This is a genomic window from Solibacillus kalamii (genome assembly GCF_002174535.1).
GTDB classification, from domain to species: Bacteria; Bacillota; Bacilli; order Bacillales_A; family Planococcaceae; genus Solibacillus; species Solibacillus silvestris.
The window spans coordinates 346,029-461,371 of record NZ_NHNT01000002.1 but is presented as its reverse complement, the minus strand read 5'-3'; the positions used below and the strand labels follow the sequence as shown (position 1 = coordinate 461,371).

Below are 115,343 nucleotides of genomic sequence, written 5' to 3'. Positions count from 1 at the left end.
TTATAGCCGTATAACTCGTCTGCAACATTAATAACCCCGCCTGCATTAATCACATAATCCGGTGCATAAACAATTCCTAAATCATGCAGTACCTTACCATGTCTTGATTCTGCCAGCTGATTGTTTGCAGATCCAGCGATAACTTTCGCTTTGAGCGTCGGAATCGTTTGGTCATTAACGATTGCGCCAAGTGCACATGGTGAGAAAATATCCACATCCTGTTCGTAAATCGCATCAGGTGCTACAGCTACCGCTCCAAAATCTGCAACGACACGGTCGATTGCTTGCTGATTAATGTCAGTTACGATTAGTTTCGCTCCTTCATTATGCAAGTATTCACATAATGTATACGCAACATTCCCAAGACCTTGAACCGCTACTTTACGACCTGCCAGCGAATCATCCCCAAACGCTTCTTTTGCTGCTGCCTTCATCCCTAAAAATACACCGTATGCTGTAATTGGCGATGGATTGCCAGAGCTGCCGAATGCCGGTGAGATACCTGTCACATAATTTGTTTCTTCATGAATTAAATCCATATCGGCAACCGTTGTGCCTACATCTTCCGCCGTAATATATCGACCGTTCAGACCTTGAATGAATCGTCCCAATGCACGGAACATTTCTTCGTTTTTATCTTTGAATGGATCTCCAATAATAACTGTTTTTCCGCCACCTAGATTTAAGCCTGCCGCCGCATTCTTATAAGTCATGCCGCGTGCTAGACGTAGTGCATCTTCAATAGCTGCTTCCTCTGAGGCATATGTCCACATGCGCGAACCCCCAAGAGCTGGACCCAATGTTGTATCATGAATAGCAATAACCGCTTTTAACCCCGATGCCTCATCTTGGCAAAAGACTACTTGTTCAAAATCATATTTCTGCATGTACTTGAAAATTTCCATAACACTATACCCCTCCACTCAAGAAAGCGCTTACTTTCTCGTATATTATTATTTTCTGTTAATTAGAGATAATAAATACTTAAATTTGTATAATTTTATTATCGTTATTTTTACAATACTTATAAATCTAAAAGGATGCAACTAGAAATCCCCAATTTAATTTAAATTAGAATATTCGGACAATTTTTACCTATAAGTGCATTTGAAAACCGGATGAAATTACTTTTAAACTAACTATCCTAATATAGTTATTTAGGCATTTTTTGCACCTGCCTATATTTCCATTCTATGAATCTATACCCGATTATTGACTTTCTCTATCTGCATTGTAAAATTAAGTGATACTAAAATAATCAGAGACATTGTTTCATTCACTGTTTTTATTTGAAGGAGGTTTGAAAATGGCACGTATGGCTGCATTTATCGTACTAGTCATTCCCGCAATTTTAATGGCTGCAGGGATAAAATTTATGCGGGATACATTATTCGGGATTTTAATTTCACCATTTCCATGGATTTGGTTACAATTCATTGTTGGTGCCATCTTTTTTGCCGTTTCATTTTTATTTTTTGCAGGTTTTTTACTGCATCGGGATCGCAAGCACGGCAAAGTATCCGAACGCTGGCAGAAATAGGTCTACAACAAAAAAATCAAATTTTTCTCTGGGAGGAAATTTGATTTTTTTCATATATTCAGTTATCTCTTTTTTCAGGAAGAGTAAAGTTATTGTGACACGTCACTAAATTATTAACGTGAAAGTAAATTGGTGAAAATTGTGATATCTCCACATAATAAATCAAACTTACCGATTCACCTGGGCTTCCCGAACTAAATGTGGGAAATCCGTAATCCACCCTTTTACACTTGAATGGGGATTTTTCAGAAAAGATTCATTGCCCTGAATTCCGTAAAAACGCATGCCGATATTGGCTGTTTTACAAGCCTCTAAATATTGGCCTTTATAGTACCTTTTATGTGCATGTATTGCATCAAAAAAATTTGGCTCCTCTAATGTTCCCCAATAGAATTTTCTCGTAATAATGAACCCCGTCTCGATGTCCGGCCGAATTTCTTTCACAATTTTTAACAAAGAATCGTGAAATGACGAGAAATGACTGTTTTCAGGTAAAGTAATCGTATGCAATAATTCCTTCAGCACATTTTCGTTCGTTAATAGCGATTCTTTCAGCTCCACATTCAACGCAATATTTTCTGCATTCGCCCACTCCAGTACATCAGCAAAAGCAATCATCCGGTCACGACGAAACAGCCGTTTAAACCGCGGGCCTAATTTATAGTGAATGAGCTCGTCATAAGAACACTGATTAATCATTTTATTAATGCCGGCCAGTCTTTTTAAGTCATTATCGTGAAAAACCACTAAAATACCATCATTTGAAACTTGGAGATCCAGTTCAATGCCATCTGCCCCAAGTTCTTTTGCTTTTTTAAAGGCAGCAAATGTATTTTCTAAGTGAAAGCTTGATGCCCCTCGGTGGGCAAAAATGGGTATGTCATTCATTATACATTCAACTCTCCATTTTCTATTAAAAATCGTCCATTTGTAATAGACGTCAAAACAGTGGACTTTTTGCCAATCTGTATATATGTACCAGGATATGCTTCTTTCGTCACATGAATCTCTGCTTTACTAACTTTACGTAAATCGTTCATTAATTGTTTAATTTCCCGATCTAAATTTTGCGCTGTTTCCTTAGTGGAAGCGAGCTTTTGCTTTGTTATCTCCAGTGCTGCCAATTGTCGTTGTGTTAACGTATGTATAACGGGTAGGATGCGATCTATTTGACTCTCTAGCTGCACCATATCTTCCTGCATTGATTTTAGCAGAGATGCCTTGTATTGAATAACCTCAAGACTTTGTGCTTTATTTATACTATTAATAATTAATTCAGTCGGTCTTTCCAATCGATTTCCGGTACATGCCGTAACGATTGTACTTTTTGCGATTGCTGTACCACCGATAATTTTCCCTTTCCGCTCATCGACCAATATGGAATGTGCGGATAAGTTGGACCCTAATGAATAAAATCCAATATTCAGATTTTGACCTGCAACTAAATGGGCGTCATTCACATGTTTAACGAATATATCCCCGGCAGCTTCAACAAGCGTTTCGCATAACCCGAATATGCCCCCTCGAATGAAAATATCTCCATATAAGGATTTGATCAATTTTGCGCCGGATACACCTTCTGGACCTTCAATTGAAATATCTCCATTTGCAATAACCGAAAAACCTGGCTGGACTGTTCCCTTAATCGAGACAGATCCATTAAATTCAATATTACCGGTTTCTATGCCGACATCACCAACAATCGGTAAATGGTGGTTAACACTTACCATTCCTTCATGTTCTTCAACTACCCCGCTAATTTTCGATCGAAGTACCGTTTTTCCATCTTCCTCGACCTCATATGCCGATTTCCGATCATACTTTAACGGCAAATCTCGCCCAAAAGGAGCAGGAATTGACTCTCCAAAAATATTTATTCCCGGAGTACCTGGCTGTGCATGAATTTTCTCACCAAGCCATGCGCCTTCTTCAATTTCATAAATGAAGTTCATGTCATAATAATCCGCTTTACCATCTTCTCTTATGACCGGTTTCCGCTCAGGTAATTCTAAATAGCTAATTTGTGCATCATTTCCTTGGACAGGTGGGGTACCTTGCGCAATTAATGTTGCCTTCGAAGTGACAATGGATTCCAGATTTACATTTAAAATCCCGTGCGTTATGTTATTTTCAGCTAAAAGTATCTGAACTCTATTCTGAATGGACTGTACGTTTTCTTTTATATACTCCGATGTCTCATATACAAAAAGCGATGCTGACATTTTATCTCGTGAAATTTCGATCATTATTGATGGGAGCCATATTCCGATTTCTATCGATTTGTCGGTAACTTCATTTAATTCTTTTTTTAATAATGCGAAATTTGTAAGTTTAATACGGGGATGTTGGCGCAAAATCGTTTCAAAATCTTTTAGCATGAAGCCTGGTTTACGTGTGTGGATATATACTTTTCTATCTTCTTTTATTATTTCAAAAAAATGATTTTCATAAATAACCATGCCCTTCCACCTCCTCATACATTACAGTATATACAAATAGACGATATTTGTTTAGTTAAATATTGGATGAATAGGAGGTTTTTTAGCATGTCCATCAAATAAATGAAAATCATGTGACTCATAACTTAAAAATACCTATAATATTTTATTATAGTGAACGTTGAAATTGGAGTAAATTATGGTACATATCTGACAGGTCAGTTAAGTACCTTTCGTCTTGTGTTTCAATAGCCCTAAGTGTTCTATTGATCATCAAAATATCTAGTTCGATTGAATTGGTTAAGTTTTGATGGTGTATATTATTTTCGATGATCTCGTTTCTTAATATTCCCAGCTCATTTAAATAATTCTCAAGCTCCATTTCCATCGTTTGAAGCTGTGAGTTGCTTAATGTACCGAGCAGCAATATATCGTTATAACATGTCTCACGTTGTACATGTAATTCTTCTTTATATTTTTTTACAACCTCATCAGGAGAATTGGCTGTTATCGTAGAGGATGCCTCTAAATCATACGGAAATCTTACTAGAAGAACAAATGTCAGCACGCCGAGCAGGATTATTATGAATTTCCATCGTTTCATTTATCATCGCTCCTTATTGTTGTCCCCCTATTTTACTTCGAAATTGTATTAATAATATGAAATTAATATTAAAATCCTATGACAACAAAAAAAGTGTCCAGCAACAGCTAGACACAAATAGAACAATACGTTTTCAAACATATTATCCAAAGAAAGGAGGTAAAAACGAAGACGAAGAATTTCTTAGCCTTGCTACTTAATTTTACCCTTTGTTATTTTTTGTTAAACGTAAATTACAAATATTTTAAGTCGAAATACAATTTATGTGATCACAAAGACTAAAAAATCTCTTTTTAGGTTAGAATACTCATAAATTATCAATGAATGTAAAAGGATGATTATGTAATGAGTGTTATTGTATTAGATAACAAAAGGCTTTTTCTAAAAAGAATTAAAAGTTATGAATTGAATACAGAAGAAATATATTATAGAAATGATAAAACAGAGGAACGATTTCTTTTCCTATTCCTTATGAATGAGGAGGAACTATGGAGTGAATATAAGTTCGAATATTTATATATTAAGATGTTTGACGGCAATGAATATAAGTATTTCTCTGATAAAAAATTAGATAATATTTTAAAGAAAATGGCTAACTACTTTAAAGAAGTCGGCATTGACAGTGAAGTAGAAGATTGCTCTTATGATCGATCTGACGATTGTTACTATGTTAGTGAAAAATTAAAAGAAATACTAGAAAATGATGAGTATTTAGCGCAAGCTGTTGATAGTTATATAATAACGAAGGATACGTTCATATTCGTTGATGAAGACATTTCAACTATAGCGACTAGAATGGATAATTCCTTTGGCTTGGTATAAGAACAGCGAATGATCAACTCTTACTAAGAACGGGCTTAAAGCCAAAAAAACGCCTTCTTGAACAATTGTTCTAGAAGGCGTTTATATAAAAGTAATATTCTCGTAATAAATAATAAGTTTCCGAGGCAAAATGAACTCAAGTGAGTGCTTAACTCGCCACCATCTCAATACGAATTTTATCTGCAATCATGGCAATGAACTCTGAGTTTGTCGGTTTTGATTTCATATGGTGCACTGTATACCCGAACAGTTCTGAGATATTCTCATAGCTGCCGCGGTTCCAGGCTACTTCAATGGCATGGCGAATTGCACGTTCCACACGTGACGGGGTTGTCCCGAATTTTTTCGCGATTTCCGGATATAAAATTTTTGTAACCGAGCTTAATAATTCAATGTCATTGTAAACCATCTGGATCGCTTCACGTAAATAAGCATATCCTTTTATATGTGCAGGTACACCAATCTCTTTAATGATGCCTGTAATCGTTGTATCCAATAAGCGTGTATCCATTTTTGCAGGGGTGTTCGTTGATAAAACCGGTACACGTTTTTCCTGTTCGACTTTCTTGCCTGCACAATGCAGAATTTTTTGAACAAGCTGCTCAAACTCAAAAGGTTTCAACATGAAGTAAGAAGCACCGTAATTCACAGCCTGCTTCATTACATCTTCTTGTCCGAATGCAGTTAGCATAATGACTTGTGTCTGTGTATAACGCTCATCGTTATACATTTCTTCCAATACAGCCAGTCCATCCAAATGCGGCATAATGATATCCAATAGTAGAACATCGATTTTATGCTCTTCCAACATTTTAATACAGATTTTTCCGTTGGATGCTGTAGCAACAATTTCAATTTGCGGATGATTTGTAAAATACACTTCCATCATTTTTACTAATTCGCGATTATCATCTGCAATCGCAATTTTCACCTTTGACAAACAAAATCCCCCTTTAAATTCTATTTCTTATATATTCATTACAATAGCAAATTGTATGAGTTTTCTTACAAATGTCTAAACTTCTTTTGTAATACAATTGTAACAAAAATGAATGACAGTTGTCCTTCGTTCTCTCTTATTTTGCATTGTCCTTTAGTGAAGTTTCGACAGAATTACTAAATTTCCTTTTCTTACACAAAAAATGAGCAACAAGTATTATCTTTTCTTACTTTATCGACAAGGAAATTTATGGTTCTACATTTGTCGATTTATCTTTATATACTATTGTAATGAAAAAAGCAAAAAAAGACTACACTTTATTAAAAAGTATAGTCTAAAGTATTTTAGTACGGGCTCTTTTTCAGCATTTCAATAACAAGAATACCGGCACCTTTTGTTGGTTCTTCGATAAACATATGTGTTACCGCACCAACAAACTGGTTATTCTGTATAATAGGACTCCCGCTCATCCCTTGAACAATACCGCCCGTTTTCTTTATAAGACGTTCATCGACGACATTGAATGTAAACGTATTATCCGTTTGTTTGTCAATTTCGATATCAAATAAATTGACTTCTTCTCCGTCGATTGCTGTTAAGATTTGTGCTTTACCCTTTTTTAATTCATTTGCATGTATAATTTCCAGCGGTGGATGCAAACTGTCATGTAATGATTGTTTCCAATTACCAAAAATTCCGTAGACATCATTGGTTATTACTGAACCGAGTGGCATTTGTGATTTATCTACAACTGAAATTTTATACCCTGGTTGTCCAGGCGTACTTTTCTTCACTTGTGAGATTGATGCTTCAAAGATTGCACCATCATTAAATTTTGGAGGCTGCTTCATTGTAGAATCTACAATTTGATGTCCAAGCGCTCCGTATTCCATCGTTTCAGGATCGATATACGTTAAAGTACCTATTCCATCAGTTTCACTTTTTAAAAATGGTTTTAAATGCACCAGTTCATGAGCTGATACGTTGATGTCTCGTTGTTGCTTTCCATTCTCAACGGTCAGTGTAAATGATTCGCCTTTGCCGGCAATGTCTTCTAACTGGCTTACTTTTTCACCATTCAGTTTTAAAATATGTTCTCCCTTTTTCAACCACTCACTATTTTCCAATAATACGTCCTGTGCAACCATTACATAAGGCATCTCCAACTGAACGCCAATTGAATGGCCCATTGGAATTAACGATTTTCCCAATACTTCTATTGGTGATAACATAAAAAGCAATGCAACGAGTATCGACCATTTTTTAATAATCCTTCACCTCCTCTATGCGCTTACTATGTGAAAATTTGACGGAGTTATGAACGGAAAAATTTTGTTGATATGAGGAAAAATTAGAATGTATTCGTTGTAATCCTTGCTGCTTAGGGACATTGAAACTTATACGGTTAAAAAAATAAAAAAACGTCTAAAATTTTATTAATTTTAGACGTTTTTTAAATTTAGTTCATCATTTCTTTACGTTCATTGGCCATATGAATTAATTCTGAAGCATGTTGTAATGTCAGGTCTGTTATTTCAGCTCCACTCATCATGCGGCTGATTTCCACGATACGTTCCTTTTCTTCCATTTCCGTAATCGACGTAAATGTACGGTTATGCTCTACTTGCTTTTTAATGTAGTAATGATGATCCGCCATTGCAGCAACTTGCGGCAAGTGAGAAATACATAATACTTGTGAATTGACTGAAATTGCTGCAATCTTTTCTGCAATTGCCTGTGCTACACGTCCGCTGACACCTGTATCAACCTCATCAAAAATAATTGACGTAATACCATTTGATGAAGAGAAAATTGTTTTAAGTGCCAACATCATACGGGAAAGTTCCCCTCCGGAAGCGACTTTAGGCAAGGACTTCGGTGGTTCCCCAACATTTGTTGAAATATAGAATGCGACAAAATCCTTGCCGTTTGCGTCTAGCTGATTTAATGGCTCGAATTTAACGATAAACTGCGCTTTTTCCATATGCAGCATACGTAGTTCATTCATAATCGCGTCACTTAGCTTAATTGCATTTTCTTTGCGGATTGTCGTCAATTCTTCTGCAATTTTATTTAAATCTGCTTCCATTTTCGCCAGCAGTTGCTCATTTTTCTGCAATGTTTCATCACGGTTCATAAGCTGGCTCAACTCTTCTTCGATTTTTTCGTGATACGTTAAAATCTCTTCAACTGTCGTTCCATACTTACGTTTCATATTTTGATATAAAGCAAGACGCTGCTCGACCTCATTCAAACGCTCTGCGTCATACTCTAAATCATCCAGCACATTTTTCACTTGATATGCTGCATCCTGCAATGCATAAAAGCTGGAAGTGACCGCTTCTGAAGCCTCTTTGAAATTCGGATCGAGTGCAACAATATCCTCCAGTGCATTCATGGCATTACCAATGAAATCCAGTCCTGTTCCATCATCGGAAATCGCTGAATATGCAATGTTCGCACGTTCGAATATTTTATGGAAATTCATTAAACGAAGTCGTTCTTCATCCAATGCTTCTTCTTCGTCAACTTTTAATCCGGCCTGTTCCAGCTCCTGAATTTGGAATTGATATAAATCAATGCGCTGTGCCATCCGCTGCTCGTCCATACTTAGCTCAGCCACTTCTCTTTTTAACTGGCGATACGCTTCAAACGCTTCATCGTACTTTGCTTTCACAGGCTGAAGCTTATTATGTGCATAATGATCCAGTAAATTGATATGGAATTTTTCATCCATAAGCTCCTGGTTTTCATGTTGCCCATGAATATCAATTAAACTGCCGCCAATATCACGCAAAACAGATAATGGGACAAGTTTGCCGTTCACTCTGCAAACACTTTTCCCTGAATCATGCAGGTCCCGTCGTAAAATAATCGTGTCTTCTTCTGATTCAATCCCATGTTCTTCAAGTTTTGCAAAAATCGGATGCTGACTATTATCTACATGAAATAATCCGCCAAGTTCCGCCTTTTTCTCTCCGTGGCGGATAAACTCCGTTGAGCCGCGCCCGCCAGCCAATATATTAACCGCATCAATAATGATCGATTTTCCGGCACCTGTTTCACCTGTCAAAACAGTTAAACCACCAAAAAAACTAACGGTTAAATCATCAATAATAGCAAAATTTCGAATGCTTAATTCTCTTAACAAACCATTCCACCTCGGTTTACAGCATATCTAATAAGCGATTTTTTATTTCTTCACGTTCGTCCTCTGTTCGACACATGATTAAAATCGTATCGTCCCCACAAATCGTTCCTAAAATTTCTGTCCAGTCCAGATGGTCAAGCAATGATCCGATTGCATTCGCATTCCCCGGCAATGTTTTCATGACTAGAAAATGTGAAGCTCCATCAATTGAAACAAAAGCATCTGCCAACGAACGATGCAATTTTTGAATTGGGTTGAAACGTTGGTCAGCTGGTAAACTATATTTATAACGACCGTCCTGTAACGGTACTTTTACTAAATGCAATTCTTTAATATCTCGTGAAACCGTTGCTTGTGTGACGTTGTAACCCGCATTTTTCAGCTGATCGACTAAATCGTCCTGTGTCTCGATTTCGTTATTTGTAATAATATCACGGATGCGTATATGGCGCTGTCCTTTGTTCACAAAAGTCACCTCATTAAAATGTTTAGGAATATATGTATATTTACACTACCATTTGCATAAAGGAAAAACAAGAAAAAACCGTACATATGTTCAAAAATCCGTTTTTTCCGACTGTTTTCTACATAAAAAGGAAAGTAATCAGCTGCAAATTTCGTATAAAATTTGTTCTTTTTTGCTCAAAAAAAGCACAAAACAAATCCATAGGAATCTGTTTTGTGCTTATATTATTTCAGCTGCATATGCGCGTCTTTTACGACTTGCTCGAAATTTGTGAAGGCTTCTACTTCTTCACCGTCATGCGGATTATACAGATGGAATAAAAATTCAATATTCCCTTCCCCGCCTGTAATCGGTGAATACGAAGCATCCTTTACGACAAACCCGATTTCTGTTGCCATTTTAGCTGTTTCTTCTAAAACAGCTAAATGGACTTTCGGTTCACGGACAATTCCTTTTTTCCCGACATTTTCACGACCTGCTTCGAATTGCGGCTTTACAAGTGCCATAACATCGCCACCTTGCACTAAAATGGTTTTTAGCACAGGCAAAATCAGTGATAACGAAATGAAGGAAACATCGATGGTTGCAAAACTTGGTAAGCCTTCTATCAAATCTTCAGGCTTGGTGTAACGGAAATTGGTTTTTTCCATAACCGTTACACGCTCATCCGAACGGATTTTCCATGCAAGCTGGTTTGACCCGACGTCCAGTGCATAGCAGTGACGGGCGCCGTTTTGCAGTGCACAATCCGTAAATCCGCCTGTTGAAGAACCGATATCAAGCATTAGCTTACCTTCAACAGATAGATCAAAAATTTCCAGTGCCTTCTCCAGCTTTAAACCGCCTCGTGACACATATTTTAACTGTGAGCCTTTTACTTGCAGCGGTGCATCGATTTCGATTTTTTCCCCTGCTTTATCAATGCGAATTTCGTTTGAGAACACGAGACCAGCCATAATCGAGCGCTTTGCCTTTTCACGCGTCTCACATAAGCCGCGTTCAACAAGCATTACATCTACTCGTTCTTTTTTTTGCTTTGTCATTCTTTAATTAACCCTATCCGACTGTTTATTCGGTACAAGCTGTGTAATACGTTTTACCGCTTCTTCAGCTGTCACGTTTATTTCTTCTAATAATAAATCAACTTCACCATGCTCGATAAATTCATCCGGAATCCCGATACGTTCAATTTGAACATTGCGGTATTTCTTATCAAATGCAAATTCCAGCACTGCACTACCAAATCCGCCTTGCAGCAATGATTCTTCAATTGTTAAAATCGGCAGGTTTTCCTGCATAATTTCATGCAGCATCACTTCATCCATTGGTTTAATGAAACGTGCATTAACAACACGTACATCAATACCTTGGTATGCCAACTGTTCCGCTGCCTTCAAAGCCATTGGGATCGTTGTACCGAATGTCAGAATAACTGCATCCGAGCCTTCACGTAATACTTCCCATGAACCGATTGGCAATGCTTTCATTTCCGCATCCATCTCAACACCTAAACCATTGCCACGCGGATAACGAAGCGCGATTGGACCATCATTGTAATCAATTGCTGTTTTCACCATATGCTGACCTTCATTTTCATCTTTAGGCATCATCAGGACGATATTCGGGATATGACGTAAAAACGAAATATCAAATACGCCTTGATGTGTTTCGCCGTCCGCGCCAACAAGGCCTGCACGGTCAATACCGATGAAAACATTTAAATTCGGACGTGCAATATCATGCAGCACCTGGTCATACGCACGCTGTAAAAACGTCGAATAAATCGATAAAAACGGTTTCATATGCTGTGTTGCAAGGCCTGCCGCCATTGTTGTTGCATGCTGCTCGGCAATCCCGACATCAAAGAAGCGATTCGGGAAGTCTTTTTGAATTCCTTCAAGTTTTGAACCGACAGGCATTGCCGGTGTAATTGTTACAATCCGGTTATCTTCCTTCATGCATTTACGCACCGACTCCGCCACTAAGCTGCTCCATGCCGGACCTTTTGTAGAAGATTTTACGAAAGCACCTGTTTCCATTTTATATGGACCTGTTCCATGCCAAGTACCAATTGTATCGTCTTCGGCAGGTTTGTAGCCTTTACCTTTTTTCGTCAATACATGGACTAGTACAGGACCTTGTACTTTTTTCGCATATTCCAATGTTTTTTCCAATGCTTCAAAATCATGTCCGTCAATTGGACCTAAATATTTGAAACCTAATTCCTCAAAGAATACACCTGAAACAACTAAATACTTTAGGCTGTCTTTCACACGTTCAGCAGTAGCGGCCAGCTTATCGCCAACCATTGGAATTTTATGAATTAATGATTCCAAATCTTCTTTTGCACGTGAATATTCTTTTGCCGTACGCAAGCGTCCTAAAACGTCATGCAATGCCCCAACGTTCGGTGCAATCGACATTTCGTTATCGTTTAAAATAACGATCATATTCGTTTTTTCATGACCAATATGGTTCAAAGCTTCCAGTGCCATTCCACCTGTCAATGCACCATCACCGATAATCGGTACAACAAAGTTTTTGTCCCCTTTAATATCTCTTGCCGCAGCCATACCCATCGCTGCAGATAAAGACGTGGAACTATGCCCTGTTTCCCACATATCGTGTTCACTTTCGACAAGCTTCGGGAAACCGCATAGCCCTTTAAATTGACGCAATGTGTCAAATTGACTTGCCCGGCCTGTTAAAATTTTGTGGACATATGCTTGATGCCCGACATCCCATAAAAATTTATCCTTTGGACTGTTAAAAGCTTTATGCAGCGCAATCGTCAGCTCAACAACACCTAAATTCGGGCCAATATGACCACCCGTAATTGAACATTTTTCGATCAGAAAAGCGCGAATTTCTCCAGCCAGCGCTTCTAGTTGCTTTTTATTCAAGTCTTTCAAAAAGGATGGACTAGAAATTTTCGTTAAATCCATCTCATCCACACACCTTTTCATCAGTTTATTCACCGTTGTGATTTTTCTATTATATCAATGTACAACACAAGACAAAAGTTTAACACATTTTAGTTACTACGTCTCACAATATACTGTGCAAATTGTCGAAGCAATGTCGTATCAGTGTCAATTTTTTGCAATGCTTCAATCGCCAGCTCATAATGCTCATCCAGCTTTTGCTTTGCACCGTCTAATGTAAGTAAAGCAGGGTATGTACTTTTTTCGCTTGCAACGTCTTTTCCTGCTGTTTTCCCTAGCTGTTCCGAAGTTCCCTCAATATCTAAAATATCATCTTGAATTTGGAAGGCTAAACCGATATGGTGCGCATATTCCACTAATGCTTCACGATCAGAGCTACTTGCATTTGCCAGCACGGCACCTGCTTCAATACTAAAACGAAGTAATGCGCCTGTTTTGTTTACATGAACTGTTTCAAGCTCCTGTAGATTCAATAGACGTTTTTCTCCGTCCATATCAAGTACTTGTCCGCCGACCATTCCTTCAGCACCTGCGGCAACACTTAATAGGTTCACAAGTTCAATACGTTTTTCTGCAGAAAGATTATTCAGACGTGCGATGACACCAAATGCCAATGTGTTTAGAGCGTCACCAGCCAAAGTTGCCAATGCTTCGCCGTACACAACATGGTTCGTTGGCTTTCCTCGGCGCAATTCATCATCATCCATACTTGGCAGGTCATCATGGATTAACGAATACGTATGGATCATTTCAACAGCGGATCCTACTGTATAACTTGTCTCAAGAGACTGATTATACATTTCACAAACTGCCACAACAAATAACGGACGAATTCGTTTGCCCCCTGCTTTTAATGAATACAGCATCGATTCTTTTAAATGTGCCGGTGCTTTGATCGATTCAACGAGTTCATACATTGTCGTTTCCAGCTGCGGTATATTATGATCAATAAACTGCTTTAACGTGTTTTCCATCTGTTAGTCTTCTCCATTTCCTTGTTGGAAAGCTTTCTTTTCACCATCTTCTCCAACGATTGAAATTAATTGTTGTTCTGCATTTTGCAGTGTATCATGACAAAGTTTTGATAGTTCCATTCCCTTTTTGTAAAGGTCAATGGCTTCTTCCAGTGGAACATCTCCTTGTTCAAGTTTACGTACAACTTCTTCTAATTCTGTCATTGCTGTCGCAAATGTCGGTTTTGTCACTTTGCTTCCCCTTCCTTTTGCACATGCTTTTTCTCAATTTTCGCTTCGGCATATCCATCCTGAAACGTCACTTGAATCACGTCGCCTTTTTCCAGCTCGTGAACTGATTTTACTACGTTTTCCTCTTTATATGCCACGCTGAAGCCTTTACTCATTAATGCGAGCGGATTTAACGCCTCCAGCATACGCATCTGATTTGTAAAAGCGACTTTATTTTGTGCGAGCTGTTGCTGCATTCGATTTGTTAACGTTTGGGTACGGTGTTCGAGCTGCTGTTTAGCCGCAGTTAATTGATGTACCGGCGAATACAGCTTCATTCTGCTGTCAATTGACTGTAGCTTTGATTTTTCATTCATCATATAGAGCTTCGTCGCATTTTGTAGTGATAAGTCCACCTGCACAAGCCTTTCAATAAAAGGACGATATAATCGCTCAGGTGTTGCAAGCGGATAGGAATTTTGCAGTTTTGTTAAGCGATTGCGTTCAAAGTTAAGCTTTGATGTCATCATTTGATGAAGAATAGACTGATAGTGAAGAATTTGCTGGTATAGCTGTTGCTGATTCGGAACGGCCAATTCTGCCGCAGCAGTTGGTGTCGGTGCACGTAAATCCGCGACAAAATCCGCAATTGTCGTATCGGTTTCATGTCCGACCGCACTAATAACCGGAATACGGCTTTCAAAAATCGCCCTTGCGACGATTTCTTCATTGAATGCCCATAAATCTTCAATCGATCCGCCACCACGCCCAACTATCAGTACATCACAGAATCCATGGCGGTTCGCTAAATAAATATTCTCTGTAATGTTTGGAGCCGCCCCTGCACCCTGAACGAGCGTCGGATAAATTAAAATTTCAGCCTGCGGATATCGGCGGTTAATCGTTGTGCATATATCGCGAATAGCCGCACCAGTCGTCGCCGTTAATACACCGATCGTTTGCGGGAATTGCGGAATCGGCTGTTTAAAATTTGGGTTAAACAATCCCTCATTTTGCAGACGTTCCTTTAACTGGTTAAATGCGACGAACAAACCGCCGATCCCATCCGGCTCCATCGTCTGTGCATAAAGTTGGTATGCGCCACTTGCTTCATAGACATTCACATCGCCCCGTATAAAAACTTTCATCCCTTCTTCCGGCTTAAAGGAAAGTTTCGAAGCCTGTGAACGGAACATCGTAGCATTAATACGTGAACTGTCATCTTTCAGCGTGAAATAAATATGACCTGAACTATGTACTTTTACATTTGAAAGCTCTCCCGTTACGTAAACATCACGTAAATGCGGATCGGCATCAAATTTTCGCTTAATATATTTTGTTAATGCTTTGACGGATAAATAAGAATTCGATGTCATAAACGTATTGCTCCTTTACGGTAGTTCTTTTCTGTATGTGTGATTTCCATTGCGTACGGAAACCCCGGTTTATTAAAAAATAAGCGGAATATTACCGCTACTTCTCTCTTGTTTACTTTCTATTGGATCGTATAAGCTAAAAATCACGATTTTGATCTACATCAAAATCGTGATTTTTGAAGTTAGATTAATTCTCTTGACGTTCTAACTCTTTTTCAGCTGCTTGTACTGTGTTTTCCAGTAACATCGTGATTGTCATAGGGCCGACACCGCCTGGAACGGGTGTAATATGCGAAGCAATCCCTAGTACATCTTCAAAATCCACATCACCGCATAAACGGTTGTCTTCATTGCGGTTAATCCCTACATCAATGACAACTGCCCCTTCTTTAATATGCTCACTTGTAATAAAGTTCGCACGACCGACTGCCGCAATTAAAATATCGGCCTGTTTCGTAAAGTACGGTAAATCCGGTGTTTTAGAATGTGTATATGTAACTGTAGCGTCTTTTTGCAACAATAGTTGTCCCATCGGTTTCCCGACGATATGGCTGCGTCCTACGATGACTGCATGCTTTCCTGCAACGTCTATTCCCGTATGTTCGAGCATTTTCATAACCCCATAAGGAGTACATGGCAAGTATGTATCCTGTCCAAGCATCATTTTCCCTACACTAATCGGTGAGAATCCATCCACATCTTTCTCCGGAGAGATCGTTTGAATTACTTTGTCCTCATTGATATGTTTCGGTAATGGAAGCTGAACGAGAATACCGTGAATTGAAGCACGTTCGTTTAATTCACGAATTTGTTCAAGTAAAGCCTGTTCTGAAATTTCTTCAGGTAGTTTGACAAGTTCCGAATACATCCCAATTTGCTCACAAGACTTTTGCTTGTTTGCTACGTATGTTTTGGATGCCGGATTGTCGCCTACTAAAATGACAGCTAAGCCGGGTGTAATCCCTTGCTCTTTTAGCTTCTTTACACGAGTAGCGACCCCTGTTCGAATTTCTTGACCGATTTCTTTACCATTAATAATTACGCTTGACATGTTGTTGCTCCTTCCAGTGATTACGACAATCGGAAAGGTTGCCTACTGCTTGTATTAAAAAAACACACGATTATTATGACAACCTACCAGTTAAATCTTGATATATTAATCTTTAAAGAATTGAATACATTTGTTGATTTATTGCTCAGTAAATTTCGAAAGTACACCATTGACGAACTTGCTTGATTTCTCGTCACCGAATGTTTTAGAAAGCTCGATTGCTTCGTTCATGATAACTTTGTTTGGCGTTTCTTCAGCGTATAATAATTCATATACAGCTAAACGTAAAATTGTTCTTTCAATTTTTGGCAGACGGTTGATCGTCCATTTTTCTAGGTTTTTTTCTAGCGCTGCATCAATTGCTTCGATATTTTCAGTTGTCCCACGAACTAATTGCTCCAAAAAGGCATTTGATTTTTGTTCTTCTTCAAGAACATGGCCAATTGCCTCTTCTATTGTTAATTCTGTGCTGTCTAACTGAAACAAAGCTTGTAACGCTTTTTGACGCGCCTCTGTTCGTTTCATAAATAATAGCTCTCCTTCATAAGTAGCATTACTTGTTATCATAGCATATTTTGCAAGGCATCGCACAGTTTGACAGAAAATTTTTGGCTGCAAAAAGAGATTTTTGTATTCTTCCTTAAAATGGTGAAATTTACGATAAAAAAACGACATGTTTGAGATAAATCAACATGTCGTTTATATTATTTCCTAATTAATTATTCTGTAACGGTATCATCAGCGTGCCTGTTTCGCGCTTGTTGTTTTCCGATTCAGGGAATTCAAATAGGTACGTAATTTGTTCAGCTGTTTCTTTTATTACGTAGAACTGGAAATGCTCCATATTTTCCAGGAAATATCGGATATCCTGCATTGCCATCAGCTCTCCTACTTCTTCATAGTGTGCCAATGCTTGCTTAAAATAAGCGTTAATCAAATTTAAATCTTCTTCATTTGCTATACGAATATAATCTTTGCTCATATTATTTTAACTCCTCAACTAGATTATGACCTATTATAGCATAATTCCAATAGAGAATAGGAAGCTACTGCCAAACGACTTGTCCGGTCATTTATTTTCATGTACTTTTCCTTACCATCACTTAAACGCTTGCGCTGCTTTAACGGCTTTATGCCAGCCTGTAAATAATGATTCACGCTGCTCTTCTTCCATTGCCGGCTCGAATTGACGATTGAGTTGCCAATGTTGTTGAACTTCATCGAGGTTCTCCCAGAATCCGACAGCCAATCCGGCTAAATACGCTGCGCCAAGTGCCGTCGTTTCATTGATCGAAGGACGTTCAACAGGTACGTTTAAAATATCCGACTGGAATTGCATTAAAAAGTCGTTCATCACAGCACCACCGTCAACGCGCAGTTTCCTTAAATCGATCCCTGAATCGGATTCCATAGCCGATAACACATCCCGAGTTTGATAGGCAAGCGATTCCAATGTCGCACGGATAAAATGTTCCTTCGACGTGCCGCGTGTTAAACCGAATACTGCTCCCCGCACTTCACTATCCCAATACGGCGTTCCAAGTCCGACAAATGCCGGCACAACATACACACCATCTGTATCTTTTACACGAGCAGCATATGCCTCACTCTCAGCAGATTTCCGGAACATCCGTAGTCCGTCACGAAGCCACTGAATGGCCGAACCGGCTACAAAGATACTCCCTTCAAGCGCATATGTCACTTTGCCATCATAACCCCATGCGATAGTTGTAAGAAGACCGTGTTCTGACTTTACCGCTTCCTCACCTGTGTTCATCAGCATGAAACAACCGGTACCGTAAGTATTTTTCACCATTCCTTGTTCATAGCAAGCTTGACCGAATAATGCCGCCTGCTGATCTCCTGCAATACCTGCGATCGGTACACGATGACCAAAGAAATGATTACCCGCAATTTCTCCGTATATTTCAGAGGAAGGTTTTACTTCAGGAAGCATGGATGCAGGAATCCCTAAAATGTCCAGCAATTCTTCATCCCATTTTAAATCATAAATATTATACATTAATGTTCGGGAAGCATTCGAGTAGTCCGTAACATGAACAGCTCCTTCTGTAAGCTTCCAAATAATCCATGTATCAATCGTTCCGAATAAAAGGTCGCCTGCTTCCGCTTTTTCTCGTGTTCCTTTTACATTGTCCAATATCCATTTTACTTTCGTGCCGGAAAAATAAGCATCGATGAGCAAACCGGTTTTATTACGGAACAGATCATTATGCCCTGCCTCCTTTAGAGAATCACAAATTTCCGCAGTTTGGCGTGATTGCCATACGATTGCATTATATACCGGTTCACCGGTATTTTTATCCCACACAACAGTCGTTTCGCGTTGGTTTGTAATCCCGACTCCTTCGATTTGTGACGCCTGAATATTATTTTCCGATAACACCTTTGCAATTACCGATAAAATGGAACTCCAAATTTCCTTTGCATTATGCTCAACCCAACCCGATTTCGGGAAATATTGTTTAAATTCCTGTTGTGCTGTATGAACGATATCCCCTTTTTTATTGAATAAAATGGCACGTGAACTCGTCGTGCCTTGATCTAACGCCATAATATATTTTTCCATTATACTGTCTCCTTTTTAACGGATTTGGATTGTGTGATAAACGCAACGACACAAATGACAACAAACAACGTAGTAAACAGCCAAAATGCCACTGAATTTTCATTTAAAAAGAACTGTTTGTAAAACAATGCGCCTGTTACGCCCCCAATAATCGGCCCGACAATCGGTACAAATGCATAAGACCAGTCCGAATCCCGCTTACCTGGTATCGGTAAGAAAAAATGCGCAATACGGGGGCCTAAATCACGTGCAGGGTTGATGGCATAGCCTGTAGGTCCACCTAAACTCATACCAATCGCAATTACGATAATACCGACAAGCAAAGGATTAATACCATCCGCCAATGAATTACCGCCTAATGCCAAAATCCCTAATAATAATATAAAAGTTCCTATCATTTCTGTTACGATGTTTGCCAAAGGATGACGAATGGCAGGAATTGTCGCAAAAACGGCTAATTTCGCATCTTGATCTTTCGTTTGTGACCAGTGAGGCAAATAGGCAATATATACGACAATCGCGCCAATAATTGCCCCTAATATTTGTGCAATAATATACATCGGTACATCCGCCCATGGAAAGTCACCAATTGTTGCAAATGCTATTGTCAATGCAGGGTTTAAGTGGGCACCACTTACTCCGCCTACGGTATATGCCGCGATAGCCACGGCAAAACCCCAGGCGATCGTAATTACGACCCAGCCGCTATTTTCCGCTTTGGAAAATTTCAGCAAGGAACCAGCAACAACCCCGCCACCTAAAATAATTAAGATCATTGTTCCTACTAATTCTGCAAAAAATGTTGACATTCCCTTCGCCTCTTTTCACTAAGTCATTGTTACGTCTTGTAGTTCATATTCTAGTTGATCTGTATGCTGCTGCTTTTCTTCTGCTGTCCAGTTTAGGTAGTCGCTCATTTCATCAATAACAAGCTGTTTATATTTTCTCACCAGGTGGATGTTAAATAAGAGTGCGCCTGTACGACGAACGAAAAAGTCACTCGGCGTACATGCACTTTCCTCGTTTATCGCATAGTACAGCTGACCATATACGATCGGAGGTAAGTATCCTTTTGCCTGTTTAATATAATCGAATACTTTATCAACATTAGTACCATAGAATTTTGCTAAATAATGGCTTTGTTCCTCTGTTAAACCAAGGTCCTGGCCTTTCATTGTCCGTTTTTCAACAAATGATTCGAAAAATTTCGAGCCGCTTGTTTCTCCGCCCGAAATAGGAAGGTTTTTGGTAATCGATTTACCGTATTTCAACTGGTATTCGTCGTTCAATTGTTTTACAACAAGGTCCACAATTTTTTCAGCCATTTTACGGTAGCCTGTCAGTTTTCCTCCTGCAATCGTAATCAATCCGCTTTCTGATTGCCAAATTTCATCTTTTCGTGAAATTTCCGACGGTCCCTTACCTTCTTCATGGATAAGCGGTCTCACCCCTGCCCATGCCGATTCGATTTTATCTTCTGTCAGCTGCAGTTGCGGGAACATATAATGAATCGCATCCATAATATATTGTCGGTCCTCTTTTGTTACCTTCAGATCTGCAGGATCCCCTTCATAAAATGTATCCGTTGTTCCAACGTACGCTTTACCATCTCGTGGAATCGCAAAAATCATCCGTCCATCTTTTTCGGTATCAAAATAGATCGCTTGCTGCAGAGGGAAATCATCCTCGTCGAAAACAAGATGCACACCTTTCGATAAAATAAGATGTTTGTTATCAAGCTCCCCATCTAATTTACGCACTTCATCAACCCATGGGCCTGCTGCATTGACCACTTTCTTCGCACGAATTTGAAATTGTTCACCAGTAAGCTGGTCTTCCACCGTCACTGTAGAAAATGCCACGTTATTCGCTTCAATTCCCACAACCTTCAAATGGTTCATTGCAAGTGCCCCGTTGGCAGCAGCTGCCTTCATCACTTCGATTGTCAGGCGTGCATCGTCTGTACGATACTCGACATAAACGCCGCCACCGAGCAAACCATCCTTTTTAATAAGCGGTTCACGGGCAATCGTTTCATCTGCAGAAAGCATAAAACGGCGTTCACCTTTTTTCACATTCGCTAAAATATCGTAAACTTTTAATCCTAGCGCTGTCGAAAACGAACCAAATGTCCCTCCTTTATGGAAGGGCAGCAACATCCATACAGGTGTTGTTACATGCGGTCCGTTTTCGTAAACAATTGCCCGCTCTCGACCGAGCTCGGCAACCTCTTTAATTTCGAATTGTTTTAAGTATCGCAGGCCGCCGTGAACAAGTTTTGTCGATCGGCTACTCGTTCCTTCCGCAAAGTCCTGCATTTCTGCCAACCCTACTTTTAACCCTCGTGTGGCGGCATCAAGTGCAATACCCGCACCTGTAATTCCTCCACCAATAACAAACAGATCAAAGGTTTCTTCTATGAATGTTTTTTTCAGTCGCTCTCTTGCATTTGCAGAAAAGTTTCCCATACCGTTTCCTCCTTACCAAATGAAGCTTTAAATCTATACCCTATTTTCACCTTGTTCATATCCTAAAATTCACGAAATTATGAAAAAACATTTAAAATAAGAACTTCAGTGTTGAGTAATCAAAAAAGAACCGAGCATCAATTAATTGAGCTCGGTTCTTTTTTATACAATTATTCTGCGTCTTTTAAAGTTTCGAACTGAATCCCTGTAATATGGATGTTCACTTCGCTTGTTTCGATGGCTGTCATATTTAAAATGGCTTGTCGAATCGTTGTTTGCACTTCTTTCGCCACTTTTGGAATGGCATACCCATATTTTACAGTGCAGAATACATCAATGACAATATTGCCTTCTTCCGACATTGCTGACTTGATGCCTTTGGAATGGACTTTTTTACCGAAACGCTCGGCAACACCTGATGCGAAATTTCCGCGTGTTGCTGCGATTCCCTCTACTTCTGTTGCAGCGATACCTGCGATAACTTCAATTACTTCTGGCGCGACTTCAATCTTCCCTAATTCTTCTTTACCAACCGGTGTTGGTTGTACGAATGCTACTTGTTGTTTCTCAGCCATTTGCGATACATCCTCTCTTATGTAAACTAATGGATTTCTAACGCTTGTTACTTTAAATCCTTAAGTTCAGTATACTACAATTATAGACCGGATGTAGAACGGTTGCGCCACATTTTGTAATTTTGGCAATGGTCATCCATTATTCCATCCATACTGACCTTCATTCGGATCAATTAGTTTTATGTCATATACTTCACAGTAATGTTTTGCAACAAATAATATTTCCTGACGTACTTGCAGCATACTGCCTGTATCATTCGTTTCGACAAAGTACCGAATGAGAATACGGCAGCTTGTCGGCATCAGCTCATCCATCGCTACATGAATGATTTTTTTCGAAATTTTCGGATGAAGTGAAATTTGCTCTCGTACAGATTCCAAAAACTTCACAATACTTTCCTCGCTGTTTTCATTTGATATATGCAGGAAATGCTCCACTTTTCTTTCTGTACGATTGGACAGATTATAAATCGGACGATTGACTAAATACGAGTTTGGTACATAAACTGTCCCTTTATCGGATGTTTGAATAACAGTACTGCGCAAATTAATATCCTGTATAGTCCCATCAATTTTTTCGTCACCCGACATAATCCAATCACCGATCTGAAATGGTTTATCCAACGCAACACTCATCCCGCCGAATATATGCGCGAGCGTGTCACGAATACCAAATGCGAGCGCCACACCTGTTAATCCAATTGCAGTTAAAAACCCGTTTAAATTAAAGTTCCACAGTGACGCAATTGTAAACATCGCAATGACCATGACCGCGACTTTACTCATCCGCAAGAAAAATGGGGTTAAAATATCCTGATCTTTCCCTGTTTCAAATCTATGTGGGTTTTTCAAATAAAAACCGAGTACATCATACAGTGCTTTAAATGCAAAAAATACATAGACTGAATCGATATAAATACTTAGTTTCCCATTTTCAAATAGCCATACTTCCACTAATAAAGATGCTGCCATCACTATCAGGCTGAAAATAATGGCGTTACGTATTGATGGGTAGACACTCTTTGTAATGTCACCGAATACCGGATGATTTTTTTTATTGAACAAATCCGCAATTTTAAATAGCAGCGGCCGTATTATAAAACGAATGACGATTAAACCAACGATAATTATTGCAGCAGCCGCCAGACAATCTGCTACAGTCGGTGCAGTAACAGACGGAATTAACCATTTTATCGATTCCCACATAACAATCACCTTCTTAAACCTTCTTTACAACTACAAGACAAAATCATACCATGTAAAGAAACGATTTACATCGAAAATCGTTCCACTGATAATCAATTCGAATGGAGGATTATTTATGACTGCACTTAACAATCTATTTTTGCTTCTAGAACAACAACTCATGCATTACAGAAAAGAAGATTTTATCAACATCTTGAGTGAGGATTTTCTTGAATACGGATCATCCGGAGGCATCATGGATAAACCTTACTTGCTTCACCAAATGACAGATCAAGGGATTGAAGACTGTTTATTTACCGTTACAGATTTCCAGGCAATTTCACTTGCAGATCAGATTGTGCAAACACGATTTGTCACTACAAATCGAACGAATGGCAACAGGCAAAACCGCAGTTCCCTTTGGCGCAATGAAAACGGGACATGGCGGATGTTCTTTCATCAAGGAACACCAGCAAAATAAAAAACCACTCTTATGTAAAGAGCAGCATTTTTATTACTTTTTCAGTAAATCTTTATATTGATGCGATGTCGTGATCGCAATCGTCAGCGAACCTTTGCCGTAATACGATTTAATTAAAAACGGTGCCCCGCTCGTATTTTGAAATTTAAAATCGAGCGATCCGTAAGAAACCGTCGCATCCCTTCCTGTCGGGACATAGCCGATGTTCAGTGAATGGTGATGCCTTTCCGTAATGCGAATTCCCAACTGATCGACAGCATTGAATAATGTCGAGGACGTTTGGCAAATTCCACCGCCAATTCCCATCACCAGCTCCTTGTTAATAATTTCAGGTGCCGGTTGATAGCCTTTTTCCACCGTTCGTTCTCCAACCATTATGTTAAACGAAAAATAATCTCCATCCCCAACTAAAATATTATGGATGGCCTTTGCGGAAAGCTCGATATTTTCACTTCTTCCGCTTTCTTCTCCATTAAAATAGGTCGTAAACGAAGCAACGGTTACATCATCCAATGAAGGAATGTCTATATCCAAATTGGTTTCCAATATATACAGTGGCAAAAAAATATGATCCCCTTTTGGAGAAGCCGCTAAAATTTTTTCGACTAATTCACTTTCCTTTAATACGATTCCGGGATTTCCTTCAATAATCTCTCCGTCTTCCCCAATTTTGTGCAGGACCATTGTTTGATCATAGCCGGTCCTCTCTTTAGACCCTCTTGCCAGTTCTCTCGCTACTTTCTTAATGTTTGCCTCGTACAGTTCACGATCCGTGCCGTATCCTAATAATTGTGGTGTGAACGATTTCACGATTTCCATTGTTCTCGGATCGATCAGTGTAATAACAGCTGGATAGATAAGCGGATATTCCCCGACAATTGCTTCACTTTCCGACAACGGGGCGGAGGTCGAAGCTTCGATTTGATGTTCTTTTACTCCATCTGTTTCGGAAGTTCCTGAATATGACGCTTTTTCACAGCCTACAAGTAAACATAGACCGAACAATACTAAATAAATGAAGTTTATTTTCATTTTATTTCCCCTATCTATAAAAGCAAAGATCTCATAGCTTATTCAGAAATTTAACTTCTGTTAACAGAATTAATGCCACAAATGCCCATGCGTATTGAATGGGATACCGTCACTTTTATAAACAGCGAAAATTGGTATATATCATTATTGTTTTCTTTGCCTCGCTTCTTTTTCCCATCTTGTCAGCGCTGGATATGGATCAAATGCCCATTCTGTCCGGCCATTAAATTTATAGATCCCATAATGTAGATGCGGCGGGAACTTCCCTGCTGTTCCTTCTTTTCCGTACCCTGTACTTCCAACATAGCCGATAACTTGTCCAGCCTCGACAATATCGCCTTCTTTAAGTCCTTTTTGAAAATAAGCAAGGTGTGCATAATAATGATATGAGTTATGGTTGTCACGAATACCGACACGCCAGCCGCCAAATTGATTCCAGCCCATCACTTCGATTACCCCGTATGACGTTGAATAGACCGGCGTGTTGTACGGAGCAAAAATATCCGTTCCTTCATGTATTCTTCGACCACCCCAGCCCCGATTTGCTCCCCATGTCCCTCTGTAGCTGTAGTCAGCTCGGATTGATAGCGGGAATGTATGTCCATCCAAATCGATCGTTCCAAATTTCTCGTATAATTTTGCGATGACAAGTATTTGATTCACCGATAGTTCATTTTTATAATAATCCCATAATGCCAATTTAAAATTATCCTCACCATATCCGTACTGTCTTAAATACTTAGCCAAGGTAAATAATATATCGCTATCATCGGAACGATCCGCAATCCCATCCCCGTTCCCATCCATACCGCTTCCATTAAAATAAGCAATTGAAACCGGGGAAGTATCATTTTCGGCCGGATTTAAAATACCGGACCAGAATTCATCCGAAAATTGAATGGCAATGATACTTTCTCGCTTTGGAATATCCTTTCGTACTTCCTGAATATTTCGTTCATATTGATCGACAGCCGCCAAATAATACCAGGGCAATAAAATATTTTCATGCTGTACATAGTAGTCCATTCTTTTTTGCAATAGTTGTTCTTTTGTCGAGGTGGTGTCCTCCTCTGCAGAAGCATCGGCAACCGGCATAAATCCTAAAATGAAAATGGCCGTCATCATCCATGCAATACGGTATTTCATCATTTCCCCTCCTCTACAATATGTTTGTTCGAATCATTTTGTATTCGGATCATTTGTGAAATTGTGATAAATCGGTAGCCTTGATTTTTTAGCTCCGGCAATATTTTCTTCAACGCTTGAACTGTCTGCTCCCGATTGCCTCCTCCATCATGGAACAACACCACATTTCCATTTCCGAGTCCGTTTAATACCGTCTTCACTATTTTATTTACACCTGGATTTTTCCAGTCTTCTGTATCCTGATGCCATGACCACATTACAATTTTATAGCCGTTTTTGACAGATTCTTTTACGAGTTCATCTGTATAATAACCTTCGACCGGTCGGAATAAATTCGGTTTCGTCCCAGTAATGCTGAATATTGTATCGGATGTCTGATTAACCTCTTCCATAATGGGAGAAACTGATTTTGTATAAGGATGTGTGTACGTATGATTGGCAATCTCATGTCCACTTTCATGCATCCGCAAAACGAGTTCGGGGCTTTTTTCAGCCAGTTGCCCCACGATAAAAAACGTTCCGTTCGCCTCATATTGTTCAAGTAAATCAAGTATTTGCTCGGTATATTTCGGATGTGGCCCGTCATCAAATGTCAGGGCCACCACCTTTTCGTCCGTTTTAATATCCCATATTATCTGGCCAGTTTCCTCATAATATTCCCGACCCTTTGCAGCACCGAGACTGTGGAAAACATACATAGCTGCAAATAAAAATAAAAGGACTAAAAATAAAATAAAAGAGATTCTTTTCCATCTTTTTCTTTTCATATGTTCACTTCCTTAATTAATTTCATCAGCATTAGTATTTAGAAAAACGCTAAAAAGATGTATTCAATTTAAAGTGAAAATAACCCATTTATTTTTTTAAAATTAAAAAGAGCTAGAGATTCAATGTGATCTCTAGCTCTTTTCCTGCGTTAATCCTGTTACAGCAATCTTTTTTATGTATAGAACAGGAAGCCCTTGTTACAAAAAAATACTGCTTCCATAGGAAGCAGCAATTTTTTTAATGCGGTAAATAGATTAACTGTAAAATAAACAGAACAGCGAAAATATAAACGAGCGGATGTACTTCGCGTCCACGCCCTTTTACAAGCATAATTAACGGATAGCTAATAAAACCGAGTGCGATCCCTGTAGAAATACTTGATGTAAGTGGCATTGATAAAATAACTAAAAACGCCGGGAACGATTCTTCAATTTCATCCCACTTCATATTTTTTACGACACCGATCATCAAGCTACCAACGATAATTAATGCAGGTGAAGTAATAGCTGCCACACCGGACAATGAGCCGACAAGTGGTCCGAAAAATGAAGCGATGATAAACAATACGGCAACGGTTAATGCTGTTAAACCTGTACGGCCACCAACTGCAACACCAGAACCTGATTCCAAATACGCAGTTGATGGACTTGTCCCGAACATCGCACCCGCAGTTGTTGCAAGAGAATCGGAAATAAGCGCTTTACGTGCACGCGGCAATTTCCCGTCCTTCAATAACCCTGCTTGCTTTGATACACCGATTAACGTCCCTGTCGTATCAAATAATGTAACTAAAATGAATGAAAAAATCACACCGTATAGACCGTATTCAATCACTTCTGAAATCGCAGTTATTGGATTGAGTACAATAATTCCTTCCGGTAGATGTGGAAGCGCCACTACTTTATCAATTGTAAGCTGTCCTGTGAACATCGCAATAATTGCCGTCACAATCATACCGATAAAAATTGCCCCGTTCACTTTACGAGCCATTAGTGCAACTGTAATGAACAGCCCGACAAATGTTAATAGCGGTGCTGGCTCCGCAATATCTCCAAACTTAACTAAATTAGATTCATCAGCTACTACGATACCGGACATACGCAACCCGATGAATGCGATAAATAATCCAATACCCGCAGTAATCGCCAATTTTAAGTTTTCAGGAATTGCTGTAATCAGCTTTTCACGGAATGGTGTTAAACTAATAATAATAAATAAAATACCTGCAACAAATACTGCTGAAAAGGCAGTAGTATAAGTAATCTCTCCATTTGAAGCTAATACAACAGTATAAGTAAAATATGCATTTAATCCCATACCCGGAGCAACGGCAATCGGATAGTTCGCACAAAGCGCCATCCAGCCTGTCCCGATAACTGCTGCGATAATTGTTGCCATAAATACTTGATCAACCGGAACTCCAGCACCTGATAAAATAATCGGGTTTACAATGATGACATAAGCCATCGTTAAAAATGTTGTTAAACCCGCAAATAATTCACGCTTAACTGTCGTCCCATTTTCTTTTAATTGAAACATTTGCATTCCTCTTTTCAAAACACGAACAATTTTTAAGAACTTATATATAATATTCGTTATTATAGTAAAATGCAATCCATTATGAGCATTTTTTTAAATAGGGAAAATTAATTATTTTCAGAAATTTATTTTATTGTTCATATAGCTCTCTCTTTGAAATATTTCTTCCTTTAAATAACGAGAAAAAGTCCCCTTACCATGGTGCAGAGATCAGCTAATTTCTTCTTTCATACTTTACCCAAATTATGATATTTTACAGCTGTAAAATGAGAAAAACGGTTGCAGTGGACGCAACCGTTTTCTAATTTTTATTATTTTTGCTTTGATACGAACGAGTCATATCGCTGTATGAATGCTGATATATGAGCACGAGATAATATATCGTTAGGCTTGTATTCTTTAATTGAAGGCTCTGTAGTAAGTCCATTATTGATGAAAAATTGAATCGCTGTGTCTTCACTTACTGTTTTCCCATAGTAGTAAGAGGCCATCAATTGTGCCAGTTTACCACGTCTGATACCTTGCTCCGCAAGTGCTCTTGAGGCTTTCGATTTTTCGCTTGCGAGCACAGGCATATTATACTTTTTCGCCAAGTTGTATACACTACTTCTGCTCCAAGATGATGTGCCCTTTACACTTGCTAACTCATCTTTTTCAGCATAACGGAAGAAGATTGTCAGGAAGTGTGCTTCTGTTAATTTTCTGTTTGGTAGTAGATGCGTTTCGTATTTTTTAGTTTTTGCATTCCATATTGTACTGTCACCTTGAATGTAACCTCTGTCGATTGCCCAGATCATACTATCTGTCCACCACATTTCCCTAAAGTCGGCAAATTTTTTAGTATACTTAGAGTAGTCTTTTTCAGGATCTACTGGAGTTGGTGTTGGATTCGATGTCGAATCTGAATAGTCTAAATAACTTGATGCTACATACCCCTCTGACCCGTTACTTCTTTTCACCGGATACCAGACAAAATGGTTTTTCTTCGTAGATCCTTCATCATATACAAATGGACCAGTAATGATAACCACTTCGCCTTTATTTAAAGTACCTATTTTAGAATCATCTCCCGTTGTAGGTCTAGATCTAAATGCGGGATTTGTTGTTGCAATTACTTTATCACCTTTTTCAAAAGAATACTTTGATTTTGTTAATGGTAAATCAAACTTATAATTCATCTTTAAAAATTTAATATTTTCTCTGCTGTTAGAGTCGTATTGGAAATCATCGCTTGTAAAAGGCAGCTCTTGTAAGTCGATTAATTCATATTTCTCAACAAACCCAAAAATCTTTTCTTGATATGCTTTTGCATTTCTTTCACCAGTTGATTGCACAATTGGACTATTTACTGGCTTCGTACCATTATAAGCCATAATCGCGAAGTACCAATGTTCCAGGACATCTCTGTCACCATCATTGATTTTAGGTAAATCCGATCGATCAAACATTTTATCAAGAATTTTTACGCCAGATTCAATATTATAGACAAGATCGCTTTTTAGCCTTTCTTCATTGTAGCCGGCCTGATTTGTAATTTGCATAAGGCCAATCCCATTATCAGCTGTCACAATTGCTTCGCCGTTGTTATCAAAATGACGCCAATTTCCACTTTCACCTTCCGCTATTGCCTTCACAATTTCAGGAGGGACATCATAACTCAGTGCTGTTTCAGTTAATAAGCAGTTCGTAGTAGAGAAATCCGGGTTTACCTTCGACGCTGCATCATACTCACACGTATTTGCAATATCATTCGCAATTACATTTTTATCATTATTGATAGATAGAGTGATCGCACCAACAGCAATTACACCAATCAATGGTTTGAATAACCTTTTCATAAGTACTTATTACACTTCCTTTTATATTTTCTAAAGTTAAAAGATTTACATATATGTTAACATATACCAAACTTTCTAGATAGGGGCACCTTCCGCTATTTTGTTATCTGAGCAGCCATTTGCATTATTCTTTGCCCCCTCTCTTACTCTATTAATAGCTATTCAACGTACAGACGGTAAAACTGTTAAATAGTTTCAAAAAAAATAAAAACCCTCTAATTTAAAATTAGAGGGTTAAAATCATATTAAAATCTAATTAAGATTTCACATTCACACCTAAAATATCATTCTCTTCCAGGAACTTCGTGTTGAATTTCGCTGATTTGAATACGTCGTTGTTCATTAAAGCCTGGTGGAATGGAATTGTAGTGTTAATTCCAGGTCCAGCTACTTCAAATTCCGATAACGCGCGGTTCATTTTCGCGATTGCTTCTTCACGAGTGTCTGCATGAACGATCAGTTTTGCGACCATTGAATCGTAGTATGGTGGAATCGTATAGCCTGCATAAACTGCAGAATCGATACGCACACCATAACCGCCTGGTACTACATACGTATCTACAGTACCTGCTGAAGGCATGAAGTTTTTGTATGCATTTTCAGCGTTAATACGGCATTCAATTGCCCAGCCGTTAATTTTGATGTCTTCTTGTTTGAACGGCAGTTCTTGACCAGAAGCGATTTTTAATTGTTGTTGTACTAAGTCAACACCTGTAATCATCTCTGTTACAGGGTGTTCAACTTGAATACGTGTGTTCATTTCCATGAAGTAGAAACGATCTTCCTGGTAATCGTAGATGAACTCGATTGTACCAGCACCTTCATAGTTACATGCTTTCGCTGCTTTTACAGCAGCTTCGCCCATTTCTGCACGGCGCTCTTCAGATAGTGCCGGAGACGGCGCTTCTTCTACAAGTTTTTGCATGCGGCGTTGAACAGTACAGTCACGTTCGCCAAGGTGTACAACATTGCCATGGCTGTCCGCTAATACTTGAATCTCGCAGTGACGGAAATACTCGATGAATTTCTCTAAATAAACACCAGGGTTGCCGAATGCCGCCGCTGCCTCTTTTTGAGTAATTTCGATTCCTTTTACAAGCTCTTCTTCTGTGCGTGCAACACGGATCCCTTTACCGCCACCACCAGCAGTTGCTTTAATGATGACCGGGTAACCGATTTTCGCAGCCCATTCTTTACCTGTTTCAATATTCGGTACAATGCCTGTACCAGGAACTAACGGAACATTTGCCGCTTCCATAGTGTCACGTGCAACGTCTTTAATCCCCATGATTTTAATCGCATCCGAAGAAGGACCGATAAATTTAATACCCGCGTTTTCACAAGCTTCAGCAAATGCTGCGTTTTCCGCCAAGAAACCATATCCTGGGTGGATCCCGTCAGCACCTGTTTTTTGTGCTACCCCTAAAACTGCCGGGAAACTTAAATACGAATCTTTCGATAACTTTGGTCCGATACAATATGCTTCATCCGCAAGCTTTACATGCAATGCATCCGCATCTGCTTCAGAATATACTGCGACCGTTTGAATACCTAGCTCTTTACATGCACGAATAATACGTACTGCAATTTCGCCTCGGTTTGCGATTAATACTTTTTTCATTTGTATATACGCTCCTTATTCAGCTTTTACTAAAAATAATGGTTGACCATATTCTACTAATTGGCCATCTTGAACTAAGATTTCTACGATTTCACCTTTAACTTCAGCTTCGATTTCGTTGAATAACTTCATCGCTTCTACGATACAAACGATTGACTCTTCGCCTACTTTATCGCCTACTTTTACATATGCTGGTGATTCCGGGTTTGGAGCCTGATAGAATGTTCCAACCATAGGAGACGTGATTTTATGTAAATCAGCCGTGTTTTCTACTGGTGCTGCTGGAGCTTCTGCTTTAGGAGCTGGAGCTGGTGCCGCTTCTACTTGTACTGGAGCTGGTGCCGCTACTGCTGCAACCGGTGCTGCTTCTTGTACTTTTTTAGGAGCTGCTACTTCTGTAACACCGTTGTTTTTCTTTAGTTTAACCTTTGCGCCGTCCGCTTCATATACAAACTCGTCGATTGATGAAGCATCTACTAATTTAATAATTTCTCGGATTTCTTGAACTTTGAACATTCTTAACTCTCCCTTAATAAAAAGTAATAACAATACAAACCCTATTTTATAATTTTTCGGACTATTTTGAAACAAATAATTTTAAATAGCTCAAAAATAGGCATAAAGCAGAACAATCGTATATTAAGACAAAGAAAAATATTTCAATCTGCTATATAACACATTTACTGCTTTACATTAATATGACGCCCTTTTAATTAAAAGGTTCGAATTCTACGCTAACATTTACGTAATCTTTAAATTCAGAACGCACAACGTATAAGATTTCATCTGCCAATTTCTCGGATACTTCATCTGACATAACTCGTACAGCCACTTTATCTCCTTCAATTCGGACAAGGGCATCTGAATAGCCGATTGATTTAATAAGCATTTCCAGCATCGCTTCCGATGATTCCAATTTGATCAGTTCATCCATTTCATTGAATGCCTCATTCTTTTCTTCTGCTGTAAATTCATCAGCAGCAATCTTTTGCGTCAATTGTTCTTTTTGCTGGCTGCGTTTGTTAGCTAACTCTAAACGTACTTCCTGGAATAAGTCGCTTTCTGAATTAACAGTTTGTGTCAGGTTTTGATTAACCCCTAAAATATCTGTTTCATCAATCGTTTCATCAGAGAAGATCGTTAAAATATTCGGCGTATTGTCTTCAAAAATATAAAATACAGAAATTACCGCAGCTAAACTTACTACTGTTAAGAACCATACTGTTCGCTTTTTCACTTTCACTTGTTTTCCCCCTTAATTTGCATTGGCACTACTTGAATACGATGTGACGGAATTTGCAGTACATGCCCAACGGTTTCCTTTAGCATGGTTTTCACGTCGGTATTATTCGCTCCTTGTGCCACAATGATGACACCGGATAGCTTTTGCTGTTGTGTGACAGACAAAAATTGCTGTTCACTTTGTTGATCATAGTGAAAATAAACCTGAACTTGTCCGACTGACTGAATTTCACTTAATAATTTTGCAAGCTGTTCCTCATTTGAGTTATTGCTTTCTCCTTTCTCCGGTTGTGATAGAAACATGAATAAAAAAATAATAAATACTACGGCAATGACAATTAATAAGATAGGACGATTCGCTTGTTTCTTTTCCACATTATTAAGCGTATACGCCCCCTTCTCTACTAGATTTCAACATAATGTATGAACGAAACAAACCGGTTATGCAAACAATGAAAGAATTGTGCTTGTCACGAATAAATACAATGCGAGCTTTACATATACTTGCCATTGCCGCTCATCAGCAAATATGAGAAGACTGCTGCCCAGTAAAATAAAAAGAAATAATTGAATCATGTTTTTCCCCCCATGGACATCTGCATAAAGAAAATAAATAACAGTACGATAAACATAATTGCGAAGCCAAGTAAAAAGGCAACCGCACATAAAACAAACATCGTCTTTCCAACATCATCAAATAGACCGCTTATACGCATATTTGTAAACGGTTCTATAATGGCACCAATAATTTTAAACAGCAGTGCGTGTAGCAATAGTACCGTCGCCGGATAAAAAGCCGCACCCCAAATAATTGTTAAAAAGGACAGTCCAACAAAGGTGGAAACGGTTGACTGAGTTTTTTGGAAAAAGGACAGCCCTTCTACAATCAAATTGCCGATTAACGGAATATTTTGCTCAATTAATTTTTTTATAGGTGATTTTAATGCGTCATTTAGCTGAATAAAGGCGACACCGGAAAGCGTCAAAATCGATGTCAATGCAATAACCGACGCAATCATGACGCTTAATATAGAAGAACGAATAAGATCTGCAGCTTTTGAAAAAGAAATAGCCGGATATATTTTTGTACAGACATCAAATATTAATGCGAGGATTAGAGAAGGTATTGTAACGTTTGTGCTGATAAATAAAATAATTTGGACAAAAAGAATGATGATTGGATTCCATGCGATCGCCGTAAATACGGTTTGAATTGTCAACAGCATAAATGACATAATCGGTAAAATAGCCATAAAGAAATTTTGCAGTATGGCAATAAGCTCATACAGCACAACAAAGGCATCGACGACATTTTGTGCAAATACTACGATAAACAAAATAATAAATAACTGTTCAATTAACGCGGTTTCTTTCGGGACTAAAGCAAGTAGCAGTAAATACATCAAAATATATATCGCTACTAGCAGCAAAGAATACACTAAAGATTGAATGGGCTCTGTAAAAATCGAATAAATTGTCTGCATTACTGTAGCCTTTCTAATAATTGGATTAATAGCTGAAATTTCGGTTGTAGCAGATTGATCCAATATAACACTGCGGTCATGCGAATGGACAACGTAACTAATGTCGCAAAAGCTTCATATTCAAATTGATCTAATAGCTGACAGATTAATTCATTCAGCAAAAAAAGTAATGCCGTGAAGAGAAGTCCCTTACTGTATGGAACATTATTGAAAATAACTGCGAGTCGCTGCCAAAGCGGAATGAGTTGCTCGCGAACAACAAATTGGAAAAAAATAAAGAAAGCGATGACGACAATGATTGAATGTAGCTTGTCCATCGTCTGTTTTAAAAATAAAAACAGAACTAAATAAATGACACTTGCAAATAGCGCAATCATTTAGCTAGACGGCCGTCAACCATTGGAAAAATACGACAATCTCTTGAAAGAACAAGCGCAAAAATCGAATTAATTCAATCGTCATGTATAAATACGCAATGAAAAACAAGAAAAACGAAAACTCTTTTTTTCCTAAATGCTCGAAGAATAAATGAAGAAGTGCAATAATCAACCCAATCCCTGCAACACGAAGCACATCTTGTAATTCCAATAAAGCCCTCCTTCCTTAACGAAACTATATGCACTATCCAATCAAATAAGCACAAAAAAACACCGATGAGAAAGTTTTATCCTTTATCATCAGTGTAAAAATTTTTATTGTAAGAGAGTTTCGATAATCTCTTTAACAGATGCTTCTTTAGCCAAATAGCTATTTTCCCCCATCCAAAGAGACATATATTCATGGTTGTTTTGACGGGCACTTTCTTTTCGGATCGGTTGGGTCAAATAATGCTGGAGCGGATACGGAGCAGTAACCGCTTCTTTTAATTGCTCGGTAAATCTGTTTTTTAGCCCTCGCGCATATTTACCGGTAAATGCTTTCGTCAACGTTGTCGATTGTTCTCTGGAATTTAAAATCGCCTCTTTATGTAGTTTTGGTGCCGCACATTCAGTTGCCGTCAATAACACCGTTCCTATCTGAACATACGAAGCCCCTAATTCAAGCATGTCAAAAACTTGAGACTTTGTCATAATCCCACCTGCTGCAATGACAGGGATCGAAATAATCTCTTTTGCAGCTTTCAACAGCTCCACTGTTGAATGGAGTGCCATTGGTTCAATAAATGATCCTCTGTGTCCGCCAGCTTCTATTCCCTGAACAACGACTGCATTCAACCCCGCTTTTTCAACAGCGACCGCTTCTTCCACCGAAGTTGCTGTGCCAATCAAGTACACGTCTTTTTGTTTAAGTGCTGATAATGTTTCGTCATCGGGCAAACCAAATGTGAAGGAAACGACCGTCACGCCTTCTTCAAGAATCGCCTGTACTTGTTCTTGAAAAACATTAGATGTTGGAATAGATTCCGGAATTGGAATATTCAACTCATCACAGATTGGCTGTAATGCTTCACGTGCACGTTGAACTAAATGAAGGTCCGATTGAGTCTGTTCCGGAACAAACAGATTCACGCTAAAAGGTTTTTCAGTTAATGCTTTCACGTCCTGTATAAATCGCTTTGTTTCCTCACCGTTCAAATACCCTGCCCCAATTGAACCTAATACACCAGTCTCACAGCATGCCACTACAAATTCAGGGGTTGTAATACCTGCCATTGGTGCCTGTACAATCGGATTTTCAATTGGTAGTTTTTCCATCATCTACTATCCACTCCTTTCTTCGATTATACCTAACGCTCCATTAGCAGGCTATAATTTGAAATATTTTTCATTTAATTAGATTCGATTGGCGTGATTTTCGTTTAGCACATAAAAAGGCAGGGATATTGTATTTCTACAATATCCCTGCCTCATCACTATTGTTTCAAAACGATTAAGCGCGTGAAACGTAAGTGCCTTCAGTTGTATTAATAATTAATTTATCGCCTTGGTTAACGAAAAATGGCACGTTTACCATTAAGCCAGTTTCCATTTTTGCTGGTTTTGAACCGCCTGAAGCTGTATCGCCTTTGATGCCCGGCTCTGTTTCAGCAACTTCTAACGTTACTGTGTTTGGTAATTCAAGACCTAACATTTCGCCTTGATATGTTTGGATATGAACTTCCATGTTCTCTAATAAGTAGTAAAGTTCTTCTTCGATTTGAGCAGCAGCTAATGTTGTTTGGTCATATGACTCTAAATCCATGAATACGTGCTCATCACCTTGTGCATATAAATATTGCATTTTGCGATTTTCGATCATTGCTTTTTCTACTTTTTCACCAGCACGGAAAGTTTTTTCTGTTACGTTGCCGTTACGTAGGTTACGTAATTTAGAACGTACGAATGCAGCACCTTTACCTGGTTTTACGTGTTGGAATTCTAGTACACGGAATAAGTTACCGTCAACGATAATTGTTAAACCTGTACGGAAATCGTTTACTGAGATCATGAATTATTTCCTCCAAATTATAAAATGATTAATTCTTTAGTCGAATGTGTTAGTACTTCATTACCCGTTTTTGTGATTAAAATATCGTCCTCAATTCGAACGCCACCAATTCCAGGAATGTAGACGCCCGGTTCAATTGTTACAACCATATTAGGCTCCAGGACCGTATTTGAACGGAATGATAACCCAGGTCCTTCATGCACTTCTAGGCCGATACCGTGACCTGTTGAGTGACCAAATGCTTCACCTAAGCCTTTTGATTTTAAATAATCGCGTGCTACAGCATCCGCTTCAATCCCTGTCATGCCCGGACCAACTTTTCCAAGCGCAAGAAGCTGAGACTCGAGCACAGCATTGTACATTTCTACCAACTTCTCTGAAGGTTGGCCTACAGCGATTGTACGTGTAATGTCCGAAATGTAACCATTATAGTAAGCACCAAAATCAAGTGTTACAAAATCGCCCGTTTCAATAATTTTGTTTGTCGCAACACCGTGCGGCAATGCCGAACGCAATCCGCTTGCAACAATAATATCAAACGAAGAGCTTGTAGCACCTTGTTTACGCATGAAAAATTCTAATTCATTCGATACGTCAAGCTCTGTAATGCCAGGCTTGATGAAATTTAAAATATGTGTAAATGCATTGTCTGCAATTTCACATGCAACCTTAATAATATTAATCTCTTCTTCAGTCTTAATCAAGCGAATTTTTTCAATTAAACCGGAAACTGGCACGAAATCAACATTCACTGCCGAATTATATACTTCATATGTACCATATTGCATGGCATCTTTTTCAAATGCCAATGATTTTACACCCATTGCCGCCACTTGTTTTGCCACTTCTTCATGGATCGGACCGCTATGCTGAACGATACGGAATTCCTTTACTTGCTCTGAAGCTTGTTCTGTATAGCGGAAATCTGTAATAAAAACAGCATCCTGCTGAGAAACAACTGCAACACCGGATGTACCAGTGAAGCCTGTCATATAACGGCGGTTGTATTCATTTGTAATGAGTATTGCTTCGACATTGTTCTCGTTTAGTGCTTGACGTAGTTTAGTAAGTTTCATCTGTTCTCATTCCCCTTTTTAGTGTTGTAAAAACTTGCAGATGGCCATTTAATTGGCGAATCTACAAATTTGTCCTGCTTTCAATCACAGAAACTTTGGCGTTACGCGATGCAATACTCCTATGTCTTTAAACCCTTTAAATTACACTTTCCAAGGTGTTAAAAGGGACCTTTAATACAAGCTGCTTCATTGTGAACGCTTCTTTTTATACTGTCCCTATTTTATCACAGACTTTTCAGACATCAATACTTTCGACTAACGAAATAATGTCTTTGTACGGTACCTGGCTGTTTCGACAATCAAGCGCATCGCTATTAAAATTACAATAAAAAATGGGATGGAGAATTTTTTTAAGGATGACAATTCAATAGGTAGATTTAAGATTTTCCATTCGAGTAATGATGCCATGACAATTCCCAAAATAAGTGATAGTAAAAAAGGAGGCACCATAACGAGAAGCTGTGTTACGACCAATAATAAAAAAGCAACAATCGCTATCATTAAAAATAAAATAACCCATCGCTCGAATGCCGTCCATTCGAACCATTCCAATTTTTTTAGAAATGATACCGGATGCCATTTAATAAAATTAAATAAGTGCAAACCTTTTAAGCCTACTGTCACAATAAATGATGTAAATAATGCAGTGACAAACAGATGCATGACAAAAACTCCTTTTTTTGACTCAGTATGACCGATTGTAAAAAAACTATTCGAATGAATAGTGCTTTTCTCCAAAATTTAGTACAATATGAGGGTATAACAAAGACAAGAGATGGATAGACTCCATTCTCCCGCCTTAAAAATAGATTGAAATTTTATAAGAGAGTGGTGTCGAGCAAGTGAGTAATAATGCGCCAGTATATGGTGGGCAAGCGCTTTTAGAAGGTGTTATGTTCACTGGTCAAGATCATATGGTAACGGCAATCCGTCGAAATGACGATTCCATCGATTATTTCCATGTAAAAAAAGAGAAAAAGCCAATTTTTCAAAAGCTAAAAAAAATTCCTTTCGTTCGTGGGGTTGTCGCACTAATCGAATCGGCAGGCTTTGGGTCGCGCCATTTGCAATTTGCTTCTGACCGCTATGATGTTACACCAGGCGAAGAAGAGGAAAACAGTGGTGAAGAGCCATCGAAGTTAATGATGATATTAGGTGTAGCCGTTATTGGTGTACTCTCGTTTCTATTCGGTAAGTTTGTCTTTACATTAGTGCCGATGTTTCTGGCAGAATTTTTAAAACCTTGGTTCCCAGGAAAAACCGTTCAAATTTTTATTGAAACCGGCTTTAAATTAATTTTGCTTCTTGGCTATTTGCAGATTATTTCGATGACGCCGTTGATTAAGCGGGTATTCCAATATCACGGAGCTGAACATAAAGTAATTAATTGCTATGAAGCAGGCCTTGACTTAACAGTAGAAAATGTTCAAAAACAATCACGACTTCATTATCGTTGCGGTTCAAGCTTTATTTTATTTACCGTAATTGTAGGTATGTTTACATATTTCTTCGTACCTGTTGATCCACTTTGGGTTCGTCTTGTAAGCCGTATTTTACTAATCCCGGTTGTAATCGGTATTTCTTTTGAAGTATTACAAGCGACAAATGCCGTTCGTGAAATTCCTGTTTTACGTTACCTAGGCTATCCTGGATTATGGCTGCAACTGTTAACAACAAAAGAACCGAAAGACGAGATGGTGGAAGTAGCGATCGCCTCTTTCAAAAAACTGCATGAAGTCGAGAAAAACCCGGCTATTGCACAAACATTAGTACATGATTAATTAAAAATTCGGGGAGTTATGTAGAAGGGAATTTACTTTTACGATAACTCCCCTTTTTTTGATGCCTACCATATATTTAGAGTCTCGAAATATTTTCATTGAGTTCCAATAGACGAAATGGCATAATAGAGTTAAAATTCAGTGAATTCATTATAAGGAGTTACCAAATGAAAACGATTTTTCAGTTTATGAGGCGCTATAAATGGCCTGCAGCAATCGCCTTTTTTCTCATGCTATTGGAACTTGCGAGCGATCTGATACAGCCGCTGTTCATGGCGAGAATGATTAATGAAGGCCTTCTTGAAGAAAATTTACATAATGTCGCATTTTGGGGTGGCTGTTTATTTGCTTTAGCCCTATTCTCTTTCATAAGCGGAGTACTCAACTCCTTCTTCTCTGCGCATGTCGCCCATAGTTTCGGTTTCGATCTACGGAAAGCATTGTACAGTAAAATACAATCACTGACGATGGCGACCTACTTGACTTTCCCAACTTCAGGACTTATTACACGTCTGACAAGCGATGTTACACAAACGATGAACATCGTCTTTATGATGCTGCGGATTGCAATGAAAGCACCGTTAATGACGGTTGGTTCGCTTATTATGGCGTTTGTCATTAATGCGAAGCTTGCGCTCATTTTATGTGTCAGCTTTCCGTTTCTGCTCATCTTCCTCGTATGGATGGTATCAGTCGGAATCAAGCTGTTCGCACAAGTACAACAACGACTTGATTTTGTGAATCGTCAGCTTCAGGAAGGACTGCAGGCTGTCCGATTGATTAAAGCGTATATGCGTGGTCAATATGAAGAAAGCCGCTTTTTAAGCGTTGCTGAAAACTTGAAATTTGATACGATCAAAGCGACACGTGTCATGGAAATTGCATTGCCCGTACTTCAGTTTGTTATGAATATTAGTCTGCTCATTGTTATTTGGGTTGGTGCAGATGCGATCCGGGACAATGATATTCTTGCCGGTGATTTGGCCGCTATTATTAACTATGCATTCCGTATGACGGCATCTTTTTCTATATTCTCATTTATTATTATTGCTTATGCCCGCGCCAAAGCGTCTGCTGAGCGTATCGAAGAGATTTTAAATGTCGAGGAAGGCATAGAGGAAGTACAGAAAAATGAAGCCCCTCTTCTAGAAGACTTTTCGATTCAGTTTGACAATGTATCATTCCGTTATCCAACAACGGAGCAGTATACGCTTCAAAACCTGTCATTTTCAATTGACTGCGGCGAAAAAATTGCCATTATGGGGGCTACCGGTTCAGGAAAATCGACTATTTTACAATTGGTCGAGCATTTTTACGAACCGAACAGTGGAGACATTTATATTAACGATCAAAATATAAAGGATATCCCATTGCAGAAGTTGCGTCGCTCGATTTCCTATGTCCCGCAGCAATCACTCCTGTTTTCGGGTACGATTGTGGACAATTTACGCTGGGGACAAAATGATGCAACTATCGAGCAAATTATTGACGCGACAAAAAAAGCGCAAATCCATCACTCCATCGAAAGCTTTGACGAACAGTATGAGACGATAATTGGACAGCGCGGTATCAACTTATCCGGCGGGCAGAAACAACGACTTGCAATTGCCCGTGCCCTGTTAAAACCGGCATCGTTACTTATTTTAGATGACAGTACTTCAGCGCTCGATGTTGCGACAGAGCAGAAACTATGGGAGGCGCTTGATCAGGAGTCCATCACCATGCTCGTTGTAACTCAAAAAATCCAGACAGCACAAACGGCTGACCGCATAATGCTCATTGACGAAGGCCAACTGCACGGATTTGGCACACATGAACAATTAATGGCAACGAACGATTTGTATGCGAAAATTGTTGCTTCACAGCAGGAGGTGCTTGCCGAATGAAGTTTTTCAACTATGAACCGATCATCACAAAAGAACAAATAAAAAACACAAGCGGTAAGAAGAAAAAAGGTGAACGCGCGCAAAACTGGACGTATACATTGAAACGTATTTTCGATTTTGTAGCCGAACAGAAAATGCTCCTGTTTATCGTTTTACTGCTTGTCGTATTAAGCTCAGCTTTTGCATTAGTCGGACCGTTTATCATTGGACGGCTCATCGACCAGTTTATTGATGGCAGTTCGCTAAGCCAGCTTTCATACTGGCTATACGGACTGGCGATCATTTATTTACTTTACAGTTTAGCGAGCTATTTCCAAAACTATTGGATGGTCGGCATCGCCCAACAAACTGTATTCCGAATTCGTACACAGCTTTACGGACACTTTTTCAAGCTCCCTCTTCGCTTTTTCGATAAACGAAAGCATGGGGAATTAATGAGCCGCGCGACGAATGATATCGAAACAATCAGCTCAACGTTAAATAGCGCCTTTATCCAAGTTGTATCAAGTATTTTGACATTAACAGGTACGGTTGCCGTTATGCTTTGGCTCAGTCCATTATTGACACTTATCACAATGCTTATCGTACCACTTATGTTTTACGGGATGCGCTGGATAACAAAACGCACAAGCCTGCTATTTAAACAGCAGCAGGCAGCGATCGGGGAAATGAACGGATTAATTGAAGAATCCATTACCGGTCAGCATGTCGTTAAAGCCTTTTCACAGGAAACGGAAATGCTGCGTCAATTTGACGAGAAAAATACACGCATTCGGACTGTCGGGTTCTGGGCATTAACGTATTCCGGGTTTATCCCGAAAGTCATGAACACGCTGAACAGTTTAAGCTTTGCGATTGTTGCATTGGCCGGTGGTTTATTTGCCTATTACGGCCATATTTCAATCGGGACTATTATTATTTTTACGGAGTATGCAAGACAGTTTACGCGCCCGTTAAATGATTTGGCCAACCAGTTCAACACCGTTCTTTCCGCATTGGCAGGAGCGGAACGTGTTTTCTTGATCATGGATGAAAATGAAGATGAAATTGACGGGGAAAATGTGGAACTTCTCGGGAATGTGCGTTTTCAGAACGTTTCTTTCCAATATGATGCACAAGCTTCCTCCCCTACTCTGTCGAACGTGTCCTTTAAAGTGAAATCCGGGCAGTCTGTTGCATTAATCGGTCAAACCGGTGCCGGGAAAACAACGATTATGCAGCTATTGACAGGACTTTATGAGAAAACGGACGGGAAGATTGTATTTGATGATATGGAAATAGAAGAAATTTCAAAAGCGAGTTTGCGCAGTCAAATGGCATTTGTCTTGCAGGATCCGTTCCTGTTTGAAATGTCGATCAAAGATAATATCCGCTACGGGAAGCTCGATGCAACAGATGAAGAAATATATGAAGCTGCTAAAAAAGCGAATGCCCATACATTTATCGATAAGCTGCCGGAAAAATACGACACGATTTTAAGTGCAGACGGCAGCCAGATTTCTCAAGGGCAAAAACAGCTATTATCGATCGCCCGTGCCTTTGTAGCCGATCCGAAAATTTTATTATTGGATGAAGCGACAAGCAGTATTGATACCGTGACGGAACTCCATATTCAGGAAGCACTTGAAAAACTGATGGAAGACCGTACGAGTTTTATCATCGCCCACCGCCTGAATACAATTCGCAAAGTCGACTATGTCATCGTTTTAAATCAAGGAAAAATCATCGAACAAGGAAATCGCCAAGAATTAATAGAAAATCAAGGTGTGTTCGGAAAAATGCTGAACGTATAATTTCAAATTTACCGAAAAAATCGCCCTTTTTGCCTTATACAGCAAAAAGGGCGATTTTTATTATGGCTTAAAACTGCTAAATCATTTCGTTATTGGTTTGCTCCTCCATTATCGGTGCCGGATTTTTTAACTGACGAAAGTTTTTATAGTATTTGACGAGTAAGAAAATAATAATTGCCGCTAAAATGAAAAAGAACGCCACGTTTATCAGCAATTCCTGCTGGGCTGCTTCTGTTGTCGGTAAATCAAGTTTTGTCGTTTGATTTGTATAGACAAACTGGAGATATGCCAAGAAGTTATTAAAGCTATGTAATAGCATTGGTATCACGATATTTTTCGTTTTTAAATACGCGTAGCCAAGCACGCATCCTAATGCAAAGGCAAATACGACATTGATTGGGTTAAGGTGGATAACACCAAATATAAGGGAGGAAATAATAATACTCTTTTGCGGACTCCATCTCAAGGTGAAACGGCGAAGCAAGATCCCTCTAAATAACATCTCCTCATATATGGGGGCAAGAATGCAAATATTAATAAAGAATAATACGTACACGAGAAATGATGGCCGTACTTCATCCAAATTCAGCATTGGAAAGAATGAAAACAGTTCCCGTATATGCTCTTCAAAAATAAGATACAAAATCGTGAATAGGATTGTTGTAATTACAACGGTAATCAATTGGAAGCTAGCGGTAATCGATAAATATTTTGCCCAGCGCCCTTTTGTCATCGTAATATGAATCGGCTGTTCATTAAACGAGAAATTCCATTTTTTTGTTTGATGCAGCAAGTACATTAAACAGCTGACCGAAACAAAAAATGTAACCCATTCCTCACTTGCTGGGATATCGATTAAAAATAACAAGATAAAGCTCGCTATGAATATACCAATCGCAAACAGTATAAAATAGCGCAGCTTAAAATTTTTCAATTCACTATAATCCATTATTTTACACCCCCTGTAAATAGAGTAACATGAAATGGAAGTTTTATCCCAAGCATCGCTACCCCTTTCTGATCATTTTTCACCGAATAACGTTTCTCCATTGCCAATACCGCCTCTTTTACAATACGATGGATACAAAACAGATAGAAGTGGGTGTTTTGCATGTCTAAAATTTTGATTGTGGAAGATGAACAGCAGATCGCGCGTGTATTACAGCTGGAGTTAGGGTTTGAAGGCTATGAAACAACAATTGCCAATACCGGTACGGACGGTTTGCTGAAATTTCATGAAGACGAATATGATTTAGTGTTGCTTGATGTGATGCTTCCGGAGCTGAACGGCCTGGAAGTGCTGAAACGAATTCGCAAACATAATGAAACCGTTCCCGTTCTTTTACTGACTGCTAAAAGCAATATTGAAGATAAAGTGACAGGGCTTGATTACGGGGCAAATGACTATATAACAAAACCGTTTGAATTCGATGAACTGCTTGCACGAATTCGTGTTGCATTGCGATTTTCGCACAAATCTGCTCCAGAACCAACATCATCGTCTGTCCACACATTTCAGGACTTATCATTAAATGAGCAAACCCGAGAAGTCACAAGAAACGCGCTACAAATTGATTTGACTCCTCGTGAGTTTGACTTGCTGCTGCATTTTATGAAGCACGCTAAACTTGTACAGTCACGTGAACAGCTGCTGAATGCGGTTTGGGGATATGACTATTATGGTGATACGAATGTTGTCGATGTATATGTCCGTTATTTGCGTCAAAAACTAGAGGTAAATCTGAATTTACCGCCACTACTACATACAGTTCGCGGTGTCGGCTATGTGTTAAAGGAAGCGTCAAATGAAACTTAATACGAAAGTAAATCTGTTTTCCATGTTATTGACTTCGGTTATTTTAATCGGCAGTTTTACAGGCATTTATTATTTGTATAAAGAGTTTGCCTTTTCCACAGAGGCAGAGCAATTACAGGCACGGGCAAATGAGCTGACAACAGCAATAAGCGCACTTGAATCCATGGATGGAATTGATTCGATTTTCGGGGCATATCTCCCGACTGATGGAGCGATCATCGTTCGTAAGATTGATGATAATACGGGTAAACCATTAATCCGTCTTCAAAAAACCTCGGAGCAAATTGATTTTAAACTTGATCCGGCACAGCATTATACGGAAAAAACAATACATGATGTCCCTCATATCGCACTTGCTACTCCAATCATTTTGCCGAATGATGAAATTGCCGAGGCAAAGCTGATCCAGCCATTGCCGACCATTACCGATAATATGAATCGACTGTTAATTATATTAGTTTTGATGACACTTGTTGCACTCATTCCGATTTATTTGGCGAGCCAGCTATTTGTTCAACTGATCGTAAAACCCGTTTTGCAGCTAACGTCGACGATGGAAAAAAATATTCAGCAGTCCAGCTATGAACAGATTCCCACCCGCAAGCAATCGAACGATGAAATAGCACAAATGGCAACGACGTACAATCATTTAATGGCACAGTTGGAAGATGCCCATGACAAACAGCAGCAATTTGTCGGCAATGCTTCACATGAACTGAAAACACCGTTAACGGTCATTGAAAGCTATACAAAGCTGTTAAAACGCCGTGGCACACAAGACGCAAAAATTACGGAAGAAGCGTTGGAAGCGATTTTAAAGGAAACGACCAATATGAAGGCAATGATTGAACAAATGCTCGCATTGGCAAAAACAAATGAAATGACGAAAATCAATATGACGACATTTGCATTACAGCCTTTTATCGATCAGATTGTTCAAAGTATAAAAACTGCCTATCACCGTGAGATTCATGTTAATATTCCTGATGTTGACATTACAACGGATGAAGCAAAATTAAAACAGCTGCTTTTTATATTTATCGATAATGCACGAAAATACAGTGACGATGTCATTAAGATTCACGCTTCTGTGAAAAATGATCTGCATATCTCTATCCAGGATTTTGGTGTTGGTATACCTCAAGAGGATCTCCCGAATTTGTTCCATCGTTTTTACCGGGTTGATAAAGACCGGAACCGTAAAACTGGTGGCACCGGCATTGGCCTATCGATTGCAAAGGAACTCGCCGAACGTCTGAATGCCGGAGTTTCCATTGACAGCGAACTAGGAAAAGGAACGACAATTTTACTCATTGTTCCACTCTCAGGAGGTGCACAGCATGAAAGCTAAATGGATTGTACTATGCATCGCCGTCATTCTCATCGGATTTTTCATTACACTGACAGTCAAGCAATTATCAACCCCGCATGAGCTGAACACGAATGAACTGGAAGTGAAGATTAAAGATATTTATAATGCGGAAGTCCAAACATTGGTGAAAGAAAAAGATCATTTTGTCGCTTCGTTCAATAAAGATGGTTCAATTTTTGAAGTGAATGTAAATGCCGTTACAGGGCAATTTTCCGATTTGAAGCTCATTCATAAAAATGAAAAAAAGCAAGATGAGCAAAATAATTCGGAAGTATCAAAAGAAGATCAAACATCTACGAGTAAGCCAGTTGAAAAAGCAACAAAGCCATTACTGTCTGAACAGCAGGTAGTAGATATTGCATTAAAGGAAGTGCCTGGTGAAGTTGATTCAGTGGAATTTGAAGGTAACGCTGAAGGCGGCGTCTATTTTGTGGAGATTGAACAGGAAGATGATGTCATCGTTCAAGTCCATGCCATTACCGGCGAAATTATCGTAATTCAATATGATGATTAGTTTTCTCATCAATTTCTAATAATTCTCTCAGACCGTTTTCATATTCGCTCGTTATACTGACATTACAAACAAGAAAAGGAGCGAGTAAATATGAATAAAAAATTTTTAGCAATCCCGGCATTACTAGTAGCAATTGGTGGAGGTGCTGTATTAGCACAGTCCGATTTATTTGCGCAAGCAGAAAACAACCCAAGTATTTCAGCTGGTGAAGCAAAGAAAATTGCGTTAAAACAATTAAACGGTGAAATTATTGGTTTTGAATATGATCGAGATGATCGTACACCACATTATGAAATTGACATCTTAAAAGGTAATGAAAAAATTGAGGTTGAAGTGAATGCAGGTACAGGTAAAGCGGTTATAACTGAACGCGAGACTGTGCGCACAAGTACTGCAGAAACAAAAGGAAATGAAGAAGAAACGGGAAAATCAACTGATTTAACGAATAACTCCACTAATATCACGGAAAAGCAGGCAATTGAAATTGCTCAAGCGAAAGCAAAAGGTACCGTAACGGACCTGGAATTGGATGAAGATGACAACCGTCTGATCTATGAGATTGAAATCCGTAACGGGAAAATGGAATACAATTTTGAAATCGATGCAAAAACAGGCGACATTATTAAGTACGAAGAAGATTTAGACGATGACCGTTTTGATAACTAGTTAATATAAGCACTAATATTAAAAGGAGCGCAGATTGATTTCTGCGCTTTATTTTTCATTTTGCCTTTCTCGCCTTTAAGATTAAAAAGGAAGGACGATGCTGTTCTTTTTGTAAGCTTGGAAGTAATTCGATTGCTTCGTCTGTTGGCATTGGCTCCACTAATTTTTCTATTTGTAACCCGTTGTTGATCAGTGTATTTATAATTGTTTCGATTCTACGATGGTACATTACGACATTGTCAACAAGCCAGTTCTGTGTTCGTTTCCCCTCATCTTGGTAACGGGATACTGCAAAATGCGAGAGTGTTTCTTTCTTATCTGTAATCCATTGTTCCACACCTTTATTAGCTGTTGAAATCGGGTGCTCGATGGAGAAAAGGAAAATCCCTTCTGGACACAATGCCCTCGTTACCTTTTCAATGACCCCTTCAAAATCCGCTACATAATGAAGTGCCAATGCGCTTGTTATAAGATGATAATTCGATTCCTGCAAGATTATATCTTCAATTGAGATTTGTTGAAAGTGAAGACGATTACTTTTATAGCGCTTTTTTGCTGCGGAAATCATGTTACCTGAAATATCGATTGCATCAACATACTGTGCCCCGTTTACAGCACAGTCATTTGCAAACTCCCCTTTTCCACAGCCTAAATCCAATAAGACTTTCCCTTTTATATCCGGCATTAGTGCTATAAAATTGGGCCGCTCCAGCAAATTGTTATAATTAAATTTCCGATTTCGAATTTCTTCATATCCTTTAAAAAACAAGTCATTATCATAAATATTTTGCTTCATTCTTTTCCTCGTTTCACCATAACGTTATGACTATTTTGCGCAACCTCATTATCACATAGCAGGAAAATTTTAAATAGACTTATATTTCAAATTTTAGTAACATGTAGATAGAGGCATGTCTAGTTTTACTAATTCCACTTTTTTTATAAAAACTATGCAAATTCCTTCGCGATTTGCATAGTTTTTATTCTTTATGCCCTCTCTTCAAACTTATTCGGAACTGGGGAAAGTTTATGAACAATGATTCGAAAAGCATCTTACTCTTTTTTCTGTTTGCTTTATCCACCCATTCAATTTATGTCGTTTCTCAACGCATAGAACATCTGGAGCTGGCTTTAGCGCTGCTCACATTTGCTTTATTTGTTTTATTAGTTTTGCTGATTTTCAAGATCAGCTTAAGACCGATTGTCATTACATTAGCAACAATTGTGGCTTTGCTCGATATTAATTCGATTTTCTACTTGTCTCTTCCTGATCTATATACGATCAGTTTCACAGTCGGTGTACTTCTATTTCTTTATTTTTATTATGGAAAAGCAAAAGATGCGGTACTTGCAGGGATCGGTTTTTGTATCATGAATTTAGTGATTCATATCGAACCATTAATACAATGGGAATGGATTATCCTTTTTTTACTACATAGCATTCTGTTTATCATCGGGAGCAAAAACCAATTTACGATTACAAAAAGAATTTATGTAGGGTTATTTGGTGTAACCTTCCTTTTACTTGTTGCAGGTATTTTGAGTGAACATAACTATTGGGCGGCTGTTGGACTTTTACTGTATTTGGCGGTGCTGATTGGGATATATTTCGTTTTTCGAAAACAACAAAGTACATATCCAACACATTGAGGTGAGACATTCTGATGAAAAATGTAAATCGTTTATTTCTTATTATCGCTATCATTATCCTTGTTATTATAGGCCGCTATTTTATGGCACAAAATGAAGTAACGGTAATCCCTGACGTAACAGCAGTAACGAATGAACAGGCGATTGAAACGGTTCGCGGTAGCTATTGCTGGCATTCTGCAGGTGAAGCAGAGTGTGTTGATACGGCTGCCCCGCATGAAATTATAGTTGCGCAAAAAACCCCTTACGTAAAAGTACAGCCAGGGGAAGTAATAGAATTTCAATATAGTCAAAATGTAACGAGTGTTTCCATTCAACAATGGATTGATGATTATGATTATAAAGAAATTGCCACATCGACACGTTTTAATGCCCCACTGGAAAAAGGAACGTATATCATTTCCAGTATGGCGCGCTTTAGCAACGGTGATGTGACAGACAGTATTGCGATCGAAGTAGAATAACTAAAAAGGGAAGTGTCCGGTAATTTTGGACACTTCCCTTTTATGTGCGGTTTACTATTATTGGCGTTTTGTAATTTCCGCCAATTCACTATGCAGCTGCTGAAGTTCATTACTGGCATCCGCAATTGATTTCATCATGATATGCTCTTCATTTATTGAACTTGCGATTTCTTCAGTCATTGCAGCATTTTCTTCAGAAATAGCGGACATATTTTCAATTTGATTCATTATTTTTTCAACAAGCTCGTTTGTATGTGTAATTGTCGACATGTTTAGATGAAGCTTCCCTTGTATATCATTAAATGATTGTTTAATTCCATCAAATGAACCGGTAATTTTATTTAATGTGCCAACACTTGAATGAACTGCTTCTTTTCCTTCATAAGCTTTTAACTGGGCAGTTGTTGCTCGCGCAAGCAGCTGCTGTGTAACAACGGTAATACTCGTTGCGATTTTTGCACTTTCTTCCGCAAGTTTTTTCACTTCTTCTGCAACAACGGCAAATCCTTTCCCATGCTCCCCTGCTCGTGCTGCTTCTATTGAAGCATTTAAAGACAGTAAATTCGTCTGATCCGCTATCGCTTTAATACCATTTAACAGATTGTTTACATTTGCAAGGCTCTCTTGCATATTGTCAATTGTCGTTGTCGTTAAATCAATGGAGTCGCTTAATGTTGCCATATCAGCTGTAACAATGTGCACCTGCTTCCAGCTCCGTTCAATCGCTTCCTGCACTTCATTCGAATCCTTTACAGTCGATTCAGAAGACTCTTTCGTTTTTACCATATTTTCATGTGATAAAATGATTTGTTCATTAATTTGCTGAATCATTTCAGCTTCATTGTGAATCGCTGCTGCCATTTGATTCGATGACTGTAAAATTGTTTCGCTCGCAACATTTAATGTTCCCACATTTTCATTTACATGTGTAATATTTTGTGCAAGCTGAATTGAACCTTCATCGATTTTATTTAATACCGATGTTAAATTTTCCAACAGTTCTTTTGCTACCCGCTCTTTTTCATGGGCATCCTTCACGAGTTTGTTGCCCCATTGAGTCAATCGGTAAAGCAAATAGTTACAACCGGTCATACTCACAAATACTGTAATGAATACGGCCAGATTGGCATTTACCCCTAATAAATTTTCAGGCACTGCTATGTATAAGAAAACATAAAAGATACTGACAATCAGTAAAAATGTCTTAATCAACCGTTCATTAAAATACATTGCTCCCATAATAAATGTGACAAACAGCATATAATGTTTATTGACTGTATATCCATCAAGATAGAACAATAAAAATACAACAGATGCAGGAATCAGTACAAAAATTAACCCTTTGGCAAAATTAGAAATATTCAAGAAATAATTGACCGTCGATAATAAGATAACCCCGGTTCCTGCAATTAAATATGGAACTGAATTACTAAAACCGTTTGCAATCACAAGCGGTGAAACAATTAAAATAGCCAGTCCAATCGTAATAAACAAATTTAATTGATGAATCCAATTAACCTTTTCGTTGCGTTTCTTCAAGCTTTTCCCTCCTAGGAATTTTGAATTACAAATAAAACACTTTGTAGGAATATATTACAACTCAAGATTAAACTATTCAATGGACTTTTTTAATACGAAGAAAATTATTTTTTATTACAAAAGAAGCCCACGACATAAAATCGTGAGCTTCTTCTTGTTATTTCACTCTATCAACTTTTTTCGAATGACCGCACGAACAGGTGCACCGTCAGCACCTGTTATTTTAAGCGGCAATGCAATCAATTCATAAAGGCCTTGCTGAACATGCCCTAAATCGAGCCCTTCGAGAATATGAATGCCATGTTCGTACAACTTGTGATGAGCCAATACTTCCTTGCTGTCCAATGGATCAACGGAAGGATTGTCTATGCCAAGCAATATTACACCTCGCTCCTTTAAAAATGGCGCTACATTCGGATGAATAACCGGAATGGTTTCCGGAAATGCTGCACTCGGCTGTTCAACTGTTTTAAGCAGTACACGCTTTGCACTATGGAAATCAACGGGTGCCAGCGATTGAGCTGTAACCATTTCCTGTCCAATGCAATCCACGATCACGCAGTCGCCGATATACACATTCACATCCAATTGCTCGATCGTTTCAGCTTCACTGTTAAAATGAAACGGTGCATCTGCGTGTGTACCGGTGTGCAGCGAAGTCGTCATCCGCCCGATATTGACCGAACCCGTCTGTTGTTTCGTATATCCTACTTCAAAAGAAAACGGTGTATCTCCCGGCCAATTCGGCATCCCGTTTCTCATCGGCTGTGTAATATCAATCCACATGGCTTCACCCCTAATATTGAATGACTAAATAACCGAGCACGACGACAATCACTGTCGGCACAATGTAGGTCATTAAAAAGCGATATGTTCTGTAAAAGCCTTCACCCATTTTACTTCCTTGCAACAGCTCGCTTTTTACGAGGTTTTTATCCATAATATGCATAATAAATATCGCAATAAGCAAGTTGCCAATCGGTAAAATGATATTCGACACTAGAAAGTCGGTGAAATCAAAGATATTGCGTCCAAAAATCGAAACATCACCTAATGAACTGTACGTTAATGTTGAAGGAATCGAAGCGATAAACACAAGGATACCGATGATGATTGTAATTTTCGCGCGGCTAATGTTCCATTTTTCAATAATCGCAGCAACGATAATTTCATACATACTAAACGATGACGTTAATGTCGCAAATAAAAACAGAATTAAAAACAACGCTAAAAACAGTTCGCCAAACGGCATTTGCGAGAACGCTGCAGGCAATACCATAAACAGTAATGGCGGTCCGCTTGCCACTTCCATATCAAATGCAAATACAACCGGGAAAATCGCTAAGCCCGCCAAGAGGGATACAAAAATACTCAATCCTACAACAGAACCTGCTGAATTCGGTAAGCTCACATCTTTCTTTAAATAAGAACTATATGTAACTAAACATGAGAATCCAACAGCCAGTGCAAAAAATGATTGCCCTAACGCATACAAAATTGATTCACCGGTAATGTTCGAAAAGTCCGGATACAGGAAAAACTTAATCCCTTCCATTGCTCCGTCCAATGTTACGGCTCTTACAACTAAAACAAAGAACATAATAAACAGTAACGGCATCATGAATTTATTTGCCTTTTCAATCCCGTTTTGAACACCAAGCGCAATGATCACAACATTTGCCAATGTAAATAATCCCAAACCGAGTAAAGCAATCCAAGGTGTACCTGTTACTTGTCCGAAAAATGCCCCTGGTTCCACAGTCGGCGCGATAACTTCTCCAACAACCGAAACCCCGCTGTAAACAAAAATCCAGCCGCCAACTACACTGTAAAACGATAATAATAAGAAACAGCCAATAATGCCGAGCTTACCAATCCAAGCCCAAGCCTTCGTATTCGGCGCTAATACCTTATAGGCAGTAATCGCCTCTTTTTGTGTGGCACGCCCGATAATATATTCCGATAAAAGCATTGGCAGCCCGATAATTAATGTCAGCAGCACAAAAATCAGGAAGAATGCGCCACCTCCACTTTGACCGGCTACATAAGGCATTTTCCAAATTGCCCCGAGCCCAATCGCTGCGCCCGCTGACGCTAATACAAATCCTAACTTACTTGACCACTGTCCTTTACTCTTCTCCATCTGTCTCACTCCACTCATCTGTCTAACCTAAGCTATAGTACTGTCCGCAAATCCCAAAGTTCAGGGAAAAAGCGGTGATCGAGCACTTTTCGCAAATAATTGACCCCTGATGAGCCACCTGTGCCCACTTTAAAGCCAATGATGCGCTCGACCGTTTTCATATGACGGAAACGCCACTGCTGCAAGGAATCTTCAATATCGACAAGCTTTTCACCAAGCTGGTATAAATCCCAGTACTTATCGATATTTTCATAGACGGTTTTCCATGCGGCGGCAACAGAATCGTCACCACTATATACTACCGAAAAATCACGGTTTAGCAAAGCTTCAGTTATTGGCAATCCAGCTTTAGCCAATGCTTGAATCGCCACATCATAAATACTTGGCGCATCGTACGCCTCTTTAAGAACTGTGAGAATGTCCGGTTCTTTCTCATAGATTTTAAGTATATAAGGTGTTTTATAGCCAAGTGCAAACTCGATTAAGCGATACTGATAGCTTTGGAACCCCGATGCTTTCCCCAGTTCATCCCGAAACTGCAAATATTCCGCCGGAGTCATCGTTGCCAATACATCCCACGCCTGAATAATCTGCATTTGGATTCTCGAAACACGTGCAAGCATTTTAAATGCTGGCTGCATTTCTCCTTTTTCAATCGCTTGTATCGCACCGCGCATTTCATGAATGATGAGCTTCATCCAAAGTTCGCTCACTTGATGAATAACTATAAAAAGCATTTCATCATGATGGTCGGAAAGACGGTTTTGACTGTTTAAAAGTGAAGCCAGACTTAAATAATCGCTGTATGTCATATCTTCACGGAAATCCGTATGAATCCCTTTTTCATCTTTTAGCTTGTGCTGCAAATCCGAAATTGAACGTTTATCCACTGAATCACTCCTTATGCAATGATATCTCGTTTATTCTCGTACTTCTCATAAGTTTTGTTTGTGACAATATCTTTTAATATCTGCACTGACTGCCATACTTCCTCAAAGGAATTGTACAGCGCGACCGGTGCCAGGCGGATGCCATTCGGTGCACGGAAATCCGGTACAACGCCATATTCTTTTAATGCTTTACAAATTCTTGCCGCCTCGTCATGCACTAAAAACAGATGGCCGCCACGTGTCTCGTCAAGCGGATTTCCAAATGTAAACGTATTCGGTAACTCTTGCTCAATACAATCCATCATAAATTGCGTCAGAGCGAGTGACTTTTCACGAATCGCTTCAATTCCTGCTTCTTCAAACAGTGAAAGTGCGCCTTCAATCGGGGCCAGACTTAATATATGCGGTGTACCGATCTGATAAGCTCCGGCATGCGGTGCAGCGGTAATTGTTACATCTAAATCAAACTGCTTTTCCTTTGCTGAGCCAAACCACCCTGCCAATCCGGGTGCTGTTCCAAAGTGTTTCTCATGAACGTACAATCCTGCTACTGAGCCCGGACCACCGTTCAAATGCTTATAATTGCACCAAAACGCAAAGTCCGCGCCGATTTCATGAAGATGGTGCGGAACGGAACCGATCGAATGACATAGATCAAATCCAACCAAAATGCCGCGTTCATGTGCAGCTTCCGTAATCGCCTGCAAATCTAACACTTGGCCACTGCGGTATAAGACAGACGGCAGAACCGCAACCGCCACATTTTCTGTCATCGCTTCGATGATGGCTTTTGTCGTAATCGTTTGCCCGTCTTCACTTTTTACCAGCTTCATACTGCTTTCGGGTAAATTATGCAAATCAATTTGACTGGCAATCGCATACAAGTCAGAAGGGAAGTTCAGTTCGTCGGCCAAAATTTTATAGCGTGCAGCAGTTGGTTTGAAAAAGGTAGCCAACAGTTGATGCAAGTTTGTTGTTGTGGAACCAGTCAGAATTACCTCTTCACTTTTTGCGCCAATCAATGGTGCGCACATTGCCGCCAGCTTTTCGGATAAATAAAACCAAGGATGTTCCCCATTTGTCCATCCATCAATTCCATAATCTTTCCACGAGTTGAGCAGTGTATGCACCGACTGTTCCGCCCGCTTTGACAATAACCCGAGCGAATTGCCATCGAAGTAGATCTGGCCTTCCTTTTTATAAAATTCATCTGCATATTTTTTCAGAACATCCTTATCGTCGAGTTGTCTTGCATTTTCAATCGTCGTCATACTACCACCCCTTCTAGTAACTTATTAATATCGTACGGGGGAAAGCAATTGTTGTCAAAGTATTCTGAAATACACTAAAATTAAACAATCTAAAATTGGTATCCATAACTTCGATGTACTTAAATTAAGGGCCATAAAAATATATAAATATAAACACCTGCATATACTTTCACCAATACAAACTGGAATATGCGCCATTTATTTTTGCCGTGCTTTACTTCTAATAGAATATTAATAAGTGCTGTCAGCAACAAAAACGAGATGAGCACAAACAGATGTAGTTGTGGTGCGGAAATAAGTAAGATCAGGATTAATAATGTCAGAATTTCCACGACGCTTTGCGAATAGGTAGAATGCATCGGAATGTAACGTTTCGGATCATCCGGGTCACGCATCTTTTTTTTCACCTTACTCGTCGCAATCATTGCCAACGTCAGGAATACTATGCCAATAATTAAAGATAATGTTCGATCGGCCGGTTCATGTAAATTGATAATTTCCTGCAATGAATTTTCACTTAATAAATATATTTCCCCTGTATCGACATTACGATAATACGTTACTTCGCTTCCGGGGTATTCCTGTATACGCATCACCTGATCATCTTTAAAGCTTAGCCTGTAGCTTTGTTGAATATATGGGTCTTCTATTTTAATATCAGTTTGCTGAAACTGTTGCAGCGCTGTTTCAATCTCTTTTAATGTTTCTTCATTTTTCACTTTTCTCACACCAGCTTGAAAGATGGACTCTGGATTCCCTTCCCATTGCATAAAATAAACCGCTTGTAATGCACTACTATCCATATCATCAGAAGTGATTTGCTGCTTTTGTGGAAATGTACCGACTAAAAACAGCGTGATGCACGCAATCGCTATGATTACTGCCGGGATTTGCCAGTTAAAAGGTTTAGTGTTGAGGCGCTGCTGAATTTTATTGAAGTCCTCTTGCTTTTTTTCCGGATCGACATAAATTTTTTTAAGATCATTTAACTTTTCGTTTTCAAACATCGTCTTCCCCTCCTAACAGTTCCCGTAATGCCTTCAAGCCGCGTGCCGTATTATTTTTCACCTTTACTTCACTGCAGGTCAAAATCATTGCTGTTTCTTTTACCGAATATTCTTCTATATAGCGCAGCACAATCACTTCACGGTAATTCCATTTAATTTGCTGGAGTGCGGCATACAGTTTTTCATTTTCCGCATTTCGCTCGATTACTGCTTCCGGCAATTCTCCCGCTGCAACTGGCTCCGATTTCAATTGAAAAAAGCCAATAATTTTTTTTCTTCGATAATGGTCATAAACAAGGTTTCGGGCAATTTTCAATAAATAAGTCCGTTCATGCTCAGTATAATTTTTCTGATAAAAGCGGTAAAAGGTCTCCTGCAGCAAATCATGCGTTAAATCCGTATCATTTGTTAAATAACGTATGTATTTATAAACAGCGTCGTAATGCGCTTCAAAAATTTCCCGTCTCAACCTATCAGCCTCCTTACTTCTTAAAGACGATTAACGAATCATTTGGAATCACTTTTACATCATAATATAAAAAACCCCAACATTTACATGTTAGGGCTAATCATTCTATTACTTATAAATCTGAAATCATTCCACCATCAACAACGAATTGTGCACCTGTTGAATAGCTTGAATCATCAGAAGCAAGATATACGACTAAATTTGATACTTCCACTACTTCTGCTCTTCTTCTTAATGGAATGTCTTGTTCTAGTTGTTTTAAATATTCTTCAACGTCTGGCTGATCGGCCATTGGTGTTTTTATAATACCCGGGTGAACCGAATTCACACGAATATTATATTGCCCCAGCTCAGCTGCAGCACCTTTTGTCATACCCGTTACGGCATGTTTAGAAGCACTGTAAGCTATTGCTGTAGGAGCACTTACTAAACCATCAACAGACGAAATGTTTACAATTGAGCCAATACCAGCCTTTTTCATTGAAGGAAGAACTTTTTGCATTCCCAGGAAGACCCCAAGCTCGTCTATTTTAAATGTCAGTTCAAAATCTTTTACTGTGAGTTCTTCCAAAGGTTTGAAAATACCGATTCCGGCATTATTAACCAGAACATTGATCGGACCAAAAGTTTCTTCTGTTTTCGCGACTACTTCAATCCAGTTGTCTTCACTTGAAACATCCAATTTAAGCGCGATTGCATTTTCACCTAATTCATCCGCCAGTTGTTTCGACCGTCCAAATTTATATCTGTAATCGCTACTTTTGCGCCTTCTTCCACGAATTTACGAGCATGCATTGCTCCCATTCCTTGTGCAGAACCTGTAATAATTGCTACTTTCCCATCTAATTTACCCATTTAAAATTGCCCCTTTCGAAATAATGGTCTGTAAATGATTACGTATGTTATTATGTGCTCTTTGTTACAAATTAATAATACAACATAATTCAAATATCTCCAAATAAAGAGTCTTTAATTCGAGATAATTATCCAGAACTTTTTTGAATAAAAAAGAACCGAAGCAAATTTTCGTTTGCTTCGGTCTTCCCCTAACCATTACACGCCCATTTTACGACGGGTATTGCTCGTTTTTTTTGTTTGTTGACTTTTCATCTTTTTCGTTGATGTATCACCTTTTAAGTTACCTTTGTTGCCAGCTGCATTGTTTTTTTTCGCTTCCAGCTGTTGTTTCACTAATTCCTGCAGGCTTAATTTCTTTTTCTCATTTTGTTCAGACATATTCAGACCTCCTCATCCATCTACTTTTCTAAGTATAATCCGTTGCCGTCGCATTTGTAAAAGAAATGATGTAATTTACAACATAAAAAAAACATCTTGAAACAATTGATCGCTCCAAAATGTTTTTTACCTATGAACTGTACGTCACTTCCTGTGAAGGATAGTTGAAATAATAACCTAACCCGCTTTTTGTTTTGATCCACTTCGGTGAGCTCGGCTGTTCTTCAATTTTTTCGCGAAGCCTACGAATATGTACATCTACTGTACGACGATCCCCTTTTGTAAAGTCCAGTATATTAATAATCTCTTCACGTGATTTAATACTGCCCGGTTGCTCCAATAAATGAAGCAGCAGTTTAAATTCACGTTTTGTTAAAGGAATTTCCACTTCATCTTTGTACACTTTGAACATAATTAAATCTACACGGAACGGACCGATCAACATTTGGGAAATACGCTCTTGCTGCTGTAATTCCCTTTCGTATCGTTTTAAATGGATTCTTAAGCGTGTAAGCATTTCACGGAATCCAAACGGCTTTCGGATATATTCTGTGGCCCCCATTTCAAGCGCCAGCACAATATCCAATTCATCCGTACGCGCACTGATCATAATAATCGGAAAGTCATGCTCGAAGCGGACTTGACGGCAAATCTCGATTCCTTCCATATCCGGAAGCATCCAATCGAGCAGCATCGCATCCGGTTCGAATGATAGAATAGCAGCCAGTGCCTCTTTACCCGTTCGTACACATTGGACTTCATAGCAGTCCTTTACTAAATAAATATGCAGTAAATTCACTAAATTTTCGTCATCTTCAACGACTAATATTTTTTTCGTCATTAATGATTCCCCGCTTCTCTAATCAATTACGCCTCGGCGTAATTGTGTCCAGATTCGGTTTGCGCTCGCGCAAAGAATTTCTTACCGAATCTATGACATCCGCCGGAGGCATTAACTTCTTTCAGCAGGTATTTGAATACCCGATGAAAATTGACCAAAAATTATGTTAACCTCTATCTATAAATAAATGGACTCTGTGCTTACTGCTTCGCCTAAGCATAAAATCTGCTGAAGGAAGTTAATTCAAATCAAATAGCTGCCCTTTAATAAAGTAAGCTGTTGACTCCGCCATATTAGTTATATGGTCTGCTGCACGTTCGACAAAGCGGTTAATGAACAACAATTGCAATGTTTGCTCAATCTCTTGAGGGCTCTCTTTCAAATACTCAGTTAAAAGCGCATAGTTTTCATGATTATTGCGATCTACGATATCATCAAGCTCTCCAACTTCTTTTGCTAATGCGATATCCGCATCGATAAATGCCTTCATTGATTTTTTCAGCATATCCATTGCTACATTTTTCATTTCGACTAATGAAGTTTTTTCTAAAATCGTTTCTTCTTTGCTAATGCGAATCGTTGCTTTTGCTGTATTTACCGCAAAGTCTGCAATACGTTCAATATCCGAAGACATTTTAATAACACTGATAATTCGGCGCATGTCGCGGGCTACCGGCTGCTCTTTCGCCATCAGCCAAATTGCCATTTGATTAATTTCATTTTCCAGGTCATCAATATAGTTGTCCTCTTCAATGACATCCAGTGCCAACACCATATCCTGTTCCTGAAGTGCTTTAAATGCCTTTTCCATTGCAATAACCGTCATGTCGACCATTTCACCCATTTTGTCCTGCAGTTCAAGCATATTCTTTTCGAAATTTTCGCGAATCATTCCAAAATCCCCCTTTTATCCGAATCGTCCTGTTACATAATCTTCTGTACGCTCATCTTTTGGTGTGGAAAAAATAACATTTGTATCATCATATTCGATGACTTCACCATTTAAGAAGAATGCCGTCTTATCGCTAATACGCGCTGCTTGCTGCATGTTGTGCGTTACGATGACAATTGTATAGTCTTTTTTCATTTGTGTAATGAGTTCTTCTACTTTTAATGTGGAAATCGGGTCAAGTGCCGAAGTCGGCTCATCCATTAAAATAACGTCCGGCTTCATTGCGATCGCACGTGCGATACAAATACGCTGTTGCTGACCTCCTGAAAGACCTAAGGCAGAAGACTTTAGACGGTCCTTTACTTCATCCCAAATCGCTGCGCCGCGTAAAGACTCTTCAACAATTTCATTTAAGATTTTTTTGTTTTTAATTCCTTGCATGCGTGGACCATAGGCAACATTGTCGTAGATGCTCATTGGAAACAGATTTGACTTTTGGAATACCATCCCGACTCTTGTACGGAGCTTGATGACATCGCTTGATTCATATACATTTTCGCCGTCAATATGAATGTTCCCGATGACGCGTACACCGTCAATCAGATCGTTCATGCGGTTTAATGTACGTAAAAATGTTGACTTACCGCAGCCCGATGGACCGATTAATGCCGTTACTTCTTTTTCTTTAATGTCCAGGTTTACATTGAATAACGCTTGTTTATCACCATAATACAGGTTTAAATCATTTACTTTGATTTTTGTTGGTAAAGCGCCCGTAGAAGTCGTAGTTGTTTTAAATATAGATGCTTCTGAAATAGTCATAGTCATATAGGTTTCGCTCCTTTTAATAGTCCGCTTTGTTTAATTTCTTCGAGATATATGTTGCCGTTAAATTCAATACTAAAATAATGACGATTAAAACAATTCCGATTGCCGCTGCAAGTCCAATATCGCCTGCTTCCTGTGTTACTAAATAGGAGTGAACCGTTAATGTACGGGCAGATGAGAAAATACTTGATGGCATTGCCGCCACGGTACCTGCAGTCAGGAAAATCGCTGCCGATTCACCGACAATACGGCCGATCGATAAGATGATCCCTGATAAAATTCCCGGCATTGCACTTGGCAAAATAACTTTAATCAACGTTTGCAGTTTTGTTGTTCCTAGTGCCAGTGAACCTTCACGATATGTTGCCGGCACTGTTTTCAAAGCTTCTTCTGTCGTACGAATAATAACCGGTAATACGATAATCGTTAATGTTAATGATGCTGCGATAATGGACATCCCGAGCTTTAAAATCACTACGAAGAATACGGCACCGAATAAACCATAAATAATCGATGGAATCCCTGTTAAACTTTCTGTCGCATAACGAATAATACGTACAAGTCGTCCTTGCTTTGCATACTCGTGTAAATAAACGGCAGCCAAGATTCCGATTGGTGTTGCGATTAAAAGTGAAATGACAATCGTTAAAATCGTTGTGACAATCATCGGGAATATTCCGCCGCCACCTGTTGGCGAATAATCACCAAATATAAAATCAAAACTGATATAAGAAAAACCTTTATAGAAAATATAGCCAACGATTACAACTAATACGGCTACTGATACGAATGCGGAACCCCAAAGTAAGCCGCGATACATATTATCTTTAAATTGTCGCATGTTACTGAGCTCCCTTCGCTGTAATGCGTGCTAATACAAAGTTTAATATTAAGATGAATGAGAAAAGTACAATCCCTGTTGCAAACAGCATTTCCTGATGTGTTCCTGCTGCATAACCCATTTCAAGCGCGATGTTTGTCGTCAATGGACGTACACTGTCTGTCAGGCTCGTCGGGATGACCAGCGAATTCCCCGCTACTAAAATTACGGCCATCGTTTCACCTAATGCACGCCCCAGTCCAAGAACGATCGCTGCCATAATACCTGACTTTGCAGCCGGTACAACGACTTTAAAGATTGTCCCGATTTGTGAAACGCCTAGAGCCAGTGAACCTTCACGATATGTTTTCGGCACTGCACGAATCGCTGTTTCCGCTACTGTTACAATTGTCGGTAACATCATAATTGCCAGTACTAAAATAACAGCAATTAAACTTTGTCCACGTGCTAATCCTAAATTATCCTGTAAAAATGGAACGATAATCGCTAAACCGAATACACCGTATAATACTGACGGAATACCAGCCAAAAGCTGAATTGCCGGTGATACGATTTTGGCTACTGATTTCGGAGCAATTTCCGCCAGGAAAATTGCTGTTAATAATCCGATTGGTACCCCGATAACAAGTGCTCCGATCGTTGCATAAATTGACGCAACGATCATTGGGAAAATACCGAATTTATCTTCTGATGGTACCCAGTCGCTGCCAAATAGGAAGCCGAAGAAGCTATAACCGCCAGTTACGAATGGGTTTGCCCCTTTATAAAATACGAATCCTACAATTAGTAGTAAGCTCACTACTGAAAGAAGCGCACATGCTAAAAATATTTTCGATGATAAGCTTTCTAAAAAGTATTTTCGCTTATTGCCTTTACTTATTTGCTGTTCTACTTCGTTTCTGTTTTGTGTGTTCACAAATTTATCCTCCAGCACTGATTATTTCGTTAATGGAATCGCTCCAGCGGCTTCCACAATCTCTTGTCCTTCTGCAGTTAAAATGAAATCCATAAACTTCGTTGCCGCCTCCGGTACACTCTCTTTATAAACGAATAAGAATGGACGAGATAATTTATAGTTACCATCCAATACATTGCCTGCTTCTGCCTTAACGCCATTAATGTCCATCGCTGAAACAGTTTCATCAATATACTCAAATGAGATGAATCCTACAGCATGTTTGTTCATCGCAACTGTTGTTTTAATATTTCCGTTCCCGCTTGCAACAATTGCATTGCGAATCAGTTGTCCAGATTCATAGCCGACGATTTCCTGGAAGGCATCACGCGAACCAGATCCGTCCTCACGTGATACAACAACGATTTCCATATCTTTTCCGCCAACTTCTTTCCAGTTGGTAATTTCGCCTGTAAAGATTTGCTTCACTTGTTCCATCGTTAAATCTTTAACCGGATTTGATGGGTGGGCAACAACCACAATCCCGTCATACGCAATGACCAACTCCTGAATACCGGAGTCGATTTCTTCCTGTTTCAGATCACGCGATGACATCCCGATTTGTGATACATCATTGATCGCATTTGTAATCCCTGCCGATGAACCGATTTGATTTATTTCAATTTTAACGTCTTCTGTTTCTTCATATTTTGCTGCTAATTTCTCTGCTAAAGGTCCAACTGATGTAGAACCTGAAATTGTTACTAAGTCTCCGCCGCCAGAAGAGGACTCCGTAGAATCTTCATTACTGCAAGCTGCTAATACTACCATTAGAATTGTTAACCCAATGAAGTAAAATGTTTTTTTCAACATACTTCAATCCTCCATCAACATGAATGTTTTCTATCTGCTTTAACAATACATACATAAAATTAATGTCATGTATTAAACATGTAAACCTTATGTAAATTATGAAGAACACGTCTTTTTATTATGTAAAATCAATCAGTAAAGTCAGAAAATTTAAAATAAAACAGCTGATTTGTAAATATTTATGAGATTTATTAACAAATGAGAGGGATTTTTTATGAGGATTTAAATAATTATCAATGAAGGAAAATGAAATATGTCAATATTATGTTCAAAGGCTTAATGAATCATGTAAGAATTACAGAAAACAGACAATTTATGATGAATATTTAGAAAAATCTATTTACATTGCATTTACAAATGGATGTTTTGTTTACAAAAAAGAAAAATGCATCTCTATTAAGAGATGCATTAAAAAATTTATTATACTGTCGCTTCAGCTTCTAATAATTCAATCGCTTGTTGTACTTGCTCTTCCGTTAAGTTATGACGGACGATATAGCGATTACGTTCATGTTTTGTACATTCGATTGTACAGCCACCTAAATGCTTCGCTTCGTTTTCCTCTGATGCAATGATTTGCTCATTACATTCAGGGTTAGCACAATTAATGTAGCGTTCACATGGTGTCCCATCAAAGTGATCACGCCCAACAATAACATGTTCCACCTGGTTAATCGGCACTGTCAGACGCTCATCGAATACATACATTTGACCATCCCAAAGCTGACCTTTAGCAACTGGGTCTTTACCGTATGTTGCAACGCCTCCGTGCAATTGACCAACCTCTCCAAAACCTTCACGCTTCATCCAACCAGAAAATTTCTCACAGCGAATTCCGCCTGTACAATAAGTTAAAACGTTTTTACCTTCGAATAATTCACGGTTGTCACGTACCCATTGCGGAGTATCACGGAAGTTCTTTACTTCTGGACGAATTGCGCCACGGAAGTGACCGACATCATATTCATATGTGTTTCGTACATCTAGTACGACTGTGTTTTCATCTTGCATTTCTTCCAGGAATTGTTCCGGTGATAAATAGCGGCCCGTTAATTCATGCGGATTCACATCTTCTTCCAGACCTAAGTTTACAAGCTCCGGGCGTGGACGTACATGCATTTTTTTGAACGCATGGCCTTCCGCTGGATCAATTTTGAAAACAATCCCCTTAAACAATGGATGTGCTTCCATCATATCGATATAGCTTTGTGTTTGCTCAATCGTACCTGATACCGTACCGTTAATCCCTTCATGGGCTACTAAAATACGTCCTTTTAAACCAATTTCCTTACATGCAGCTAAATGCTCTTCTGAAAAAGCAGCTGGATCTTCAATCGTTGTGTAATGATAATACAATAGTACTTGATAATTCATTTTTTTCACCTATCATTCAATATATTTGCAGGATATACCTGATAGTTTAAAACTACCTTACAATGATACGCGATTTCCGATAAATTTACCATCATTAATTAGGCGGAGCTTATTAGAAATAATTAACTATTCTTTTCAAGATTAGTATAATAGATGAAATATGAATCAGAATGGAGAGATTTTAAATGGGCTTTTTCAGCTTTGCACTTTTAGTCATCATTACATTTACCGCTTTGGCGATTGAGAGGATTTTAAAAGATATACGAACGCAGAATAACGAAATCATTGAACTATTATCAAAAAGTGATGCGGATAAACAAGAGTGAACCTGCAATCGATTAAATCGGTTGGATCATCTCCACTCTATTTCCGAAAGGGTCTCTAAATTCAAACCGTTCATAATGAGGAATAGGTACTGAATCCAAGATCTCAATATCATGTTCCATCAATATTTTTTTCCAATAAGAAATAGCTTCAACTTCGTAGGCAAGATGTGCTTTAGTTGTAAGCCGATTAAAGCCTTCTTCTGTCCCTACATGTACTTCCTGATTCCCTACTTGCAGCCAAAAGCCACCTCGCCCTTGTAGTGCAGAAGGTTTTGAAATTTCATTTAGACCTAATACTTTGCAGTAAAACTCTTTCCCTGCTTCCTCAGTACCTGGTGGAATTGTTATTTGTGCATGATGTAATCCAACAATCATTTGCTTTCCTCCATTTCTTCCTCTTCTTCCATTATCTTACTTCAATTATGACATAAATAAAATGATAGGTTATTTATGTAATTCAATAATTTTTTCTTATCCTTCTTAACTGCTCATTTAATTTTTTACAAATACTAGAACTTAGGGATCAGGCATAAAATTTTTTTAATATATTCCTGCTACTTAAATACCATTAAATTGAATTAAATGGTATAATATGTATCGGAGTAGAAATACATTCTTTTCATCATATAAGGGTGAGAGTGTTTTTGTACTAACTTAGAAGCCATTGCGGAAGGATATAACATATGACAACAGAAGTTTCCATTTTACCTATTCAATCTGTTTATTCAATTGACAATCGAACGATAACAGCAGAAGTTCTGCATGAAGAACCGCTCATTGTAAAGTTTTTAAATGTTTTAAGTGATGAGGAATGCCAGAATTTAATCGATTGTGCTTCTTCGCGTTTGGAAAGATCCAAATTAGCAAAAAAAGAGATAAGTTCAATTCGTACGAGCAGTGGTATGTTTTTTGAGGAAAATGAAAATCCGCTTATTTCCGAAATTGAAAAACGGATTAGCAGCCTGATGCACCTTCCAATCGAACATGCTGAGGGTCTACAAGTTTTACATTATGAACCGGGTCAGGAATTTAAACCACATTTTGATTTTTTTGGACCGAATCACCCTTCGAGCAGTAATAATCGCATTAGCACGTTAGTAGTCTACTTAAATGATGTGGAAGAAGGAGGCGTTACTACGTTTCCGAATTTAGGTATTGTAAATGTACCAAAGAAAGGTACAGCGGTTTACTTTGAATATTTCTACAATGATCAAAAATTAAATGAACTTACCCTTCATTCTGGTGAGCCAGTAATACAAGGCGAAAAATGGGTTGCTACTCAATGGATGCGGAAAAAACAAATCCGCGAACGTTTATAAGTCAAAATGAAGGAAATTATATAAAATACGATTGATGTGAAAGAAGTGACTTGCTATGGAGGAACTCCCAAACATACAAGAAAACAAATGGGATGACAGCCATCGCCCTTGGCCGCTGCCAAATTTACCGTGGGGAATGAAGCAAACATGGAGCGATCTGTTATTCGCCCATTATCCGGTGAAATACGAGGTTTTACGGAAGTTAGTTCCAGAATCGCTGGAAGTAGATACTTATGAAGGTGTGTGCTGGGTTGGGGTTGTCCCTTTTCGTATGTCAGGTGTGAGGTTTCGAGGGTTGCCGCCAATTCCCGGTACCGCTGAATTTCCGGAACTGAATGTGCGTACCTATGTGACGATTGATGGAAAGCCCGGCGTATACTTTTTCAGTTTGGATGCGGATAATTGGCCGGCTGTAAAAGGTGCCCGCACATTTTTCCATTTACCGTATCACTATGCAAAGATGGATATTAAAAACTTTGGTGATACAGTACTGTTTGAAAGCAAAAGGCAAAATCGATCAGACATTGTATTCGCGGGTAGCTATAAACCTGTTTCCGCACCATTTATTGCGGTAAAAGGTTCCTTTGAAGAATGGATGACCGAGCGTTACTGCTTCTACACATTAAATGCTTCAGGTCTCCCGGTACGCTGTGATATTTTGCACCACCCATGGATTTTACAAGAAGCAGAAGGTGAAATTACCCTTAATACAACGCTGTCCAAGCAAGGGATTATTGTGGAAAGTGATCAGCCGATCCTGCATTTTTCAAAAAAAATCGACGTTCGTGCATGGCCATTAGTACATCCTGCTACCGGACGATTGCATTTTTAAATAATGGGAAGATCGTCAACTTTTCCGAAAAGCAAAAACGCAACCCATATTATATGAGTTGCGTTTCTTTATTTTATAAACCGCATTTCAGCTGTGCACCACAGTTTGTACATGTGTTGCACCCGCCCATTTCTTCTACCGTACCTTGACGGCAAACCGGGCATGTATTGCCAACTTCCGAACCAATTGTCACGTCTGTATCTGTTAATGGTTTAATTGTATCCACTAGCACAACTTGACGCTTCACTTGGTCTTCTGATTGTTTTAATTCTTCAAATTCCAATTGCTCATCTGAATTTGCCTCTTCAGCTTTTAATGTTAATACTTGTGTGTCACGAGATCCATCGACATACACTGTACCACCCTTTGCACCGCCGCGGTATAGACGCTCGTACACTTTTTGCACTTGCTCTACTCCATAGCCTTTTGGCGCATTTACTGTTTTGGAAATAGATGAATCAATCCAGTTTTGAATAATACATTGAACATCTGCATGGGCTTCCGCAGAAAGCTCCATTGAAGATTTGAACCAGTCCGGTAAGTTATTTTCATCCACACCCGGGTTGGCATCTAAATATTCTTTTACGATTTCAGCTTTTACTTCAATAAACTTCCCTAGACGACCTGAACGGTAGTAAGTGAAGCTGAAGTAAGGTTCAAGCCCTGTTGCAACTCCGACCATTGTACCTGTAGATCCAGTTGGCGCCACCGTCAATAAATGCGAATTACGAATACCATTTGCCACAATATTTTCGCGAATATGCTGTGGCATTTTTTTCATGAAACCTGTGTTAATAAATGCTTCACGCAAACGTGCTGTTTCTGCTTCTGTCTGTCCTTCAAGGAATGGGAAGCTGCCGCGCTCTGTAGCCAGTTCAACCGACTCTTCATATGCTGCAACCGCAATTGTCTTGAAGATTTCATCGACTAGCGCATTACCTTCTTCAGAACCGTACTCTTTTTCACAGTAAATCAATAGATCGGCAAGGCCCATTACACCAAGCCCAACTCGACGTTCACCAAGTGCCTGCTTTTTGTTTTCTTCCAGGAAGTACGGTGTTGCATCGATAACATTATCCTGCATACGTACGCCAACTTTGACCGTTTTGCGCAATGCATCAAAATCAACTGTTTTCGTTTCTTTGTTTGCAAACTTCGCCAAGTTAACGGCAGCCAAGTTACAAACGGAATATGGTGCTAATGGTTGTTCCAAATTTTTGTTAACCCCTAGGCTTTTTATCCTAAGGTTCTTACACTTGTCATTCGTGCAAGTTCAGCATACATTTTCATTGCAAATACTCTTCATAAACTTAAGTAACTCTTTTCTACCGCAATCTTTTCCAAAAATAGCTTTAGAAATAATTCTTAAATCTTTAATCCCATATTTTAATTCAATTTCTCTTAGTAGTGGATCTATCGTTGGCTTAATTTTATTAAAAGGTGCTTTTTCAACGATTTCATTATTTTCAATTGTCCAGGCGATAACATACTTTTTAATTTCTTGATGCAATAATAACTGCTTGTTTATTGATGCTTCTGTTGCTAATTTAATCGCTACAGATCCTGAACATGTTCTACTGCAATATTTTTGTATTGATGTTTCAAGTGCAATAAATGGTTTGTAACAATGTAAGCATTCTCTTTCAACCCTTCGAACTTTAATAAATCCTTTTTTCATACCACTTTTTTTCAAACCTTCAATCATTTTCAGTTTTGAGATACTATCAGTTTCCCACAACAACTTGGTATGTGCTCCAATCTTCTTCTTAGTAGAATCATTGTGCTTCATCTGATAATGTCCATTTAAAGCTCCAAATGCAGCTTTATTAATAGTTGTATGATCTGAGTTGATCCATTCTGTAATGACTGAGTTAAGAGAAAAAGGTAAGGGTTTATACAGTTCTAAAAGTTCTTTATATGAGATTACATCAACATCGTAGCCATAATGTTCACTAATAATTTTCAAGTCAGTTTTTGCCTGTTCAATTGCTTTTTTATTTCTCGATTTTATTTCCACTATTTTCTTTATTGAATTATTTGGATTTAAGATAAAAAAATCTGGTTTATAAAGTTTATATCCTAAATTAAATACTTGTATTTCAAATTCCCATTTTATTTTATAAAAATCAAGATATTTTGCATAAGCATATTCATAGGAACTTCTCAAATATACATTTTTATAAAATCCAGCATAGCCTCTATTAGCCATAACTTCACCTCATAAATATATTTGAGTCAAAAGATTTAATTTAGTTGCAATGTCGCGGTCTCGTGGATAGATTATATTCTCAAATGATGAGGTTCACTATCTATGCGTTGCCCCTGACGAACATTTTACAATTCGTCTTCGGTTCGGATTAGCATTTCAGCCTTCCCGCTTCATCCCGCGATGTTTAACGTGAGGCGAACTCCACCACACGGATTTGTCGCAACAACTTTCTGACCGTACGCTTTTGCGTTTGTCATGTCGTTTGCGTTATCAATGAAGAAAATACCCGGTTCTGCTGCATATGTTGCGCAGACGTTGATTAAATTCCACAGTTCTTTTGCTTTGATTGTGCGATACGTTCGAACTGGGTAACCAAGTTTCTCCCATTCACGAACGTCACCGACTTCATGCCATTTCTCGTTGTAATCCAGCATTTGTGCAGGTGTGTAGTTTTCTACATCCGGGAAGCGTAATTCGAAGACCTCATCGTTTTCCACAGCATCCATAAACTCTTTCGTTAATGTAACCGAAATATTTGCACCTGTTAAGAAATCCGGATTATGGACTGAGTACGTTCCGCCATCGCGTAGCTTCGTTTCAGCGTCACGAATAATCGCTTCGTTAAATCCGCCAAAACCTTCAATATTTTTATAGTTCACAATACCTTGATACATCGCATCTTCCTGCTGTGTTAAAGGCTTGAATTTCAATTTTTCTTTTGCTAGACGAATAATTGATTCATCTTCTGTATTCTCAATTAAGTAACGGAGAATACGCGGATTTTGCATTTTTGAAATGATAAATTCCACAATATCCGGATGCCAATCTGCCAGCATAATCATTTGAGCACCTCGGCGACTCCCACCTTGCTCAACAAGGTGTGTCAACTTGGCAATATCGTCAAGCCAGCTTACAGATCCGCTTGATTTACCGTTTACACCGCGCGCCAATGTGTTGCGCGGGCGAAGTGTCGATCCGTTCGTCCCAACTCCACCGCCGCGGCTCATAATTTCCATTACCTGCTTACGGTGATCACTGATGCCTTCGCGCGAATCAGCGACAAATGGCATTACATAACAGTTGAAGAATGTTACTTCTGTTTCCGAACCTGCCCCATAAATTACACGGCCTGCAGGGATAAAATTCATTGACACAAGCTCTTCGTAAAACTTTCCGAACCATTCTTTGCGCTTTTCTTCTGTTTTCTCAACTGAAGCTAAGCCTGTTGCATTACGTTTTGCAATTTGCTCATAAAAAATTTCGAGCGGCTTTTCAATAATATCCAATGAGCGTTCAATAATACCCGTCTCTTGTTCTTCGCCTTCCAATACATGACGGTAATCTTCATCAATTTTAATAAGAGCGGTATTCTTTTCCGGATTAATCGAATGAATAATGCCAAGTCCACGCGCCGGGAATTTCGGATCTTGTTTCACTGTCAAAACAACAAAATCCCCTGTTTTTAATGTTTTCTTTTCCGTATCTTTAAAAGAATAACGGTCAATCATAACAAGACGTGATACACCTTTATGCGTAATATGCATATCCGGTGTAATCGGGTGCACTTGAGGAAATTGCTCAATATCTTGATTTAATTGATTGACTTGGATGGATTGTTCTAAAACACTTGCCACCGCGTAAGCCCCCCTTTGGACGATTTAATAATTTTAAGATTCCCTTCACGAATGTAAACTAAACACATTTTATACCATATATTGTGCTTATTTATTAAATACCATTCTATATGTTGGGTTATATAATTACACTTAAAAAAGATTACAATAAATCTTTTTTTCAAACAAGGGGTTGATTTTTTTTAGTTTTTGTTAAATCCACCTATACCAACGTTTCGAGTATAAAAATTTTTTTATAAAAAATCAAAACACACGTTCGCAATCTATTTTTTGAAATTCCATTCATCTGTTAAATATTTATTTTGCATTAACTGTTCTACATATTGTGTTTGCTGCTCCGTTAATTCATAAGGAATCAGTTCTATATCCAAAGCTGTCTCAAACCCTTTAGAAAATGCATTCACACATTGCTCGATTGTAAATGGCGTATCGACAAACTGATTCATCGCAACGGCTTTCTCGGGTAATTTTTTCCGCATTTTTTCTTTAGCTTCGGCTGTAGCAAAATTAAACACTGAAAGCAGCAGCTCTTCGTTCAGGTCCAATAAAATGGCTCCATGCTGCAAAATTACGCCTTTTTGACGTGTTTGTGCACTGCCCGCTACTTTTTTTCCTTCAACTACTAGCTCATACCAGCTTGGTGCATCAAAACAAACCGCGCTTTTCGGTTTCTTTAAATCATCCAGTTGTTCTTTCGTCTCCGGCACACTAAAATAAGCGTCCAACCCTAATAGACGGAACCCTTGTAAAATTCCTTCGCTAATGACACGGTATGCCTCTGTAACAGTCTCAGGCATATTCGGGTAGCTCTCTGTCACAATCACTGAATATGTAAGCTCCTGGTCATGTAAAACAGCACGTCCGCCTGTAGGACGACGAATGAAACCTAAATTTTGCTTTTTTACGGCTTCTAAATTAATATCTTTATGTACTTGCTGAAAATAACCGATTGATAATGTTGCAGGATTCCACTCGTAAAAACGAATAACCGGCGGGATTTCCCCTTGGCTATGCCAATCTAGTAACGCTTCATCTAATGCCATATTATAGGCTGGGCTGCATGGCCCCGAATTTATAAAATACCATTGTTTTTTCACAATTTCTCGCCTCCACCAATTCATTTTAACAAACTCGCTCGACTAACTCTAGTTCATCTCTTATAATAGTAAGTACAGAAAGAAAGGGGCAATATCGCAGTGACAATTTTATATACGATACTAATAATTTTAGTAGTCATCGTTGCTTACGTAGTAATCAACTCTATGCGCTTAAAAAAATCCGTTACAAATTTAACACAGGAGCAATTTATCGAAGGCTACCGTAAAGCCCAATTAATCGATTTACGCGAACCTAAAGAATTTGAAGCAGGACATATTTTAGGTGCACGAAACATTCCGATGACGCAACTTAATACACGTCATAAAGAAATCCGACCAGACCTGCCTGTATACCTTTACTGCCAAAACTCTGGCCGTAGTGCACGAGCAGCGCTGACATTAAAGAAAAAAGGCTATAGCCAACTGTATCAGTTACAAGGTGGATTTAAAACTTGGACAGGTAAAGTTAAATCGAAAAACTAATCTTAAAAGTTCTCTACAGTGTAGAGGGCTTTTTAAATTTCACTCACCGGCAGTATCATTCCTAATTGTCTGTTTTTCAGTAGTTTCTTCCATTATATACTGACACGTTAGAAGTCTAACCTTATTCAAAGAAAAAAGGTCAGAAAACAGCTCTGACCTTTTTTGTCACAATTTATGAAATTGTGACTTCTTCTTTTTTAGTATAACGTAACACCGGTGTACGGGCAGCACGTGTTTCGTCTAAACGGCTGATTACTGTAGTATGCGGTGCTTCTTGAACGATCGATGGGTTATCGATTGTTTCTTGAGCAATTTGAATCATTGCATCACAGAATGCGTCCAATGTTTCTTTCGATTCTGTTTCTGTTGGCTCGATCATAATCCCCTCTTCCACGTTTAACGGGAAGTAAACTGTTGGTGGATGGTAGCCAAAGTCCAGAAGGCGTTTTGCGATATCCAATGTACGAACACCTAATTTTTTCTGACGACGGCCTGATAACACGAATTCGTGCTTACAGTGACGGTCATACGGTAAATCAAAGTGCTCTTCCAAGCGGCGCATCATATAGTTTGCATTTAATACAGCATATTCTGTTACAGCCTTTAAGCCATCTGGACCCATTGAACGGATATACGTATATGCACGGACATTAATGCCGAAGTTTCCGTAGTATGGTTTCACACGACCGATTGATTGTGGACGGTTATAGTCGAAGTGGAAAGTGCCATCTTCTTTTTTCACTAATACCGGCTTAGGCAGGAATGGAATTAAATCCGCTTTTACTCCTACAGGACCTGAACCTGGACCACCGCCACCGTGTGGACCTGTAAATGTTTTGTGTAAGTTTAAGTGAACACAGTCAAAGCCCATATCGCCAGGACGTGCTTTACTCATAACAGCGTTTAAGTTTGCGCCGTCATAGTACACTTTACCGCCGACACCGTGCACGATTTCAGCCATTTCTAAAATGTTTTCTTCAAATAAACCTAAAGTGTTCGGGTTTGTCAGCATTAATGCTGCTGTATCCGGACCGACAACACGGCGTAAATCTTCAAGATCTACTAAGCCGTCATCACCTGATTTAATTGTGATTGTTTCAAAGCCTGCAACTGTAGCAGAAGCCGGGTTTGTACCGTGAGCCGAATCCGGTACGATTACTTTGTTACGGTGACCTTCACCATTTGCCTCATGGAAAGCACGGATCATCATTAATGCTGTCCATTCACCATGTGCGCCTGCTGCTGGCTGTAATGTTACTTCATCCATACCTGTAATTTCCTGAAGGGATGTTTGAAGATCATATAATAATTCCATTGCACCTTGTACTGTTGACTCATCCTGTAATGGGTGAACATTGGCAAAACCAGCGTAGCGTGCAACCGTTTCATTGATTTTCGGATTGTATTTCATCGTACATGAACCAAGCGGGTAGAACCCTGAGTCTACACCATGGTTACGGCGTGAAAGTGCTGTATAGTGACGCATAATATCTAATTCTGCAACTTCCGGCAGTTCAGCCGCTTCTTGACGTACTAACTCTTTTGGAAGCAGTTCTTCAAGATCAAAATCAGGAACATCCAATGGCTCTAAGTTGTAGCCGACACGACCTGGTTTTGTAATTTCGAAAATGAGTGATTGGTTTTCGTTATGCATTGTAAGCCCCCATTTCTGCAACTAATTGCTCGATTTCTTCTTTTGTACGGATTTCCGTAACAGCAATGAGTGCATGATTTTCTAATTCAGAATAAACACGACCTAAGTCAAAACCGCCGATAATGCCTTTTTCGATTAATGCTTTGTTTAGCTCTGTCACATTATGATTTGTCTTAACGACGATTTCGTTGAAGTGTGCGCCTTGATAAACAACTTCAAAACCAGCTGCTTCAAAGGCATTTTTAGCAAAGCGTGTCTTCACGATATTTTGTTTCGCCATTTCCTGCATACCTTGTTTGCCAAGAGCTGTCATTGCTACTGAAGAAGCAAGTGCAAGTAATGCCTGGTTAGAACAAATATTAGATGTCGCTTTGTCGCGACGGATGTGCTGCTCACGCGCTTGTAATGTTAATACATAACCACGGCGACCCTCTTGGTCTACTGTTTCCCCAACAAGACGGCCAGGTACTTTACGCATTAATTTATTCGTTACCGCGAAATAGCCACAGTGTGGACCACCGAAAGCTTCAGCAATTCCGAATACCTGTGCATCCCCAACTGTAATATCGGCACCTAATTTTCCTGGAGGTGTTAATACGCCAAGAGCTAACGGGTTAGCAGATACGATAAATAATCCTTTTGCATCATGTGTAATGTCTGCAAGCGGCTGTAAGTTTTCAATTTGACCAAAGAAGTTTGGATATTGAACAATAACACCTGCTGTTTGATCATCGATTAAGCCTTTTAATGCTTCGATGTCTGTCACACCGTCTTTTGAAGGAATAGTAACAACTTCAATTGATTGTCCTGTTGCATACATTTTCACAACATCGTGATATTCTGGATGGACAGCTCCTGAAACGAGTAATTTACCCCGACGTGTATGGCCTGCAGCAAGCATACCTGCTTCTGCCAATGCCGTACCGCCATCGTACATAGAAGAGTTTGCAATATCCATACCTGTCAGTTCCGCAATCATCGTTTGGAATTCAAAAATAGCTTGAAGTTCACCTTGAGAAATTTCCGGCTGATAAGGTGTGTAGGCTGTATAAAACTCTGAACGTGAAATAACGTGATCGACAATTACCGGTTTATAGTGATTGTAGACTCCTGCACCTAAAAATGAGACATTACTTGCTGTATCTTTATTTTTTGAAGCTAGTTGTGCCAGTTCTTTCATTAAAGCGGCTTCAGACTTTGCAGGTTTAATATTGTAGCTTCCTTGGAAGCGAACTTTTTCAGGAATATCCTCGAAAAGTTCATCAATTGTCGCAACCCCGATACGGTCTAACATTTCTTGTTTATCTTGTTCCGTCATTGGTAAATAACGATGTTTCATTGTTAACCCTCTTTTCAAAAGTTTTATCCCGCAATTAACGGGTAGATTGAAGTTTCACTTTATTTTGCACGCTTGTAAAATGGTGTTTCTACTACAACTGCCTTTGCTCTATTTTTTCGTACTTCGATTTCTAATTCAGTTCCAACTTCCGTGAATTTTGCGTCAATTAAAGCTAAACCGATATTGCGCTTTGTCATTGGTGACTGAGTTCCTGTAGTTACAAAACCAATCTCTTCACCATCTTTAAATACTTTATAGCCATGGCGGGGAATACCTTTATCAATCATTTCGATACCTGCAGATTTACGTGTTAGGCCATTTTCTTTTTGGTCAATTAATGCTTGCTGACCGATAAACTGCGGATCTTTCGCCAATTTCACGGCAAAGCCAATCCCTGCTTCAAGTGGTGAAATTTCTTTTGAAATCTCTTGGCCATATAATGGCAGGCAAGCTTCAAAGCGAAGTGTATCACGTGCGCCTAAACCGGCTGCTACTACACCTTTGTCTTTTCCTGCTTCCAAAATTTTGTTCCACAAGTCAACAATCGCTGCTGGAGCTCCGTAAATTTCAAATCCGTCTTCTCCCGTATAACCTGAGCGCGAGACAAGAACCGAATGTCCGCCTACTTCTACATTGTCCTGGAATTTAAAATATTTGATTGCCGTTAAGTCTGTTGCTGTTAATGTTTGCAGAACTTCCTGAGATAAAGGTCCCTGCAAAGCGATTTGAGCGTAGTCATCTGACATATTTGTCACTTTGACATCTCCTTCGACATGCTGCTGTAACCATTCGAAGTCCTTTTCAATATTCGCTGCATTGACACATAGTAAATAGCGATTATCTTCCAAACGGTATGTCAGTAAATCGTCAACAACACCGCCATCTTCATAGCAAAGTGCACTATATTGCGCCCCGCCAATTGCAATTTTCGAAATATCATTGGAAAGCATCTTTTGTAAATAAACAAGTGCATCCGGGCCTTCTACAATAATTTCCCCCATATGGGATACATCAAAAAGTCCTGCGCGGTTACGTACCGCATCATGCTCCTCTTTGATCGAAGAAAATTGTACTGGTAACTCCCAGCCGCCAAAATCAACTGTTTTTCCACCATACTTTGCATATTCGTCAAAAAGTGGTGTGCGCTTTAATTCATTTGTCATGTTCATTTCCTCCTTTAATTATGTATGTTAATTTTGCAATGCAAAGGGGAAAGCAACATTACACCTATCAAAAGTGTAAATCTATCTTTTTATTAGAATCATCAGAATATTAAAAGCCGATTTCTCCACAAAAAAAGACAGACGAATCCCCTTTAGCGAGATTCTCTGTCCTGGCACCTGAAAGTTACACCTGAATTTGATCCACTATCACAATTTAGGCTTTCCCCTTTGGTGGCTGTTTGTAACAATAGCTATTACAGCACTCTCCAGAGTTGCGTCCAATACGAGTCTTTTTGCCTGAGAGATTCATAGCTTAGCTATTTGCTCCTTCGGCGACGTGACATCACGTTCTCTCCCCGTATCATCATCCGCGTTAGATTATTTACTTCATGTTATTGCTCTTCTTAGCAATATCCTAACATTGAATATAATGCAAACGCAATCTTTTTTTAATTTTATTCAAAATACGAACATTAAGTATAATTATAAGTAAATCATTCGCCTTTAAGACGTTTCACTTGAAACCCGATGTACTCGACAATTTGTCTTAATGTTCTTCCGGCTGTGAGTACTTGTATATGGCCAGCTAGTCGATAACTCCTTCTGCGTTGGTGATACAGATTTTCCAATTCTTGTTCCGATGACGATTGAACAATGGGTCGGTTTTTATCATTCCGAATCCGCATATAAATATCTTCAAATTTTGCATCAAGAAAAAATACGAGCCCTGTCTGGCGCATAATTCTCCTGTTTTCTTCATTGACGGCTACCCCACCGCCTGTAGCGATAATGCATGCTTCATCACGGAAATTCTTTAAAAATTCCGTCTCGATTTTTCGGAAGTGTGCTTCGCCGTATTTCTCAAAAATTTCAGGAATTGTCATACCCTGCTGACGTACAATTTCGTGATCCATATCGTAATACGGCATTTTCAAGAAAAAACTTAAACGTCTACCAATCGCACTTTTTCCGCAACCCATAAATCCTACTAAATAAATTTTACGCATGCTGTTCACCTTCTTCTAATTACGGACTACTTAATCAATTACACCTCTACCTATTCTTTCGTTTCCATTTTGCGTTTTAACACAAATATTTTTGTATCAAACAAAACCGCATGATGCGACATTTTTTCGACTTTGCAAAAAGAAGTCGAACTTTAAGGTAAATTTAGTATATTTATCGTAGCACGAACGTAAATAGATTCCAATGAATTATATACTTTTATTTGCGCAAAATATGCATTTGTATAGAAAACAGCAGCACCAGAAACGATGAACAATAAAAATACAGCCAGTAAAAATAATGCACCCTTCTCATTTTGGAGGCAATGGCAATACGAGATCTCTTTCTCGCTTTGTTCCATTTTTCATCACTACCCTCATATTCAATTCATTTTCAACAATCGTCAGTTCCCATTCCTTAACAAAAGGCAGCATAATTTCATTTCCCCCTTTATTCGACCTTTTACGCAGATGCTCTTCTGATTTATCAAAGACAAACAACCGCTCCTCGGGATCATTTAACATTTCCAGTTGCAGCATATTAGAATTGAGCACCCTACCAGATGCGGAATTCATATTGTATTGATGAAGATCATATACGAACAATTCCCAGTTCACCTCATCTTTCATCTTCTCAAGCTGTTGAAGATCCCGAACCCATATGAGGATAAGCAGGCTAATTGCAGTAAAAAGTACAAACACGGTTAACTGAAACAAGCTTTCCAGTAGTGTAAACCCCCGCTCACTTAATGTTTGCTTGAAATTCATACACAAAGTTCCTCTTCTTTTTCATTGTTGTCATAACGGACACATACTCGGTGACCGTCGTAATTCCATTGAAACTGCATGCCATCAATTTGTTGTATACCGGCTGATTGACCATACCTTTTATACTTTATCGCTCCTATATAAGCCACTTCCGCTGCATGGGCTTGTATTTTTTGTATGGCAATTTGCTGTCTCATATTAAACGTGAGCGGTATCATTGTCGACGAGAGGAAAAATAAAATGACGACTGCTAATAGTGTTTCTACAAGAGTTAGTCCTTCCTGGTTCATGAAAAACCTCCTTTTCCAAAATTCTGGCTTTCCCGATATTAATAGAATATTGATGGCTTTTATTCTCAAAATGATATGTCAGTCGTCCAAACGCCTGGACATTTCCTCTTGTATTAAATATCAGCCGGTTATTCGGAGTAGTTAAATACATATCTAGTGGCCGTGCTATTCTTTGATCGAAAACAATAGTAGAAGTATTGCGCTCTCTTACTTGAATCCGGTGACAGTTAATAATTTCAAAGCTATGGTAGGTTCCGGTCTCAATGGAAAGTAATTGTGTCATGCGTATTAACATCTCGTTTTGGCTCATGACCTGTTTTTCTGTATAATCCATTAACGGCTTTTGTGAAAAATAGAGAATCGCTGAATTGACGACTAAAAAAATAAAGAGAACGATGAGCATTTCCAGTAATGTAAAACCTTTTTCATCTGTTAACAGTGATTTAACTTTCTGCATCATTGTTACATTTCGCTGTTCGCCGGTCCAACGACTTTTCCGTCCACAATTTTAATTTCAGTATTATCCGGACATCTTAAATCCTCTTCCACAATATAATCCTCTTCAATTAAATCTGTGACCGAAGACGGATATTCATTATGGTTCAGTTTATATGCCTCTACCTGTCCTTGAAGCATCAGAATATAAGCATCACACCCTTTTTCATCAATTGATGCAAAGTGCTTTGAAACGTTTGGAATTGTGACTAATATTAAAATGGAGATGATTAATAAAACAACAAGCATTTCTACTAGCGTAAATCCTTTTTCATTTTTCATCTGTTCCACCCCTTCTTATATAAAATCAATGACATCATACATCGGAATTAAAATACTCAAATAGGCAGCAATAACACAAATGGCAATGATCACAAAAAGCAGCGGCTGAATAATTGCCAGTATTCGTTCAATTATCTTCTGTAGCTTTTCATCCAAAAGCTCACAATATAAAATAAGCTCCCGTCCCAATAAGCCGCTCGCCTCACCATGTGCAATAAAGTGCTCAAACTTCGGATAAAAGTAGCCGACGACTTCCACCGTCCGCTCCAATGAATCGCCAATAAGAATACGTTCTTGAAGTGAACCAGCAATATAGGCAATCTGCTTTTGGTGCTGTTGGGATTTCAAATGATCGAATGCCTTTTGGAGCGAGAAGCCAGCTAATAATAAATTGCCTAAATGGCGAGCAAACTGTCTCGTCAGAAAAAGTCGCCAAAAAAGGCCGATTAAAGGGAGCTTAAAAAGTAGATGAAGCTGTAAATCGATTCGCTTCTTACGGATATAATAAACAAAAATGGAAAGAACAATGACCAGAACCATTCCAACTGCAATAATGTAGTCCGGCATATGGAGGAAAAACGTTGACCACTGAATGCTTGCGGACGATTCACTATGGACGCGGGATGTAATAACAGAAGACATATTCGGCAGAAAGTATGTTCGAAAGGCTAAAAACAATATAATTAAAAATGTAAATAAAATGAGCGGATATGACATCACTTTTATTAGTTTCATTTTCGCCTGCTGTTGAAAAAGGAGCTGTTTTGCGACAAGACCAATCGCTTCGCTTAGTTTGCCCGTCACTTCCGCCAACTCAATAGATACTAAATATTGTGTATCAAGAGAAAGTAGCTGAAAAACTTGTGTTACACTACCACCCCCACGCAATATATTCGATATTTCCTGTTGGAGGGGCTCATATTGTTTAACATGATAGGGCAACAGCATTTCGATACTATGGGCAAATGTATAGCCTTCATTTAACAGTGTGGAAATTCGTTGGAGTAATGTAGGGAGCTCTGAGGACTTAATGACAGGTTTTTTAAATAAAGCAGCAGTTGCGGTATTTTTAAGGAGCGGTATATTCATAGTAATCTCCTAGAAGCTTTGCCATTTGACCTGCCAATGTTTGATCAAACGGTAATGTAAATGATCTATCTTGGATTATTGATTCAAAGGCAAGCTGTAATTGATCGTCAGTTAAAAATTCGAAAATCGCTTTATAGCCGTTAACCTCCGTTTCGATTAGCCGCTGTGAAACAACCGCTCTAAGCATCTGCCGCATCTCCTCAAGTAAAACCGATAAATCATGAAGCCGGTAAATACAGTTCACCGTATCCTTTGCATGTATCGTTGATATGACGAGGTGTCCGGAGAACGCTGCTTCTATGGCAACCTTTGCCGTTTCCCTGTCCCGAATCTCCCCTAACATAATCACTTCGGGAGAATGCCTTAAAATTGCTTTTAAACCTGCTGAATACGTCATTCCGGCTCGCTCATTCACTTGTATTTGCAATAGCTGCTCTTGTCTGCTTTCCACTGGATCCTCCAATGATATGACGTGACGTGATAAATGCTGTGAACAATATTGGAGCAGTGAATATAACGTTGTCGTTTTGCCGGTTCCGGTCGCACCGCTAATTAAGATTAGCCCGCTTTCAAGACTCGCCAATTTATACAGCTGTTCAACACTTTCCTGGAAATGACATAAAGTCTGTAAGGGGACGGTATAATTTTGACGTAATATTCGAACGGCTAAACTTTCTTTAAAGAAGCTGGAAGGTAATGTGGAAATCCGGAAGGCATACATGGACTGATCGATAAATTTTTGGAAGGAACCACTTTGAGGCTTTCGCTTTTCACTAATATCAAGCGAAGAAAGAAATTTAAAATAGGAAATCATACGGGTAGCGAGCTCTGTAGGAAGTTCATCTTCCTTTTCAAAACGGCCGTATTTTCTCATTAATAAATCATAGCATCCTTCTCTGGGGAGTAGATGGATGTCGGTCACATTAAGCAGTGCTGCGTTAGATAAAAGCTCCAAACATTTTTGTTCAATGATTGATAATGGTTTAATGGAAATCACCCCTTCATAAATTATTTAAGATGACTCCATTATAAATGGATTGTCTAGTATTTTATATAAAAACAGGTAAAATTTCTCTTTAATAGGAATTTTCTTTCTATATCAACAAATTCACTAATAATTCATGTAGAATAATAGTTAAGCTAGCATTTTTAAATTTTTACCGTATTGGGGGTTTATATATGATTCATCCGATTAAAATTTCTAGCACTTTTGCCGATGAAACCCGGTTTTCCATTTATGAATTTATGTTGCAGCAAAAGCAATTTTTATCCGTTCAAGATATTGCCGATCAATTTAAAATCCACTCCAATGTAGCACGCCTGCATTTAACTAAACTTGCAGAAATCGGTGCCATTACATCAGAACATTTAAAAACCGGAAAAGGCGGACGCCCTGGAAGAGTATATAAAGCAAAGCAAGAAGGAATCAATTTAAGTATTCCTCGACGCGAGCCATCTTCATTAGTTAAATGGTCACTTGAACTTATTCGCGAGCTTGGTGAAGATGCTCTGAGTAAAGCACAGGAAATCAGTTACCGTGACGGGAAACAATCGATGCTTGAACAAATGAATTCACATAAACGAAAATCACCCTTTACATTTGACGAGAAATTGGCCATGTTAACTAAAACTGCGACATTAGTAGGTTATATACCGGAAGTTATTGAAGATAATCAATCCAAATCCATTATATTCTCACTTTTCAACTGTCCCTTCCAGGAACAGTTAACGAACTACGGAGAAATTGTATGCCAACTCCATGAATCCTTTTTGTATGGACAAGTTGATACACTGTTTGAAAGTCATGAAATTACAAAAATAGAAAGTATGGTACATGACTGTGACTTCTGTAAATACAAAATTTCCGTTCACAATTAATGGAAAAATTATTCATTTGTCACAACTCTTCCATATCTCGCAGTTTACATTATCCAGAAACTTGATTTATAATGAATGAGAGACTATTCTATTTTTTTAGAAAAGGAGGGATATTTCATGAGCAATATGTATAAAGTTATGGCATTCTGGACTGCTATTTTTGCCGTTATGTTCTACCTTGGAGGTATGAACGAGGTTTCGCTATTATTCGTAGGTAATACAGGTTTATTTTTATTATTAGGCTTCTTAAATCTTTCAGAACGCATGTACATGTACATTTTTGGCGCATACTTAACTGTTTTCTTCGCCGGTTTCACCTATTACACAACATTCATACACACTCCAGGTGGCGGACATTAAAAAACGACACGCTCTTCAATCGAGAGCGGTCGTTTTTTCATTTACATAGGGATAATTAAAAGCCATTTAAAAACGGGTTGGAATCCATTTCAGCAGCCGGTGTCGTATAATCACCATGCCCCGGATATATAATTGTATCTTCCGGTAATGATAATAGCTTATCGTGAATCGATTTTAGCAAGACATTCATGGAACCACCGATCAAATCAGTACGTCCAATGCTTTGTTCAAATAATGTATCGCCTACAATCGCAAAAGCATCATCTTTGAAAATAAAGGATACACTTCCCGGAGAATGTCCTGGTGTATGGGCTACCGCAAAGGTAAACGCACCGATAGTCATTTCTCCTTCTTTTCGGATAATATGTTCTCCATCGGGTTTTTTAACAATATAATTTGGCAATTCCGCATATTTGCCCGAACCATTTTTCATTGGATCAGCAAGCCATTCCACTTCTTTTTCATGTACATACAGCGGAATATTATATATTGCCCGTACCGCATCCACTCCACCGATATGATCAAAATGGGTATGGGTTAATAAAATCGCTAATGGATTCAAGCCATTTTTACGTAATTCATTTACAATACGTGCCCCTTCTTCACCTGGATCAAAAATTAAACAGTCTTTTTCTTTATTGCTTACAATATAGCAATTAGTTTGTATCGGTCCAAGACTATATTTTCTAACATTTAACATGGATTATCACCTCAGTTTCCATTATACATTTTTTCAATCGTTCTGATAGAGAAAGTTATCGTTCAAACAAACGCCACTTTTAGTTCTCGACAAACGATTTGGAAACCTTTACAATAAAAGAGGAATATTGTTGAGACATTTTTTGGAATGTTGAAAGGAGTGTCAATTTTTTATGAACTTATTAATGGTTATTTTTGGTTTAGTTGCAATTTTTGGCGTAATTGGCATATTCCAATCAATCAAAGAGAAAAACCTTTTAGCTGCTGCTTTTAACGCTTTAGCTGCAGGTGTTTTCGGTTGGTTCGTCATTATGACAGTTTTAAATCAAGGCTATCCACCAACCCACTAATTGCAACCAAAAAACGTATTGCTACATTAGCAATACGTTTTTTATATGAAGAAAAAAAGCTGCTCCCGAATTTCTCCGGGGCAGCTTTCATTATTTATAATTCGTATCAATCAGCAGATTTCCTGTTTCTGTATCATAGAAACGCAACAGGTCACCATTAATAATTTGATCAGAGTATTCTAATTCTTGCGTTGCACGATCAATAAATGGCTGACACGCTTCCGTATCAATTGCTTCTCCCGTTTCCCGGTCGTAGCATACTTCACCTGCATATACATATTTATCTGTTACAAAGCGACCATCACGGAAGATAACGAAATCCTCATGCTCTTCTGAGAACAGGTCAGCACCTAATTGCATATCTTTTGAAGTCTCGATACCTAACAGGTGCAGTAATGTAGGACGAATATCCAGCTGACCCGCTACATTATCCATCACTTGTCCATCATTCGAACCAGGGATGTGAATATATAATGGGACAGCCTGTAAAAGCGCACTGTCATATGGTGTAATTTCTTCTTTGTTTAAATATTTTGCCATTGCTTTATTATGGTTTTCGGAAATCCCATAGTGGTCTCCGTACATCACAATAATTGAATTTTCATATAAGCCCTGTTCCTTTAAATCATCAAAGAATTCCTTCACCGATTCATCCAAGTAGCGAACTGTTTGGAAATAACGATTTAAAGTTCCTGAATTTGAATCGTATTCCGGAATCATTATATCTTCCGGATCCAAATAGAACGGATAGTGGTTTGTTAATGTAATTAAACGGCTGTAAAACGGCTGTGGCATTTCTTTCATCAATGCTGCAGATTGTTCAAAGAAAGGAATATCCTTTAATCCCCAGTTTACAGAAGTTTCCTCTGTTACATTGTAAGATTCGAGATCATAAAACTGATCTAGTTTGAATGATTTGTAAATCATGTCACGATTCCAGAATGATTTATTGTTCGCATGCATAACATTTGTAAAATACCCATTCTCCCCTAATCGCTCTGCAAAGGAATTATACGTATTTTCACCATGTGTAAAGAATACTGCCCCTCGACCTAAACCATACAACGAGTTTTCGAAAATAAACTCAGAATCCGAAGTTTTCCCTAACCCCGTCTGGTGGTAAAAGTCGCTGAAGTAATACGTATCCTTATCGTTTGTTAATGAATTCAGGAAAGGTGTCACCATTTCCCCATTCATTTCTTCGTTAATAACAAAAGACTGCAATGATTCCAGTGATACGGCAATTACATTTCGGCCTTCATACTTGCCGAACATTTCAACATTAGGTTCCGCCTGGTTAGCACGAACATAGTTGCTTACTTCAACAAGCTCACTCCCGTCAGCCAATGCACGCTGGGCTGACGATTTCGACTGAACGTAAACATCGTATAGATGATAGTTGTACGTTCCGATATTTTTCACTAACAGTTCACGATCAAATGCTCGTGTCAATAATTGCGGACGTTCTGTTTCAGCTAAGCCTAAGTTTAAAAACAAAATAGCTGCCGTCATGACAAAGTAAGCTTTACGCGCATCTTTACGAATAGGCAGTAACTGCTCATCCGCTTTCGGTAAAAACTTCACAGCAATAATAATCAGTAAAACATCGACAAAGTAAAATATGTCCATCCAGCTAATAATAGCTGCTGCTGATGTTCCCAACTCTCCAAAATTGCTCGTTTGGAACAAAACAGGCAATGTTACAAAGTCATTATAGAAACGGTAAAAGGCAACATTTCCGTATACTACGAAGGACAGTAAAATACTACCGCCAACAATATAGCGATTTCGTGCTTTTTGTGATTTCAAGAACAATGACAATCCATAGAAGAACAATAAGAAGCTTAATGGATTGATAATCAAAATTAACAATTGCATTGCATTTTCTATCTTCATATCAAAGCTAGTTTCATAAACAATTACAGTTTTAATCCAGGTTGCTATTACGGCAATCGCTAATATCGAATGTTTAGGCCATTTAAAATCTTTCATATCCTATACATCCTCTCTTTACATATTCGATTTTTTTTAAATACATTGTTTTATTTGTGTAAATTCCTTATTCAAACAAAATCTATGTTAAAGCTTTTCAAACAAATCCGCAACATTATTTCGTTTAAACAGATTACATTCATAAAATAGCACTATTATTTAGTACGTATTAACTTCGAAAAGGTTTCGTTAAATATGAAAACAGCGGATTATTCCCGCTGTATCACTCAGGGTATGTTCATCAAAAAGTCCAAAACCCTAAGTAAACAAGTAACCCTTTATCCGACCTTTACTATTATACGTTAAATTCCAGTTATTTTCCTGCTTTAAGCCTTTGCTCTTCCTGGCGCAAGATTAACAAGGCCATTTGAAAATCTTTCGTCTCGATAAATTTAGATTTATATAATTCCTTAATTTCGTCTTCCATTAAGTACAAATCTCCAATACGGTCCTTTGTATAAATGTAAATGCCGTATTGTTTTAAGATGCCAAGCACATCCAACATTGACTTCATTCTCGTTCCCCCACCATTTATTCGCAATTTATGCGATTTTTGTCTGTAAGTAGTATATGTACCGGAAGATCATGTGATTCTCTCGGTATTTCGTTCAACAGCTGCTCCTCAAACGCCAACGATATCCGCATCCCTTTAAACCCGACTAAATAACGGTCATAATAGCCCCCGCCAAATCCAATACGGTACCCATGACGATCGAATACAACCCCCGGTACGATCATTACATCAATTTGTTCTTTTTCGACCAGTTCCGTTCGTTCAGGTATCGGTTCTAATATATTTTTATAAGCTCGTTCGGTTTCATTAAAACTGTTAATTTTGTAAAACTGCATCGAGCGATCTTTAGGATTACATTTCGGAACTGCAATATATTTATTTAATTTCCATAATTCCTCAATAATAAACGTCGTATCCACTTCCGGCTGGTTTGATAATGTAATTGCGATAATATTTGCTTTTTGAATAGATGGTTCTTGTACTAATTGCTGAGCAATTTCCAATGAACGTTCACGATATGCCTGATCGGTCATTTTGGACAATTTTTCCTGCACTTTTATACGATAGTCTCTTTTCTCCAAACAAATCCCTACTTTCAATAAAGCTGTTTAAGTTAAACATTACTATCATAAATCAAATTTGTTGAATCATCATAGTAAAATTTAAGAGGGTAGCAAGTAAAAAGCCAAAACCAACGAGTGGTTTTGGCTAAATGAGCGATTATTACTTTGTTTCACGGTGAAGAGTGTACTTCTTCTCGCGAGAGCAATATTTTTTAAGTTCAAGACGCTCTGGATTGTTACGCTTGTTCTTTTTTGAAATGTAGTTACGTTCGCCGCAGTCTGTGCAAGCTAAAGTAATGTTTACGCGCATCATTAACCCTCCCACTCTAAATTAAGAATAAATTTATTTGAGCATGATTTATACGACTTACCTATTATAACACACTGTTTCAAAAAATCTAGTATGATTTCTTAATAAGTTTTACTATGTTAAAATAAAGGGAATCTGCAGTAGGAAAACGCATTTCCTATTATAAAAATTGCTTGTTTCCTGTCTAAACTAAGAAATAGATTAAATGAAATGGAGGATTTCATATGGGACTTTCTTCAATATTAATGATTGCCGGTATTGCTGTCATTATTATATCCCTATTATTTAAAGATAAATCAGCTCGTGTTGAAAAAGATGTAGAAGATTTATCGATCAATATTTATCAAGAAACGAATGCTTTAAAACGACGCGTAAAAGCATTGGAAGAGGAACTGCTTGTAGAACCTAATTTTCAAGTAAGAAAACCTTCTTCTGTCCAACAAAACTCAGAGCAGCAAGCAGCGTTTTCATCTTTTCAGCAAGTGGCAGCACAAGTAAAAGCGGCTCAAAGCAATGGAACGGCTCCTAAAGTTAATCCGCCAAAAAGCACGAAGCCTATTAACGGCATTCTAGTTAGCCAAGTGCTCGCTCTCAATAGTCAAGGTCTATCGATCGAGGAGATCAGTAAACGTTCCACATTATCACATGCTCAAATCCATTCGATTATAGCAAATGGAGGTCAACAATGAAATCATCGTTGCGAGCATTTGGTATCGGTCTTTTTGTGGCAGGTGCGTGCATGGCATTGTTTGACCGGCTCCCTTCTGATTCCAATGAAAAAGAGATCGCCGCTTATGAGAAGCAAGTAAAAGACTATGAAAAACAAATTGCTGAACTTTCAAAACAATTAGAGGAGCAAAATCCGGTATCTGCCAATCCTTCAAAAGTGGACAAGCAAATGAATAGTGCAACCGATGAGAACACTTCTGCTACAAAAATAGAAACTGATTCAGACGTTGTTGAAGCGACAATTTATATTTATGAAAATGTTTCAATTTATACAATTGGCCAGCAGGCAGAAGACTTAGGCATTGTAGCAAATGGTCGTGAACTTGAACTTTATTTATCAAAACCGGAATTCGCACGTTCTATTCAAAAAGGTGCATTTGATCTCCGCTCTGATATGACAATCGAAGAAATTGCCCAAGTGTTAACAGGGCAACCGACCGAATAACTACAAATCGTATAATACAATTCTTCTTCCAAACTATCGATTATTCAAAAGTATTCATGATTGAAGGGATTATATGGACTATATAAAAAAAGGAACAAAAGCTTTTACAATGACGAATATCGCGTTATTTGCTGCAGGTTTTATCACTTTTGCCAACCTATATATTACGCAGCCGTTAATGCCGCAGTTTTCCAATGATTACAATGTATCCCCTGCAGTAGCCAGTTTATCCTTATCTGCTGCTACATCCGTTCTGGCATTTAGCCTGTTACTGTTCGGTTCATTGTCGGAAGCTTGGGGGCGAAAAAAATTGATGACTGCTTCGATTTTTGCGGCTTCCTTTTTAACACTCGCTTTAGCATTTGCTCCCAATTTTGAGACGATTCTCGCATTGCGTATTATTCAAGGTTTTGTGTTTGCCGGGGTTCCTGCCATTGGGATGGCTTATTTAGGAGAAGAAATGGATCCTTCCAGCTTAGGCGTGGCAATGGGTCTTTACATAAGTGGAAATGCGATTGGAGGTTTATCGGGGCGTATAATAATCGGTACGATGAGTGATTTGTTCAGCTGGCAGATGGGGATGATTGTGCTTGGGGTTTTAAGCATTATCATCAGCTGCTACTTCGTATGGGCACTACCCGAATCGAAACACTTTACTCCACGCCCATTACAATTCCGATTGCTGACTAAAACACTATTCCAGCATATAAAAGATAGAAGGCTTGTTTTATTGTTCGGAATTGGATTTACTTTAATGGGCAGCTTTGTGACAATGTACAATTATATCGGCTTCAAACTGGTCGAGCCTCCCTATAATTTAAGTATGACATTTGTAAGTTGGCTATTTGTTGTTTATTTAGTCGGTACGTGGAGCTCTACATGGTTTGGAAATTTGTCTGATCAATATGGCCGGCAAAATGTTCTATATAGCGGAATTGTCATTATGTTCGTTGGCGTAATGCTCACTTTTCCTATAAGTTTGCCGTTGAAAGTAGGCGGACTCATTATTTTTACTTTCGGATTTTTTGGCGCCCACTCCATTGCAAGCGGCTGGGTCAGTTTTTTAGCCAAAATCGACAAAGCCCAGGCATCTTCATTATATTTGTTTGCCTATTATATGGGGTCAAGTATCGGGGGGACAGTAGGCGGTATTTTTTGGATGCACTACGGATGGACAGGCATTGTCCTTTTCATCGGATCGGCACTCGTCCTTACATTTACTTTTGCAGGCTTCATTCATTACTATCAATCTAAATACGAAAAAATGCAGAGCCCCTAGAAAGTGGCCCTGCATTTTTTTATTCTCGTATCCATGTCAAACCTAATGTTCCTTCACCTGCATGGACACCTACACAGGCAGAAAGCGGTGTTGGATTAAATTGAATTGATGGAAAGACCTTCAACAGCTCTTTTTCCCACTCGATAGCCCCAGCTTCATTATTACAGTGAATAATTGCTACTTCCTTTACAGGTGACTTTAAAATGGCACGCTCTAGTTTTTCGATGACCGCTTTTTTGGCACGATTATCAGCGCGTACTTTTTTCGTTACCTCAACGCCGCCTTCTTTATTGTATTCAATTACGAGTTTAATATTCAGTAAATTACTAAGGAACATGGCCATTCCTGAAACACGTCCACTTTTATGCAATTGCTCCAAACTTGCAGGGATAAAAGCAAGTTCCGCCTTACCACGCATTGCTTTGATTTTCTCAACGATTACTTCTGGTGCATGTCCTTGATTTTCAAGCTCTATCCCGAGAGCCAGCATCACTTGCATTGGATATGAACCGATTTTTGCGTCAATGACATAGCTTTTGAAACCTGCCTGTTCGGCAGCCATTGGAGCACTTAATACCGTGCCTGATAGTTGTTCTGAAGTATGAATGGCAATGGCACAGTCATAACCTTGATCTTTTAGTTTTTCATACAATGCCACATGTTCGCCGAATGCTGGCTGAGATGTTTTCGGATGTTTTGGTGAATTTCTTAATTTATCGTAAAATTCATCGTGCGTCATGTCCACAGTTTCACGAAGAGCACCTTCCTCAAAAACGATGTTCAATGCAAGCACATGAATTGAGTGTTCTTGAATAAAACGTTCTGGTAATAATGCTGCCGTATCTGTAATCCATGCAATTTTTTTGTTCATTGTAAAACTCCCTGATGTAAAATTTTTATGCCAACCAAAAATGTAAGCGCAATCACAATAATGGCACAGTGACACATGTCATATTTGAATAGATAAGTTCGATGGCCGTCAATATTTCGACAAGAGTCATATTTTATTTTTGTGTTTTAATGATAGCGATTATTTTACATGTGTGCTTTATTTCAAGTACGATAAAATTACAAACCATTATATTAGTAGTTTCGAGGAGGAACGAAAGCATGAATATTTACGATATTCCTGTTAAGACAGAAAAAGGCGAGCAATATGAATTAGATCGATATAAAGGCCAAGTAATGATGATTGTCAACACCGCAAGCAAGTGCGGATTTACAAATCAGTTTACACAGCTGGAAGAATTATACGAAAAATATAAGGAAGAAGGATTTGTCGTACTCGGCTTCCCTTCCGACCAGTTTAAACAGGAGTTGTCTTCCGGTGAGGAAGCTGCCGAATTTTGCCGCTTGGATTACGGTGTAACGTTCCCGATGCACGAAATGGTAAAAGTGAACGGTGCAGAAGCCCATCCATTATTTAAACATTTATCTTCCGAAGCAAAAGGTCTTTTAGGACAATCGGTAAAGTGGAATTTCACGAAGTTTTTAGTCGACCGTGATGGGAATGTCATTAAACGTTATGCACCACAAGATTCACCGACAAAAGCAGAAAACGATATTGCAAAACTACTTTAAGGGTCACTTATATATAATAGAAGAAAGCAGCCGAACATTTTATTCGGCTGCTCTTTTTATAATAAGAATTCCTCTTCCTCTGTTAGTTCCAAATACAATGGCATAACTACCAAAAACATAGTTAGTACATAAAAAACGAGACACAGAATGGTTAAAGTTGTCGGTAAACCAAAAGAAGAAGAGAAAATAATCGTTGGTGATATAAGCATCGATAATCCCCCGATTATTTGGCGGTATTTTCTTGAATAAAACAATTTTTCTTTACACATGGGGCAACGCAGTTCCATCTTTAATTTACATACCATTTTTATTTGTTCTTTTTTTGAATACGAATGGCGACAATGCGGACAGCATACCTCTCCTGTTGTATTGCGGGCAAAATAAAATAAAAGTACGATTTGCAAAATAATTATAAGCATGAAAATACTAAGTTTCAGCCACTGAATGGCCACTTCAAACATCTGAATTAGGCTTCCGATTGCATAGACGATAAATGGTGAGAGAATGATAAGCAAATAGCGCCATCTATAAACTGTTTCACGAAGTTTGCGTATTTTCGGTTTTTGCCATCGCTTCATTGTAAAGAAAACAATTGTGGCAAGAACACCGTTGAGAATTAGCAGTAAACTAATGATGGCCACATGTTTGCCTCTTCTTATAACTTCAGCTGAATGTTCAGTTTCATAACTTTCCGTTACAGGATCTGATGCTTGATTAAGAGGTGAAACGAACGGATCATTCGTCATCAAATATAAGAAAAACAATGCCGTAAATACAAAAATTGGAGCAATCACAATCGTCCAGTTCTTTTGTCGTTTCGGGCGTTTGGAATGATCGATCGTTTGCATTAAATTTATCTTCTGTTGTTCCGTTAAATGCAGTCTAGTTAATTCTTGCTGCCACTTCTCCTTAATCATCATCCATCACCCCTATGCTTAATTTCGGCTTTAACTTCGCTCTTGCCCGCTGCAGTCGTGATTTGACAGTCGATACCGCCAACTCTAATAATTCGGCAATTTCAAAAACAGTCATCTCCTCATAATAATAGAGTAATAATACTTCCCGATCTTTTACCGGTAATGAAAGAACAGCAGCAGTTATTTCACCCTGTAATTCCTTCTCGACATAGATTTGTTCCGCACCTTTTTCATATTGTTGAAAAAACTGAGTAATAAACAATTTCTTATTTTTCCAGCTTCGCATATAATCATAGCTGCGGTTAATCGTCATTTTCACTAAATATGTTTTAATCGATGCTTTCTGTCCAAACTGATCGGATTTATGATAATAGTTTACAAAAACGTCTTGAACAACTTCTTCAGCTGCTAAACGATCCTTTGTATAGATAAAAGCAATGCGGTACAAATAGTCACTGTATGTATCAATTAGCTTCTCAATTTCCACTAGCCGCCCTCCTTTCACCCTTATAGACGGAAATAATTAAAGTTTGGACGCATTTCTATGTGAATTCACTAAAAAATCGCCTAACCAATGAACGATTAGGCGAATCTTTTATGGTTGAAAACTTAATAAAGCTTCTTTTGCGGCTTCAATATTATCTTCAGTAAAAGGTGTATTTTCCATTGCGGCAATTTGTTCCACAGCGTTTGCCAAAACGAGCTTCGAATAAAATGGCAGCTTCGGTACAATCGCCACAAGACACCAGTAAATCCACATATCATCGTCTCCAAGCAGCACCTCTTCAACAAGTGGTGTTAGTTCATTGGGATAATGAAGCAGCAGTTCTACCATTGGCTCGGCTACCGGCCAGTTCATATCTTGCACCCATTCAAGCAGCTGAGGCAATAATGGAATGACCGATTCTACTTCCATTGTCCCTAGTTTCTCCACTGCTGCAATATCATGTTTATCTTTTGGAATCATGCTAATACCTCTACCTTCTTTAAGAACATACTAATCATGTCCTTACCAAGTTCTGTTCCGATTGACTCGGGGTGGAATTGCAGTCCATATACCGGATATTCATTATGTTGAATGGCCATTATTTCCCCATCATCTGCGCTTGTAGCGACAATGCGGAAATCTTCGTGCAATGTTTGTTTTTCAATGATTAGCGAATGATATCGCATCACTTCAACTTTTCGTTCAAATTGTGCAAACAAACCCGTTTTTTCGAACTGTAGCAAGCTCGTTTTCCCATGCATAATATTTTTGGCACGGCTCACCGTTGCACCGAACGCTTCGCCAATCGATTGATGGCCTAAGCAGATTCCCAATATCGGAATCTCTTTGTAAAGATCGCGGATCATTTCAATGACAATCCCTGCGTCTTTCGGTTCCCCGGGTCCTGGAGAAATAACAATCGCTTTCGGCTGCAATACGCGGATTTCCTCAACCGTGATGGCATCATTTCGAATAATTTTTACGTCTTCTCCAAACTGTGCAATTTGGTGATACAGATTATACGTAAATGAATCGTAATTATCGATTAGCAAAATCATTTGCGCACCTCCAGCAATGCTTTTGCTTTATTTAACGTTTCTTCAAATTCCAATTCAGGGACAGAATCATAAACAATCCCTGCACCTGCCTGAACATAAGCTTTCTCATCTTTTATTATCATTGTACGGATTGCAAGGGCTAGATCCATATCCCCCGAAGTCGATAAATATCCAATAGCACCCGCATAAATCCCGCGCTTTCTCTTTTCCAGCTCATTAATAATTTGCATCGCACGAATTTTCGGCGCACCTGATACAGTACCTGCAGGCAGGCTTGATGCAATTACATCGACTAAGTGGGCATCGTCCCGTAATTTACCTGTTACTTCAGAAACGATATGCATCACATATTTATATTTTTCTATTTCCATATATTTTGTAACAGCTACTGTTCCAACCTGCGCAACCCGGCCAACATCATTTCGTCCTAAATCAACAAGCATTTTATGCTCGGCTATTTCCTTTTCGTCTTGCAGCAAGGCATTTGCGATTGCTTCATCTTCCTGTGCATTTTGTCCACGTGGCTTTGTACCGGCAATTGGATTTGTTGTGACAAGGCCTTTTTGTACTTTCACGAGACTTTCCGGTGATGTGCCAAGAACCGTATAATCCCCGAATTCCATAAAGAACATATACGGCGAGGCATTTGACGCCCGTAGTTTGCGGTAAAGCGTCAATGCATTTTCACGGTAATCAGCTTCAAACGTTTGTGACAAAACAACTTGGAAAATGTCGCCATTACGTATATGCTGCTTTGCAGTTTCAACCATTTCAATAAAGCGTTCTTTTTTAATTGTCGGTGCGAATTGTACATCGATTTCTGCTGTGTGCTTATATGATACAGATGAAATCATCATTCGTTCGATATCATCCACTTTTTGTTGCATGAAATCCATCGAATGCCCCACCTGAAACAGATCCATTGCTACAATGGATACTTGCTGTAACAGATGATCGATGACGATGAATGTTTCATAAAAATAAACATGAACATCCGGCATATTGTATACATCGCCTACAATTTCCCCGATTTGTTCAAAATGATATGCTGTTTCATAACCAAAATAACCAATTGCCCCGCCAAAAAAGGCGAATGGAGCATCTTTTTTTTGAATTGGCAATAGCTCCCTCAACAAAGTTAATACTGGTTTCTGCTCTGCAGTCAGCTCCTGATTATGGATAGAATAAGAACCGGATTCCGCATTCCCTTTCAGTTCACCAACGGGATTGAAGGCGATGAAGGAATAGCGGCCGTTTTGCTTAAATTTTGCATTGGATTCGAATAATACTTTTTTCGTTCCAACAATCGATTCAAAAATCGAAATAGGCGTGTACGTATCGCCATTTACCTGCTTCATTACATACTTATCTGTCTTTACTGCCATACTCATCTCTCCTCAGCTTTTCTTTTTTGTGAACACAAAAAGGCCCTTTCGTATTTAAAGGACGAAAGAGCCGTGGTGCCACCTTTATTGACTAAATTAATTAGTCCACTCAAAACTCGTAACGTGAGCGCTACGGCACAGCATTTCCTCTGTGCAGCTAGAAAGTCCATTCATAAAGTACGTTTACCGACTTCCACCAACCGTCAGCTCTCTATAAAACGCTGCTTTACTACTCTTTTTTCATCATCGCTTTTACTATACTTGCTATTGTATCGTTTCAGCCTGATTTTTACAAACTATTTTAAATTAACTGTAAATATAAAGTTGCCCATGTGATTTTGCATAGTACAGACTCGCATCGGCAAAGGCGGCTAATTGTTCATACGATAATTCTTCCTGTGGAAGTTGATCTGAATGGATAAATCCAAAATGAATCGGAATTTCTTCGACTCCTGATGTCGAATGAACGACACTCATTTGAAGTTTCTCCTCCAGTTTCATCAACAATTTAAAAAAGTCCGCTTCGGAAATATTTTGGATAAAGGCTTCCCCTGTATTTTTTGTTAATACATTCACTTTTGCATTATGTTCAAAAATATTCGAATAAATTGATTCAAATAATGTAAATAACAACTGCTCTGTGAATAAACTGCCGAACAACTCTTCAATTTTGTCCGTTATAAAGCTCCAGCGAATACAGTAAAGCGCCTCATTATTTGTAAGTGCCTGTTTTACATATTGAATCGTACTCTCTTTTGAAACAACATGAGGATATTTGATTTTAAGCGCGGTCGTTTCTTCTTCAAAAAATAAATCATCATGTATATTCCGTATTTTGCGTATATTTTCCGGCTCTCTTTTGTTCGTTTCAATCAGCTGCTGCATTTCCTCCCTATATCGGAAATGTTTCATAAGGCCAAAACGCTCCAGATACCTTTCAACTACCGACAATAATACAAAGTTACGCTGTTTTTCCAAATGTAAAAAAGCCTGCTCAAATAATTTCAGACTTTCTTGTCTTTCGCCAGAATTATAGTTTAAAATCGCTTCCGCAAAAAGCAGACTTCCTTCATAGTAAGGATGTTTACCTCTGAGCTGTTGTAAAATGCCATGCTTTATCCGATTAAATTCCAAGTTATTATTTGCTGATGCATAATAATAGAGTGCCCCAAAATAACCTCGTACGATCGTCGCATTGATTGAAGTTAGTTTTTGTTTATAAAATTCCGCCAATCGAATGGCGATCGTTGCTTTATTCACGTCATTTATATAACGGTACTGTGCCGCCAGATTGAAATAGTTGATAACGACAAGTTCATCGTTCTGTAAAAAGTGGGCATATTCAAGCGATTTTTTTGCTGCTTCAATTGATTCATCATGATGTTTTGTAAAGATATGTTCGAGACTGTATAAGTAGTAGTAGATCATCTTATTCTCATTGTTTCCATATGTTAAGCAAAGCTTTTCATAATCATCCATGACCGCGTGAAAGTTTCGATAGCTGCCTATTTCAAAATACGCTGAGGCCAAATATTCATAACAAAGAAGAGCCTCATCATATCTCTTTTCTTCGAGTGTAATCGGCAATGTAATTGTGCTAAACTGAATCACTTCCATAAATTTCAGCTCTATAAATGAATTACGTAAATGTTCGATTTGGTTTAAAATTTTCATGATACTCGCCCACCCCAATCATTTATCAATCCAAATACAGCTTCATAAATTTCACTTGCCTCATCAATTGCTTGTTCAAATATAAGTTTGAGTTGCTGTTCATGTTCATCCATAATTTCCTGCAATTCTTTTACTACCGTACTTTGCAATAACGCCAGTTGTTTCGGGTAATTTTCAACTTCTATATATTTCGAATCATAGTAAGGCCGCAAACTTTTATCTTTGAATTCTCTAAGGGCTAAAAAGCTTATCGCTACTTCTTCATTTTTCTCCAATTTCTCTAAAATAAACTGATCCAGCTTCATATAAATATAAATGGCACAAATAAATGCCAGTTTGTCGTTCTCATATAACGCAAGCTGAATATAACGTTTTATCTGAAAGGTTTTAATTCTATCTAGTAAATAATTCCGCATTGGATAAATCATAATGTTTTCTGGATGAGCAATGCGGTCAGCCTCTTCTGTATTCAGTAAATACCAAATATCAAATATTATGATAGAACGCTGGTATGAATCCTCACTGAAAGGTAGTATTAACGTGAACAAGTCAAGGTCATCTATCAATTGTTGAAATTGGCACATTTTTTCATCAGAAATTAAAAACATGCAATCTGCTACATCTATTTTAGCGTCCATGTAAAATATCCCACCTCAAATAACTGTCAGTTTCATCCATCATATCATAAACTTATAGTTGCGAAGTATTTCATTTCGTTATCATTTTATTAAAAAAGTGATGTGCTGGAAACTTCTTTTCCAGCACATCACTTTTCATCTTTTCGGGAGAAAATGTTAAATTTAGTTCGAACGTTGGCAAATCATATCATATAAATACTTAGCTTGTTCAAATTCAGGCTGCAATGTATAAGCCTGTTTCAAATGATACTTTGCTTTATCGGTATCTGTTGAAGCTACCGCGTATAATACACCTAAATTATAATGCGCATCTGCATTATTCCAGTCTTCTTCAATAACGAATTCCAGCTCCGGCTTCGCAAAATCGAACATTTCCAAAGAACAGAGCAAAATGCCGTATGCTAAACAAATTTGCAGATCTTTCGGCGCAAGCTCTGCCGCACGCTGCATAAATGGCAGGGCCAACTTGAATTGCTGTTCCCGCTCAAAAGATTTAGCCAGCATATAATAGGCATCTGCCCCTTCGATTCCGTAATCGATCGATTTTTGATATAGTTTTGCTGCTTCTGTATAGCGCTCAGCTTCGTAGTATAAATTTGCCAATCCGTAATACGCTGTAGCAGCTTTTTCGTCTACTGTAATCGCCTTTTGGAAAAAACGTTCAGCACGTTCAATATCCCCCATTGCCGCAAGCAATGTACCGAAGTTCACATAGCCGATCGCATCGTTCGGCTGAGCTTCAATTGCCTGTGTAAAAGCTTGTGCAGCTTCTTCATAACGCTTTTCCTGGAATGCTTTAATCCCGATTTCATTATAGTTTGTATCCATTATGTCACCTCTATAAATATGTATAGACGCTCATTTTTAATGAACGTCTATCGTCTATTACCCTACATATGTTAATTTTTCACTATTTTTAAATACGCCATCGATTGTACCGCCACCTAGGCATTCTTCACCATCATATAATACAACCGCTTGTCCCGGTGTAATCGCTCGAACCGGTCCCGCAAATTCAATATATGCTGTACCGTCTTCACGCATAGTCACGGTTACCGGCGAGTCTTCCTGACGATAGCGGAATTTAGCCGTGCAATTAAATGTGCCCGTTTTCGCTTCACCTGTAAAGCTCATTTTTACCGCCGTCAATGCATCCGAATACAATGCATCGTGATGGAAACCTTGGCCAACATATAATACGTTACGTGTTAGATCTTTACCGACAACAAACCAAGGTTCGCCGTCTCCGCCAATCCCTAGGCCGTGACGTTGCCCTAATGTATAGTACATTAAGCCGTCGTGCGTACCTTTTACCTCACCATCAAATGTTTCCATATTGCCCGGCTGTGCAGGTAGATACTGGCTTAAAAATTCTTTGAAATTACGTTCACCGATGAAACAGATCCCAGTTGAATCTTTTTTCTTCGCTGTTGCCAAACCTGCTTCTTCCGCAATTTTACGGACTTCAGGCTTCGGTAAATGACCAATTGGGAACATGACCTTTTCAAGCTGTTCTGAAGTTAACTGATTCAGGAAATACGTTTGGTCTTTATTATTATCAATGCCGCGAAGCATTTTCACACCATTCTCGTCATGCGCTACACGTGCATAGTGGCCTGTCGCTAAATAGTCCGCGCCAAGTGCCAGTGCATGCTCCAGGAAGGCTTTGAATTTAATTTCTTTGTTGCACATCACATCAGGATTCGGTGTACGGCCTGCTTTATATTCTTCCAGGAAGTACGTAAACACTTTATCCCAATACTGTTTTTCAAAGTTAACTGCATAATACGGAATGCCGATTTGGTTGCATACTGCGATGACATCATCATAATCTTCTGTCGCTGTACATACACCGAATTCATCTGTATCATCCCAGTTTTTCATGAAAATACCGATTACATCATAGCCTTGCTGTTTTAATAAATAAGCGGCTACTGATGAATCAACGCCTCCACTCATTCCAATAACTACTCGAATTTGAGATGGATCTCTTGTTTCTACCATTTACTATTCACCTTTTCTTAGACAAATCGCGTAAAAGGCGCGAAGTCTTTCTTATAAATTTACGAAGTTAGACGTTTCACAATTTCAGCAGTACGCTTACCTGCTTCTCGCACTAACTCGTCTGTTAATCCTAACCCAAAACTGAAACGAATGGAACTACGAAGCTCAGGGGCGTTCTGTCCATACATTGCAACAAGTACATGGGACGGATCAATCGAACCTGCTGTACAAGCCGAACCGCTAGATACGAGTACGCCGGCCATATCCAAATTGATTAAAAATGATTCAACATCCGTCCCGGGGAAAGTCACATTCAATACATGTGGTAAAACGCTCGTTTGATGACCATTCAGATGAAAATCAATATTCGCCTGCTGGAACTGTTCGATTAAAATATTTTTGAAACCATTATACTGCTCCATACGCTGTTGTGAAGACCGTCCTGCTAACTCGGCAGCTTTTGCAAAAGCAATCACAGCCGGGACATTTTCGGTACCTGCACGGCGTTTTTTTTCCTGTGAGCCACCATAAAGGATATTTGTCAGTTTAACTCCTGTTTTTGCATATAAAAAGCCGATTCCTTTAGGACCGTTAATTTTATGCGCCGAAACACTTAGTAAGTCAACGTGGAGTGCTTCAACATCCATTTTTTCCAGTCCAAATGCTTGTACAGCATCTGTATGAAATGTTGCGGTATGTTCTTTTACTATCGCACCAATTTCTGCGATAGGCTGGATTGTGCCAACTTCATTGTTACCATACATAATCGTCACTAAAATCGTATCATCACGTAAAGCCTCTTTTACCTGTTCAGCGCGGATACGTCCCGTTTGATCAACTGGTAAATACGTCACCGTGAAACCTTCTTTTTCAAGCTTTTCACACGCATGTAAAACTGCATGGTGTTCAATTGCTGTTGTGATAATATGTTTACCTTCTTTTTGGCGCGCAAACGCTGTTCCAAAGATGGCCATATTATCGGCTTCTGTTCCTCCGCTTGTAAAAATAATTTCAGAGGGCTTCGCATTTACTTTGGCTGCCAAACTAGCCCGAGATTCATCCAGCGCTTTACGTGCACTGCGTCCAACTGTATGAATACTTGATGCATTACCGCTTTCCTCTGCCATTGCACGTGCCATTACATCAATTACTTCCGATGCAATTGGCGAAGTAGCGGCATGATCAAGATAAATTGAATTTTTCAAACTAACTAACTCCTTTAAATAACACTAAATGTAAAACATGTAACCGTCAGATACTTCATTATTCGTATATTTTGCCAAATCATCAATCGTCGTTGTATCCAACACATTTTTCACTGCATCGCGAATCCGCATCCACAGTTCACGCTGTGGCGCTTCCTCATTTTCAATTCCTTCAACCGGCTGGATCGGTCCTTCCAATACGCGGATGACATCAGCAGCCGAAATTTCATTAGGCTTATGTGCCAACATATAGCCGCCGTATGCACCACGAACACTTTTTACTAGGCCTGCATTGCGGAGTGGTGACACTAATTGCTCTAAATACGCTTCAGATAAATCTTTATCCGCAGCAATTTGTCGCAACGGAATCGGTCCTTCACCATAATGCTTTGCCAATTCAATCATAATCGTTAAACCGTAACGCCCTTTAGTCGATATTTTCATCGTTACACCTCTTATTTTCTAGTCCTATAATATTATTCATTATAACACAACTCCTTTTAAACCACTCGGAAATACTTTATGATAATTAACAATAACCAATTTATTTTACTGAAAAGAAAAGGAGCGAAAAATTATGCAAAATGAACCGCTCGCCTATAAAATGAGACCTCGTACCATTCAAGAAATTGTCGGTCAGCAGCATATTATTGGAACGGCAACACCATTGTTTAGAATGATCGAAAAAGGACATGTACCTTCGATATTGTTATACGGACCTCCGGGAGTTGGAAAAACATCGATTGCCAACGCGATTGCCGGGAGTTCGAAACTTCCGTTCTTTGCATTGAACGCAACACATGCTGGGAAGAAAGATATTGAGCAAATCGTGATGGACGCGCGTATGAGCGGTAAAGTCCTCTTATTTTTAGATGAAATCCACCGCTTCAACAAACTTCAGCAAGATACATTGCTGCCGCATGTGGAAAACGGTTCAATCGTCTTAATCGGGGCAACAACGGAAAACCCGTTCCATGATGTAAACCCTGCCATCCGTTCGCGCTGTGGGGAAATATTACAATTGGAACGCTTAACAGGCGATGATATCGTTCAACTACTCAATCAGGCATTAGCAGATAAAGAACGTGGACTTGGACATTTAGAAATTGATATAACCGAACAGCAAATCGAAAAAATTGCCAATGCTTCCAACGGAGATGCCAGAAAAGCATTAACTCTTTTGGAATCGGTCTATTATGCTTCAGATGAAAAAGACGGAGTAACCATTATCAATGATAATGCGATCGACGCACTTGCAAAACGAATTGGGGTTTTTGGGGATAAAGGGGGCTCTCATTTCTATAACTTATTGTCTGCCCTTCAAAAATCGGTACGTGGCAGCGATCCAAATGCTGCGCTCTATTATTTGGCTCATTTACTCGAAAATGGGGACTTAGTTGCAGTATGTCGAAGACTGCTCGTCATGGCCTATGAAGATATCGGACTTGCGAATCCTAGTGTCGGAGCACATGTGCAGGCAGCGACGGAAGCTGCCGTGAAACTCGGGTTGCCGGAAGCACGCATACCGCTTGCAACCGCTGTCGTTGAAATGTGTTTATCGGACAAATCGAATTCAGCCTATAAAGCATTGGATTCAGCGATTGCAGCAATTCATGAAGGGAAAACCGGTGATATACCGAACCATCTAAAAGATGCTCATTATGCGGGTGCGGCAGAACTCGGTCATGTCGGTTACAAATACCCTCACGATTCCCCTCTTGGAACTTTTGGTGGCTGGGTGCAACAGCAATATTTACCGGATGAATTGGCAGGTACCGAATTTTATAAGCCCGTCATAGCAGGTGAAGAAAAAAGAATGGCCGCTATACATGAGAAGCTAAAATCCTTTAAGAAATAAAAGACAATTTATAACGAATACAAAAAGAGTCATTTTCAAATGAAAATGACTCTCTTATATTTTACTTTTCGTATGACTCTGCAAATTTCTTAAATGCTTTAATACACTGTTCCACATTGTCGGCAACAGTCAGCTTAACTTCTTCACCGCTTAACTGGTAAATACTCTTTTGAATCTCCGAAAGCAATTCTTCATTATTTTCAGTATGCGCGTTTGGAATACAGCTCGCACTTAACTCATAAAACTTACTCACATGTGCACGTGCATCCATATCATCTTCCGCAATTAAGTTGGCATGCGCTAAACCGGTAAAGTATAAAAGTTTTGAAGCAATATCCATATAAAGCGTCCAATAAGTAGTGCTTGATGGCAGTTCCCCGTCATTTTTAGCAATGTAAAAATTAAAATTATTCGCTACTTTGTGCAATAATCTATCCAGCTGCTCAAAAGCTTTTGACCAATTTGGTTTTGTATCGATATTTTCAAAAACGATTGTATCCATCTTCAATTGCAGACTCGGCAAATTCAATAAATCATTTTTCATTTCGATTGTCATTCTATCGTTCCTCCTTGCATCCCCATGCATATTATCAATACACTCTAACTATAGCAAAAAAAAGGAATTTTTCTTCAAAAACGAAAAAATCATTAAAATCCTGCCATATTTTTGCCATAATTATTCTCTTAATAGAATATTATGTCATTTGCCATTCAAAGATTCACCTGTCAAACGGGAAAAGTACTTTGCATACAATAACTTCTCTATATTTATATAGTCGTTTTTAAATACAACCATCTCACCCTGTTTATAGATTTTAACGGAAGGGCCTGAACTGTAAAAAAACCAGTTAAATGATTCAATCCATATATCTAAATTTTTTTCATCATTGCTTAAAAATAATTGCTTTTCTTTTATTACATTCGCCATTTTCCAGAAACCTTCGCTTAGCTTGAAGTTTTTCGTTAAAAAATCATATTCCGGTTCAACAATATGATCGGTATCATAAATGTGAATCGTATTTAAATCGGCATCTATTGCAATTTCCACTGAGCCGATCACATCATGTAAATTCAAACCCCGGTATTCCAATTGTTGTATGACCATTTCTTAAGCTCCATTTCTTAAATATTTTTATTGTTTTATCACAATAATATTGTATTCCATTTAATGAATAACCATTCATAACAAAACCACTTTATGAGGAAATTTTTGTATAAACTAATATAAGTATGTAATTTATTACGTAATAATTTGATTAACGGAAAGATAAATTTGATGATTCATTAATTGTCTAATGACGTTTTAGATGTAAAAACAAGGTTAAAATCAGTAAATATCATTTAACAATTCCTCAATAAAAAAGATGTGTTAAAAGGTTTAGAAATACCTTTTACACATCCTTTCATTTATGGAAGTTTACGACTTACCCTTGAACACGTTTAATTTCGACATCTTTTAAAATCGTATTAATAACCCAGCTTGCTGCAATTAATCCGGCAACAGATGGTACGAATGCATTTGATGAAGGTGGTAATTGTGCTTTGCGGATTTCCGCTTCAGGCTTTCCTACATATTGTGCAACGTCCGGACGTACGACAATTGGGGATTCATCTGAAAATACAACAGTTACACCTTTTTTAATGCCTTCTTTACGCAGTTTTGTACGGATTACTTTTGCCAATGGATCTGTATGCGTTTTTGAAATATCGGCAATTTGGAATCGTGTAGGATCCATTTTATTGGCAGCACCCATGCTTGAGATAATTGGAATGTTGCGTTTTAAACATTCTTTCATAATATGGATTTTGTACATAACTGTATCGGATGCATCGATTACATAATCAATTCCTTGTGCGAAAAACTGTTCATATGTTTCTTCTGTATAAAACATATGCATATCAATTACTTCACACTCCGGGTTAATATCTGCAATCCGTTCTTTCATAATAGCAGACTTTGACTTTCCAACTGTTGATAGATATGCAACTAATTGACGATTGACATTCGTAATATCCACATTATCTTTATCTACTAATATGATACGGCCAATCCCGCTGCGTGCACATGCTTCTGCCGCAAACGAACCTACACCGCCTACACCTAAAATTGCGACTGTCGTTTCTTCCAGCTTTTCTAACCCTTCTGTTCCAATAGCTAACTCGTTTCGTGAAAATTGATGTAACATCTAATTTTACCCCTCAATCTTTATCATTCTACTAGGCATTATAACGACATCATATACGAGATGCAAGCAACAATCTAATGACAGAAAGTAGCATTTTCGATAATATCATTTCAGGAATGCTCCGATTCCAGTTATTATAACAAAATAAAAATACTCTTCTACATAAAAGTAGAAGAGTAAAATTAGAAATGGACGAATCCCAAAAATGCCGTCTTGCTACAACATCGTTTTGATCCCGCGTCTATAGCAAGGGGGTGCACTAATCGCAGCGTTAAACTTCCCGCTCCAAATGGGGCATGTTTGCTTCTACGGTAATAGTAGCTCCCAACGATTTATTGTTCGGTCAAAAGTGTTTAGTAACAAATATAGCGACGAACACTTCAGGATTCGTATTAGTGTTATATTAACACCAATATTCTGATTATTCAATCGAAAACATTCCATTCTTATAAATTATTAAAATTGTACTAATTTTTTAGAATAATATGGTTCCAATTTACTTCATAAAAAAAGGTACATCTTCCCGTGAGAAGAAGTACCTTAACATTTATTTTTTTGCTGTCGCTGCGATACGTAAGCTTAACTCTTCAAGCTGTGCATCCGAAACTTGTGATGGTGCATCTGTTAATAAACAGCTAGCTGTTGCCGTTTTAGGGAATGCAATTGTATCACGTAAGTTTGTACGGCCTGCTAGAAGCATTACTAATCGGTCAAGTCCCATCGCCAAACCGCCATGTGGAGGAACGCCGTAGTCAAATGCTTCAAGTAAGAAGCCGAACTGTGCACGCGCTTCTTCTTCAGTAAATCCAAGCAGTTCAAACATTTTTGCTTGTAAATCCGGCTCATAAATACGTAGTGACCCGCCGCCAAGCTCATAACCGTTTAATACGATATCATATGCCTGTGCACGAACTTCTTTAGGGTTTGTATTCATTAACTCTAAATCTTCATCGAATGGGCGAGTGAATGGATGGTGGGCCGCATAGTAACGACCTTCCGCCTCATCGTATTCGAATAATGGCCAATCAACAATCCATAAAAATTCGAATTTCGACTCATCGATTAAGCCTAGTTCTTTTCCTAATTTTAAACGTAATGCGCCTAGTGCATCTGCAACTACAGAAGATTTGTCTGCAACGAATAATAATAAGTCACCAGCCTGTGCTTCTGTTGCTTGGATGATTGTGTCCGCTGCTTCGCCTTCAAAGAACTTCGCAATCGGGCCATTCAAGCCTTCTTCTGTCACTTTTAACCATGCTAAACCTTTTGCCCCGTAACGGCCTGCAAACTCGCCTAATGCATCAATATCTTTACGTGAATAGTTTGCTGCTGCGCCTTTCACATTGATTGCCTTCACTTCACCGCCATTTGCCACTGCGTTAGCAAATACACCGAATGCCGATTCTTTTACGATGTCTGAAAGCTGTTTTAATTCCAGTCCGAAACGTACGTCTGGTTTATCTGAACCGAAACGATCCATTGCTTCTTTATAGCTCATGCGCGGGAATGGTGTAACGACATCAATGCCTTTTACATCTTTCATAACTTGAGTAAGAAGACGTTCGTTCATTTCTATAATTTCATCCATTGATAAGAATGAAGTTTCGATGTCGACTTGTGTAAATTCCGGCTGACGGTCTGCACGCAAATCTTCATCCCGGAAGCAACGAGCAATTTGGAAGTACTTCTCAAAGCCACCTACCATTAATAGCTGTTTAAATAACTGTGGTGATTGCGGTAATGCATAAAATTCACCATCATGTACACGAGATGGAACTAAATAGTCACGTGCTCCTTCTGGTGTTGATTTCGTTAAAATTGGTGTTTCCACTTCCAGGAAGCCTTCGTTTTGTAAGAAATTGCGGATTGTACGTGTTACATCAGAGCGCATCTTAAATGTGTCATACATTACTGGGCGACGTAAATCCAAATAGCGGTATTTCAAACGTAACTCTTCCGAAACTTCCGCATTGTTATCGATTGCGAATGGCGGGTTTTTTGCTTCATTAATAATCGTCAGTTCAGAAGCCACCACTTCGATTTCGCCTGTCTTCATATTTTTGTTAATTTGGGAAGCATCACGTAAAACTACTGTACCTTTTACTTCAATGACAAATTCATTACGAATTTTATTGGCAAGTTCTAAAGCGTCTTTCGCTTGATCACCGAAAACTACCTGTACGATCCCTTCACGGTCACGCATATCCACGAAAATTAATCCGCCTAAATCACGACGTTTTTGTACCCAACCTTTTAATACAACTTCCTGTCCCGCTTCTGCAGCTGTTACTAAGCCACATGCATGTGTTCTTTGCGCCATTGTTATTCCTCCAACTATTTGTTTTCTAAAACGTATTGGACAAGCTGACCGAATTCCACTTTTGTCTGATCGCCTGTTTCCATTGTTTTGACGTTTACTGCTTGCTCATCTAATTCTGACTCACCTAATACAATGACAAATTTTGCATTCGCACGGTCAGCAGCTTTCATTTGCGCTTTCATTTTCCGGTCCAAATAATCCATATCTGCTGAAATGCCTTTTGCACGGAACGAACTTACAAGCTCCACTGCTTTGAGTTTAGCTTCTTCACCCATTGCCACAACATACATTTCCAGATTATTTCCCGTTGCAAGCTCGATGTTTTTTGCTTCCAGCGCCAATAATAATCGTTCAATTGACAGGGCAAAACCGATACCAGGTGATTCCGGTCCGCCAATATCTTCAACTAAACCGTTATAGCGCCCGCCACCGCAAAGTGTCGTAATTGAACCGAACCCTTCACCGGTAATCATAATTTCAAACGCTGTATGGTTATAGTAATCAAGACCACGTACTAAGTTAGGATCCACTTCATAGGAAATGCCCAGTACATCCAAATATTGTTTTACTTTCGTGAAGTATTCTGCAGAAGAATCCGTCAAATAATTCGTTAAAGCCGGTGCAGTAGCCATTGCCGGGTGTTTAGCATCTACTTTACAATCTAAAATACGTAAAGGATTTTTCTCCAGACGGCTTTGACAATCACTGCAAAGCTCCCCAACAACAGGAGTGAAATGCTCAATTAACGCACTGCGGTGCGCATCACGCGTATCTTTGTCACCTAATGAATTAATGACTAATTTTAAATCAGACAAACCAAGTGTTGTATAGACATCCATTGCAAGTGCCATTACTTCCGCATCAATCGCCGGATCAGCTGAGCCGATTGCTTCTACACCAAACTGTACGAATTGGCGATATCGTCCTGCCTGTTGACGTTCATAACGGAACATTGGACCTGTATAATAAAGTTTGACAGGTTGATCTGCCTGACCGAACATTTTATGCTCCACGTATGCACGTACCGCTGAAGCAGTTCCTTCTGGACGTAATGTTAACGAACGATTTCCTTTGTCCGTAAATGTATACATTTCTTTTTGTACGATATCCGTTGTATCCCCTACACCGCGTTGAAACAGTTCTGTTGATTCAAACATTGGTGTGCGAATTTCGTTATAGCGATATTTTTCACATAAATCACGGATGACACGTTCTACATACTGCCATTTTTCGGATTGACCCGGTAAAATATCCTGTGTTCCTTTTGGTACTTTAAAATTCATAAAAGCACTCCTCTCTTAATTGACCAAACGCATTGCGAGCTGAAGAAAGAAGAAAATAAAAAAAGCTTTCGTCCCTTGCAAAAACTGCAAGGGACGAAAGCTTGTAAATTCTTCCGCGGTTCCACCCTAATTGATGTATCTCTACATCCTCTCGAATTCGGATAACGGCCGATTCCGTCTTCCCCTACTAGAAAAAATTTTTTCGAGGAAACGCCTCTCAACTGTTGTTCACATGTTACATACTGCAGGAAAGATTACAGCCTATGTCTTTCCCTCTCTTTTCAGCATTGGCAACCGCTACTTGTTTGGTCATTGGCAATGTTACTTTTGTTAAATTAACACTAATCTTAATGATGTCATGACAAGTTGTCAACCATTTTCAAAAAAACGCTATATTTTTTGTCATAAATACTTTTATAATATAGGAGTATATAGTGAAAGGGTCATTTAAACAAAATAATTTTAAAAGGAGGAAACTATGAAAAAAAATAAAATAATAATTGGTTTATCAATTTTATTATTATTCACAGCGGTAATTCCGTATAATTATTCCGCTCGCCCTGCTTATGCCAACGGGGAACCGTTGTATGTAAACGCGGAAATTTTATATTTACGTGAAGGTCCCGGTCTTTCTTATCCGATCATCGATACGTTAAAAGAAGGAACTGAGATCATTTCGATTGAAAAACAAGGTGATTGGCACCATGTTCAGGTCGGACAACAAGAAGGTTGGGTTGCGGCATGGCTTGTGAAAACAGCAAATGTGCAAAAAGACTCGTCATCTGACAAAACGGTCATTTCTCAAGTGGACTCTTTAAATGTTCGTGTAGCGCCATCATTATCCGCATCTGTACTGACGAAAATTTCTTCCGGGACGGAAAGTAAATTTTTACAACAGGAACAGGATTGGATTCAAATTCAGTTCGGGGAAATGACAGGTTGGGTATTCGCAGAATATGTCACAGTAAAAGATGCAAAGTCGGAAACACCGGAAACTCCAACTGATAATGTGGAACAGGAACAATCAAATGAACCTATAGAGCAAATTGATCCGAATACATTTACCGTTAATGTAAGTGCCGTAAACATCCGAAAAAAACCTGATTTAACAGCAAAAAAATTAGGACTTGCCACGGAGGGCCAACAGTTTAAAGTGCTTAGCCGCGATCATAATTGGGTCGAGATTGAATATGAAAAAGGCAAAAAAGGTTGGATTTACAGCTTTTACGGAACTTTCACAAAACAATTGAAACAAAATCATTCATCTGAGAAAGAAGAAGCGAAAAACTTTGTCACGATTATTTATAACGGGACAAACTTAAGGGAATCCCCTTCTACTTCTTCAAATGTAGTCGTTATCGCAGATGCTGGTCATACATATCCGATAGTGGAAAGTGAAGGCGACTGGTTTAAAATCGCAGTAAAAGATCAACAGACTGCGTATGTCGCAAACTGGGTTGTAAGTGAAAACAATTCACAGGGAACTACATCCCCAAAAAATACAAGCCAAGTAGCCGAGCGTAAACAGGGTACATTAAAAGGCTTAACAATCGTGCTGGATGCCGGTCATGGCGGTAATGACCGTGGTACTACCGGCGTTCGTGGAACCGACGAAAAAGATATTAATATTATTACAGCAGAAATGCTCCGTTCCAAATTACAGGCTGCCGGTGCAAATGTTGTCATGACCCGGGAATCTGATATATTTGTCGACTTGCGAAAGCGTGTAGCAGTGTCGCATCAGGCAAGTGCCGATGCGTTTATCAGTATTCACTATGACGCAAATGAAGATAGTTCAGTGAGCGGTTTTACGACCTATTATACGAATGGTTACCAGCAAAAGCTTGCCGAATATGTCCATGAAGGCTTGGCATCAAAAGTTAACTTGAAGGACCGTGGACCGCGCTTCGGAAACTATTTAGTGCTACGCGAAAACCGCCAAAATGCTATATTGCTTGAGCTCGGTTATTTAAGTAATCCTTCTGAAGAACGGGCAATTACTACAGATTATTACCGGGAACAAGCAACACTGGGCATCTATCAAGGGTTATTAAACTATTTCGACGACCAACTTGAACAATAATAATATACAAAAAATAAACCCCGATTTCTCTATGGAAAAATCGGGGTTTTTTGCTTGTCCTTTTTTCTACTATTCCTGAATGACTTGGTATAAATAAAACATTTCATCTTTATTCACAATGCGCGGTACAGGGTACAGCGGGTTCGCTTCTTGTATAGCGCGCTCTACCATTAATGGCACATCACGGTTGATGATTCCTGTTATTTTTCGAGGAATGTTCATCTTTTCATTTAACGCTTCAATCGCTTCAATAAATAACTCTGCCTTTTTTTCATCGCTGTCTGTTATTTTCCCGATTCCTACAATCGTCGCCAGTTCTGCTAATGGCTTAGCAGCGCTTTCGCCGTAAAATCGCAGGACATGCGGCAGGATTATCGCATTGGCAAATCCGTGCGGAACTTGATAGAAACCACCGAGTGTATGAGCAATGGCATGAACATAGCCTACATATGCCCGGGTAAATGCAAGTCCGGCCAAATAGGACGCACGCTGCATTTCCGTCCTTGCTTTCATATCTGTTCCCTCAACATAGGCGCGCTCTAAATACTTAAAAATAAGTATAACTGCCTCACGGGCATATTTTCTCGTCTCCTCTGTATTACTTTTTCCAATATAGGCTTCCACGGCATGTGTCAAAGCGTCCATTCCCGTCGTAGATGTAATATGCGGAGGCAAATTAATCGTTAATACCGGATCTAGTACAGCGTAATGCGGGACAAGCACTGGATCCATAATAGCGAATTTTTCATGTGTTTCACTATTTGATACGACTGCGGCTATCGTCCCTTCGCTTCCCGTTCCGGCCGTAGTCGGAATTGCAAAAAACGGCGGCATTTCTTTTCTTACTTTGAATAATCCCTTTAAATCAACCAACGATTTATCGGGGCGTGCTATCCTTGCCGCAACTGCCTTAGCACAATCCATCGGTGACCCGCCGCCAAATGCTATAATGCCATCACAATTATTCGCATTATACAGTTCCAATGCTTCTTCAATATTTGTGAAAGTTGGATTTGGAACGGTTTTACTATAGACAACAAATGCAATATTTTGCTCCTGTAAGCCCTCCAATAACTTATCCATAAGCCCTAGTTTGTGAATTCCTTCATCTGTAATCACTAAAAGCATATTTAAATCTAAACTTTTCACAAGGTCCGGCAATTTTTCAAGGCTGTTTTCCCCTTGGAGTAATTCTGGCTTTCTCCAGTTCATAAGCTTCATACCGACACGCATTGAACTTTGGACGGTTCTACAATAGGCTGTATACATCGAACGAAACACTCCATTTCTCTCTATTTATGTATCCTTACTTTAATTATTCCGCACTCCCTTTTAAAATTCCTTGTGTGTAACAAAATTGGGCAAATTAAAAACGAACCCAAAACGGATTCGTTTCATTAATCGTTGGCAAAAAATACTTTGTCTGCAAAGGAAATCGGCTGTTTTTCAAAGTCGGTTTCGCTCATCGCGATGACCGCGAGATCGATATCAAGTTCCTGCATTTTTCCGGCAGCAACTTCTTGATTCAGTTTATGGAAATCGCTAAATTGATTATCCGTAATAATCATAAGATCCCGCTGATGGCAAATGTTGTCTTGGGTAAAAAGTTCAATCGCCTTGTCTATAGCCGGCATAATTTGAGCGTCTCCAGTTAAAAAATGCTGCAGAAATTGATCAAACATTTCAATTTCAAGTGTTCCATTTTTAAAAAGGAGCGGTTGAGCCGGTTTATTACTAAACGGAAGTATGATTAAATCACGTTTTTGGATAGCACATAAATTAAATAGCGGTAAAATGGTCCCTTTCGTAAATGCTTCAACCCCCTGCATGGCGTCAGATTGCTGTAGGATGACTATCATGGGCGAATAAAGATTTTTCATCTCTTCAAACGGCACATACAGTACATTGCCATCAATAACAGTCCGATCTTTCAGTAATTGCTTTTGTTGCTCAATCGGGAATAAATAATCTTTATCCTGTATTTTCGGCATCGTTGCTTCCACTTCTGCAATCATTTCTTCAAGTGCAATTGCAATTTCGATAACCTCTATGAATAATGGTTGTTTACCGAATTTCTCCAAAAACTGTTGCTGCTCATTTTCATCTAAAGCTTGAAAAGATGCATTACGATATAAAAAATGAAGAATTTCATCTGTTAATACAGTCTTATATTCATTTGTCATGTAAAACCCTCCATCTGTTTTCAAATCAATACCGATAGTATAGCGAAGATTAAAATTAAAAAGTAGTAATTTAAACTGTGGGCGAATAACTAACTTTATAATCGTTTTTTCTGCATAAAAAAAGCGGTATCACTAGGATACCGCACCACACATAAATGTATGTAATTATAATTTTTGAGTTAAACCGTGTAAAGTATCTTTCAAATCACGATCGTTGTCTGAAAGCTCGATTAGGTTTCCTAAACGTTCGTGTAAAATTGGACGTTCAATTACTAGTTGCTCATCTAAAACTTGAACCAATAATTCAAGAAGCATACGGTTTTGTACTAATAATGCTTCTTCCACTCGATCTGGGTTAATTTTATATTCTTTTACTTTTTTCGCCATTTGAAAATAGCCTCCCTTTTGTTTATACAACGTTATTTTAGCACACGGTTGTTTAATTTTGTGAAATTATTTCAATTTCAGCATTCGTTTGTGTTTTTCTGTATATCAGCGAGTTGAATCCAGAAAATCTCCGTATGGAAAAAATCAGTCTTTAGAAAAAATGTTATCCATTTCAGCCTATCGTTTAACAGCCGATTTTTTTTACCTTCTCTATAATTTTCTCATAGATTGGAATCATATGCGCTTCCGTACATTTTTCGGCAACTTCGTCCATTGCGATCCAACCTACTTCACTGTTTTCATCAAGCTTCGCTTTAAATGTCGCTTCATCTTCCACTTCAAATATATAAGTCACATTAAAATGTAAATGTGCTGCAACATATTTTCCGTTTTTCATATGACCGATAACCGGCAGGATATCAAGCGAAATAATATCTTCCTGCATCGCTTTTGCTTCTGTAAGACCTGCTTCTTCCATCAGCTCTTTTTTCGCTACATTAAATAAATCAGGATCGCCGTCTGCATGACCGCCCATCCAGCCCCATGAATTATAAATATTATGATGAGCCATTAGTACACGGGTGCGGTCTGGGTTGAATACAAAAGCTGAAGCAGTAAAATGCAGAACTTCATTATTTCTTGTCAGGACATCCGATAAACTAGCCATTGCACGTAAAATGATGTCTCGATCTTTTGCTTCCTGTTCATTGTAAGGTACATACAGTTCAATTTGTTCATGTAAGGTCATTTTAATCCTCCCTATCCTAATTCCTTTTTGTAGTGTAAGTGTTATTGTTTTAGAAAAATATAGCGAAAAGGACGTGACCGTCAATTAATTGCGGCACACCTCCTTTTCTGTTACTTGACAATGCTTATTTTCATTTTAGGAAATGAGCGTTTTGACAACTTTTGAAATTGTCGCTCCGTCTGCTTTTCCATCAAGTAAAGGCTTTGCAATTTTCATTGCATCCCCCATATTCATGCCTGAAGTAATACCAGCTGCCTGAAGCTCAGCTGAAATTTCTTCCTCTGTTAACTGTTTTGGTAAGAAGCTTTTTAAAATGACTAATTTTGCTTCCTCTTTTTCGATTAAATCTGGACGGTCTGCTTGCTTTGCACCTTCTAGTGACTGGTTTGTCTGCTTAATTTCACGATTAATGACAGCAATTTCTTCCTGTGGCGTCAATTCCGCACCTTTTTCCTTTTCTGCAGAATCCAAAGCGGATTTCACTAAAGTTAATACTCCTTTAGCCAATACATCTTTGTTTTTCATCGCTTGCTTTAATTGGTCAAATACAATTGTTTTTAACATGCTGTCTACCCCTTTACATTTAAATAAGTACAGGACTTATTTGAATTACCTTTATTGTACCATGTACCCTTTCATTACATAAATTATTCATGAACAAATTTGTTTGATTAAAGAAAAAAAGTATAGGAAGTCTCCTCCCTATACTTTTTACATTTAATTATTCAGTTCATAATGCTTCCCTTTTACAAGGTAGAATAAATGCTCGGCTATATTTGTTGCGTGGTCTGCCGAACGTTCGATACAGCGGCATACGTATGATAAACTCGTCACTTGTGCCACTTGCTCATTGGAAACAGACAACTTCATTAAGTTACTAAGTATATTGCCTGTTAATTCGTCGACCTCATCATCCAGTTTTGCAATTTCTTTTGCCTTAGTCGTATTCTCCTCTAAAAAGGCGTCGACAATTTGGCGCAGCATTAAAATTGTTTTATGGAACATTTCCTCAATCGGCTCCACGCTCGTGACAAATGGTGTTTTTCCGATTCGAATTGTTTCCTTTGCGATATTGACCGCATGATCACCTATGCGCTCCATATCCGTTGCTGCTTTAATCACAACAATTAAACGGCGTAAATCTGTCGCAACAGGCTGTTGTTTTGCAATGAGTAAAATGACACGGTCATTGATTATTTCCTCCAACCTATTA

Annotated in this window: 121 protein-coding genes, 1 other RNA gene, 3 pseudogenes, 2 riboswitches and 2 other annotated features (2 of these 129 cut by a window edge); of the genes and pseudogenes, 25 read left to right on the top strand and 100 right to left on the bottom strand. The window is 38.8% G+C overall.

Features of this window, described 5'->3' with window-relative positions; translation table 11 throughout:
* On the bottom strand, window positions 1–905 hold the 5' portion of the coding sequence (locus tag CBM15_RS05965) for a Leu/Phe/Val dehydrogenase (RefSeq protein ID WP_087616226.1). Its footprint begins 190 nt before the window's first position; the window shows 905 of its 1,095 coding nt (coding positions 1–905); the start codon lies at window positions 903–905; the stop codon falls past the left edge of the window.
* A gap of 401 nt (window positions 906–1,306) precedes the next feature.
* Here CBM15_RS05965 and CBM15_RS05960 point away from each other — a divergent pair, with 401 nt between their 5' ends.
* Window positions 1,307–1,540, top strand: coding sequence for a DUF2627 domain-containing protein (locus CBM15_RS05960; RefSeq protein ID WP_087616224.1), 234 nt, complete (start codon window positions 1,307–1,309; stop codon window positions 1,538–1,540).
* Between the two features lie 168 nt (window positions 1,541–1,708).
* Here the strand turns inward: CBM15_RS05960 and CBM15_RS05955 are convergent, their stop codons facing one another.
* From CBM15_RS05955 to CBM15_RS05945, 3 genes are all read right to left on the bottom strand, one after another.
* Window positions 1,709–2,428, bottom strand: coding sequence for a glycerophosphodiester phosphodiesterase (locus CBM15_RS05955; RefSeq protein ID WP_087616222.1), 720 nt, complete (start codon window positions 2,426–2,428; stop codon window positions 1,709–1,711).
* On the bottom strand, window positions 2,428–3,999 hold the full coding sequence (locus CBM15_RS05950; RefSeq protein WP_087616220.1) for a DUF342 domain-containing protein: 1,572 nt from the start codon (window positions 3,997–3,999) through the stop codon (window positions 2,428–2,430). The genes CBM15_RS05955 and CBM15_RS05950 overlap by 1 nt, the downstream gene beginning before the upstream one ends.
* A 148-nt stretch (window positions 4,000–4,147) precedes the next feature.
* Entirely contained in the window at window positions 4,148–4,582 is a 435-nt protein-coding gene (locus CBM15_RS05945) for a hypothetical protein (protein ID WP_087616218.1), read from the bottom strand.
* Between the two features lie 345 nt (window positions 4,583–4,927).
* Between CBM15_RS05945 and CBM15_RS05940 the strand changes: the two genes are divergently transcribed.
* Complete coding sequence (locus CBM15_RS05940) at window positions 4,928–5,404, top strand: DNA polymerase III subunit alpha (RefSeq protein ID WP_087616216.1); 477 nt, start codon at window positions 4,928–4,930, stop codon at window positions 5,402–5,404.
* Window positions 5,405–5,552: 148 nt separating this feature from the next.
* Here CBM15_RS05940 and spo0A read toward each other — a convergent pair whose 3' ends face one another.
* The 17 genes from spo0A to CBM15_RS05855 form a co-directional block, all read right to left on the bottom strand.
* Window positions 5,553–6,344, bottom strand: coding sequence for a sporulation transcription factor Spo0A (gene spo0A, locus CBM15_RS05935; protein WP_014823486.1), 792 nt, complete (start codon window positions 6,342–6,344; stop codon window positions 5,553–5,555).
* 344 nt (window positions 6,345–6,688) lie between these two features.
* Window positions 6,689–7,576, bottom strand: a complete 888-nt coding sequence (locus CBM15_RS05930; protein WP_239534684.1) for a SpoIVB peptidase S55 domain-containing protein — start codon at window positions 7,574–7,576, stop codon at window positions 6,689–6,691.
* Window positions 7,577–7,803: 227 nt separating this feature from the next.
* Window positions 7,804–9,495, bottom strand: a complete 1,692-nt coding sequence (gene recN / locus CBM15_RS05925) for a DNA repair protein RecN (protein ID WP_087616214.1) — start codon at window positions 9,493–9,495, stop codon at window positions 7,804–7,806.
* Window positions 9,496–9,511: 16 nt separating this feature from the next.
* Window positions 9,512–9,961 (bottom strand): transcriptional regulator AhrC/ArgR, encoded by a 450-nt coding sequence (gene ahrC / locus CBM15_RS05920; RefSeq protein ID WP_008404230.1) that lies wholly within the window; start codon window positions 9,959–9,961, stop codon window positions 9,512–9,514.
* Between the two features lie 224 nt (window positions 9,962–10,185).
* Window positions 10,186–11,004, bottom strand: coding sequence for a TlyA family RNA methyltransferase (locus tag CBM15_RS05915; RefSeq protein WP_087616212.1), 819 nt, complete (start codon window positions 11,002–11,004; stop codon window positions 10,186–10,188).
* A 3-nt stretch (window positions 11,005–11,007) separates the two neighbouring features.
* Window positions 11,008–12,906 carry a 1-deoxy-D-xylulose-5-phosphate synthase gene (gene dxs, locus CBM15_RS05910; RefSeq protein WP_087616210.1) on the bottom strand — a complete coding sequence of 633 codons (1,899 nt, stop codon included), beginning with the start codon at window positions 12,904–12,906 and terminating at the stop codon, window positions 11,008–11,010.
* A gap of 89 nt (window positions 12,907–12,995) precedes the next feature.
* Window positions 12,996–13,880, bottom strand: a complete 885-nt coding sequence (locus tag CBM15_RS05905) for a polyprenyl synthetase family protein (protein ID WP_087616208.1) — start codon at window positions 13,878–13,880, stop codon at window positions 12,996–12,998.
* 3 nt (window positions 13,881–13,883) lie between these two features.
* Complete coding sequence (xseB, locus tag CBM15_RS05900) at window positions 13,884–14,111, bottom strand: exodeoxyribonuclease VII small subunit (protein ID WP_008404237.1); 228 nt, start codon at window positions 14,109–14,111, stop codon at window positions 13,884–13,886.
* Entirely contained in the window at window positions 14,108–15,466 is a 1,359-nt protein-coding gene (xseA, locus tag CBM15_RS05895; RefSeq protein WP_087616206.1) for an exodeoxyribonuclease VII large subunit, read from the bottom strand. Before xseA ends, xseB begins: the two co-directional genes overlap by 4 nt.
* 187 nt (window positions 15,467–15,653) lie before the next feature.
* The gene (gene folD / locus CBM15_RS05890; RefSeq protein ID WP_087616204.1) at window positions 15,654–16,517 is read right to left on the bottom strand and encodes a bifunctional methylenetetrahydrofolate dehydrogenase/methenyltetrahydrofolate cyclohydrolase FolD; all 864 of its coding nucleotides are present in this window, start codon (window positions 16,515–16,517) and stop codon (window positions 15,654–15,656) included.
* A 138-nt stretch (window positions 16,518–16,655) separates the two neighbouring features.
* On the bottom strand, window positions 16,656–17,042 hold the full coding sequence (nusB, locus tag CBM15_RS05885; RefSeq protein ID WP_008404241.1) for a transcription antitermination factor NusB: 387 nt from the start codon (window positions 17,040–17,042) through the stop codon (window positions 16,656–16,658).
* Between the two features lie 190 nt (window positions 17,043–17,232).
* Window positions 17,233–17,499, bottom strand: coding sequence for a hypothetical protein (locus CBM15_RS05880; RefSeq protein ID WP_008404242.1), 267 nt, complete (start codon window positions 17,497–17,499; stop codon window positions 17,233–17,235).
* Between the two features lie 117 nt (window positions 17,500–17,616).
* Complete coding sequence (gene glpK, locus CBM15_RS05875) at window positions 17,617–19,107, bottom strand: glycerol kinase GlpK (RefSeq protein ID WP_087616202.1); 1,491 nt, start codon at window positions 19,105–19,107, stop codon at window positions 17,617–17,619.
* Entirely contained in the window at window positions 19,107–19,916 is an 810-nt protein-coding gene (locus tag CBM15_RS05870) for an MIP/aquaporin family protein (protein ID WP_087616200.1), read from the bottom strand. Before CBM15_RS05870 ends, glpK begins: the two co-directional genes overlap by 1 nt.
* A gap of 18 nt (window positions 19,917–19,934) precedes the next feature.
* Window positions 19,935–21,575, bottom strand: coding sequence for a glycerol-3-phosphate dehydrogenase/oxidase (locus CBM15_RS05865; protein WP_087616198.1), 1,641 nt, complete (start codon window positions 21,573–21,575; stop codon window positions 19,935–19,937).
* A 170-nt stretch (window positions 21,576–21,745) separates the two neighbouring features.
* Window positions 21,746–22,150, bottom strand: coding sequence for an Asp23/Gls24 family envelope stress response protein (locus CBM15_RS05860; RefSeq protein WP_087616197.1), 405 nt, complete (start codon window positions 22,148–22,150; stop codon window positions 21,746–21,748).
* Window positions 22,151–22,282: 132 nt separating this feature from the next.
* Window positions 22,283–23,356: a mechanosensitive ion channel family protein gene (locus tag CBM15_RS05855; protein WP_087616195.1), complete on the bottom strand. Its 1,074-nt coding sequence runs from the start codon at window positions 23,354–23,356 to the stop codon at window positions 22,283–22,285.
* Window positions 23,357–23,471: 115 nt separating this feature from the next.
* Between CBM15_RS05855 and CBM15_RS05850 the strand changes: the two genes are divergently transcribed.
* Window positions 23,472–23,816: a nuclear transport factor 2 family protein gene (locus CBM15_RS05850; protein ID WP_087616193.1), complete on the top strand. Its 345-nt coding sequence runs from the start codon at window positions 23,472–23,474 to the stop codon at window positions 23,814–23,816.
* Window positions 23,817–23,849: 33 nt separating this feature from the next.
* Here CBM15_RS05850 and CBM15_RS05845 read toward each other — a convergent pair whose 3' ends face one another.
* From CBM15_RS05845 to CBM15_RS05770, 17 genes are all read right to left on the bottom strand, one after another.
* Window positions 23,850–24,848 carry a VanW family protein gene (locus CBM15_RS05845; protein WP_087616192.1) on the bottom strand — a complete coding sequence of 333 codons (999 nt, stop codon included), beginning with the start codon at window positions 24,846–24,848 and terminating at the stop codon, window positions 23,850–23,852.
* 144 nt (window positions 24,849–24,992) lie between these two features.
* Window positions 24,993–25,994 carry a M23 family metallopeptidase gene (locus tag CBM15_RS05840; protein ID WP_087616190.1) on the bottom strand — a complete coding sequence of 334 codons (1,002 nt, stop codon included), beginning with the start codon at window positions 25,992–25,994 and terminating at the stop codon, window positions 24,993–24,995.
* On the bottom strand, window positions 25,994–26,761 hold the full coding sequence (locus CBM15_RS05835; protein WP_087616188.1) for a polysaccharide deacetylase family protein: 768 nt from the start codon (window positions 26,759–26,761) through the stop codon (window positions 25,994–25,996). The genes CBM15_RS05840 and CBM15_RS05835 overlap by 1 nt, the downstream gene beginning before the upstream one ends.
* Before the next feature lie 238 nt (window positions 26,762–26,999).
* Window positions 27,000–28,301 carry an NCS2 family permease gene (locus tag CBM15_RS05830; protein ID WP_087616186.1) on the bottom strand — a complete coding sequence of 434 codons (1,302 nt, stop codon included), beginning with the start codon at window positions 28,299–28,301 and terminating at the stop codon, window positions 27,000–27,002.
* Window positions 28,302–28,612: 311 nt separating this feature from the next.
* Window positions 28,613–30,139: an SH3 domain-containing protein gene (locus CBM15_RS05825; protein ID WP_087616184.1), complete on the bottom strand. Its 1,527-nt coding sequence runs from the start codon at window positions 30,137–30,139 to the stop codon at window positions 28,613–28,615.
* Between the two features lie 256 nt (window positions 30,140–30,395).
* Window positions 30,396–31,760: an acetyl-CoA carboxylase biotin carboxylase subunit gene (accC, locus tag CBM15_RS05820; protein WP_014823468.1), complete on the bottom strand. Its 1,365-nt coding sequence runs from the start codon at window positions 31,758–31,760 to the stop codon at window positions 30,396–30,398.
* A gap of 15 nt (window positions 31,761–31,775) precedes the next feature.
* Complete coding sequence (gene accB / locus CBM15_RS05815) at window positions 31,776–32,276, bottom strand: acetyl-CoA carboxylase biotin carboxyl carrier protein (protein WP_014823467.1); 501 nt, start codon at window positions 32,274–32,276, stop codon at window positions 31,776–31,778.
* Between the two features lie 193 nt (window positions 32,277–32,469).
* Window positions 32,470–33,003 carry a SpoIIIAH-like family protein gene (locus CBM15_RS05810; protein WP_087616182.1) on the bottom strand — a complete coding sequence of 178 codons (534 nt, stop codon included), beginning with the start codon at window positions 33,001–33,003 and terminating at the stop codon, window positions 32,470–32,472.
* Complete coding sequence (locus CBM15_RS05805) at window positions 33,000–33,377, bottom strand: hypothetical protein (protein WP_087616181.1); 378 nt, start codon at window positions 33,375–33,377, stop codon at window positions 33,000–33,002. Before CBM15_RS05805 ends, CBM15_RS05810 begins: the two co-directional genes overlap by 4 nt.
* A 66-nt stretch (window positions 33,378–33,443) precedes the next feature.
* Window positions 33,444–33,578, bottom strand: a complete 135-nt coding sequence (locus CBM15_RS19605) for a hypothetical protein (RefSeq protein WP_269454576.1) — start codon at window positions 33,576–33,578, stop codon at window positions 33,444–33,446.
* Entirely contained in the window at window positions 33,575–34,486 is a 912-nt protein-coding gene (locus tag CBM15_RS05800; RefSeq protein WP_087616179.1) for a stage III sporulation protein AE, read from the bottom strand. The genes CBM15_RS19605 and CBM15_RS05800 overlap by 4 nt, the downstream gene beginning before the upstream one ends.
* Window positions 34,486–34,863 carry a hypothetical protein gene (locus CBM15_RS05795; RefSeq protein WP_008404267.1) on the bottom strand — a complete coding sequence of 126 codons (378 nt, stop codon included), beginning with the start codon at window positions 34,861–34,863 and terminating at the stop codon, window positions 34,486–34,488. The genes CBM15_RS05800 and CBM15_RS05795 overlap by 1 nt, the downstream gene beginning before the upstream one ends.
* Before the next feature lie 4 nt (window positions 34,864–34,867).
* Entirely contained in the window at window positions 34,868–35,074 is a 207-nt protein-coding gene (locus tag CBM15_RS05790; protein WP_008404269.1) for a hypothetical protein, read from the bottom strand.
* 104 nt (window positions 35,075–35,178) lie between these two features.
* A complete protein-coding gene (locus CBM15_RS05785; protein ID WP_087616177.1) occupies window positions 35,179–36,183 on the bottom strand; it encodes an NAD(P)H-dependent flavin oxidoreductase in 1,005 nt (334 codons plus the stop codon).
* Window positions 36,184–36,355: 172 nt separating this feature from the next.
* The gene (efp, locus tag CBM15_RS05780) at window positions 36,356–36,913 is read right to left on the bottom strand and encodes an elongation factor P (protein ID WP_014823464.1); all 558 of its coding nucleotides are present in this window, start codon (window positions 36,911–36,913) and stop codon (window positions 36,356–36,358) included.
* A 17-nt stretch (window positions 36,914–36,930) separates the two neighbouring features.
* The gene (locus CBM15_RS05775) at window positions 36,931–37,989 is read right to left on the bottom strand and encodes a M24 family metallopeptidase (protein WP_087616175.1); all 1,059 of its coding nucleotides are present in this window, start codon (window positions 37,987–37,989) and stop codon (window positions 36,931–36,933) included.
* 255 nt (window positions 37,990–38,244) lie between these two features.
* Window positions 38,245–38,652 (bottom strand): DNA helicase, encoded by a 408-nt coding sequence (locus CBM15_RS05770; protein WP_087616173.1) that lies wholly within the window; start codon window positions 38,650–38,652, stop codon window positions 38,245–38,247.
* Between the two features lie 179 nt (window positions 38,653–38,831).
* Between CBM15_RS05770 and CBM15_RS05765 the strand changes: the two genes are divergently transcribed.
* From CBM15_RS05765 to CBM15_RS05755, 3 genes are all read left to right on the top strand, one after another.
* Complete coding sequence (locus CBM15_RS05765) at window positions 38,832–39,770, top strand: DUF1385 domain-containing protein (protein ID WP_008404279.1); 939 nt, start codon at window positions 38,832–38,834, stop codon at window positions 39,768–39,770.
* A 167-nt stretch (window positions 39,771–39,937) separates the two neighbouring features.
* A complete protein-coding gene (locus tag CBM15_RS05760; RefSeq protein WP_087616171.1) occupies window positions 39,938–41,656 on the top strand; it encodes an ABC transporter ATP-binding protein in 1,719 nt (572 codons plus the stop codon).
* Window positions 41,653–43,449: an ABC transporter ATP-binding protein gene (locus tag CBM15_RS05755; protein WP_087616169.1), complete on the top strand. Its 1,797-nt coding sequence runs from the start codon at window positions 41,653–41,655 to the stop codon at window positions 43,447–43,449. The genes CBM15_RS05760 and CBM15_RS05755 overlap by 4 nt, the downstream gene beginning before the upstream one ends.
* 76 nt (window positions 43,450–43,525) lie before the next feature.
* On the opposite strand, the gene CBM15_RS05750 is transcribed toward CBM15_RS05755, so the two are convergent.
* Window positions 43,526–44,398 carry a CPBP family intramembrane glutamic endopeptidase gene (locus CBM15_RS05750; RefSeq protein WP_087616167.1) on the bottom strand — a complete coding sequence of 291 codons (873 nt, stop codon included), beginning with the start codon at window positions 44,396–44,398 and terminating at the stop codon, window positions 43,526–43,528.
* Between the two features lie 162 nt (window positions 44,399–44,560).
* On the opposite strand from CBM15_RS05750, the gene CBM15_RS05745 reads away from it, so the two are divergent.
* The 4 genes from CBM15_RS05745 to CBM15_RS05730 all read left to right on the top strand — a co-directional run bounded on the left by CBM15_RS05745 (window position 44,561) and on the right by CBM15_RS05730 (window position 47,817).
* On the top strand, window positions 44,561–45,265 hold the full coding sequence (locus CBM15_RS05745; RefSeq protein ID WP_008404288.1) for a response regulator transcription factor: 705 nt from the start codon (window positions 44,561–44,563) through the stop codon (window positions 45,263–45,265).
* Window positions 45,255–46,616, top strand: coding sequence for a sensor histidine kinase (locus CBM15_RS05740; RefSeq protein WP_087616165.1), 1,362 nt, complete (start codon window positions 45,255–45,257; stop codon window positions 46,614–46,616). The genes CBM15_RS05745 and CBM15_RS05740 overlap by 11 nt, the downstream gene beginning before the upstream one ends.
* Window positions 46,606–47,151 carry a PepSY domain-containing protein gene (locus tag CBM15_RS05735; protein ID WP_087616163.1) on the top strand — a complete coding sequence of 182 codons (546 nt, stop codon included), beginning with the start codon at window positions 46,606–46,608 and terminating at the stop codon, window positions 47,149–47,151. Before CBM15_RS05740 ends, CBM15_RS05735 begins: the two co-directional genes overlap by 11 nt.
* Before the next feature lie 90 nt (window positions 47,152–47,241).
* On the top strand, window positions 47,242–47,817 hold the full coding sequence (locus CBM15_RS05730) for a PepSY domain-containing protein (RefSeq protein ID WP_087616161.1): 576 nt from the start codon (window positions 47,242–47,244) through the stop codon (window positions 47,815–47,817).
* Window positions 47,818–47,872: 55 nt separating this feature from the next.
* Here CBM15_RS05730 and CBM15_RS05725 read toward each other — a convergent pair whose 3' ends face one another.
* Complete coding sequence (locus tag CBM15_RS05725; protein WP_087616160.1) at window positions 47,873–48,613, bottom strand: class I SAM-dependent methyltransferase; 741 nt, start codon at window positions 48,611–48,613, stop codon at window positions 47,873–47,875.
* Between the two features lie 233 nt (window positions 48,614–48,846).
* Between CBM15_RS05725 and CBM15_RS05720 the strand changes: the two genes are divergently transcribed.
* Together CBM15_RS05720 and CBM15_RS05715 are read left to right on the top strand one after the other, a co-directional pair.
* The gene (locus CBM15_RS05720) at window positions 48,847–49,467 is read left to right on the top strand and encodes a heat-shock protein (RefSeq protein ID WP_087616158.1); all 621 of its coding nucleotides are present in this window, start codon (window positions 48,847–48,849) and stop codon (window positions 49,465–49,467) included.
* A gap of 14 nt (window positions 49,468–49,481) precedes the next feature.
* Complete coding sequence (locus CBM15_RS05715; RefSeq protein WP_087616156.1) at window positions 49,482–49,931, top strand: cAMP-binding protein; 450 nt, start codon at window positions 49,482–49,484, stop codon at window positions 49,929–49,931.
* Between the two features lie 57 nt (window positions 49,932–49,988).
* Here the strand turns inward: CBM15_RS05715 and CBM15_RS05710 are convergent, their stop codons facing one another.
* From CBM15_RS05710 to trhO, 16 genes and pseudogenes are all read right to left on the bottom strand, one after another.
* Window positions 49,989–51,470, bottom strand: a complete 1,482-nt coding sequence (locus tag CBM15_RS05710; RefSeq protein ID WP_087616155.1) for a methyl-accepting chemotaxis protein — start codon at window positions 51,468–51,470, stop codon at window positions 49,989–49,991.
* 162 nt (window positions 51,471–51,632) lie between these two features.
* Window positions 51,633–52,256: an arylformamidase gene (gene kynB / locus CBM15_RS05705; RefSeq protein ID WP_087616153.1), complete on the bottom strand. Its 624-nt coding sequence runs from the start codon at window positions 52,254–52,256 to the stop codon at window positions 51,633–51,635.
* Window positions 52,257–52,266: 10 nt separating this feature from the next.
* Window positions 52,267–53,613 (bottom strand): sodium-dependent transporter, encoded by a 1,347-nt coding sequence (locus tag CBM15_RS05700; RefSeq protein ID WP_087616151.1) that lies wholly within the window; start codon window positions 53,611–53,613, stop codon window positions 52,267–52,269.
* A 32-nt stretch (window positions 53,614–53,645) separates the two neighbouring features.
* Window positions 53,646–54,503: a tryptophan 2,3-dioxygenase gene (gene kynA, locus CBM15_RS05695; RefSeq protein ID WP_087616149.1), complete on the bottom strand. Its 858-nt coding sequence runs from the start codon at window positions 54,501–54,503 to the stop codon at window positions 53,646–53,648.
* A gap of 11 nt (window positions 54,504–54,514) precedes the next feature.
* Window positions 54,515–55,774, bottom strand: a complete 1,260-nt coding sequence (gene kynU / locus CBM15_RS05690) for a kynureninase (protein WP_087616147.1) — start codon at window positions 55,772–55,774, stop codon at window positions 54,515–54,517.
* 119 nt (window positions 55,775–55,893) lie between these two features.
* Complete coding sequence (locus tag CBM15_RS05685) at window positions 55,894–56,781, bottom strand: signal recognition particle (RefSeq protein ID WP_087616145.1); 888 nt, start codon at window positions 56,779–56,781, stop codon at window positions 55,894–55,896.
* The gene (locus tag CBM15_RS05680; RefSeq protein WP_087616143.1) at window positions 56,774–57,250 is read right to left on the bottom strand and encodes an RNA polymerase sigma factor; all 477 of its coding nucleotides are present in this window, start codon (window positions 57,248–57,250) and stop codon (window positions 56,774–56,776) included. Before CBM15_RS05680 ends, CBM15_RS05685 begins: the two co-directional genes overlap by 8 nt.
* Window positions 57,251–57,362: 112 nt before the next feature.
* Window positions 57,363–58,105 (bottom strand): annotated as a pseudogene (locus CBM15_RS05675) (SDR family NAD(P)-dependent oxidoreductase).
* 198 nt (window positions 58,106–58,303) lie between these two features.
* Window positions 58,304–58,486, bottom strand: coding sequence for a hypothetical protein (locus CBM15_RS05670; protein WP_008404313.1), 183 nt, complete (start codon window positions 58,484–58,486; stop codon window positions 58,304–58,306).
* Between the two features lie 130 nt (window positions 58,487–58,616).
* Window positions 58,617–59,327: a response regulator transcription factor gene (locus tag CBM15_RS05665; protein WP_087616142.1), complete on the bottom strand. Its 711-nt coding sequence runs from the start codon at window positions 59,325–59,327 to the stop codon at window positions 58,617–58,619.
* A 238-nt stretch (window positions 59,328–59,565) separates the two neighbouring features.
* A complete protein-coding gene (gene phoU, locus CBM15_RS05660; RefSeq protein WP_087616140.1) occupies window positions 59,566–60,219 on the bottom strand; it encodes a phosphate signaling complex protein PhoU in 654 nt (217 codons plus the stop codon).
* Between the two features lie 15 nt (window positions 60,220–60,234).
* Complete coding sequence (gene pstB, locus CBM15_RS05655) at window positions 60,235–61,047, bottom strand: phosphate ABC transporter ATP-binding protein PstB (protein WP_162287365.1); 813 nt, start codon at window positions 61,045–61,047, stop codon at window positions 60,235–60,237.
* A 16-nt stretch (window positions 61,048–61,063) separates the two neighbouring features.
* Entirely contained in the window at window positions 61,064–61,888 is an 825-nt protein-coding gene (gene pstA / locus CBM15_RS05650) for a phosphate ABC transporter permease PstA (RefSeq protein ID WP_008404323.1), read from the bottom strand.
* Window position 61,889: 1 nt separating this feature from the next.
* Window positions 61,890–62,804, bottom strand: coding sequence for a phosphate ABC transporter permease subunit PstC (gene pstC, locus CBM15_RS05645; protein ID WP_087616138.1), 915 nt, complete (start codon window positions 62,802–62,804; stop codon window positions 61,890–61,892).
* Between the two features lie 21 nt (window positions 62,805–62,825).
* Window positions 62,826–63,656, bottom strand: coding sequence for a phosphate ABC transporter substrate-binding protein (locus CBM15_RS05640; RefSeq protein ID WP_087616136.1), 831 nt, complete (start codon window positions 63,654–63,656; stop codon window positions 62,826–62,828).
* A gap of 420 nt (window positions 63,657–64,076) precedes the next feature.
* Window positions 64,077–65,030 (bottom strand): oxygen-dependent tRNA uridine(34) hydroxylase TrhO, encoded by a 954-nt coding sequence (gene trhO / locus CBM15_RS05635; RefSeq protein ID WP_008404327.1) that lies wholly within the window; start codon window positions 65,028–65,030, stop codon window positions 64,077–64,079.
* Window positions 65,031–65,215: 185 nt separating this feature from the next.
* On the opposite strand from trhO, the gene CBM15_RS19325 reads away from it, so the two are divergent.
* Window positions 65,216–65,356: a hypothetical protein gene (locus tag CBM15_RS19325; RefSeq protein WP_014823443.1), complete on the top strand. Its 141-nt coding sequence runs from the start codon at window positions 65,216–65,218 to the stop codon at window positions 65,354–65,356.
* A gap of 12 nt (window positions 65,357–65,368) precedes the next feature.
* On the opposite strand, the gene CBM15_RS05630 is transcribed toward CBM15_RS19325, so the two are convergent.
* Window positions 65,369–65,731, bottom strand: a complete 363-nt coding sequence (locus tag CBM15_RS05630) for a VOC family protein (RefSeq protein ID WP_087616134.1) — start codon at window positions 65,729–65,731, stop codon at window positions 65,369–65,371.
* Window positions 65,732–66,039: 308 nt separating this feature from the next.
* On the opposite strand from CBM15_RS05630, the gene CBM15_RS05625 reads away from it, so the two are divergent.
* Together CBM15_RS05625 and CBM15_RS05620 are read left to right on the top strand one after the other, a co-directional pair.
* Entirely contained in the window at window positions 66,040–66,675 is a 636-nt protein-coding gene (locus CBM15_RS05625; RefSeq protein ID WP_087616132.1) for a 2OG-Fe(II) oxygenase, read from the top strand.
* Window positions 66,676–66,730: 55 nt separating this feature from the next.
* Window positions 66,731–67,507, top strand: coding sequence for a YqjF family protein (locus CBM15_RS05620; protein ID WP_087616130.1), 777 nt, complete (start codon window positions 66,731–66,733; stop codon window positions 67,505–67,507).
* Between the two features lie 73 nt (window positions 67,508–67,580).
* On the opposite strand, the pseudogene CBM15_RS05615 reads toward CBM15_RS05620, so the two are convergent.
* The 4 genes and pseudogenes from CBM15_RS05615 to CBM15_RS05600 form a co-directional block, all read right to left on the bottom strand.
* A pseudogene (locus CBM15_RS05615) lies at window positions 67,581–68,723 on the bottom strand (vitamin B12-dependent ribonucleotide reductase); the annotation flags it as partial.
* A 57-nt stretch (window positions 68,724–68,780) separates the two neighbouring features.
* Entirely contained in the window at window positions 68,781–69,716 is a 936-nt protein-coding gene (locus CBM15_RS05610; RefSeq protein ID WP_087616128.1) for a restriction endonuclease, read from the bottom strand.
* A gap of 203 nt (window positions 69,717–69,919) precedes the next feature.
* Window positions 69,920–71,350: pseudogene (locus CBM15_RS05605) on the bottom strand (vitamin B12-dependent ribonucleotide reductase); the annotation flags it as partial.
* A gap of 263 nt (window positions 71,351–71,613) precedes the next feature.
* Entirely contained in the window at window positions 71,614–72,393 is a 780-nt protein-coding gene (locus CBM15_RS05600) for a lipoate--protein ligase family protein (protein ID WP_275584019.1), read from the bottom strand.
* 153 nt (window positions 72,394–72,546) lie between these two features.
* Between CBM15_RS05600 and CBM15_RS05595 the strand changes: the two genes are divergently transcribed.
* The gene (locus CBM15_RS05595; protein ID WP_008404344.1) at window positions 72,547–72,930 is read left to right on the top strand and encodes a rhodanese-like domain-containing protein; all 384 of its coding nucleotides are present in this window, start codon (window positions 72,547–72,549) and stop codon (window positions 72,928–72,930) included.
* 172 nt (window positions 72,931–73,102) lie between these two features.
* Here CBM15_RS05595 and gcvPB read toward each other — a convergent pair whose 3' ends face one another.
* From gcvPB to comGA, 10 genes are all read right to left on the bottom strand, one after another.
* Window positions 73,103–74,584: an aminomethyl-transferring glycine dehydrogenase subunit GcvPB gene (gene gcvPB / locus CBM15_RS05590; protein ID WP_008404345.1), complete on the bottom strand. Its 1,482-nt coding sequence runs from the start codon at window positions 74,582–74,584 to the stop codon at window positions 73,103–73,105.
* Window positions 74,577–75,923, bottom strand: coding sequence for an aminomethyl-transferring glycine dehydrogenase subunit GcvPA (gene gcvPA / locus CBM15_RS05585; protein WP_087616122.1), 1,347 nt, complete (start codon window positions 75,921–75,923; stop codon window positions 74,577–74,579). The genes gcvPB and gcvPA overlap by 8 nt, the downstream gene beginning before the upstream one ends.
* Before the next feature lie 59 nt (window positions 75,924–75,982).
* The gene (gene gcvT, locus CBM15_RS05580; protein ID WP_087616120.1) at window positions 75,983–77,086 is read right to left on the bottom strand and encodes a glycine cleavage system aminomethyltransferase GcvT; all 1,104 of its coding nucleotides are present in this window, start codon (window positions 77,084–77,086) and stop codon (window positions 75,983–75,985) included.
* A gap of 163 nt (window positions 77,087–77,249) precedes the next feature.
* A riboswitch (glycine riboswitch) is annotated at window positions 77,250–77,358 on the bottom strand.
* A gap of 3 nt (window positions 77,359–77,361) precedes the next feature.
* A riboswitch (glycine riboswitch) is annotated at window positions 77,362–77,454 on the bottom strand.
* 126 nt (window positions 77,455–77,580) lie between these two features.
* Window positions 77,581–78,093 carry a shikimate kinase gene (locus tag CBM15_RS05575; RefSeq protein ID WP_008404350.1) on the bottom strand — a complete coding sequence of 171 codons (513 nt, stop codon included), beginning with the start codon at window positions 78,091–78,093 and terminating at the stop codon, window positions 77,581–77,583.
* A gap of 309 nt (window positions 78,094–78,402) precedes the next feature.
* Window positions 78,403–78,858 (bottom strand): competence type IV pilus minor pilin ComGF, encoded by a 456-nt coding sequence (comGF, locus tag CBM15_RS05565; protein WP_087616118.1) that lies wholly within the window; start codon window positions 78,856–78,858, stop codon window positions 78,403–78,405.
* A complete protein-coding gene (locus CBM15_RS05560) occupies window positions 78,855–79,148 on the bottom strand; it encodes a type II secretion system protein (protein WP_087616116.1) in 294 nt (97 codons plus the stop codon). The genes comGF and CBM15_RS05560 overlap by 4 nt, the downstream gene beginning before the upstream one ends.
* Complete coding sequence (locus CBM15_RS19670) at window positions 79,057–79,605, bottom strand: prepilin-type N-terminal cleavage/methylation domain-containing protein (protein WP_087616587.1); 549 nt, start codon at window positions 79,603–79,605, stop codon at window positions 79,057–79,059. The genes CBM15_RS05560 and CBM15_RS19670 overlap by 92 nt, the downstream gene beginning before the upstream one ends.
* 5 nt (window positions 79,606–79,610) lie before the next feature.
* On the bottom strand, window positions 79,611–79,925 hold the full coding sequence (comGC, locus tag CBM15_RS05550) for a competence type IV pilus major pilin ComGC (protein WP_087616114.1): 315 nt from the start codon (window positions 79,923–79,925) through the stop codon (window positions 79,611–79,613).
* Between the two features lie 15 nt (window positions 79,926–79,940).
* Complete coding sequence (gene comGB / locus CBM15_RS05545; protein WP_087616112.1) at window positions 79,941–81,014, bottom strand: competence type IV pilus assembly protein ComGB; 1,074 nt, start codon at window positions 81,012–81,014, stop codon at window positions 79,941–79,943.
* Window positions 80,995–82,011, bottom strand: a complete 1,017-nt coding sequence (comGA, locus tag CBM15_RS05540) for a competence type IV pilus ATPase ComGA (RefSeq protein ID WP_087616110.1) — start codon at window positions 82,009–82,011, stop codon at window positions 80,995–80,997. The genes comGB and comGA overlap by 20 nt, the downstream gene beginning before the upstream one ends.
* A gap of 182 nt (window positions 82,012–82,193) precedes the next feature.
* Here comGA and CBM15_RS05535 point away from each other — a divergent pair, with 182 nt between their 5' ends.
* Complete coding sequence (locus tag CBM15_RS05535; protein WP_087616108.1) at window positions 82,194–82,892, top strand: helix-turn-helix transcriptional regulator; 699 nt, start codon at window positions 82,194–82,196, stop codon at window positions 82,890–82,892.
* 117 nt (window positions 82,893–83,009) lie between these two features.
* Window positions 83,010–83,252, top strand: coding sequence for a DUF2626 family protein (locus CBM15_RS05530; RefSeq protein WP_008404362.1), 243 nt, complete (start codon window positions 83,010–83,012; stop codon window positions 83,250–83,252).
* 55 nt (window positions 83,253–83,307) lie between these two features.
* Here CBM15_RS05530 and CBM15_RS05525 read toward each other — a convergent pair whose 3' ends face one another.
* Complete coding sequence (locus tag CBM15_RS05525; protein ID WP_087616105.1) at window positions 83,308–83,952, bottom strand: MBL fold metallo-hydrolase; 645 nt, start codon at window positions 83,950–83,952, stop codon at window positions 83,308–83,310.
* A gap of 172 nt (window positions 83,953–84,124) precedes the next feature.
* Here CBM15_RS05525 and CBM15_RS05520 point away from each other — a divergent pair, with 172 nt between their 5' ends.
* Complete coding sequence (locus CBM15_RS05520) at window positions 84,125–84,301, top strand: DUF2759 domain-containing protein (RefSeq protein WP_008404364.1); 177 nt, start codon at window positions 84,125–84,127, stop codon at window positions 84,299–84,301.
* Window positions 84,302–84,391: 90 nt separating this feature from the next.
* On the opposite strand, the gene CBM15_RS05515 is transcribed toward CBM15_RS05520, so the two are convergent.
* From CBM15_RS05515 to rpmG, 4 genes are all read right to left on the bottom strand, one after another.
* Window positions 84,392–86,293 carry an LTA synthase family protein gene (locus tag CBM15_RS05515; protein ID WP_087616103.1) on the bottom strand — a complete coding sequence of 634 codons (1,902 nt, stop codon included), beginning with the start codon at window positions 86,291–86,293 and terminating at the stop codon, window positions 84,392–84,394.
* A gap of 313 nt (window positions 86,294–86,606) precedes the next feature.
* Window positions 86,607–86,807, bottom strand: coding sequence for a YqgQ family protein (locus CBM15_RS05510; protein ID WP_008408519.1), 201 nt, complete (start codon window positions 86,805–86,807; stop codon window positions 86,607–86,609).
* A gap of 17 nt (window positions 86,808–86,824) precedes the next feature.
* Window positions 86,825–87,388 carry a 5-formyltetrahydrofolate cyclo-ligase gene (locus tag CBM15_RS05505; protein ID WP_087616101.1) on the bottom strand — a complete coding sequence of 188 codons (564 nt, stop codon included), beginning with the start codon at window positions 87,386–87,388 and terminating at the stop codon, window positions 86,825–86,827.
* 142 nt (window positions 87,389–87,530) lie between these two features.
* Window positions 87,531–87,680: a 50S ribosomal protein L33 gene (rpmG, locus tag CBM15_RS05500; protein WP_008408521.1), complete on the bottom strand. Its 150-nt coding sequence runs from the start codon at window positions 87,678–87,680 to the stop codon at window positions 87,531–87,533.
* Window positions 87,681–87,904: 224 nt separating this feature from the next.
* Between rpmG and CBM15_RS05495 the strand changes: the two genes are divergently transcribed.
* From CBM15_RS05495 to CBM15_RS05485, 3 genes are all read left to right on the top strand, one after another.
* Window positions 87,905–88,369 carry a hypothetical protein gene (locus CBM15_RS05495; protein WP_087616099.1) on the top strand — a complete coding sequence of 155 codons (465 nt, stop codon included), beginning with the start codon at window positions 87,905–87,907 and terminating at the stop codon, window positions 88,367–88,369.
* The gene (locus CBM15_RS05490; RefSeq protein ID WP_087616097.1) at window positions 88,366–88,854 is read left to right on the top strand and encodes a hypothetical protein; all 489 of its coding nucleotides are present in this window, start codon (window positions 88,366–88,368) and stop codon (window positions 88,852–88,854) included. Before CBM15_RS05495 ends, CBM15_RS05490 begins: the two co-directional genes overlap by 4 nt.
* A gap of 73 nt (window positions 88,855–88,927) precedes the next feature.
* On the top strand, window positions 88,928–90,133 hold the full coding sequence (locus CBM15_RS05485) for an MFS transporter (RefSeq protein ID WP_087616096.1): 1,206 nt from the start codon (window positions 88,928–88,930) through the stop codon (window positions 90,131–90,133).
* Window positions 90,134–90,152: 19 nt separating this feature from the next.
* Here CBM15_RS05485 and CBM15_RS05480 read toward each other — a convergent pair whose 3' ends face one another.
* The gene (locus tag CBM15_RS05480) at window positions 90,153–91,004 is read right to left on the bottom strand and encodes a DegV family protein (protein WP_087616094.1); all 852 of its coding nucleotides are present in this window, start codon (window positions 91,002–91,004) and stop codon (window positions 90,153–90,155) included.
* Window positions 91,005–91,243: 239 nt separating this feature from the next.
* On the opposite strand from CBM15_RS05480, the gene CBM15_RS05475 reads away from it, so the two are divergent.
* Window positions 91,244–91,714: a glutathione peroxidase gene (locus tag CBM15_RS05475; protein ID WP_087616092.1), complete on the top strand. Its 471-nt coding sequence runs from the start codon at window positions 91,244–91,246 to the stop codon at window positions 91,712–91,714.
* 56 nt (window positions 91,715–91,770) lie between these two features.
* Here the strand turns inward: CBM15_RS05475 and CBM15_RS05470 are convergent, their stop codons facing one another.
* The 11 genes from CBM15_RS05470 to cymR all read right to left on the bottom strand — a co-directional run bounded on the left by CBM15_RS05470 (window position 91,771) and on the right by cymR (window position 101,526).
* A complete protein-coding gene (locus CBM15_RS05470) occupies window positions 91,771–92,631 on the bottom strand; it encodes a TIGR04104 family putative zinc finger protein (RefSeq protein WP_239534686.1) in 861 nt (286 codons plus the stop codon).
* On the bottom strand, window positions 92,624–93,118 hold the full coding sequence (locus tag CBM15_RS05465; protein WP_087616088.1) for an RNA polymerase sigma factor: 495 nt from the start codon (window positions 93,116–93,118) through the stop codon (window positions 92,624–92,626). Before CBM15_RS05465 ends, CBM15_RS05470 begins: the two co-directional genes overlap by 8 nt.
* 108 nt (window positions 93,119–93,226) lie before the next feature.
* The gene (locus CBM15_RS05460) at window positions 93,227–93,598 is read right to left on the bottom strand and encodes a DUF5071 domain-containing protein (protein ID WP_087616087.1); all 372 of its coding nucleotides are present in this window, start codon (window positions 93,596–93,598) and stop codon (window positions 93,227–93,229) included.
* Window positions 93,595–94,176 carry an anthranilate synthase component II gene (locus tag CBM15_RS05455; protein WP_087616085.1) on the bottom strand — a complete coding sequence of 194 codons (582 nt, stop codon included), beginning with the start codon at window positions 94,174–94,176 and terminating at the stop codon, window positions 93,595–93,597. Before CBM15_RS05455 ends, CBM15_RS05460 begins: the two co-directional genes overlap by 4 nt.
* Window positions 94,173–95,561, bottom strand: coding sequence for an anthranilate synthase component I (gene trpE, locus CBM15_RS05450; RefSeq protein WP_087616083.1), 1,389 nt, complete (start codon window positions 95,559–95,561; stop codon window positions 94,173–94,175). Before trpE ends, CBM15_RS05455 begins: the two co-directional genes overlap by 4 nt.
* Window positions 95,562–95,615: 54 nt before the next feature.
* Window positions 95,616–95,817, bottom strand: a binding site (T-box leader).
* 50 nt (window positions 95,818–95,867) lie between these two features.
* A complete protein-coding gene (locus tag CBM15_RS05445; RefSeq protein WP_087616081.1) occupies window positions 95,868–97,235 on the bottom strand; it encodes a hypothetical protein in 1,368 nt (455 codons plus the stop codon).
* Window positions 97,232–97,873, bottom strand: coding sequence for an ATPase (locus CBM15_RS05440; RefSeq protein ID WP_087616079.1), 642 nt, complete (start codon window positions 97,871–97,873; stop codon window positions 97,232–97,234). Before CBM15_RS05440 ends, CBM15_RS05445 begins: the two co-directional genes overlap by 4 nt.
* 162 nt (window positions 97,874–98,035) lie before the next feature.
* Entirely contained in the window at window positions 98,036–98,701 is a 666-nt protein-coding gene (locus tag CBM15_RS05435; protein ID WP_087616077.1) for a tetratricopeptide repeat protein, read from the bottom strand.
* A gap of 57 nt (window positions 98,702–98,758) precedes the next feature.
* Complete coding sequence (mnmA, locus tag CBM15_RS05430; RefSeq protein WP_087616075.1) at window positions 98,759–99,877, bottom strand: tRNA 2-thiouridine(34) synthase MnmA; 1,119 nt, start codon at window positions 99,875–99,877, stop codon at window positions 98,759–98,761.
* 59 nt (window positions 99,878–99,936) lie between these two features.
* Window positions 99,937–101,082: a cysteine desulfurase family protein gene (locus tag CBM15_RS05425; RefSeq protein WP_087616073.1), complete on the bottom strand. Its 1,146-nt coding sequence runs from the start codon at window positions 101,080–101,082 to the stop codon at window positions 99,937–99,939.
* Between the two features lie 24 nt (window positions 101,083–101,106).
* A complete protein-coding gene (gene cymR / locus CBM15_RS05420) occupies window positions 101,107–101,526 on the bottom strand; it encodes a cysteine metabolism transcriptional regulator CymR (RefSeq protein ID WP_008408540.1) in 420 nt (139 codons plus the stop codon).
* A gap of 133 nt (window positions 101,527–101,659) precedes the next feature.
* Between cymR and CBM15_RS05415 the strand changes: the two genes are divergently transcribed.
* Window positions 101,660–102,940 carry a replication-associated recombination protein A gene (locus CBM15_RS05415; RefSeq protein ID WP_087616071.1) on the top strand — a complete coding sequence of 427 codons (1,281 nt, stop codon included), beginning with the start codon at window positions 101,660–101,662 and terminating at the stop codon, window positions 102,938–102,940.
* Between the two features lie 61 nt (window positions 102,941–103,001).
* On the opposite strand, the gene CBM15_RS05410 is transcribed toward CBM15_RS05415, so the two are convergent.
* From CBM15_RS05410 to hisS, 6 genes are all read right to left on the bottom strand, one after another.
* A complete protein-coding gene (locus CBM15_RS05410) occupies window positions 103,002–103,496 on the bottom strand; it encodes a GTPase (protein ID WP_087616069.1) in 495 nt (164 codons plus the stop codon).
* 144 nt (window positions 103,497–103,640) lie between these two features.
* A complete protein-coding gene (locus CBM15_RS05405; protein ID WP_087616067.1) occupies window positions 103,641–104,045 on the bottom strand; it encodes an aminopeptidase in 405 nt (134 codons plus the stop codon).
* Between the two features lie 319 nt (window positions 104,046–104,364).
* The gene (locus CBM15_RS05400) at window positions 104,365–105,126 is read right to left on the bottom strand and encodes a tRNA threonylcarbamoyladenosine dehydratase (protein WP_087616065.1); all 762 of its coding nucleotides are present in this window, start codon (window positions 105,124–105,126) and stop codon (window positions 104,365–104,367) included.
* A 192-nt stretch (window positions 105,127–105,318) separates the two neighbouring features.
* A non-coding RNA gene (gene ssrS / locus CBM15_RS05395) (6S RNA) lies at window positions 105,319–105,516 on the bottom strand.
* A gap of 157 nt (window positions 105,517–105,673) precedes the next feature.
* A complete protein-coding gene (aspS, locus tag CBM15_RS05390) occupies window positions 105,674–107,446 on the bottom strand; it encodes an aspartate--tRNA ligase (RefSeq protein WP_008408547.1) in 1,773 nt (590 codons plus the stop codon).
* A 14-nt stretch (window positions 107,447–107,460) separates the two neighbouring features.
* Window positions 107,461–108,729, bottom strand: coding sequence for a histidine--tRNA ligase (hisS, locus tag CBM15_RS05385; RefSeq protein WP_087616063.1), 1,269 nt, complete (start codon window positions 108,727–108,729; stop codon window positions 107,461–107,463).
* A gap of 86 nt (window positions 108,730–108,815) precedes the next feature.
* Window positions 108,816–109,051, bottom strand: a binding site (T-box leader).
* A 156-nt stretch (window positions 109,052–109,207) separates the two neighbouring features.
* On the opposite strand from hisS, the gene CBM15_RS05380 reads away from it, so the two are divergent.
* Window positions 109,208–110,812 carry an N-acetylmuramoyl-L-alanine amidase family protein gene (locus CBM15_RS05380; protein WP_087616061.1) on the top strand — a complete coding sequence of 535 codons (1,605 nt, stop codon included), beginning with the start codon at window positions 109,208–109,210 and terminating at the stop codon, window positions 110,810–110,812.
* A 69-nt stretch (window positions 110,813–110,881) separates the two neighbouring features.
* On the opposite strand, the gene CBM15_RS05375 is transcribed toward CBM15_RS05380, so the two are convergent.
* The 6 genes from CBM15_RS05375 to phoU (CBM15_RS05350) form a co-directional block, all read right to left on the bottom strand.
* The gene (locus CBM15_RS05375) at window positions 110,882–112,081 is read right to left on the bottom strand and encodes an iron-containing alcohol dehydrogenase (protein ID WP_087616060.1); all 1,200 of its coding nucleotides are present in this window, start codon (window positions 112,079–112,081) and stop codon (window positions 110,882–110,884) included.
* A gap of 128 nt (window positions 112,082–112,209) precedes the next feature.
* Entirely contained in the window at window positions 112,210–112,995 is a 786-nt protein-coding gene (locus CBM15_RS05370) for a vWA domain-containing protein (RefSeq protein ID WP_087616058.1), read from the bottom strand.
* A gap of 165 nt (window positions 112,996–113,160) precedes the next feature.
* Window positions 113,161–113,382 (bottom strand): hypothetical protein, encoded by a 222-nt coding sequence (locus CBM15_RS05365; protein WP_008408555.1) that lies wholly within the window; start codon window positions 113,380–113,382, stop codon window positions 113,161–113,163.
* 184 nt (window positions 113,383–113,566) lie between these two features.
* The gene (locus tag CBM15_RS05360; RefSeq protein ID WP_087616056.1) at window positions 113,567–114,130 is read right to left on the bottom strand and encodes an NUDIX hydrolase; all 564 of its coding nucleotides are present in this window, start codon (window positions 114,128–114,130) and stop codon (window positions 113,567–113,569) included.
* A gap of 135 nt (window positions 114,131–114,265) precedes the next feature.
* Entirely contained in the window at window positions 114,266–114,694 is a 429-nt protein-coding gene (locus tag CBM15_RS05355) for a GatB/YqeY domain-containing protein (protein WP_008408559.1), read from the bottom strand.
* 153 nt (window positions 114,695–114,847) lie between these two features.
* A protein-coding gene (phoU, locus tag CBM15_RS05350) for a phosphate signaling complex protein PhoU (protein ID WP_008408561.1) crosses the window boundary here: on the bottom strand, window positions 114,848–115,343 show its 3' portion. The gene runs 158 nt beyond the window's last position; the window shows 496 of its 654 coding nt (coding positions 159–654); its start codon lies beyond the right edge, outside the window; it ends in the stop codon at window positions 114,848–114,850.

What these genes read in the sequence shown, in the direction of transcription:
- CBM15_RS05960 (WP_087616224.1), top strand. Translation starts at nt 1,307, where the DNA reads ATGGCACGTATGGCTGCATTTATCGTACTAGTCATTCCCGCAATTTTA.
- CBM15_RS05955 (WP_087616222.1), bottom strand. Translation starts at nt 2,428, where the DNA reads ATGAATGACATACCCATTTTTGCCCACCGAGGGGCATCAAGCTTTCAC.
- CBM15_RS05950 (WP_087616220.1), bottom strand. Translation starts at nt 3,999, where the DNA reads ATGGTTATTTATGAAAATCATTTTTTTGAAATAATAAAAGAAGATAGA.
- CBM15_RS05945 (WP_087616218.1), bottom strand. Translation starts at nt 4,582, where the DNA reads ATGAAACGATGGAAATTCATAATAATCCTGCTCGGCGTGCTGACATTT.
- CBM15_RS05940 (WP_087616216.1), top strand. Translation starts at nt 4,928, where the DNA reads ATGAGTGTTATTGTATTAGATAACAAAAGGCTTTTTCTAAAAAGAATT.
- CBM15_RS05930 (WP_239534684.1), bottom strand. Translation starts at nt 7,576, where the DNA reads ATGTTATCACCAATAGAAGTATTGGGAAAATCGTTAATTCCAATGGGC.
- CBM15_RS05915 (WP_087616212.1), bottom strand. Translation starts at nt 11,004, where the DNA reads ATGACAAAGCAAAAAAAAGAACGAGTAGATGTAATGCTTGTTGAACGC.
- dxs (WP_087616210.1), bottom strand. Translation starts at nt 12,906, where the DNA reads ATGGATTTAACGAAAATTTCTAGTCCATCCTTTTTGAAAGACTTGAAT.
- CBM15_RS05905 (WP_087616208.1), bottom strand. Translation starts at nt 13,880, where the DNA reads ATGGAAAACACGTTAAAGCAGTTTATTGATCATAATATACCGCAGCTG.
- xseA (WP_087616206.1), bottom strand. Translation starts at nt 15,466, where the DNA reads ATGACATCGAATTCTTATTTATCCGTCAAAGCATTAACAAAATATATT.
- folD (WP_087616204.1), bottom strand. Translation starts at nt 16,517, where the DNA reads ATGTCAAGCGTAATTATTAATGGTAAAGAAATCGGTCAAGAAATTCGA.
- nusB (WP_008404241.1), bottom strand. Translation starts at nt 17,042, where the DNA reads ATGAAACGAACAGAGGCGCGTCAAAAAGCGTTACAAGCTTTGTTTCAG.
- CBM15_RS05880 (WP_008404242.1), bottom strand. Translation starts at nt 17,499, where the DNA reads ATGAGCAAAGATTATATTCGTATAGCAAATGAAGAAGATTTAAATTTG.
- glpK (WP_087616202.1), bottom strand. Translation starts at nt 19,107, where the DNA reads ATGGAAAAATATATTATGGCGTTAGATCAAGGCACGACGAGTTCACGT.
- CBM15_RS05870 (WP_087616200.1), bottom strand. Translation starts at nt 19,916, where the DNA reads ATGTCAACATTTTTTGCAGAATTAGTAGGAACAATGATCTTAATTATT.
- CBM15_RS05865 (WP_087616198.1), bottom strand. Translation starts at nt 21,575, where the DNA reads ATGGGAAACTTTTCTGCAAATGCAAGAGAGCGACTGAAAAAAACATTC.
- CBM15_RS05860 (WP_087616197.1), bottom strand. Translation starts at nt 22,150, where the DNA reads ATGGCTGAGAAACAACAAGTAGCATTCGTACAACCAACACCGGTTGGT.
- CBM15_RS05855 (WP_087616195.1), bottom strand. Translation starts at nt 23,356, where the DNA reads ATGTGGGAATCGATAAAATGGTTAATTCCGTCTGTTACTGCACCGACT.
- CBM15_RS05850 (WP_087616193.1), top strand. Translation starts at nt 23,472, where the DNA reads ATGACTGCACTTAACAATCTATTTTTGCTTCTAGAACAACAACTCATG.
- CBM15_RS05845 (WP_087616192.1), bottom strand. Translation starts at nt 24,848, where the DNA reads ATGAAAATAAACTTCATTTATTTAGTATTGTTCGGTCTATGTTTACTT.
- CBM15_RS05840 (WP_087616190.1), bottom strand. Translation starts at nt 25,994, where the DNA reads ATGAAATACCGTATTGCATGGATGATGACGGCCATTTTCATTTTAGGA.
- CBM15_RS05835 (WP_087616188.1), bottom strand. Translation starts at nt 26,761, where the DNA reads ATGAAAAGAAAAAGATGGAAAAGAATCTCTTTTATTTTATTTTTAGTC.
- CBM15_RS05830 (WP_087616186.1), bottom strand. Translation starts at nt 28,301, where the DNA reads ATGTTTCAATTAAAAGAAAATGGGACGACAGTTAAGCGTGAATTATTT.
- CBM15_RS05825 (WP_087616184.1), bottom strand. Translation starts at nt 30,139, where the DNA reads ATGAAAAGGTTATTCAAACCATTGATTGGTGTAATTGCTGTTGGTGCG.
- accC (WP_014823468.1), bottom strand. Translation starts at nt 31,760, where the DNA reads ATGAAAAAAGTATTAATCGCAAACCGAGGCGAAATTGCAGTACGTATT.
- accB (WP_014823467.1), bottom strand. Translation starts at nt 32,276, where the DNA reads ATGTTCAAAGTTCAAGAAATCCGAGAAATTATTAAATTAGTAGATGCT.
- CBM15_RS19605 (WP_269454576.1), bottom strand. Translation starts at nt 33,578, where the DNA reads ATGATTCAATTATTTCTTTTTATTTTACTGGGCAGCAGTCTTCTCATA.
- CBM15_RS05800 (WP_087616179.1), bottom strand. Translation starts at nt 34,486, where the DNA reads ATGCAGACAATTTATTCGATTTTTACAGAGCCCATTCAATCTTTAGTG.
- CBM15_RS05795 (WP_008404267.1), bottom strand. Translation starts at nt 34,863, where the DNA reads ATGATTGCGCTATTTGCAAGTGTCATTTATTTAGTTCTGTTTTTATTT.
- CBM15_RS05785 (WP_087616177.1), bottom strand. Translation starts at nt 36,183, where the DNA reads ATGATGGAAAAACTACCAATTGAAAATCCGATTGTACAGGCACCAATG.
- efp (WP_014823464.1), bottom strand. Translation starts at nt 36,913, where the DNA reads ATGATCTCAGTAAACGATTTCCGTACAGGTTTAACAATTATCGTTGAC.
- CBM15_RS05775 (WP_087616175.1), bottom strand. Translation starts at nt 37,989, where the DNA reads ATGAAACTTACTAAACTACGTCAAGCACTAAACGAGAACAATGTCGAA.
- CBM15_RS05770 (WP_087616173.1), bottom strand. Translation starts at nt 38,652, where the DNA reads ATGCATCTGTTTGTCACTGCATTATTTACATCATTTATTGTGACAGTA.
- CBM15_RS05760 (WP_087616171.1), top strand. Translation starts at nt 39,938, where the DNA reads ATGAAAACGATTTTTCAGTTTATGAGGCGCTATAAATGGCCTGCAGCA.
- CBM15_RS05755 (WP_087616169.1), top strand. Translation starts at nt 41,653, where the DNA reads ATGAAGTTTTTCAACTATGAACCGATCATCACAAAAGAACAAATAAAA.
- CBM15_RS05750 (WP_087616167.1), bottom strand. Translation starts at nt 44,398, where the DNA reads ATGGATTATAGTGAATTGAAAAATTTTAAGCTGCGCTATTTTATACTG.
- CBM15_RS05745 (WP_008404288.1), top strand. Translation starts at nt 44,561, where the DNA reads ATGTCTAAAATTTTGATTGTGGAAGATGAACAGCAGATCGCGCGTGTA.
- CBM15_RS05740 (WP_087616165.1), top strand. Translation starts at nt 45,255, where the DNA reads ATGAAACTTAATACGAAAGTAAATCTGTTTTCCATGTTATTGACTTCG.
- CBM15_RS05735 (WP_087616163.1), top strand. Translation starts at nt 46,606, where the DNA reads ATGAAAGCTAAATGGATTGTACTATGCATCGCCGTCATTCTCATCGGA.
- CBM15_RS05730 (WP_087616161.1), top strand. Translation starts at nt 47,242, where the DNA reads ATGAATAAAAAATTTTTAGCAATCCCGGCATTACTAGTAGCAATTGGT.
- CBM15_RS05725 (WP_087616160.1), bottom strand. Translation starts at nt 48,613, where the DNA reads ATGAAGCAAAATATTTATGATAATGACTTGTTTTTTAAAGGATATGAA.
- CBM15_RS05720 (WP_087616158.1), top strand. Translation starts at nt 48,847, where the DNA reads ATGAACAATGATTCGAAAAGCATCTTACTCTTTTTTCTGTTTGCTTTA.
- CBM15_RS05715 (WP_087616156.1), top strand. Translation starts at nt 49,482, where the DNA reads ATGAAAAATGTAAATCGTTTATTTCTTATTATCGCTATCATTATCCTT.
- kynB (WP_087616153.1), bottom strand. Translation starts at nt 52,256, where the DNA reads ATGTGGATTGATATTACACAGCCGATGAGAAACGGGATGCCGAATTGG.
- CBM15_RS05700 (WP_087616151.1), bottom strand. Translation starts at nt 53,613, where the DNA reads ATGGAGAAGAGTAAAGGACAGTGGTCAAGTAAGTTAGGATTTGTATTA.
- kynU (WP_087616147.1), bottom strand. Translation starts at nt 55,774, where the DNA reads ATGACGACGATTGAAAATGCAAGACAACTCGACGATAAGGATGTTCTG.
- CBM15_RS05685 (WP_087616145.1), bottom strand. Translation starts at nt 56,781, where the DNA reads ATGTTTGAAAACGAAAAGTTAAATGATCTTAAAAAAATTTATGTCGAT.
- CBM15_RS05670 (WP_008404313.1), bottom strand. Translation starts at nt 58,486, where the DNA reads ATGTCTGAACAAAATGAGAAAAAGAAATTAAGCCTGCAGGAATTAGTG.
- CBM15_RS05665 (WP_087616142.1), bottom strand. Translation starts at nt 59,327, where the DNA reads ATGACGAAAAAAATATTAGTCGTTGAAGATGACGAAAATTTAGTGAAT.
- phoU (WP_087616140.1), bottom strand. Translation starts at nt 60,219, where the DNA reads ATGATTCGCGAAAATTTCGAAAAGAATATGCTTGAACTGCAGGACAAA.
- pstB (WP_162287365.1), bottom strand. Translation starts at nt 61,047, where the DNA reads ATGACTATGACTATTTCAGAAGCATCTATATTTAAAACAACTACGACT.
- pstA (WP_008404323.1), bottom strand. Translation starts at nt 61,888, where the DNA reads ATGCGACAATTTAAAGATAATATGTATCGCGGCTTACTTTGGGGTTCC.
- CBM15_RS05640 (WP_087616136.1), bottom strand. Translation starts at nt 63,656, where the DNA reads ATGTTGAAAAAAACATTTTACTTCATTGGGTTAACAATTCTAATGGTA.
- trhO (WP_008404327.1), bottom strand. Translation starts at nt 65,030, where the DNA reads ATGAATTATCAAGTACTATTGTATTATCATTACACAACGATTGAAGAT.
- CBM15_RS19325 (WP_014823443.1), top strand. Translation starts at nt 65,216, where the DNA reads ATGGGCTTTTTCAGCTTTGCACTTTTAGTCATCATTACATTTACCGCT.
- CBM15_RS05630 (WP_087616134.1), bottom strand. Translation starts at nt 65,731, where the DNA reads ATGATTGTTGGATTACATCATGCACAAATAACAATTCCACCAGGTACT.
- CBM15_RS05625 (WP_087616132.1), top strand. Translation starts at nt 66,040, where the DNA reads ATGACAACAGAAGTTTCCATTTTACCTATTCAATCTGTTTATTCAATT.
- CBM15_RS05620 (WP_087616130.1), top strand. Translation starts at nt 66,731, where the DNA reads ATGGAGGAACTCCCAAACATACAAGAAAACAAATGGGATGACAGCCAT.
- CBM15_RS05610 (WP_087616128.1), bottom strand. Translation starts at nt 69,716, where the DNA reads ATGGCTAATAGAGGCTATGCTGGATTTTATAAAAATGTATATTTGAGA.
- CBM15_RS05600 (WP_275584019.1), bottom strand. Translation starts at nt 72,393, where the DNA reads ATGGCATTAGATGAAGCGTTACTAGATTGGCATAGCCAAGGGGAAATC.
- gcvPB (WP_008404345.1), bottom strand. Translation starts at nt 74,584, where the DNA reads ATGCATAACGAAAACCAATCACTCATTTTCGAAATTACAAAACCAGGT.
- gcvPA (WP_087616122.1), bottom strand. Translation starts at nt 75,923, where the DNA reads ATGAAACATCGTTATTTACCAATGACGGAACAAGATAAACAAGAAATG.
- gcvT (WP_087616120.1), bottom strand. Translation starts at nt 77,086, where the DNA reads ATGACAAATGAATTAAAGCGCACACCACTTTTTGACGAATATGCAAAG.
- CBM15_RS05575 (WP_008404350.1), bottom strand. Translation starts at nt 78,093, where the DNA reads ATGCGTAAAATTTATTTAGTAGGATTTATGGGTTGCGGAAAAAGTGCG.
- comGF (WP_087616118.1), bottom strand. Translation starts at nt 78,858, where the DNA reads ATGAATTTCAAGCAAACATTAAGTGAGCGGGGGTTTACACTACTGGAA.
- CBM15_RS05560 (WP_087616116.1), bottom strand. Translation starts at nt 79,148, where the DNA reads ATGAACCAGGAAGGACTAACTCTTGTAGAAACACTATTAGCAGTCGTC.
- CBM15_RS19670 (WP_087616587.1), bottom strand. Translation starts at nt 79,605, where the DNA reads ATGCAGAAAGTTAAATCACTGTTAACAGATGAAAAAGGTTTTACATTA.
- comGC (WP_087616114.1), bottom strand. Translation starts at nt 79,925, where the DNA reads ATGAAAAATGAAAAAGGATTTACGCTAGTAGAAATGCTTGTTGTTTTA.
- comGB (WP_087616112.1), bottom strand. Translation starts at nt 81,014, where the DNA reads ATGAATATACCGCTCCTTAAAAATACCGCAACTGCTGCTTTATTTAAA.
- CBM15_RS05535 (WP_087616108.1), top strand. Translation starts at nt 82,194, where the DNA reads ATGATTCATCCGATTAAAATTTCTAGCACTTTTGCCGATGAAACCCGG.
- CBM15_RS05530 (WP_008404362.1), top strand. Translation starts at nt 83,010, where the DNA reads ATGAGCAATATGTATAAAGTTATGGCATTCTGGACTGCTATTTTTGCC.
- CBM15_RS05525 (WP_087616105.1), bottom strand. Translation starts at nt 83,952, where the DNA reads ATGTTAAATGTTAGAAAATATAGTCTTGGACCGATACAAACTAATTGC.
- CBM15_RS05520 (WP_008404364.1), top strand. Translation starts at nt 84,125, where the DNA reads ATGAACTTATTAATGGTTATTTTTGGTTTAGTTGCAATTTTTGGCGTA.
- CBM15_RS05515 (WP_087616103.1), bottom strand. Translation starts at nt 86,293, where the DNA reads ATGAAAGATTTTAAATGGCCTAAACATTCGATATTAGCGATTGCCGTA.
- CBM15_RS05510 (WP_008408519.1), bottom strand. Translation starts at nt 86,807, where the DNA reads ATGAAGTCAATGTTGGATGTGCTTGGCATCTTAAAACAATACGGCATT.
- rpmG (WP_008408521.1), bottom strand. Translation starts at nt 87,680, where the DNA reads ATGCGCGTAAACATTACTTTAGCTTGCACAGACTGCGGCGAACGTAAC.
- CBM15_RS05495 (WP_087616099.1), top strand. Translation starts at nt 87,905, where the DNA reads ATGGGACTTTCTTCAATATTAATGATTGCCGGTATTGCTGTCATTATT.
- CBM15_RS05490 (WP_087616097.1), top strand. Translation starts at nt 88,366, where the DNA reads ATGAAATCATCGTTGCGAGCATTTGGTATCGGTCTTTTTGTGGCAGGT.
- CBM15_RS05485 (WP_087616096.1), top strand. Translation starts at nt 88,928, where the DNA reads ATGGACTATATAAAAAAAGGAACAAAAGCTTTTACAATGACGAATATC.
- CBM15_RS05480 (WP_087616094.1), bottom strand. Translation starts at nt 91,004, where the DNA reads ATGAACAAAAAAATTGCATGGATTACAGATACGGCAGCATTATTACCA.
- CBM15_RS05475 (WP_087616092.1), top strand. Translation starts at nt 91,244, where the DNA reads ATGAATATTTACGATATTCCTGTTAAGACAGAAAAAGGCGAGCAATAT.
- CBM15_RS05470 (WP_239534686.1), bottom strand. Translation starts at nt 92,631, where the DNA reads ATGATTAAGGAGAAGTGGCAGCAAGAATTAACTAGACTGCATTTAACG.
- CBM15_RS05460 (WP_087616087.1), bottom strand. Translation starts at nt 93,598, where the DNA reads ATGATTCCAAAAGATAAACATGATATTGCAGCAGTGGAGAAACTAGGG.
- CBM15_RS05455 (WP_087616085.1), bottom strand. Translation starts at nt 94,176, where the DNA reads ATGATTTTGCTAATCGATAATTACGATTCATTTACGTATAATCTGTAT.
- trpE (WP_087616083.1), bottom strand. Translation starts at nt 95,561, where the DNA reads ATGGCAGTAAAGACAGATAAGTATGTAATGAAGCAGGTAAATGGCGAT.
- CBM15_RS05445 (WP_087616081.1), bottom strand. Translation starts at nt 97,235, where the DNA reads ATGAAAATTTTAAACCAAATCGAACATTTACGTAATTCATTTATAGAG.
- CBM15_RS05440 (WP_087616079.1), bottom strand. Translation starts at nt 97,873, where the DNA reads ATGGACGCTAAAATAGATGTAGCAGATTGCATGTTTTTAATTTCTGAT.
- CBM15_RS05435 (WP_087616077.1), bottom strand. Translation starts at nt 98,701, where the DNA reads ATGGATACAAACTATAATGAAATCGGGATTAAAGCATTCCAGGAAAAG.
- mnmA (WP_087616075.1), bottom strand. Translation starts at nt 99,877, where the DNA reads ATGGTAGAAACAAGAGATCCATCTCAAATTCGAGTAGTTATTGGAATG.
- cymR (WP_008408540.1), bottom strand. Translation starts at nt 101,526, where the DNA reads ATGAAAATATCGACTAAAGGGCGTTACGGTTTAACGATTATGATTGAA.
- CBM15_RS05415 (WP_087616071.1), top strand. Translation starts at nt 101,660, where the DNA reads ATGCAAAATGAACCGCTCGCCTATAAAATGAGACCTCGTACCATTCAA.
- CBM15_RS05410 (WP_087616069.1), bottom strand. Translation starts at nt 103,496, where the DNA reads ATGACAATCGAAATGAAAAATGATTTATTGAATTTGCCGAGTCTGCAA.
- CBM15_RS05405 (WP_087616067.1), bottom strand. Translation starts at nt 104,045, where the DNA reads ATGGTCATACAACAATTGGAATACCGGGGTTTGAATTTACATGATGTG.
- CBM15_RS05400 (WP_087616065.1), bottom strand. Translation starts at nt 105,126, where the DNA reads ATGTTACATCAATTTTCACGAAACGAGTTAGCTATTGGAACAGAAGGG.
- aspS (WP_008408547.1), bottom strand. Translation starts at nt 107,446, where the DNA reads ATGGCGCAAAGAACACATGCATGTGGCTTAGTAACAGCTGCAGAAGCG.
- hisS (WP_087616063.1), bottom strand. Translation starts at nt 108,729, where the DNA reads ATGAATTTTAAAGTACCAAAAGGAACACAGGATATTTTACCGGGTCAA.
- CBM15_RS05380 (WP_087616061.1), top strand. Translation starts at nt 109,208, where the DNA reads ATGAAAAAAAATAAAATAATAATTGGTTTATCAATTTTATTATTATTC.
- CBM15_RS05375 (WP_087616060.1), bottom strand. Translation starts at nt 112,081, where the DNA reads ATGTATACAGCCTATTGTAGAACCGTCCAAAGTTCAATGCGTGTCGGT.
- CBM15_RS05370 (WP_087616058.1), bottom strand. Translation starts at nt 112,995, where the DNA reads ATGACAAATGAATATAAGACTGTATTAACAGATGAAATTCTTCATTTT.
- CBM15_RS05365 (WP_008408555.1), bottom strand. Translation starts at nt 113,382, where the DNA reads ATGGCGAAAAAAGTAAAAGAATATAAAATTAACCCAGATCGAGTGGAA.
- CBM15_RS05360 (WP_087616056.1), bottom strand. Translation starts at nt 114,130, where the DNA reads ATGACCTTACATGAACAAATTGAACTGTATGTACCTTACAATGAACAG.
- CBM15_RS05355 (WP_008408559.1), bottom strand. Translation starts at nt 114,694, where the DNA reads ATGTTAAAAACAATTGTATTTGACCAATTAAAGCAAGCGATGAAAAAC.